The following is a 91,615-nucleotide window of genomic DNA, read 5'->3' on the forward strand; positions in this document are numbered from 1 at the left end:
GTTCGGCGGTCTCGAGCAGCACGCCGTCGCCGCCGTTGTCGAAAACCTCGGACCGGCTGAGCGTGCCCCGGGAACCGGCCGCGAACCGCACCCCGGCGGCGGCGCCGCCCCGCACCCGGCTCCGGCGCAGCTGTAGCTCGCCGGCCGGCTCGACCAGGACACCGGCCACGCTCGCCGCGCCGATCTCGCAGGCGTCGACCGTCGCATGCCCGCCGGCGGCGACGACCAGGCCGTGCCGGCCGCCGCGCAGCCGCGAGTCGGTGACCGCCAGCCGCGCACCGGTGACCCGGACTCCGGCCACGCCGTAGTCCTCGACGGTGCAGTTGCGGACCGTGCCGCGCGCGCCGTCGATGCTCTGCACGCCGTACTCGACGCAGCCGGCGATGAGGGTCTCCTCGATCAGCGGGTCGGCGCCGCCGCGGACCAGCACGCCGGTCCGGCCGCCGCGCACCTCGCACCGCACGAGCGTGCCACCGGCCGTGCCGTCGAAGAGCGCGGCGACGTCGCCCGCACCCTCGACGACGCATTTGTCCAATGTGGACGTGGCGGTGTCGGTGAACGCGAGCACCGCGACGGCGGACTCCGCGAACCGGCAGTCGACGAGCCGGCCGGTGCCGTTGCCGAGCGCGAACACCGCGTGCCCGCCGGTGCCCTCGATCCGGCACCGCGCCAGCGTCGGATCGGCGTCCCCGGCGATCACGACCCCGTGCCCGCCGACGTCGCGCACGAGACAGTCCTCGAACACGGGCGCACCCCCGGTGGCGACGATTCCCGGCCCGTCGCCGTCGTGGATGGTCGTCCGTCGCAGGTGGACCATGCCACCCTCCTCAACGGCCACCGCCGGCCCGGCGACCGCGGAAAGGTCACAGTCGACGAGGCTGCCGCGACCGTCGCGGGTGGACAGCACCCCCGGCCCCTGCCCGCCGGTGACCACGCAGTCGATGAGCTGCGGATCGGCGCCGGTGGCGATCACGATCCCCGGCCCGCCGCAGTCGCGGACCGTGCTCGACCGGAACGTCCCCGTCATCCCCTGCTCCAGCAGCAGACCGGCGCCGGAACGGCTCTCCACCACGCAGTTGCGCACCTCGACGTGGCTGCCCCGCACGTGCAGCCCGACCAGGCCGTCGGCCCGCAGCTCACAGTCGACCATCGTCAGCTCGCCGCCGCTGACCTGGATCGCCGGGTACGTGTCGCTGCCTCCCGCGATCGTGATGCCGCGCAGGGTCACCGCACCGCCGCCGACGAACACGGCGACACCGTCCGGCGCGCGGAGCGTCACGGTGCCCGGCCCGTCCTCCGCGGTGAGCGTGACGTCGCCGATGAGCCGCAGCTCCTCGCGGTAGACGCCCGGCTGCAGCACGATCGTCGCACCCGGCCCGGCGACCGCCAGGGCGTCGGCGATGCGTGGCAACCCGTCCGGTTCGGTACGCGACACCGACACCACACGCTGATTCATGGCCGCGGACCTCCGCTGGTGACTGGCACGGATGTGGGCCGGGACGTCGCTGTGAACGGGTGACCCCAGCGGTCCAGGCCGAGCGGCGCACCCAGCCGGCCGGGACCCGCACCACCGGCGGCGGCACCGCGGCGCAGCCGCTGCAGCATCTCGCCCCACCGCTCGCCGGCCGCGGGGCGCTCGCCCGTACGGTCGCTCAGCAGCACCCGCAGCGGCCCTTCGGCGGCGGGTTCGTCGACGGCGAGGACCGCGAACCGGCTGCCCGGCGGGAACGTCGCGGCCGGCTGCGCCTCCGGCGTGAACCGGTCGACGCGCCGCGCGCTCACCGACCAGATGACGTACTCGACGGTGGCACCTGGTTCGCCGCCACCGGTCAGCCGGACGTCGACGAACCCAGGCTCAACGAGCTCGTCCCCGGCCCGGTAGTCGGCGCCGACCGCCGCGTCACTCGCGGCGTAGACCGGGCCGATGACCGTCGGCAGGCGGCACAGCCCGCTCGACGCGCCCCGGGCGATCAGGCTGTAGGCACCGGCCGGGCCGTCGGCGACCCCACGCAGGATGTCGTTCACCGCCTGCCGCTCGGCCGTGTACGCGCACAACGCCACCAGGTCGGTGACGAGGTCCCGGCCCCCGCCGGCGGCCCGAAGCCCGGGTTCCTCGGCGAGGGTGCGGGTGACCACCCGGGCATAGGCGTCGTACCGGTCGACCAGCGCACGGCGCAGCAGGGCCCGGTCCTCGGCGCCCCACCCGGCCGGGTCCACCCACTGCGGCACGTCCTGCGACGCCGCGACGACGGCTGAGGGCTCCGGCGGGAGCGACGGCGCGGGCGGCGCCGGCGGCGGGCTGGGGGCCGCGGGTACTTCGAGCGGCCCCGCCAGCCCGGTCCAGCGGTTCGCCCACCGACCCGGGTCGAGCACGCTCGCGTGCGACCCCAGCGTCTCAGGCGTCTCGTTGACCCTCGCCGATCGGGGCGCCGGCGGGAACGCCGCGGCCGGAAGCGGAGCCGGACTGGTCAACCGTTCCCCCTCGTTCCGGTGGCGCATGGTGTCCGTGACACAACGTCTGCCACGGCCGATCGGTTCACTGCGATCCCCGCATCGCGACGTCCTCCTGCCGGTACCGCAGCAACAGCCGGCGGAGCTCGTCGGCGCGGCCCGGGTGCGCCGCCAGGACCTGCTCCACCTCCATCAGACGGGCCGTCGCCGCGGGACGGCCGGCGACGTAGTCCCGCAGCTCCTGCTCCAGGGCCGCGTACTCGTCGCGGCGCTGCTGCTGCAGCGCGAGCGACCGGCTCAGCGGGGGCCGCGACCGGCCCGCCGACGTGTCCGCGGACCGTCCGGTGCCGTCCGCACCACGCGGCCTGGTCGAGACGAAGACGGACCGCCGCAGCGCGTCGTCGCTGAGACCGTCCCGCCGGATGAACGGCAGCGCGCCGCCCCTGCTGGTCTCCGCGAACGTGATGAACCCTGCGGGCAGCCCGCCGGCACCCAGCAGCGGCCGCAGCGTGTCGGCGATCGTGCGGGCGCGCCGCCGGCCGGCGGTCTCCGCCCCGGCGCTGAACCGTCCTCCGTTGCCCCCGCCGTCGACGGTGACGACGAGGCCCGTGCCGCCGCCCCGGTGCACCTGCGTCGCGCGGGCGAGGATCCGCTCGGCCAGCCCGGGCAATCCGTCCCAGGCGGCGGTCTCCCGTGCGCTTCCCTCGGTGAACGGGATCAGGTCGCCGACCTCCGTGACGGCGGGCGGATCGACGCCGCCGGCCGGACCGGTCCGCCGAAGCGTGTCGATGACCCGGCCGAGGTCCGCGACTGCGTGCTGTTCCTCAGCCCGGCCAGGTCCGGTCCGACGGGCGGCGTCACGGAGCCGCTCCAGCGCGGTGACGAGGGCGGCCACGTCCGGGCTCCACGTCACCGGCGCCGGATCGGTGATCGGGGCGACGGCCCGGATCCGGCCCAGGACGGCGGCGAACTCGTCGTCTGTGCCGAACGCGGGGAGCCCGTGTCCGGCTCGACCATGGAGGGTTCGCAGATCATCGATGAGCCGGTAGGCGACCGTGGTCCACGAGCCTGCCGGCGTACCCTCACCACCGGCCGCCGGGCCGTGCTCGCGGCGGTAGGCGGCGTCGACGACCGCGGCGACCTCGTGGAAGTACTCGTCCAGGCTCTCCCGCCGGGCCGCGGCGGACGAACGGAACAAGCGGATCTCGAGCAACGCCAGCAGCCGGTCGGGGCCGAGCGTGCCGTCGAGGCCGCGATGTGTTCCGGCCGTCATACCCAGCCCCTCGTCCTGGTGGACCACCCGCCCCGGCGTCTCCCGCAGGGCGTTGTCGAGGTACTCCCCGTGCGTCGGCCGATCGGACAACGGGACCAGGTCGAACAACGGGTCGGTGTCCTGGTGCTCCCGGCCCGCCGAGGGCCGGCTGAGGGCATTGCCGCGCCCTTCGCTGACCTCGGGCCGGCTCGCGAGGTAACGCCGCCTGAACAGGTCGCGGAACTGCTCGTCGTGGCCGTCGAGGAACCGCCGGACGCGTTCGGGCAGTGCCGCGCGCATGTGCGTGAACGAGGTCCGGGCCGCCACCAGGACCATCGACTTCAGCAGCACCTCGTCGTCGTGCCAGTCCAGCCGGGCCGCCACCTGCGTGTAGACGAGGGCGGCGAACCCGCGCAGCGACTCCACCGTGGCCGGGTCCGGGGCGAGATCCACCAGGTCCGCGCGCAGCGGCCGGCCGATGGTGGACAGGTAGTACGCGGCGACGTCGTCACCGAAGGCGGCCCCTTCGGCGAGCCGGGTGTCGACACCGCCGTGCGCCGGCGCCCGCCCGGGGGTGTTGAGCCAGGTCATGAGCGCGTGCAGCCCGTGCACCAGACCCGCCCCGACGGTGAGGTGCAGGTGCAGCGTGGGCTCCCGGCGAGGATCGGGGTCGAAGAGCCGCAACCCCGCCGCCGCGTCCTCGACGACGAAGCCGGGGGCGTCACGGAACGCCTCGGTGAGGGGCAGCCCGTCCGGCTCGTCCGCCGCCCGGTACACGCGGCGCAGGACGTCGTCGAGCACCGCCGCGATCTCGCCCCACCCGGGACGGTTCGCGGCCTCGCCGGGCAGCACCGCGGCCGGCACCGTGACGACCTCCAGGCCGGGGTAGATGCCGTAGTCGCCGGCCGACTCGTCCGCAGGTGCTGGGAACGAGTCATGCCACCGGTCGTCTTTCGTGCGGAAGTGCTCGATCGAGTCCACGGTGATGTGCAGCAGCGGGTGCCGCACGAGCACCGTGCCCTTGTCCGGGACCTCGTGGCCCGGGTCGGCCTGCAGGACGAGGTTGCGCAGTTCGCTCTCGGTGCCCTCGGCCCCGCCGCGCATCCGCACCGGCCGGCCGTCGTTGACGACCAGCGCGGCGATGGCGGCGACGTGGTCACGGACGTTGTGCAGCCGGTGCGACCCCTCGGCCAGGAGGGTCCTCCAGTGCGCGTCGACCTCGTCGGTGCCGAGCCGCTCAGCGCCGCGGGCGGTGCGCCACGCGGCGACGTCGGCGTGGGCGTTGACGTCGCGGGTCAGCTCCTGCAACGCGCTGTCGCGGTCGGTCCGGGCCGCGGCGAGCGCGGACGCTCGGTCGGCGGCCCGGAACTCCTTGATCCGGGTGGTGGTCAGGTCCCGGGCCCGGGCGACCCAGCCCCCACCCGGGTCCGCGGTGACGACGATCGCCCCCTGCTCCGGATCGCCGTCCGTCTCGGCCTCCTCGGGCTGTCGCATCGCCACCGGCTGGTCCGGTTCGACCAGGCGGCGGCTCGCCGGCAGGACCGTCCCCAGGGCCGCCAGCCGCTCGAAGGCGAGGCTGTAGGCGAGCAGGACGTTGCCGAACTCGGCACGGGTCGTCGACTCCGTCCCACCGACGCGGCCGTGCAGCGCGGACAGACTGTCCACGAACGACCGCCACGCGGCGTGCGCGTGTGCACCGGCCTCGCCATTGCCCGCGACCGCCGCCGCCACCTGCGCGTCCAGATCGGGGACCCGGCGCGTCGCCGCGTCGATCTCGGCCCGCAGCCGCGCCGTGTCCCGGTGCACGGGCGGGGCCGGCGGCAGTGGCAGGTCGAACTCCACCCGGGCGGTGAGGACCGTCGTGTCGTCTGCGCCGGTCCCGACCTGTTCCCCCTCGTAGGCGGCTTCCCCCTCGTAGGCGGCGGCATCGTCGGCGTCCGACCGGGCCCGGGTGGGCAGGAAGTGCTCCTGGACAAGCACGATGACGTCCGTCCAGCGGATGTCGTCGCTGTCAGCGGGGTACAGGGTCCCCTGTGGCGTCATCCCGTACAGCGCGACGTCGAGCGTGCCGCCGGCCGCCGTCGAGAGCTGGCTCGCCCAGGTGAAGAACCGGCTCAGCGTCCACAGGAAGTGATCCCCTGACGCGGATGCGTACGTCCCGTCCTGCCGCAGTTCTTCGGCGAACCTGCTGACGGTGATCACCGTGCCGTCCGCCTCGTCGCCTGCCGTGCCGGGCTCGTACTCGAAGTCCACGCCGTCGAGCTGGTGGGCGTCGCGGTGGATGGCGAGATGGCGCAGGTTCAGCCGGCTTCTCGCGGTGTGGTCGGTCATCGTACGGTCCACCACGTCGGCGAGGACCGTCCGCAGCCGCAGCGCGTCGTCGATACGGCCCGGTGGTGGGAGGCCGATCTGCGCGGCGACCAGCTGGGCGGCCTCGGTCACCCGGTCCGGTGTGACCGTCTTGAGCGCCGCGGCGAAGGCGCAGTTGCCGTCGGCGTTCACCCATCCCGTCCGCAGGTCGAGGTTCTCCAGTTCCTGCTGCTGAGCGGGGGTCGGATTGCGCAGGCCCAGCGGATCCCGCGGGTCCTCGTACGCCCAGTCCGGCCACGTCGGCTGCGGCCTGCCGGGTGCGTCCTCGCGCTGGTACTCGGCGAGCTTGCGACGCAGCCTGCGGGTCCGCTCGGCGTCGCCCACGCTCTGGTCGCGGACGTATCCGTCGAAGGTGAGCAGCCGCTGCTGCCCGCCAGTGGGATGGCCCTCGATGTAGTTGCGCAGCTCCCGCTCGGCGTCGCGCCGGTCCTGCCGCCGGTCGGCCGGGCTCTGTCCGGCCGGATCCGGCCCGTCGGATCGACGCGACGGCATCGCGGAGTCGGCTCGCGCCTGCAGGCGCAGGACCGAATCCCGGCGTCGGTCCGCGCGCTCGTAGTCGCCGAGCATCTCCCGCAGGATGTCGGTGAGCTCCCGGGTCTGGGCGATGCTCGTGCCGGTGCGCTGTGACGTGTAGCTCGTCACGAGCCGCATCCTGACGTCCGTGTTGGGGTTGTTCGAGATGTACTCCACGAGCCGGGTCTGCACGTCCTCGTACTGACGATCCAGCTCGCGCTGATCGGAGCCGAGATCCGTGAGGGTGCGGCTGAGGGGGCGGGTCGTCGTCGGGAGGGACACCGGCGGGCTCTTGGGGGTGCCCGCCGGCGTGGCCCTGAGGGCGCTGCGCGGTGTGCCGGTGGAGGTGCTTGCCGCCGGCGCCACGGGGGAGGTCGTCGGCTGGCCGGTGAGCACCGTGTCGGGGCCGAACGTGACGGCCCTCCCGCGCTGCCTGGTCTTCGCGGCCGGCGCCGCCGTACTGGGTGCGGCCGGCGCCGTCGTGCTGGGTGCGGGTGGCGGCGCCGTGCTGGGTGGGGACACGGTGCTCGGATCGGGCGCGGTGCTGGGATCGGGCTTGGTGCTGGGATCGGGCTTGGTGCTGGGATCGGGCGCGGTCCCGGCGGCCGGTCCGGTCGGGCGGTACTCGTCGTCGCCGACCTCGAGCAGCACGAGCGGCCCGCCCGTGCGGAGCCCGTCGGTCGTCGCCGTCCCGTCACCGGCCACCGTCACCACCTCGATGCCCAGCAGCGTCGCCAGGTCCGGCCACGGCGGCAGCGGCGTGTCGTCCGGCACCCCGCGCCGCTGCGCGACGATCGTGCGCAGCTCGGTGGGCGTCAGTTCCGCGATCCTCCGGACCGTGGCCGACGGGGCGGGCTGGTGCTGCGCGGTCGTGATCAGCGCGTGGAGCCAGGAGTCCCGGCCCGGCGCCTGCTCCAGGGCCTCGACCCGGCGGGCGGTCAGCGCCCGCCGCTGGTGGAACGTCAACGGCAGGGAAGCGACCGCCGGTGCCGCGCTGCGGGTCCGGACGTAGTCTTCCGCGTCCTGCACCGCATCGGTGAAGGACCTCCGGCGGTTGTCGAGCACCCCGATCAGCTCGTCCCGGCCGATGCCGAGCCGCACCGCCTCGTCGATCACGTGATCCGGCAGGCCGTCGACGAGGCTCTCCGATCCCATCGGCACCGTGCTGCCCAGGTTCGGGCGCAGCCGGATGTACCAGCCGTCGGGTGCCACGCTGTACCGCTCCGTCGGCGCGTCGTCAGGGCCCAGCCGCAGCTCGACCGGGGCTTGCAGCTCGCGGGCGAGTGCCCGGGCGACCCGCAACGGATCCTGCTGCAGGTGCGCCAGCAGCGGCGGTACGTGCCGGGGGCGGGTCGTGCCGTCGCCGGTCGCGGGCGCCGGGGCGGCGAGGTTCACGGCCTCGGTCATCAGCTCGATCAGGCTCCGCCCGCCGGGATCGGCCCGGTGCGCGGCGCGGACCGCGGCGATCTGCGCATACGTGAGGTGACCGGCGGCCCAGGTGTCGAGGGTCCGGGTGAACTGCTCGGCCGTCTCCGCGCGGGACGGCGCCCGGGCGACGACGACGTCGTCCGGTGCCGTGCGCACCTGCCGGGCGACCTCACGCACCTGGGCCCGCAGGACCTGGTCCGGCCGGTCGGCCGGGGCCCGCGAGCCGGCGTCCGGTCCGACGACCGCGGCGGCCGCGGCCAGGTCCACGGCCGGTGAACCGTCGTGCGCGACCGGCGGGCGGCCGCGTTCGCCGGTGCCCTCCTTCCGGCCGAACTCCGCGCGTCGCTGGTCGGCGACAAGGGCCTCGTAGTCGGCCTTGAACATCGCCACGTACACGTCGCCGCTGAACTCGTCGCTGGAGCGCTGCCGGCCGATCGAGGTCGGCCGCCACCAGTGCACGACCCGTTTCTGGCCCTCGAGGCGGTATCTGCCGTGCAGCCGGACGAGCACAGCCGGTCCCTGCTGCTTGACGTGCTCCTCGCGGCGGTGCGCGTCGGCGTGCGTGCTGGTGTGCGACTTCGGCGCCTGCCGGCTGAGGTCGGTGTCGCCCTCGGTGCGGTGCGCGCCGTAGGACTCGCTCGGGTTGGCGTTGTCGGTGACCGTCAGCTTGGCCGGGCCGCCCGCGTCGACACCCAGCCCGAGGTACGGCGTGTCGTGCGAGGTCGAGGCGCTCACGCCCTGCTGGTACTTCACGTACCGGCCGGTGCCGGTGCCGTCGAGCTCGGAGATGACCTCCATGTCCTCGAGCCGGCCGTGCAGTGTCAGGTCCGCCCGCCGGCTCGAGTGCCCCGGCACGAAGGCCCCGGTGGCGAGCCGTACACCGTCGGGGTTGAGCGCAGCGGGGATGAGGTTCGCCGCGAGCATGTCCCGGGTCGTCAGGGCCCGGACGGACGCGCTCGTGTGGTACCCGGGGCGGGTCACCCACCGCGACGGCCACCACCGGTTCCACTTGACCGGCCGTTCGAAGATCGCGCCGAGCAGGCTGCGGCCGGCGGCTTCGGCACCTTCGAGCTGCACGGCGTCGACGAAGAAGTCCTCGGGCAGCCGCGCCGGGTTGAGCGCGGCCCGCAGACCGGTCGGCGGCGCCATCGGCCGGGCCTCCGCGACGCTCTTCGGGATCTTGAGTGTCACCGTGCCCGCGACCGTCCGGGCGGCGGGCGGGTCCACCACGCGCGCCGGCGGTTCCCGGAACTGTGCGAGGACCGGCCGGGTCAGCCGCCTGCCGGCGTCGCGCAGGACGGCGCCCAGCACCCGGACGGTGTTGACCGGCACCATGAGAGCCCCGCGCACCAGCGGACCGTCGGTGTGCAGGGCACGGAACCGGGCGATGACCTTGAACGTCAGCCAGTTGGCGATCCGGCGGCCGCCGAGCTTCACCCGCCGCACCTCGACGGTGAACTCGACGCCCGCCTCGGCCCGGTAGTAGTTGCCCCAGTCGTAGATCGTCGACTCGTAGGTGAACTGTTCCGTGGTCGCCCGGCTGCGGCTCACCCCCTCGGCCCATCTGACGCCGGGACCGCCGGTCACCTTCTGCTCCGTGTCGCGGCGCGCCGCGTCAGCCGCCTGCTCAGGCGTCCGATTCGGGTCGGGCCGGTCGTCGATGGTGCCCTTGAACCCGAACGAGGTGCCACGGGTGAACTGCCGGCGGGTCGCCTCGCGGCGCTCCACGTACCGGTGCCGGTAGGTCTCCAGGCCGCTGCCCCGCACGTAGTCGCCGAACTTCGGCGGATCGGTGATCCGGGCGGTGAGCTTCGCCTCGACCATGTCCTGGCCGAACCAGGCGTGCGGGTCGGCGAACGTGAACGTGACCCCGTCCGGGCCCAGGAGCTGCTCGAGCAGCGGCTGGTCGCGGCCACCGTCGAGGACCGCCTGGACGTAGTCGCGGCCGCCCTGCAGCCGCCCCACGTACGGCGCGGTCTGCGGCCGCCGGTGCCACCATCGCTGGCGGAGCTTGTCGGCGTACCGCGGGATCGTGCCGTGCTTGCGGCCCAGCAGGCCCGGCACGACACCGTTGACGGCGTCGGCGACCATGTCGGACAGCTTCACGTCGTCCTCGAGGGTGAGCGAGTGGACGCCGCTGTGACCGAGCGAGGCATGGTCCCCCGAGCGCAGGAACGGCGGCACACCCAGCCGGCGGCGCTCGTCCACGGGCGTCAGGTCGATGTCGAAGGCGCTACGGAACTTCTCGACCGCATCGTCCGACATCCGGCGGTCCGCCCATGGGTAGCCGCGGGCGAGGTCGCGTGCGGCGTCCTGCAGCAGTTCGCGATGCGCGTCCCCCAGGCTGCCGTCGTGCCGCCAGCGGGCGAGGACGCGGGCCATGAGCTCGTGGGAGATCCCGAGCTCGCCGCTGGTCCACCTGGTCAGCAGGTCGAGGAGCTGGTCAGCGTCGAGCGGCACGTCGCCCTTCGCGTAGTGCTCGAGCGCGTCCGGCTCCGACAGCAGGTAGATCATCGGCTCGGCGCTGTCGATGCCGTACTCGACGGGGACGTAGTTGCTGTTCGGCCAGAGCTTCGCTCGTTTGGCCTTGCCGATGCGCAGCACATAGCGCACGGGCGCGCGGAAGGCGTACGCCCGCTGGAAGTTGAGCTCCAGCGACTCGCGGCCACCGGTCTGTTTGGTCGAGCGCTCGCGGCTGCGGCCCTTGCGCATCGAGTGGTTCCCCGACCCGCTCAGCCCGGTGATGTCGGACCGCCCGGGATCGCCGCCGGCGCCGACGTCCAGCGGCGTGCCTGAGATGCCGGAGCGCCGGCTGGTCGACTGACCGGCCTGGGTGAGGGAGAGCTTGATCAGGCCGAGCACGAACGGGTCGTCGGTCGCGCCGACGAACTGCGACTCGGACGGTTCGGCCTTCAGCGAGACGATCCGGTGCTTGTCCCGCAAGAACTGCGACTCGAAGAACGTGTCGGTGGTGTATCCCCCGAGCGCCTCGCGGAAGTGGGCCTGGACCTGTGCCTGGTTGAGGAAGGTGGAGATCTCCTCGTCCGCGGTGCCCCCGGGCCTGGCCATCTTCGCCATCCAGCGTCGGGCCGTCGGCAACAGCCCGGTGACGTCCAGATAGGACACTGCGGCGTTGTCGAAGACCGAGGCCGGCGTGGTCTTGACGGTCGGCTCGACCGGTGGCGGCTTGTGCGACTCCTTCGTGTTGAACGCGGGCACGACACGCACCGTCGCCGTGCTCGTGATCGGCGGGATCGAGGCCGGCAGCCGGCCGGCGACGGATTGCCGCTGGAAGCGCCGCATGAGACGCTGCAGGAATGACAGGTCGTGGTCGATGCCGACCCGGTACTCGCTCGTCACGTCGAACTCGGTGAGCTCGCCCGTGTACTCCATCAGCCGTGGCATGTTGCTGACGTGGTTGACGGACTCGTCGCCGCTGATGCCCCTGTCCCATTCCACGCCGATGCCGGCACCCTGCAGCTGCTTGCCCTTGTCGGTCGGCAGGAACCGCAGCTTCGCACCGGCGGCGAACCCCTGCCCGCCACCGGCGGACGACCCACCGGAGTCCAGCCCCATCGAGAGGTTGACGATCTGATGTTCCTTGGTGAACCGGGGATTGGCGGTCGGGTCCTCGAACATCTCGGGGGCGACGCCCGCCCGGGCCGTCCCGTCGGCGGGCACGATCACCTGGCGGGGCCGGGCGGTGATCGTCACGCGGGCCGAGCGGACCCGGAAGAACGTGAACCAGCCGGTGTGCCGTTTGCGCAGGGTGATCGGGAAACCGTCCTGGTGGATGCCGTCGAAGTTCGAGTCGAACGCCTGCGTCGACAGCAGCTTGCGCAGCAGCGCGCCGTTGCTGACCTGGCTGTCGCGTTTGCGGCTGAACCACGAACCGCGCTCGAACGGCGCGTCCGGGTCACGGACCACGTACCCGTACTTGTCCAGTTCCTGTTCGATCCGGTCGACGAGCTTGTCGATGAGTTCCGGGTCCACCTCCGCGATGCCCATGCCGATGCCGCGGCCCTTGCGGGCGTGGTGCGGGACCGCCGGTGCCGCCCGGTTCTTGAACGTCGTCGGTGGCACCACCGGCAGCGTCGTCGCCGGTGGCACCGGGGGTTCGATGGCGTACGCGACCGCGTCGGCAGTGGGCACCCGGACCATCGCCCGGCCGCGGATCGTCGCCGGCTCGTAGGCGGCGCCCGGATGGCCGTGCCGGGTCCTCGCAACCGCCCGGCGCACACCGTCGCGGGCCTTGACCAGCACGTTACGACGCCGACGGACCCGCACGGTCGCCTGGTGCTCGAAGTCCATCTGGTACGCGGAGGTGAAGCCCGCGTACCGTGACACGAGCACCCACAGCCCGAGCCGGCCGGCGCTGTTGCCGTCCCGGTTGGTCCAGGTCCAGCGCACGTACGGCACCTTCACCGCGAACTTGAGCTTCGGCACCCGCGCGACGAGGAACTCGAGGCTCGGCTCGAGACTGGCCTCGTTCGTGACCGACTGACCGGCCGTGGTGCCGGAGATCGCGGTCCGGACCTCCTCGACGTGCGCCTTGTCGCTCGGCGCGCTCACCGGGCGGCTCTCGCCGACCCGCCGCGTCCGCACCCGGACGTTCGCGACGATCCGGCCGTTCTCGACGAGGGAGAACTCGTAGCCGCGGTGCCGGTTCACCGCCTTGTCCAGGTGGGTGTCCAGATTGGACACCCGGTGCCAGACGGACGCCCGCAGTGGATGCCCCATCGGGATCGGGCCGCGCTGGCGCTCAAGCTGCCGGATGATGTCGTCGCTGAGCAGGTGCAGGCTCGTCAGGCCCGAGGCGTAGAACACCCTCGGCAGGCGTTCCGCGGCCCCGACGGGTGCCACCTGGTCCGGCCGGGTCGCCGCGGCCAGCTGGGCGGCGAGCCCGGGCTCACCACGGGTCAGGTACTTCTCCGGCATCGACAGGGTGATCCGCTCAGCGGCCCGGATCGTCTCCGTCGGCCGGTCGTCCCACCGCTGGGTGGCATCGGCACGCATCCGCAGGTGGTAGGTCCCGTCGGCCGACAGCAGGGCGGCGTCCTCGCGGGTGTCCTCGACCCGGCCGACCTCCGCGTCCCGCACCGTGCCGGTGGACCGGTTGATGAGGTTCCGTACGAACCGCAAGGCGGCGCCGAGCCGGATCGACAGCAGGCGGCTGGCCACGCCGAACGAGAAGCCCACCGATCCGCCGAAGCGGAACCAGCCGGTCGGTCCGGAGTGGCTCTCGCTGTGCGCGCCGACCTGGAAGGTGCCGTGGATCGTCTCGTTGGCCCGGATCTGCCCGGCCCGGCCGGCAGGCCCGTCCGGGGCGCTGCCGGCCGTGCCGTCCGCGGCCGCCGGCGGCGCGTTCTCCCGCCTGGCGTTCGTCAGCTCGAGCCGGACGAGGACCTCGATGCTGCCGAGGAAGACGACCATGCCGTCGCCGACGAGGTGCCGGTAGTTGTTGACGAGGAAGCCGGGGAGCTGGTCCCAGGCCTCCGCGGTCTCCGGCACGTGGTGCTCGGCGGCGAACCGCCTGAGCCGCTCGACGAGCCGGGTGAGGTCGGGCAGCGTGTGGGCGGGGATGCCGGCGGCGAACGCGATCTGCTCGAGACTGCCGGTGCCGACCGGCACGGCGGCGGGTATCGGCGCGAGGTCCGGGTGGATCCGCTCACGCCCGTCGTCCCACGAGTCGCCGATCTCCACGTGTACCGTGACCGCGCCGCGGGTCTCGCCCTCGGCGCCGTCCGCCGGCTCCGCGGCCGTACGGTGCCGGAAGATCACGATGGGCGTGTCCGAGCCCCGCTGCTCGGCGAGCTGGCGCTGGACGGAGGCCTCCAGGAGCGTGGCGACCGTCTCGGCCCGCCGCCCGCCCAGCTTCGACCCCCACACCATGCTGGGGATCTTCCACTTGCCGATCCCGACCCCGAGGCCGCCGGCGTCGCCCTCGACCGTCACGATCACCGGCGCGCCCCGCGGCGGCCGGCCGGCGGCCGTACGGGTGATCCGCTGGACGAGATCCCTGGCGTGCGCCTCCAGGTCGGTGCCGGCGGCGAGGGCCTGATAGCTACGGGGAGCGAACCGCATGGTGATGGGCGGGTCGTCGGCCGCGTCGAGGGGCGGCACGGCGGGCACCGCCGGGGTGGTGACCGGCGGGACCTGCGGCCGGGGCGGTGGCTGCGCGACGAATGCCTGGAAGTCGGCGAAGCCGGAGCCGCTCTGCACCCGCCGGTACAGCCGGATCGGCTCGCCGGTCGTCCCCGCCCGGTGCAGCCGGCGCAGCTGCGTCCCGTCGTCCACGAGGACCGTCCGGCCGAGCAGGGCACCGATGAGCATCGGTCCCGCGTCCGAGTGGTCGTGGCGGGCGTCGGGCTCCAGCAGGCTGGCCAGCGCGCGCCGCAGTCCGGTGTCGCTGCCGTGCCGCACGGCCGCCAGGAACGTGCTGTCCAGGCCGCGGAACGCGGCGAGGTCCTCTGCGGTCAGCTCGTCGATGCGTCCCACCAGGTGCTGGCGAAGCTCCAGCACGACCTTCCCCAGTCGCCTCGTGCTGATCACCCGCCGCGAGGCGCTCCGCGCGTCGGACAGCTCCCGCAACCGGTTGGTCGCCGCAGCGCTCCACGTGAACCCCTGCGAGATGGCGTCGAGGTCGGTGTAGGCCAGCGCGGCCAGCAGATGGTTGCCGTCGCCGAGCAGGAACGCGCGGTCCTCGGGCCGCAGCCGCGAAGGCTCGTCGGTCGCGGTCGCGGCTACCGTCTCGTCCGGGCGGCGCCGTCCGTGCAGATCCGCAGCAGTTCCTCCTCCGCCGGCAGCTCGCTGCTCAGCGACTCCCGGGCGACCCGCTCCGCTGTTGCCCGGTCCGCCGGGCTGCTCAGCTCCGAGTACTCGTCGCCGAAGATCCGCTCCGCCGCCGTCGCCGGTGCGTACACCCAGCGCCGCGTCGGCACGTGCCAGATCACCGCCTGGAAGGGGCCGGTCCACAGTCGTGCCGCGATCAGTCCCGACGGCGTCGCCGCCGGGTTCCGCACCAGTGTGTGGTACTCGAACGTTGACATCGTGGATGTCGACTCCTTCCAGGCCGATGTCCGCCATTGTCAGGTCGTGCCCGGCGAGGACGTCCGAGAAGGTCCGCCCCTGCGACGCCAGTTCCTCGAGGTACATCAACCACTGCACCGGTGAGAGACCCTTGGGAGACGGGCGGGCGCCGCGGTGGAGGCCGACGAACGCCGCGAAGGTGGTGTCCCGGCTCGCCGGAAGCCATTCGATCCCGTCCGGGATACCGGCGGCCAGGCCGCTGTCCCGGTTGATCCGGACGATCTCCAGGTAGGCGTCGATCCGTTCGTGCAGCGGCCGGTCGCCCCGGCGGACGCGTTCGTAGAGCGGGTGGGTCCGCTCGCCCGTCTCGAACGACTTCGGGGTCGGGACCTGAATCTCCAGCAGCTTGCCGTCGGGGTCCTGCAAGGTGATGTTGAGCCCGTACCACCGGTTGCCGGGTCGCCAGAAGTTGCGGATGGCGTTGTTGTCGCGCTGGGTGTAGCCGCGCTGGCTGAGCTCGGTCAGCAGCTCCTCGAGCATCGTGGCGTAACTGGCCTCGGGCAGCTGCACCATGAACCGGACCGAGTCCTGGATGTCCTCGAGGAACGAGTCCAGCGCGGTGCCGTCGGTCTGGCGGCGGACCTGGAACTTCCGCGCGATCGAGGCGAGCTTCTTGGCCCGGTTCTGCGCACCGAGCAACTGGGCCCGCTGGCCGGTCGGATCGATATCACTCATCACCTCCTGCAGTTCTGCGAGCACCCGGTCGGCCCGCGCCGCAGCCTCACGGGCCGCCTGCTCCAAGGTGGTTCGCTGTTCTGCGGTGAGCCAGTCGAGCACGTCCTGGTCGTCCTGGAGCGGATCGACCGGCTGCTGCTCGGCCACCGTCGCGAGCGGGTGCGTCCCCGTCTCCGGCGGCAGCGGCCTCGGCCGGCGGGTCGGTGTGCCCCGGATGTCCGCCGGCGCTCGCGGGTTGCTGCGCAGCGCGGAGTTCACCAGCGACTGCAGCGGCGATTCCCGTGCCGCCGGCACCGGTGTCAGGTGGTGCGCCCGGTCCTGCAGCCCGAGCGTCTCCGCGCCGGGCAGGTCCGCCGTCGTCAGATCGTACGCGGCTGCGACCTGGGAGAACGTCCGGTCCGTCGCATCGAGCCCGTCGAGATAGTCCTGCCAGCCCTCCGGCTCTGCCCTGATGAGCGCCTCGAGACCCTTGTCCTTGCTCTCCGGGAACCGGCCAAGCCCGGCCGGAAGACGGTTGCTCAGTCCGCTCCTGTGGCCCAGTCTCATCAGCTCCAGGTACGAGCCCACCCGCGCCGAGAACGGCAGGCTCTTCATGCGCACGACCTTCCAGGCCTCGCGCCCGTCCTTGTTCAACTGCCACGACGCCTCGGTGTGGAACTGCAGCTCCAGCAACTGGCCGTCCGGGTCCCGCACCTTCACGACCAGCCCGAACCACCGGTTGCCCGACCGCCAGAAGTTGAGGATGTCCTCGCTGCGGTCGCGGACGGAATACCGTTGCGCTTGCAGCTCAGCCAGCACCCGGTCGACCGTCGCGCCGTACGTGTCGGAAGGCACCTGCACGGAGAACCGGACGGTGTCCTTGTTCCCGGCGAGGAACGGCCTGACCTGGATGCCGTCCCTGGCGTGCCGGTCCCGGAACTTCCGTGCCAGATCCTGCACGGCCTTGGCGCTGGACTGCGGATCGAGCAACCTCACCTGTCTGCGGCCCGGATCCACCTTCTGGATCACCTGCTGCATCACCGGAAGCAACCGGGCGGCCCGCTCCTGGGCGCCCAGGGCGGCGTTCTCGAGCTCTGTCCGCTCGTGCCAGTCGAGACCTTCGAACGGATCCTGCCGGGGCCGCGACGTGTCGATCGAACCCGCGCGGGACCGGCTGAGCAGCCGCCGGTCGACGGACGTCGAGCGAGAGCCGGCGGCGGTCCGGACGGTCCGTGCCCGGTCGGGGGAACTGGTCTCTGCGGCGGCGGGGGACGCCCGTCGCGTGCTCGCCGCGGGAAGGTCGGTGCGCTGCGACCCGGAGGTGCCCTGATCCGCGGGCCGGTCGGGGTGACGCGAACGCCGTACCGCCTCCTGGATCTCCGACTCGTCGAACCCGGTGTCGTCCGTCTGCGACCGGGAGCCGCGCCGTGTGACGGTCCCTTCCGGTTGCCCGGTCACGGCGCCGTCCACCGCCGGACCGGTGGGCTGCGGATGCGGCGTCTGCGATCGTGACACCGGATCGGTCGTCAGCGGACGCGGCGTCGACGGGCGGGTCAACGACTCGAACGGGTTCCGGAAGCGCCATGGATCCGTCCCCGACCGCGGGCGCGACGGTGATCTGTCCGTGGGCAGGTCCCGCAGCGGGATCCGGTCCGAGCCCGGCGTGTTCTGGCCCCAGTTCGAATGCATGCCAGCGGCCCGGATGCCGGTGGGCGCGTCCAGCAGCCCCCGGGTCGCGGCGTCGTGCCGGCCGGCGCCGACGTCGACCGGGCGGCCGTCCGGGCCCAGTACCAGGATCTGCGAGTCGGGTGAGCGCAGCTGCCGGGCCCAGAAGGCGGTCTCCCCCTTGGTCATCCGGGCGTCGTGGTCGAACGAGCCCGGCTGCTGCGGGTCCACCCACCGGGGCACGACCTGCGACCCGCGGCCGTCCGCGACGACCCAGTAGACGTGTGCGCGGTCCCGCTGCGGGCGGGAGACCACGAGCGCCATCGCGCCCGGGTGGTCCGACAGGTACGCCAGGACATGGTCGCCGTCGCTGGTGGTGGGGGTGCTGCCGCCGAGGGCACGGAGGAGTTCGGCCGAGTCGGCGACCGACGGCCCGGTCCGGGCGGCGTCGCCGAGGCCGGCGCCGGCCAGGCCGTCGCCGGGCAGCGAGTTGACCCGGCGGCCATGCATCTGGGCGAACACGTCCCAGGCGAGGGGGACACAGTCGACCGCGGGTTCGCCGGTCGTGCGGGGGCGTTGCTCGGCCTGACGGATCCAGTCGTCGAGCGCCGCGACCTTGGCCGCCGGGTCGGCCGGCACGACGCGGTCCCACGGGTGTACGCGGCCCGGGGTGGCGCGCGTCTCCGCGGTGGTGTGCGTGTCCGCGGCCGTCCTGCCGTCGGCTGTGGTGGTGGCGGGGGAGATGCCGATCGGGCCGGTGCCGCCGGACGGTTCGACGTCGGTCTCCGCGGCGGACGAGTCCGAGTAGACGGAAGAGGTGTCGGAGAAGACCGACGAGGTGTCGGAGAAGTCGATGTCGTCGAACGAGGCCGGCCTCAGATCGTCGAACGGTGAGTCATCGAGCGGGGAGTAGGTCGATTCCTTGGTTTCGGGCGGCGCCGATCGGTCCGCGCCCCCGTCACTGGAGGTCTGGTCAGTGCCGGTGTCGGTACGGTCGGAGCCGTCGCTCGTGTTGGAGGTGCTCGTCGTGTCCGGGGCGCCGGGTCCGGTGTCGGCCTCCCGCGGACCGGCCACAGCGGACGGGCCGGTCGTGGTCGAGCCGGCCGGACCTGTCGTGGTGGTGGCGTTGGTACCGCTCGGGCCGGCCGTGGTCGGGGCGTTCGGACTGTTCGGGCCGGTCGTGGTGGTGGCGTTCTGGCCGGTGGTGGTCTGGCCGTTCGGGCCGTTCGTGGTTGGACCGGTCGTGGTGGTGGTCGTGCCGTTCGTGGTCGTGCTGTTCGTGGCCGTGCCGTTCGTGGCCGGGCCGGTGGTGGTCGTGCTGTTCGTGGTCGTGCTGTTCGTGGTCGGGGTGTTCGTGGTCGGGCCGGTGGTGGTCGTGCTGTTCGTGGTCGTGCTGTTCGTGGTCGGGGTGTTCGTGGTCGGGCTGGTTGCGGTCGTGGCGTTCGAGTTTGTGGCGGACGAGGTCGTGTTCGTGTTCGTGGTTGCCGTCGTCGCGGTCGGATCGGTGGTGGTTGTGCTCGTGGCGGTCGGGGTCACGGGGGTGGCGGTGGGCGGGTCGGCGGAGGCGGGGGCGTGGCTCTGGAACCTGTGGTGGAGCGCCTCCCCGGCGGACTCCGCGCCGATGTCTGCCGCGCCGCTGATGATGCCCGAGGTCGCGGTGCCGCCGCTGACGACGAAACCCATGCCGTTGACGGCGGCCACGGTGCCCTCGGCGATGACCTCGGTGGCGCCCTCGCCACCGACCTCGCCGATGAACTCGATCGATTCCCTGCGGATGCGCTCGATCCGGGTCGGCGGGGTGGTCGGCCGTGGGATGTCCCGCGCGCCCACCGGCACCGGCGTCGGGCGAGGCGGATTCGCGGACGGTGTCGGGACAGGCCGGGACGGTGTCGGCCCCGGTGTCGGCGCCGGGGTGGGAGCCGGCCGCGGTGGCGTCGGACCCGGCGTCGGCGTCGGCCGCGGTGCGTCCGGTGTCGGCGTCGGGGTAGGCCGCGGCGTGTCCGGCGTCGGGGTCGGGGTGAGGCGCGGGGTCGGGGTGTTCGGGTCGCGGAACATGCCGGGCGGGATGTGCGCCCTGGAGATCAGCCGGCCGATGTTGGCGAACCCCGGCCCGAGCACCGCCGCGATCAGCCCGCCGAGCGTACCGTCGCGCACCGACTGCCAGAACTGCCGCTCGTCGAAGCGTCGCCGCGTGCCGAGCAGCTGCTGGATCCGCTGGACGATGGAGTCCATTATGCCTTCGACGAGGGCCTCGCTGCCGACGACGAGCAGCGCCGCGAGCATCAGCCGGGCGAACAGGAACCGGATGATGAACCGGAACACCGCGATGCGGGCGGCGAGCCAGGCCATCGCCGGGCCGGGGTTGCCGAGCGCGAAGGCGAAGGCGAGCACGAACGACAGGAACATCTCGATCGTCGAGCCGAGGATCATCATCTTCTGGTACTGGATCTGCATCCCGGAGTCCTGCGCGGTCCGGCCGATCTTGCGCAGGTAGTCCGCGGAGGTGTCGACGTAGCCGGGCGACCTGAGATAGGCGTTCATGCTTTCCAGGAACGCCGCCTGCGAGTTGCCGCCCACGCCGTCGCGCACGCGGCGGACGGCGATGCCGAGCAGCGCGTGGGACTGCTCGACGCCCTGGGCCGCATCGTGCATCGCGTTGCCCAGCTTGAAGAGCTTGTCCTCGTTGGCGCCGGGCCACTTCTCCCCGGTGATCCAGTACAGGAAGTTGGCGAGGCGGTTCGAGATCTCAATGGCCACGGCCAGGGTCTCCGTCGGTCGGGGCCGGCGTCACGGTGCGACGCCGGCGATCAGGGACGCGCGTTGCCGCCGCCGCCGAAGTCGGCCGCCATCTGCTCGTTGATGTCCTCGACGTCGCGCAGCAGGGCGCTGAGCTCCTCGACCTGGCCGGCGTGCCCGCCGGAGAGGTCGCGGAGGCCGTAGAGGATCTGCAGGGCCAGTCCCAGCTTGTCGGCCAGGCCGGTGTTGAGGACCTCGTCGGAGTCGTCGCGGATCACGGCCGCGACCGGCAGGTGGTCGCCGGCGGCGGCGTTGACCTTGTCGAGGATGGCCTGGACATGGGCGACGAAGTCGGCGAACGCCTCGCCGCGCAGCAGGTCGGTGTCGGCGTGCAGCGGTGGAGTGGGCATGACGGTCAGCTCCGTTCGGCGCCGGGAGTACCGGGCAGGTCGGGGATCTGGCGCATCGCCTCGCGGAGCATCTCGTCCATGTCGACGGTGCCGTTGAGCATGTCGAGGATCGGCGTGGACTGGGGGAGCACGGCCGAGAACATCGACGCGAGTTCGGCCAGCGACTGTCGCCTGGCCTCGCCGATCGTCTCGACCAGCAGCGCGCTGAGCTCGGCAGCCGGCATCGACCGGTACGCGCGGGAGTTGAACTTGATGTCGATGACCTCGCCCTGCGCGTCGGTGACGACGGTGATCGCCCGGTTCTTGGAGGTGACCGTGATCTGCTTGCCGGTCATGTCGTGCTGGACCTGAGCGATGGCCTGCTGACTCTCGTCGAGCTCGGCGTACGCCCGTTCGATCTCCTCGTGCCATGAGGTGGACATGCTGCTCCTTCGTGCGGATGTCAGTGCTTCACCGGTTGCCGCGCCCGCGCGACGGCTCGTACGTGGGCTGCGTCGTGCCCGGACGGCCAGGACGCTGGACCGGGCGGGTGCCGTGCTCCGGCTCGGGTTCCTCGCGGCCGATGACGGCGGCCGTGACGTCCGGGTCGGTGCCCCAGACCGCTTCCTCCTCGGCCAGCCAGGTGGTGCGTTCGCGTTCCTTCTCGTTCTCCTTGCCGCCGCCGCCCATCCGGCCCATCGGCGGCATGAACGGCATGCCGCCCATCCCGGCGCCGGCGGAGCTGCCGCCGTCCCCGGACACCGGGTTCCCCATGGCGCCGGGCAGCCCGCCGACGTTCGCGCCGCCCGAGGCGAGGGCCCCGCCGGCGACCGCGCCCGCCGGGAAGCTGCCCACCCCGGCCGGGGCGTAGCCTGCCGGGGGCGTGCCCAGCGGCCCGAGCGCCATGCCGCTGGGGTTGTTCGGGGTCAGGCCGCCTGTGTTGAAGCCGCCGGGGGTGACGCCGGTGGAGCCGCCGAACCCGCCGGAGCCGAGGTCGCCCGGGTCGAGCGGCGACGGGGTCCCGCCGGTCATGCCGCCGCTGCCGATGACGCCGCCGCTTCCGCCGGTGCCGGTTCCGCCGGGCCGGCCGGTGCCGCTGCTGCCGCCGCTCAGGCCGCCCGTACCCAGGCCGCCTGTGCCGAGGCCGCCGATGCCGGCGCCGATCATGCCGCCGCTGCCGCCGGTACCGCCGCCGGAACCTCCGGATCCGGAAGCCGGATCCGAGGTGTCGAAGCCCGAGCCACCGACACCTGCGCCGCTGAAGCCGCCGGATCCGCCGGAGCCGTCGCCGGTGCCCGCGCCGAAGCCGGCGCCGCTGAAGCCGCCCGAGCCGCCGGACCCGCCGCCGAACTCCGACCCGCCGCCGCCCCCGCCGCCGAACTCCGACCCGCCGCCCCCGCCGCCGAACTCGGTGCCGCCGCCGCCGAACTCCGAGCCGCTGCCGCCGCCCGGTGGCGGGGTGGAGCCGTCGAAGCCGCCGCTGCCACCGGGCGGCGGGACGGCGCCGTCGCTGCCGCCCGGCGGTGGTGTGCCGCCGACCCCGGGCGGTCCCGGCTGCGGGTACGGCAGGTGCGGGATGTTGATGACACCCCGCGCGAATGCCTCCAGCAGCTCGTTGTACGTGGCGATCAGCAACCGTGTCGCAGTCTGCGACGCCGTGTCGAGGTTCTTGTAGCGGTTGATCCACTCGTTCTTCAGGTCGGTGTTCAACCGCAGCCACTCGGACTGTTGGATCAGGTCGTAGGTCGAGTTGCCGGCGCCGGACAGGACGTCGCCGAAGTGGAAGATCCATGCCTCCTGCCGGCCCTGGGTGCGGCTCGGGCGGTGCTGGTCGGCTTCGTCGACCTGCCGTTCCATCGACTTGAGCAGCGCGTCGACGAGGGTGTTCGGGTCGTAGTGCTGCCAGGCCTTGTACGCCGTCCACGCCTCCCGCAGGTGCAGCCGGAACGAGTCGATCTCCTGGGCGGCCTTGGTGAGCACGCTCGGCCAGCCGGTGTTCACGTAGTGGTTGTAGTTGAGCTCGAAGCGGCCGCTGATGTTCGCGGCGAGCTGCTCCATGCCCTGCGCCATGTCCCGCATCGCCCACGCGAACGCGTCCGCCGCGGACCCCTCGATCGCGTGGCCGTCGTCGATCTCGGCGTACATCGCGCGCAGCTGGGTCTGGCCGTCGCCGGTGAGGTACGTGTGCACGTTCGTGAACCGGGTCGCCACGTCCCGGAACATCTGCGGGTCGAGGTACTGGTTCGCGTCGATCCCGTCGATGATGGACTGGCTCGTGTCCATCAGCAGCTTCGCCTGCCTGGCCGGGGAGTCGTCGCCGCCCTCGTAGAAGTAGACCGTGGCCCGGATGAGCTGGAAGTTGATGGTCCCGCGGCTGCCGAGGTTGCGGTACCGGTAGAGCGTGATCTTGTTCCAGTCGGACCCGTTGGGCATCCAGTGGTTCCACGGGCTCGCGTTGTGCGCCTCGGTCGACTGCCGCGACTCCCAGAACGACATGTCCAGGCCGATCCAGGCGGGATAGGCGACCCGGAACGCGTCGATGTCCTGCTCTGCGCCGAGGATGTTGCGCATGGCGTCGTCCCAGTCCAACGGGTCCAACGGCTGTGTCATCGAGATCCCTCCATGCGGCGGCGTGCAACGTCGTGCCCGGCGCCGCCGCGGTCGAGCGCGGCGGCGCCGGTCGTACCGGTCTAGCTGCCGTGCCCGGTGCTCGGCGACGTGTTCCAGGCCGGGATGTTGGTGAGGAACGACTGAGCGCTGACGTTGTTCAGGTCCTCGGCGTCGTCGGAGATGGCGGCGTACATGGTCAGTTGCGTCGAGCGGTTGAGCGCCGTGGTCCGGATCTCGCCGAGCCGGGTGTTCAGCGCCGCGCCGACGCCGGCGACCGCGGTCTGTACCGGCGCGCTCAGCGAGAACGAGCTGTGTCCAGACTTGAGGGTGATCGTCGCGATGTCACCCTGCGGCGAGTTGGTCACCTGCTCGGAGATGAGCTGGTTGGCGTTCGACGCCCGGTTGAGAAAAGCGTCGTCGACGGTGATCGGCATGCGTTCCTCCTGGCGGGCTAGACGTTGCCTTCGAACAGCGCGGCGCCCTGCGTGTCGGCGACGTGGTAGTTGTCGCGGATGTTGTCGATCGCGGCGGCGCCGCGGTCGAGCGCGTTCTGCATCGTGGTCAGGCCGCCGTTCCAGGTTGTCTGCGCGGCGCTGTACGACGACGCCGCGCCACCGGCGTTGGCGGCGATGAACTGGTTGACGTACCCGTTGAGGTCGTCGAGCGCGGTCTCGATCGACCTGGTGACGCCGCGCAGTTCCATACCCGAGTCGAGCAGTCCGTTCGGGTCGAGGGCGTAGGTTGCCATGGGGTGTCTCCTCTTCAGCCGGTCAGGCGTACCACTGGGCGTTCGTGGACGCCTCGTCCTCAGCGTTGCTCGAGATGTTCAGGTGCTGGCTCATCGCCGTCCGGAGCTGTTCGAGGCCGTCCCGGACCTGTTTCACGCCGGTGATCCAGTCGGCGAGCGAGGTGCGGTAGCGGTTGGCGGCCTCCCCGCTCCACTGCACCGACGCGCTGACCGCGTCGACCGCCTGCATCGCGGCGTTGACGTCGGCCATGGTGACCTCGAAGGCGTTGAGCGTGGCGCGGATGGTGGCATCGTCGACGGTGTTCGACATGGGTGTGGTCATGGATGTTCACCTTTCTCGTGCGTGGCGGAATGCTGTGCCGATCCTCAGTGGCGTCACCTCCTCGCCGCCGTCAGGTCCAGCACCGGCCCGGTGGGCAGTAAGGACAACAGCGTCGCCGGCACGGTCCGGGCCGTCTCGAGGGCGTAGCCGAGGGCTGTGGCCGCGGCGGCGTCCGCGACCGGGAACTTGACGCCCGCGTCGGTGACGAGGAAGTAGCTCGTGCCGTTCGCCTGGTCGGCGCGGCCCTGGTGCACCAGCCCGCCGGCGCCGGGCGCGACCAGCACGGCGGACGCGGTCTGCTCGGTCCGTTCGACGTCCTGCGGGTCGCCGTCCACGGTGACGGCCGGCGCCGCGAGCACGGTCACCACCGCCGGCCCGTCCGGGGTGAGGCGCTGCACGCACCACGTCCGTGCGGTCGGCAGCGCCGCCAGCGCGGGGGGCCGTTGCGGCAGCCCGGCCGGGATCGGCTGCTGCTTCGACACCGGCAGCTGCGCCAGGGCACCGGCGGTGAGCTCCACCGGCAGGGCCGGCGAGTCCGGATATGCCGCCGCGGTGTTCGCATCGCCGAGCACCAGCGCGACCCCGGTCGCGCCGACCGGGCTCAGGCCGTCGCGGAGCAGCAGGAAGTAGCGGTCGGCGGTGCCGACGACCCGGGCGACGAAGACCTGCCCGACCCGGGTCGGCCGGCCGTCGACGACCGGACCTGCCTCGCCCCGCCCGGCGACGGCGACCGGGGCGACGTCCGGGCCGGGCGGCACCTGGTTGAGCCAGTTCGCCGCGACCTGCGGTGCCGAGCCGTAGCCGAGCACCCGCGGGATCCACGGTTTCGTCAGCGCGAACCGGCGGCCGTTCCAGACCAGGAAGACCTGGCCACCGGGCGCGGTCACGGTGAACCCGCTGTCGTCGCCGACCGGTGTGCCGCCGCCGCCCCGGGTGAGGGCCAGCAGCGTCCCGGCCCGTGCCGCGCCGGTCCGGTCGGTCCCGCCGAGCGCGCACACGGTCCACACGACCCCGGCGAGCCCGGCCGCGGCGGGCGGCGAGTCGGGCGCGCCGACGATGCCGATCGGCATGCCCCGCGGCACCGAGCGCAGCGACGCCGCGGACACCGTCACCATCGCCGGCCGCTTGCCGAAGATCAGGGCCGCGGACGTGTAGTTGTACACCGGCCGTAGCTGCCCGCCGACGAGTACGAAGCGCCCGCCGGACTCCTTCTCCACGATGAGTGTCTCCGGCTGCTGCCACCGTTTCGCGCCGCCGGGTTTGAGGAAGCCGAACACGACGAACCCGCCGACGACCAGGCAGCCGATCAGCAGCCCGGCGACCATGCCGGTGAGGACCCGCCGGTGCGGGTTCTCCAGGGCCTCCGGCTCGGCCATGACGAGAGCGGCGGTGAGCCTGCCCAGCATGTACGACTGGGCCTGTACCTGGTCACGCCTGGACTGCACCGCGATCAGCCGCCGATGCCGCGGGCGGAGCCGTAGACGTCCAGCACGGCGAGGAAAACCGGCAGGATCGCGGTCGCGGCGAGGGTCTGCAGCAGGTCACCGGCGCGGCCCCAGTACGGCGTCATCCGCCGCCCCGGCACGACCCTGGCGATGAGGAGGAACAGGGCGGCGCCGAGCGGCACGCCGAGCGCCGCCACGGCGAGCCGGGTCAGCGGGGTGCCGGCCGCCGCGTACGACACGGCGACCGCGATCGCACCGGCAGCCGCGGGCAGCAGCTGGGCGAGCCGATGCCAGCCGCTCGTCATCGGCCGGGCGGCCAGGCAGCGCACCGCGGCGATCAGCCCCGCCAGTGTCGCCGGTGCCCACCCCGGTGCCGCGCCGACGATCACGACCGCCACCGCCGCCGGTGCCGCCAGGCCCGCGTACAGCGCGCTCATCAGCCGGTCGGCGGCCGCGGCCCGGGGCAGCAGCGACGTGCTCGGGATCGGGTCGAGCTCTTCCTGCAGATGCTCCGGCTGGGTCGGCAGCGGCGCGAGCCGCAGCCCGGCGAACCGGAATGCCAGCATCGGCACGATCATCGAGGCGAGGGTGACCGCCACGAGCAGTGCGGCGGCGGCCTCCACCATGGACAGCCCGGCGAACGCGCCCAGCGCTGACCCGCCCGTGCTCAGCAGCCCGGCGACGATCACTGCGGGCAGCATCGGGCGGGCGGCGACCGTCAGCGCGGCGATGCTGGCGGTGGCCAGGATCGCCACCGACCCGGTGAACAGCGCCGGCGCGTCCAGACGTAGACCCACCACCCCCGTGCGCGGGTCCGCGGCGAGGAGCCCGGCGAGCCCGGCGTAGCCGACCGCGGCCCCGGTGAAGACGACCCCGAACGCCCTGTCGTGCAGGGCGTGCGTGGCGACGATCGCCCCGGCGAACCAGACGAGCGCGAGGACCCCTGCGGCCAGCCCGCGGACGGCGGCCTCACCGGGCAGGGCGAGCACGGCGACGCCGGCGGCGAGCACCACGACCGCCGCCGTCAGCGCCGTCCACCGGGTCAGCGCCGGTCGCCAGCGCCCGGACCGCTCAGTGACCCCGGAGGCGATGCCGTCGATCAGGTCGTCGAAGTCGACCGGCGGGATCTGCTCCGAGTGCGGCCGCAGGTGGACCACGTCGCCGTCCCGCAGCCCCAGCGTCGCCACGGTCGCGCCCTGGTCGAACGGGGGTGCGCCGAGCCGCTGCAGCACCCACCCGCCGTGCAGCAGCCCGGACTCGACGAGGTTCTCGCCCAGGTGCTCGACCAGGACCGGCAGCAGGTCGGACACGACCACATGGGCCGGAACCGCCACCTCGACCTGGCGGGCCGGCCCGCAGATGGTGAGGCGGCACATCTCGCCGGTGGCCGCGACAGTCATGGACATCACAACGCATGGACACGGCCCGGGTTCACGCCCTACCGAAAAAATCTTCGCGGCCCGGTGATCCCGATGCCCCCGGCCGCACGTTGTAGTCGGCGCCGGTGCCCTGCCGGTGCACGGCCGGTCTTGGAGGTGAACGGTGAGCACCGTCGTGTTCCGCCGCCCGGCGCGGCGGACCGGGCCCGAACTGCCCACGGGCCAGGTCAGCCTTCAGGAACCACCGGTGCTGCCCGAGGTCACCCCCGGTGGCCTGCGCAGCGTCATGACGATCCTGCCGATGATGCTGATGTCCGGCGTCATGGTGATGATGTTCCTCGGCGGCCGCCGAGGCGTGCTCACCTGGGTCATGGTCGGCATGATGGGCGCCGCCATGCTCGGCATGATCGTCGGTCAGCTCGCGGTCAGCGCCGGGGAACGCAAGCACCGCGTGGGCGGTGACCGCCGCGACTACCTGCGCTACCTGTCGCAGCAGCGCAAACGCATCCGCCGCTCCATCGACCAGCAGCGGGAGGCGACCGCCTGGCGGCACCCCCAACCGTCCGCGCTGTGGTCGGTGGCACTCACCACCCGCCGCTGGGAACGTCGGCCCAGCCATCCCGACTTCCTCGAGATCCGGGTCGGCACCGGCCGGCAGCTGCTCGCCACCCGGATGGCGCCGCTGCAGACGAAACCGATCGAGGACCTGGAGCCGCTGTCGGCGAAGTCGCTGCGGCGGTTCATCAACGCGTACACCACCGTCGCCGACCTGCCCGTGGCGCTGTTTCTGCCGGGCTTCCACCAGATCCGGATCACCGGCGACGTCGGGCGCCGCCGATCACTCGCCCGGGCACTCGTCGCGCAGGTCGCGACGTTCCACGCCCCCGAGGAGGTGATGATCGCGCTGTGCCTGTCCGAGGACGCCACCGCGGACTGGGAGTGGATCAAATGGTTCCCGCACGTGCAGCACCCGACCGAACACGACGCCGCCGGACCCGCCCGGCTCGCCGCGGACAGCATGGACGCCGTCGAGCGCCTCCTCGGCCAGGCGTTCCTGGCCAGGCCCCGCTGGGAACAGGGCGCGACCGCGAGCCGCGACGAACCGTTCGTCCTGGTCATCTGCGACGACGGCCGGATACCCGCCGGGTCCCGGATGCTGTCGGGCGGCTACCGCAACGCCGTCCTCGTCGACCTCGGCACACCCCCTTCGACGGTGCCGCGCGGCCTGCTGTGGGCCGACCTCGGCGAGTCCGGGCTGGAACAGGTCAAGCACGACCAGATCGGCCGGGAGGTCCGTTCGAACCTGGCCCGGCCTGACGAGCTGGCGGTCGCGGAGGCCCGGACCGTCGCGCGGATCCTGTCGCCGTACCGGCTGAGCATCACCACCGAACCGGCGGCCGAAGCGCTCAACAGCGACTTCGACCTCGGTACGCTGCTCGGCGTCCCCGACCTCAGCAGCCTCGACCTGACCCGGGCCTGGGCGACCCGGCCCCAGGCGGGCCGGCTGCGCATCCCGATCGGCGTCGACGCCGACGGCGAACCCGTCGAGCTCGACATCAAGGAGTCCGCGCTCGGCGGCATGGGACCGCACGGCATGCTCATCGGCGCCACCGGCTCCGGCAAGAGCGAACTGCTGCGCACCATCGTGCTCGGCCTGGCGATGACCCACTCCTCGGAGATCCTCAACTTCGTCCTCGTCGACTTCAAGGGCGGCGCCACGTTCCTCGGCCTCGACCAGCTCCCGCACACCTCTGCGGTCATCACCAACCTCGCCGACGAGGCCGCCCTCGTCGGCCGGATGCGCGACGCCCTGCACGGCGAGCTCGTCCGCCGCCAGGAGCTGCTGCGCCAGGCCGGTGGCTTCACCTCCGTGCTCGAATACGAGCGGGCCCGCGCGCAGGGCCGGCAGCTCGACGCCCTGCCGACGCTGTTCGTCGTCGTCGACGAGTTCAGCGAGCTGCTCACCACCCACCGTGACTTCATCGACCTCTTCGTCATGATCGGCCGGCTCGGCCGGTCCCTTGCCGTGCACCTGCTGCTGGCCAGCCAGCGCCTCGACGACGGCCGGATCGCCGCGCTGGAGACCCATCTGTCGTACCGGATCGGTCTGCGCACCTTCTCCGCCATCGAGTCCCGCACCGCCATCGGCGTGCCCGACGCCCACGAACTGCCGTCCCAGCCGGGCCACGGATACCTGCGGGCCGATGTGTCGTCACTGATCCGCTTCAAGGCCGCCTACGTCTCCGGACCGTACCGGCCCAAACGGGAACGGCTCGACCCGGCGGTCGTGCAGGGGCAGGTCGTCGCGTACCGGCTGGGGCACACCCCGTTCCGCGGCACGGACGCGACGGCGCCGCGGGAGCTGCCCGTGCCGGATGAGGCGGCTGACCCGGCCGACGCCGTGGACCAGCGCACGCCGAGTGTCCTGCAGGTCGTCGCCGCGCAGCTCGTCGACGGCGGGCCGCCCGCGCACCAGGTGTGGCTGCCGCCGCTGCACCGCCCACCCACATTGGACCAGCTGCTGCCCGCGCTCGCCCCTGACCCGGAGGCCGGCCTGCGGGCCGTCGGCTGGCCCGACAACAGTGCCCTCGCGGTGCCGGTCGGCTTCGTCGACAAACCGTTCGAACAGGCCCGCGAACTGCTCGTCGCCGACCTGTCCGGCATCGGCGGCCACCTCGGCATCGCCGGTGGCCCACAGAGCGGCAAGTCGACCCTGTTGCGGACCCTCATCTGCGCCCTCGCGCTCACGCACAGCCCGCGCGAGGTCCAGTTCTACTGCCTCGACTTCGGCGGCGGCACGCTCGGCGCGATCAGCGGCCTGCCGCACGTCGGCAGCGTCGCCGGCCGCCTCGACGCCGACCGGGTCATCCGGACCGTGGCTGAGGTGAGTGCCCTGATCGCCGACCGGGAACGCCGGTTCGCGGCCGAGGGCGTCGACAGCATGGCGGCGTACCGGGCCCGCCGCGCCGCCGGGCTCGTCGACGACCCGTACGGCGACGTGTTCCTCGTCGTCGACGGCTGGTTCACGCTGCGTCAGGAGTTCGAGGCCGCGGACGCCGCGATCCGGCAGGTCGTCGCCCGCGGCCTCAACTTCGGCGTCCATCTGCTGCTCACCACCGCCCGCTGGTCCGAGGTCCACCATGGCATGCGCGACCAGATCGGCACCCGTCTCGAGTTGCGCCTCGGCGACCCGGTCGACTCGGCGATCGACCTGCGGGCCGCGGCCACCGTCCCGCACCTGCCGGGCCGCGGCCTCACCGCGCAGAAGACCCACTTCCTCAGCGCGCTGCCCCGCATCGACGGCATCCCCGACGCGGCCACCGTCGCCGACGGCTCCAGAGCCCTCGCCACCGCCGTCCGCGACTTCTGGGACGGCGCCCACGCACCCGGCGTACGGACCCTGCCCGCTGTCCTGCCCGCCCGTGACCTGCCAGGCGCCGAAGGGGACCTGCGGCTGCCGATCGGCATCGACGAGGAGCGGCTGCAGCCCGTCTGGCACGACTTCGAGGAGCTGCCCCACCTGACCGTCCTCGGCGACGCGCAGAGCGGCAAGACGAGCCTGCTGCGGTACGTCGCCGGCGCGCTGGTCAATCGTTACGCCCCGAATGAGGTGCGGCTGATGATGGTCGACTTCCGGCGTTCCCTGTTCGACGGGGTGCCCGAGGCGTACCGGCTCGGCTACTCGGTCTCGGTCGACTCGGCGAAGGCGACCGTCGCCCAGGCCATCGACGGGCTCAAACGACGCATGCCGGGCACCGACGTCACCCCTGAACAGCTGCGCGCCCGCGATTGGTGGACCGGCCCGCGGCTCTACCTCATCGTCGACGACTACGACATGCTCGGCGGGCACGAGAGCCCGATGCTGCCGCTCATCCCGTACCTGGCGCAGGGCACCGACATCGGCTTCCACGTCGTGCTGACCCGGGCCGCCGCCGGCGCGATGCGGATGTCGATGGACCCGTTCATCCGCCGCCTGCAGGAGACCAACAGCCCGGACGTGGTGCTGTCCTGCCCGCCCGGCGAAGGCCCGCTGCTGGGCAACACCAAACCGAAGATCCTGCCGCCCGGGCGGGCGATGCTGTGCACCCGTCGCGGCAGCCGGACGATCCAGACACCGTACGTCGAACCTATCCTCTCCGGGCTCGCCTGACCCACAGCAGCACCGCGACCAGCAGCGCCACGAAGGCGACGGCGGCGGACACCAGCCGGGCCCGCGCGGCCGCCGGGTCCGCCGGTGGTGCCGTCGCCACTGAGACGGGGGCCGCGTCGAGCCGTACGGTCCGCGCCGCCTGACCTGGTTCGAGTGTTGAGACCGCCGCGTACGCGTCGACCGTCCCGGCCACCGCGTGCGGTGGCCGTTCGGCCGTGACGACCAGCCGCTGCGCCACCTCCGCCGCCCTCAGTTCCGGCTGGTACGCGCGGACCAGCGCGGCCGCACCAGCGGCGTACGCGGCGGCGATCGCCGACCCGCCGACCGTGTACTGGCCGTCGCCGGACGGGCCGGGCACGACCGCGTTCACCCCCGGCGCGAGCACGTCAGGTTCGCTGCCCTTGCCGGAGAGGGTGGTCGCCTGGCCGTCCGCGCCGACCCCGCCCACCGCGAGGACCTCCGGGTACGCGGCCGGGTACCACACCGGCGGTGGCTGCCCCGCGAACGCGGACGACCCGTCGTTGACCGGTGCGACGACGAGCACGTCCCGGCCGGTCGCCCGGGCGACCGCACCGCGCAGCGCGGCGCTGTCGGTCACGTCGCCGGTGCCGAGCAGGACGACGTCCGCGCCGGCGTCGACGGCGGCGTTGATGCCGTCGACGATGGCCTTCGTGGTCACCTTCCGCTGCGCGTCGATGATGCGGACCGGCAGCACCGTTGCCTCCGGCGCCATCCCGACCACCCCTGTGCCGGCGACCGGGCGGGCGGCCACGATCGCGGCGAGTGCGGTGCCGCGGCCCAGACAGTCCGACTGTCCGGAGCCGCCCGTGACGACGTCCGGGCCGGCCGCGACCGCGCCGCCCAGCCCGGCGGCTCCGCCGCTGACACCCGAGTCGAGGATCGCGACGACGACACCGCTGCCCCGGCTCAGCGGCCACGTCTGGTACGGCGCCATCCGCGCGACCGGCCATGACATCCGTCCGCTGTCCCGTACCGGCGAAGGACCGACACAACCGTTGGACGTGGAGGGAAGGGCGGGCGGTGCGTCGTCGGCCGCGGCGGGGACGGTGCTCAACCCGGCCGTGAGGCCCACCGCGACGCAGACGGCTCCGGCGCGGGCACAGAGTCGGCGGGTCATAGCACGACGCTCTCCCGGGGCCGGCCGCCGAGACATCGTTGAATCCAGTGATTTCTTCGCCGGTACGTGAACTTTCCCGGCCCGCCGTACGAAGTAGGGGGTGCGAGATGCCGGAGATTTGGTACGGGAGGCGGAAGGTTGACGGTTGCCGCGTTCCATCAGGTGCTGCTGCGCCTGGCCGGGCGGGTGCCCGACGAACTGCTGTGCGCCGCGCGTGACCAGCTTGTCCGAGTGGGACCGGACGCGGTGGCGGCGATGCTCGGCTACGCGGCCGAGACGCTGCGGCTGCCGCTCACCGACGCTGACGCTGTGTTGCTACGGGACTTTGTGTCGCCCGTCGTACGGCAGGGTGCCCGGCCCGGGATCCTGCCGGTCGTGTTCAGCGCCGCCCCGCCGCCGGGGTTCGCGGACGGGCCGGACGATGCTGATCAGGCCTGCGCCGAGGCGGTCGAGCTGGAGTCCGAAGGCACGGCGCGCGGGGTGTGGCGGGTGTGGCGGTCGCCGGACCGGGCTGCTGGGTGGCCGCCGCCGAAGCGGGTGTTCCTGGTCCAGGCCGCGGCGGACGGGGAGCTGCTCGCCCTGACCGCGGCCCGGCTGCAGGAGGTCCTCACCCACGCCGATGAGCGAGACCCGCAGGTGGAGGTGTTCGCCGAGGCCTCGCGGCTGCCGCCGTACCAGCGGGCGGCTCTCGCGGTCGCCGAACTGATCTGGGGCTCCTCCGGGGGGACCGATCCTGTCCGCCCGCGGGTGGCGCGGCTGCTGGATCCGGGGGTGCAGCCCGGTTTCGCGGCCGGCCGGGAGCGGCTGGACGGGCCGGAGCGCGACGAGGTCCTTGCCTTCCTGGCCGGTGGCAGCCCGGTGCTCGCCACCGAGGCCCTCATGGACGACGTGCTCGGCGGCGGGCACGGGGTGGTGCCGATGAGCTGCCGGTCGGACGGTGCGTGGGTCTGGTCGGACGGCACCGCCCACTACCTGCGTGCGCACGGGCTGGCGCCGGAAGCCGAGTTCCTGCGGCACATCCGGGCCGCCGGGTACCGGGCCGATCCGATCGACGCCGTCGCGACGCACGAGGCGGTCGCCGCCGTCACGTCGGCGGGAGCGGGGGAGCCGTGGTGACGGCGGCGGCCCGGGCCGGCCGGGTGCGGTCTCGGCCGGCGGGCGTGCGGGTCGAGGCGCTCCCCGGTGCGGTGCTGCTGCGGTCCGGCAACGGCGCCGCCGGGGCGTTGCGGGCGGTGACGTCGGTGCTCGGCCGGGCCCACCTGGAGACGGTCGTCGTGACCGCGCCGGAGGTCACTGCCCGCGACGACCTCTTCGACGTGGTCCTCTCCGCCGTCGCCGAACTCGACCGGGTCGGGAACGAGGTCAGGCTCGTCCTGCTCGGCCCGGGACCGGACCAGGCCGCGCGGCAGGCCGGTGTCCGGCGGATCGCGCGGGACCTCGGCCTGCGGGCCATCGGCTCGCTCGGGCCGGTCACCGTCGCCTCCGACGGCACCTGCGTCTCGGTGGCGGACCCCGGCGCCGACGGCGGCCGGTGGCTGCCGGGGTGGTACGGGTTCGGCACCGGCACCGGCGACTTCGACGAACCACCGTGGTCGCCGCGGCCGCGCTGGCCGGTGCCGTCGACGGCGTGGACGGGGCCGGGACTGGTCGCGCATCCCGTGCCGGCGGGGCTGTGGCTGCTGCCGCCGGGCCTGCGGCCCGGGCGGGCCGGGGTGGTCGGGACCCTGCCGCGGGAGCCGGACGCCGCGACCGTCTTCGCCGGCGGGTGCCGGCGTGCCGTGCCGGTCGAGGCACTGCTGCGGGCGGTGGAAGGGCTCCGGCCCGACCCGGCGTCGCGTCTGGTGCTGCTGCCCGAGGCCCTCTCGACGGGTCCGTCACCGGGCCGTCTCGACGCCCTGCCGATGCGGCTGCGATCTGCCGTTCCCGTGCTCAGCCGGACGGGCTGGCGGCTGGCTCCGGTCCTGGCCGATGGTGGTGTGGCACCGGTCGACGCGGTCGCTGAGGTCGCTGAGGTCCCAATGGTCGCAGCGGTGTCCGCGGCCGGTGAGGATCCGATCGGGCCGCCGGGTACGCCGTCGGGGCCGTACACGAGCGGGCGACGCGCCGTCGCCGGACGTGTCACGGCCGCCGGTTGGTCCTTTGTGGACGGCGCGGATGCGCTCGGCGCGATGCCGGCCGTAGCGGGTGCGGTCGTCGAGGTCTCCGTCGGTCGGAAGGGTTTTCTGGTAGGCGGTTCGGCGATCGGCGCCGAGGACTTCGTCGATCTGCTCCTGGCCGTCCTCGGACCCGGTGAGCAACCCCTGGTGATCACGGGACCCGGGCACGCGCGGCAGCCGGCGGTCCTGGAACGGCTGGCGACCGCGTGGGGATCGACCGTCTACGCGTCGGCCGGTCCGCTGGCCTTGACCGCGACCGGGGTGCTGCTCGCCGGAGCGGGGTTCGACGCGTACCGGCCCGGTGTGCCGTCCGAGCCGGTGGGGCCGGTGCTGCCGGTCGGTTGTGCCACCGCCGGGCTGGCGGACCTGGCGACGCGTTCGACACCGCCCCGTGCTGGGAGGTCCGAGGTCGTGACCGCGTCAACGGCGGCCCGGGCAGGCTTCGGCGGCGTTGCCCGGCGGCTCGGTGGCGCACTCGCCGCAGTGGTCCGGTCCGCGCCCGGCAAGACGGTCAGGGAAACCGCTCCGGTGCAGGCCGGGCCCACTGAGCCCATTGAGCCCACTGAGCCCACTGAGGAATCCGCTGCGGATGGGCCCGTCAGCCAGGCCGAACCGCTGGCCGGCGGCGATGAGGCTGCCGAGGTCCTGGCTGATCTCGGGGGGCTGCCGGTCGTGTTCGGGCCCGTGTACGCGTCGGCCGCCGCTCGCACCGGGTCCTACGTCGCGGGGCAGGAGGTCACCGCGGCGGGGGCCGTCGAGGCGCGGCTCGTCCCGGAGGTCAACCCGGCCGCCGAGGTCGAGTACGTCATCTGGTCCATGGTGGGCCGCCGCCTCGACGGCACCGGCCATACCGGTGCGGCCGTCGCGGTCTTCGCGCCCGGCAGCCGGTTCCAGGTGCTCGGCGTCGAACCGGCGGACGGGCGGTCGCGGGTGTACCTCGTGGATCTGGGCGCCGGGCGGAGCGGCAGCGACGAGGAACTGCTGGCGCGGTTGCGGGTCAGCGTTGTCGTGACCACTGACGTGCCGATGATCGCGCCGATCGGGGGCCGGGAGTTCACGCGTCAGGGCTGAGCCGCCTCGGCCTTCGTCACGGTCAGGGCCCGGTGCAGCAGGACGAGCAGCGCATCGCGGACCGAGCGGGGATCCCGGGCGTCGAACGTGATCAGCGGGGTGGTGTCGTTGATCGCGAGGGCCCAGCGTACGTCGTCGAGGTTGTGGGGCAGCCGGCCGTCGAACAGGTTGACGGCCACGGCGAACGGGATGCCTGCCTGCTCGAAGTAGTCGACGGACGGATAGCAGTCGTCGAGACGGCGGACGTCGACGATGACGAGTGCGCCGAGCGCGCCGGTCGTCAGGTCGTTCCACATGAAGCCGAAGCGGTCCTGGCCGGGCGTGCCGAACAGGTACAGCTTGATCTCCTCGTCGATGGTGATGCAGCCGAAGTCCAGGGCCACGGTCGTGGTGACCTTCGCCGGGACGTGGCCGGTCCGGTCGATCGCGGCGGCCACCTCGGTCATCGCGGCCTCGGTGGTCAGCACCGGGATCTCGGAGACCGCGGCGACCGTGGTCGTCTTGCCGACCCCGAAGCCGCCCGCGATGACGATCTTCACGGGCAGCGGAGGCCGCCGGCCGGGTGGTGTCTGCCCGCTGGGGATGTCAGTGGATGGCTTGAAGCCCACGGATGACCCTCTCGATGATGGCGACGTTGCGGTGCGGGGCATGGTCCGGGCGGCGGGCGGCCAGGTGCCCGCAGGCGACGAGGTCGCCGACGAGCACCCGGGCCACGCCGAGGTGCAGGCCGAGCCGGGCGGCGACCTCGGCGACCGCCAGGGGCCGGCGGCACAGCAGGACGATCTCGCGCTGCTCGTACCGGTGGCGGTCCAGGGCGTCCTCACCCGCGGCCGTGGTCAGGACCTGCGCCTCGATCTCCAGCACGGCGTCGGGACGGGCCCGCCCGCCGGTGAGCAGATACGGCCGCACCGCCGACGCGGCCGGTCGCCCGGTGCCGGGATCGTGACGAGGGCCGTGGCGGGAGTCAGGGTGGGTCATCGTCAGTACCCGACGTTGCTCTTGAGCTCCTCGATGAGGCCCGGCGTCAGGACCGCACCGGCACGGTTGGCGAACATGGCCATCTCGTAGGCGAGCTGGCCGAGGTTCGCCGACTTCGCCGCGAGGACACCCAGCACGGCGCCCACGCTGATCGCGCTGACCAGCAGGTAGCCGCGGCTCAGGTCGATGATCACCTTGTTGGGCGCGCCGAGGTCGAACACCTGTGAGGCGCCATTGGCCAGGCTGATGATCGCCGACGTGATCGCCGCCATCCGGTCCGCGTCGGCCCGCTCCAGCGAGTTGGTCGTCGCGATGAGCAGCCCGTCCGACGAGACCGCGATCGCGTCGGCGACGAGCGGGGTGTTGGTGGCGAACTGATCGAGCAGCCAGTTGAACTGCTCCGCCTCGGCGCTGACATGCTGCATCGGTACGGTCATCGCTGCCCCTTCCGGTCCGTTGGTTCGAGTTCAGTGAGGCTGTACGCGGCGTGGGCGAGCCCTGCGACGAATCCGTCCAGGGCGGCCCGCTCCGATTCGGGATCCCGCTGCGGTCCCGCGTCCGCGGCGGCGCCTTGAGCAGCGGCGCCGGGCGCAGCGGCGGCCCGGGGGTTCGGTCGCGCGGAGGCGGACAGGTGCGCGCCGGGAGTCCGCCGGGTGAGACCGTGCGGCGCCGTCCGGGATTCGGTGGCCGGCCGAGGCGCGGGGACCGGGCCCCCGGCCGCGGCGCGTTCGGCGCCTTGCGTGAACGCGGCCAGCTGGGCTGCCTCGGTCTCCGCATCACGGAACTCGGCAGGCGCGTCCCGGTCGGCGGTCGTTCGAGCTGTCGGCGAGGTCTCGAAGGCCGACGCGAACCTGCCCGGAGTACGCCTGTGCAGCCCGTTTCGGGAGACAGGTCGTCCGTCCTCGGCTGCGGCAGGCGCCGTTGCGACCACGACAGGATGGCCGTTCGTCTTCTCCTGCCCGGCGAACCAGCCGAACGAGTCGTCCAGCGTGGCCGCCCACCGCCGCACGGCCGGCGACGCAGCCGCCGACCCGTTCGCTGATCCGTTTGCCGGCTGCGCGTCGTGGGCCGCCCCCGGCGGGTTCGCCGATCCGTTCGCGGGACCGGCCGGCAGGTCGGCTGACAGGCTGCGGGGCACGGTGTACAGGCGCGGCGGGATCAGGACCGTGGCCGTGACACCCTGTGTCGGCGTCGGCGCCAGTAGCACCGTCAACCCGTGCCGGCGTGCCAGCCGCCCCACCACGAAGAGCCCGAGCACGTCGGTCGGTGCCACGTCGAGGCGTGGCCGCTCCACCAGGCGCCGGTTCTCCTCCTCCATCCGCGTCGCGGGCATGCCGATCCCGGCGTCCGCGACCGTGATCCGGCACCCGTCGCTGAGGTCGGCGACCACCTCCACGAACGCGCCGGGTGGTGAGAAGGCCGTCGCGTTCTCCAGCAGTTCGGCGAGCAGCAGCCGCAGGTCGGCGACGAGCTCCGCGGCGATCAGCACGTCGGTGACCCGGCCCAGCCGCACGGCCTGGAAGCCTTCGATCTCCGCGGTGCCGGCCCGGATCACGGTGGCGAGCGGGGTCGGGGAGAGCAGTTCCCCGTCGCGGTCGCCGGAGACCACCAGGAGCGAGTCGGCGCTGCGCCGCAGGCGGGTGGTCACATGGTCGAGCCGGTACAGCCGTTCCAGCACCCCGCTGTCCTGCTCGTCGCGTTCCATGTCGTCGATCAGGCCGAGCTGCCGGCTCACCAGGCCCTGGGTCCGGCGGGCGATGCCGGCGAACATGGCGGCCACGTTGCGGCGCGTGCTGACCTGCCGCTCCAGCAGCAGGGCGGCGGTCGCCTGGACCCGGTTGATGGCGGCGGCCAGCTCACCGATCTCGTCCTGGCCATGGATGTTGACCGCCGCGAAGCGGGTCGGCCGGGACACCGCCTCGTCGGCGTCGTCGACGCGGACCAGTTCGGCGCCGGCGATGTCGGCGACCGCGGCGGCGGCCCGGGTCAACCGTCGCAGCGGCGCCGCGATGGACCGGCTCAGCCGCACCGACAGGCCGACGACGACGGCGAGCATGAGGGCGGCGCCGAGCCCGACTCCCAGCGCGGTGGTCCGGGCGTCCGATTCCCGGCGGTCCGCGGCCCGGGCGACGTCCGCCGCGATCCGGTCCTCGACGGTCTGCCGCAACGCCCCGTACGCGTCGGCCACACCGAGCACGGTCACCGCGTCGGCGGCGTCCTTGCCGCTGAGCAGGTCGGTGAGGGCCGTGAACCGCTGCCCGGACGGGCCACGCTCCACGGCGTCGAGCAACGCCACCTGCCGGTCGTCGGCGAGCTGCCGGAACCGGTCGCGTTGCTGCCGCTCGGCCGCGACGGCCGCGGCGAGTGCGGGCGCACCGGCGGCGCGGTCGGCGGCGGCGACCAGCAGGGCGGCGGCGACGTCACCGGCGGCCTGGTCGGCGCGCAGCAATGCGTCCAGGGTCCACAGCTGCCGCAGCCCGGCCGCGTCGACCCCGTCCTGGGCGGTCAGGTGCAGCGCGCCGAGCAGGGCCAGGATCGTGTCGCGGTAGGCGTCGGACACCGCATCCGGGTCGGCCTCGCGGGACAGCACCGCCTGCCGCTGCGAGTCGAGCCCGTCGACCCGGTCGAGGGCCATGGCGAGGTCGGTCGCCGGTCCACCGGCGCGGATGCGGGCCACGCCGTCGTCGACCAGCTGCTGCCGGGCGAGCACCGCGGACCGGTCCGTCGCCGGCAGGACCAGGTAGGCGAGGGCGACCACCCGCTCCTGCTGCAGGTCCTGTGCCAGGCCGCCGACCTGCCGGGCCTGCCGGGCGGACCGCGCGGTGACCGCCGCGGCCCGCGCGTCGTCGACCCGTTCGACGGTGAAGGGCACGATCGTGCACACCACCACCGACAGCGGCAGGACCAGCAGCAGGCTGAGCTTCTGGCGGATCCCGAGGTCATCGAGCACCGTCGTGCTCCCTGGGTCGTGGCCGCACCGCCCGGCCGACGTGCACCAGTTCCTCGGCGCCGAGCAGGTCCCGGGCGTCGATCAGGCTGATCTGCGGCGCCTCCGGCTCGGTCCCGCCCGCGTCGCCGCCCGCGTCGTCGTCGGCCGCGTGGGAGCGCCGGCCGGGGGCGAACAGCCACAGCAGGACGAGGGCGCCGGCAGGCACGGTCGCAGCGCCGCCCATCACCAGCCGCTGCTGCCGCACGAGCCCGGCCTGGCGGTCCGCGAGCAGCGTGTCGAGCCGGTCCCAGATCGCGGCGGCGAGACCGGCCGCGGCCCGGCCGACCCTGGCGGCGGCGTCGGCCGACCCGGCCGGTGTCACCTGCCCGCTCAGGTCGCGGACGAGCGCGGGCGGGGTCAGCGTGTCGACGGCGGTCTGGAAGGCGTCCTGTTGGCCGGTGAGGTCGGTGCCGGTCGACAGGAGGGTGGTGTTCTGCGCGCTCTTGCGCAACCCGGTGCTGATCGCGGCCACGGCGACGGCCACCTCGTACCGGGCGACGGCGACCGCGGCGGCCCGTTCATCCGCGTCGCCGGAGGCTGCGGCGCCGGTGCCGGGCGGCAGCGCGACGAGGTCCGCGACGCGGGCGGCGCCGGACATCACGGCGGGCAGCCGCAGCCCGGCGTCCGTCAGGTAGTACACGTCGAGCTCGGCGTCCAGGACGAGGTGCGACGCGTCGCCGACCTGCGTGGCGAGTTCGGTCGCGAGGCCCGCCGCGTCACGCAGGTCCTGGTAGCCGCCCGGTCCGCCGGTCAGCGCGCCGATCCGCCGCCGCAGCTCCGACCAGCGGGGGCCGGTGCCCAGCAGCGCACCGTGCGCGGTGTCGGCGGCGGCCACCTCGGCGGCCGCCGCGTGCAGCGGACCGGCGTCGAGCGGCTCGCCTCGCGCCGCACCGGACCCGGCCGTGGTCAGCGCCCCGACGAGGGCGGTCAGCGGCTCCAGGTAGGCGACCCCGGCCCGCTCCGCGGCGACGAGGCCACGCTGGCGGGACAGCTGCGACCACGAGCTGGACAGTCCGGCGCCGAGCACGGCGCTCATCACCGCCACGGTGAGGACCGCCGCGGCGGCCCGCGACCTCGGGTGGGCGTTCACCGGGCCTGCACCGCCGTCCGCCCGTCCTGGGTGTCCTGTACTGCCGGGATGTCGCTGCCGGCCAGGTCGTACGCGGCCTCCCCGTGCTCGGAGAGGTCCAGCCCGGCGGCCTCGGCCCGGCCGGTGACCCGGTTGCCCAGTAACCGGTTGAGCACGCCGCAGATGAGCAGGGTCAGCAGCAGCGAGTACGCGACGACCACCGCCGCCGGCACGACCTGCCGGACCAGCTGGTGGTACCCGCCGCCGTAGAACAGACCGGTCGCCCCGGCCGCGTTGACGGACTTCGTCGCGAACAGCCCGACGCAGATCGCGCCGATGACCCCGCCGCCGAGGTGAACGGCGGCGACGTCGAGCGAGTCGTCCACCTTGAACCACACCTTCACACCGACCAGCAGATGGCACAGCAGACCCGCGACGGCCCCGATCGCGAGCGCACCGCCCGGCGCGACGTAACCCGCCGCCGGCGTGATCGCGACCAGTCCCGCCACCACCCCTGAGGCCGCGCCAAGGCCGGTCGTCTTGCCGTACCGCACCCGTTCGGTGAAGGCCCATGCCATCAGCCCGGCCGACGCGGAGACCATCGTGTTCACGGCGGCCGTGCCGGCGAGCTGGTCGGCGCCGTACGCCGAGCCGCCGTTGAACCCGATCCAGCCGAACCACAGCAGCGCCAGGCCCGTCATCACCATCGGCAGGCTGTGCGGGCGGCTCGTTTCGGCGGGCCAGCCACGCCGCCTTCCGAGCGCGACCGCGACCGCGATGGCGGCGGCACCGGCGTTCGCGTGCACCACCGTCCCACCGGCGAAGTCGAGGGCACCCCACCGCGCGGCCCACCCCTGCGGGGCGAAGACCCAGTGCGCGACCGGCGCGTACACCAGGACCGACCACACCGCGACGAACGCGCAGAACGGCCCGAACCGCCACCGTTCCGCGGCACTGCCGGTGACCAGCGCCGGGGTGATCGCGGCGAACATCAGCTGGAACAGGGCGAACACCATGAGCGGCAGGTGCGGCGCCGACTCCGCCCGCCCGGCCGGGTCGTTGAGACCGAGCCAGCGCAGGTCGCCGAGGTACTCGTTCCCGGGCGCGAACGCGATCGTGAAGCCGACCGTGACCCAGGTGACGGTCACGATGGCGAGGGTGGCGACGTTCTGCACGATGATGCCGATGACGTTGGTGCGCCGGACCATGCCGCCGTAGAAGAACGCGACGCCGGGCGTCATCAGCAGCACCAGCGCGGCACTCGCCAGTACCCACGCGGTGGCGGCGGCGTCGGTGTCACTGGGCATCTGCTACCTCCGTGTCAATGTCTGGCCCTGGTACGTGCCGCGGCCGCCACGAGTTCATCCCCGGCCGGAGAATCCGTCGTCCGGCCCATCCGGATCGCCCGATCGGCTGATCTGACCCTGGTGAGCGCTTGCCTCGCCGTCGCATCGGCCGCCGCAGCGGTTCGGGCCAGCCACGCCTCGGCCTCGGCCAGCTGGTCCGCCAGGCCGGCGCGCAAGCCCGCGGCGTGCCGGAGCTCGGCGCGTAGCTGGGCGGCGTGATCGAGCGTGGCCCGCAGACCCCAACCGGTGACCTGGCTGGTGACGTGTCCGGCCTGGTCGCCGTTGATGCGCTGGTTCAGACCGGCCAGGGCGTCGTCGTAGCGGCCCCAGGCACGCAGCAGCTCCTCACGCAGCGAACTCGCCCTGGGCCGGCCACTCAGGGCGCCGAGCGCGCCGAGGAACCGCCGGCAGCCGGCGATCAGCTCCGGATACCCGTCATGAAGCCCGTCCAGCGCGGCCCGGAACTCGACCCCGACGGGCTGCCCGACCAGCGGCGGCGGCGCGGGCGACGGTCTGGCCGGCGGCTGTGGTCCGAACTGTGGTCGCAGCGTTGGTTCGGGCGGTGGCGGGGTGGGCTCGCCGTATCCCGCGATGAGCTGGTCGAGCCGGTCCCGGAGCCCGGTCGTGCGGGACAGCCGGTCATCCAGCGCCGCCACCGCCCCCGGATCCCGCCCGTCAGCGGCGACCGCCCACTGCACGGCGAGCGCCCGTTCCGCCGTCAGGTACGCGGCGTACCCGGCAGCCAGTGGCGCGAGGCCCCGCACCCGGCATCGGTCGGCGGCGGGCAGCGCGGCCATCGCACGGGCGACCGCCCACCGCAGCTCCGGCTCGCCGCGGTGCAACAGCCGCCAGCGGGCCAGCACGGTGGCCAGGGTGACGTCCTGCGGCGGGCCGGTCACCGGTTCGGCCGCCTCCGCGGCCTCGAGCTGCTCCCGCAGCCGGATCCGCGCGTCGGACAGGTCCGCGGCGACCCGCATGACCCGCTCCGGCGGCTGCCCGGTCCGGTCGGTCCGGTCGGCGGGGTGCAGGAGCCCGCCCGTCCCGGGTTCGTAGCGGGCGTCGGTCAGCGCGCGGTGGAACGCGGTCCACGCGTCGGCCAGGCCCAGCGCCTCGTCCGGACGGATCCGCGACATCGCCGCCCGGTACCGGCGCTGCAGGTCGGGCACCTGGTCGAACAGCTCCCGCAGCGCGCGGACCAGCCGGACGGTCGGATCCGCAGGCGACGATGTCATGGCCGTGGCCCTCCTGGCGGTGCGCTGTGCGGATGTCCTCCTCGTGCACTACGGACGGCGGCGCCTGCAGGGTCAGATGACTTTTCAGCCCCGGTGATGCCTGCCGGCGGGAACCGGCGACGAGCGGATCGTCGACAGCAGGGTGATCACGTCGCGGCCCTCGACGTGGATCACCTGGAAGCCGCGGGCGTTGCGGGCGTGGCAGGTGACGCCGAGTATCTGCGCGGCCCGCACCAGCAGGCGCACCGAGGCGCGGTCCCGTTCCCGCAGCCGCAGGCCGGCCGACGACACCCTGGGTGCCGCGGTCAGCAGCGCGGAGCGCCACACCGCCGCCGCCCGGGTGCGCAGGGTCAGCTCATCGGCGGCGTCGCCGCCGAGCAGCAGGCCGACGTTCTGCGTCCACTCGCCGCGCAGCCGGCCGACCGTGCTCGACGGTGAGGCGGTGTCCACGTCGACGACGAAGGTCTCGTAGCGACGGCGGATGCCCGCGACCCGCCGCCGCATCCAGCACCGCACGTCCGGCACGGCGAGCATCAGGTCGGCGAAGCGGACCGCGGCCGGTTCGGTCTCGAACTCGACCCACAGCTGGGTGCCGGCGCCCGCGGCGACCGTCGACCACAGGTCGCGGCCGCGGCCGGCACCGGCGTGCTGCAGGCCCGTCGAGCCGGCCAGCAGCATCAGGCTGGCCTCGAACAGGTCGCCGTCGCGGTCATCGGCCATGGCCGTTGCCCCGGCGCCGGTTCGGGGGCACGATGCGGAACCAGTACGAGCCGTAGCCGGGCAGGGTCAGCAGGTAGGGGCGCAACCCGATGCTGGGGAACCGGGTGTCGCCGGTCAGCTCGACCGGGACGTGACCGTGGAACCGGGACCCGAGCGGCAGTTGGACGGGCTGCGGGTGTTTGGACAGGTTGTGCACGCACAGCAGCGTCTCGCCGGTGCCCTGCTCGTGGTATTCGCGCAGGAACGCCAGGACCGCGCCGTTGGAGCCGCCCAGGTCGGTCAGGTCGCCGAGGGCGAACGCCACGTGCTGCTTGCGGATCGCCAGCATCTTGCGGGTCCAGTGCAGCAGCGACGCCGGCTCCTCCAACTGCCGTTCCACGTTGACGGACTGGTAGCCGTACACCCAGCCGCCGTTCATCGGCAAGTACAGCTGGCTGGGGTCGCAGCGGGAGAAGCCACCGTTGCGGTCGACGTTCCACTGCATCGGGGTTCGGACGCCGTCGCGGTCGCCGAGGTAGACGTTGTCGCCCATGCCGATCTCGTCGCCGTAGTAGATGACCGGCGAGCCGGGCAGCGACAGCAGCAGCGACGTGAACAGCTCGATCTGGTCGCGGTCGTTGCCGAGCATCGGCGCGAGCCGCCGCCGGATGCCCAGGTTGAGCCGCATCCGCGGGTCGCGGGCGTACTCGCCGTACAGGTAGTCGCGTTCGTCGTCGGTGACCATCTCCAGGGTCAGCTCGTCGTGGTTGCGCAGGAACGTGCCCCACTGGCAGTGCTCGGGGATTTTCGGGGTCTGCGCGAGGATCTCCGAGATCGGGATCCGGGACTCCTTGCGGACCGCCATGAAGATGCGCGGCATGAGCGGGAAGTGGAACGCCATGTGGCACTCGTCGCCGCCGGTGTCGGCGTCGCCGAAGTACTCGACCAGGTCAGCCGGCCACATGTTGGCCTCGGCGAGCAGCACGCTGCCCGGGTACTCGTCGTCGACGATCTTGCGGATGCGTTTGAGGTACTCGTGGGTCTCCGGCAGGCCGGCGCAGTCGGTGCCCTCACGCTCGAACAGGTACGGCACCGCGTCGAGCCGGAAGCCGTCGATGCCGAGGTCGAGCCAGAAGCGGACCACGTCGAGCATCGTCTCGGCGACGACCGGGTTGTCGTAGTTGAGGTCCGGCTGGTGGTGGAAGAACCGGTGCCAGTAGAACTGCTGCCGCACGGGGTCGAACGTCCAGTTCGACGGCTCGGTGTCGGCGAAGATGATCCGGGCATCGGGGTAGCCGGTGTCGTCGTCGCGCCACACGTAGAAGTCGCCGTAGGGCCCGGCCGGGTCCCGCCGCGACTCCTGGAACCAGTGGTGGGTGTCGGAGGTGTGGTTGAGCACCAGGTCCGTGATGACCCGGATGCCGCGGGCGTGCGCCTCGTCGAGCAGCGTCACGAAGTCGTCGAGGGTGCCGTACTCCGGGCAGATCGTGTAGTAGTCGCGGATGTCGTAGCCGCCGTCGCGGCGCGGCGAGTCGTAGATCGGCGGCAGCCAGAGGCAGTCGACGCCGAGCCACCGCAGGTAGTCCAGTTTGGACACCAGCCCGAGCAGGTCGCCGACGCCGTCGTTGTTGGAGTCGAAGCAGGCAGGGGTGAGGACCTCGTAGAAGACCGCGCGCCGGAACCAGTCGGCCTCGACCGGCAGACGGCGGGCCGGTGCGCTCGCCGGTGCCGCGGGGGCGGGAATCGGTGTCGTCTGGGCTGCCGGCATCGGCTGGGGCGGCGTCAGCAAGGGAGGTGTCAGTAAGGGAGGTGTCATCAGGGACCCGTCTGAACGATGGCGGGGGACACCCGGGCGGCCGGCCGGTCGTCTTCGACCGACGGTCACGAGGGCGGGGGAGGGTGGTGCGGCTACCGGACCGAACCGGCCAGGACGCTCTGCTTGAAGAAGCGTTGGAACAGCAGGAACGCGAGCAGCGGCACCGCCATCGACACGAACGCCCCGGGGGCGATGACGTCGATGTTGGAAGGGAACGACCGCATCTGTTCCTGGATCGCCGAGGTGATCGGCGCGCTGTCCGAGTCGGCGAAGACGAGGGCGACGATGAGGTCGTTCCACACCCACACGAACTGGAATACCGCCAGGGACGCCAGGGCCGGCGCGCCGAGCGGCAGCACCACCCGCCGGAAGATGGCGAACTCGCTGCCGCCGTCCATCCGCGCGGACTCGATCAGGTCGGGCGGGATCGCCACGAAGAAGCTGCGCAGCAGGAAGATCGCGAACGGCAGGCCGAACGCGACGTGGAAGGCGACCACCGCCGGGATGCTGCCGTAGACGCCGAGCAGCCGGAACATCCGCGCGACGGGGATGATCGCCACCTGCACGGGCACCGCGATGAGCCCGACAAGGAGCAGGGTCAGCGCGTACCGGCCGCGGAACTCCAGCCAGGCGAGCGGGTACGCGGCGGCGGCGCCGATCGCCACGACGAGGACCGTCGACGGGACGGAGATCAGCACCGTGTTCCACAGGGCGTGGGTGAGCCGGCCGTCGGCGAGCAGCCCCTCGTAGTTGCGCAGGGTCAGCTGGGCCGGCTTGCTCAGCACGGTCCACCAGCCGGTGGCGCTGTTGTCGGCCGGGCTGCGCATGCTGGTGACGGCGAGGCCCAGGATCGGCATCAGCCACCACAGGCCGATCGCGACGACGACGACCTGGGCGCCGCCGCGGCCGAGGTGCCGCACGGCCCGTGCCGCCGGGCCGGGTCGTGGTGGCGGTGGCTCGGTCCCGGCGGGCTGCAGTTCCGGGACACCGACCGGCGCGAAGATGCTCACCGCTCGCTCCTTCGCAGGCGATGGACGTTGTACAGCACGCCCGGCAGGGCGAGCACGAGCAGCAGGATGCCCAGCGCGCTGCTGCGGCCGATGTTGTCGAACGACGAGCGCCACATCTCCAGGGCCACCACCGACGCCGGCCCCTGCGCCGACTCCGGTGCCAGGACCAGCACCAGGTCGAACACCTTGAGCACGTTGACGGTGAGGGTCAGCAGCACGACCATCAGCACGGGACGCATCAGCGGCACCGTGACCGCGCGCAGCACCTGCCACTCGCCGGCGCCGTCGATCCGGGCGGCCTCGAGGGTCTCCTTCGGGATCGCGGCCAGCCCGGCCGTCACCAGCGCCATCGCGAAGCCGGCCCAGATCCAGATGTACGTGCCGATGAGCGCCGGCGTGACGAGGGACGGCCCGAGCCAGGTGAGGCCCGCGAACGGTTCGGTGAAGTTCCCGGCGGCGAGCCGCACCACGTAGTCCTGGCCGGTCAGCTGCGGCAGGTGGAAGGTGCCGTCCGCGGCGGTGCGGGTGCGGGCCACGACCGTGCCGCTGCGAAGGACTTCGACGTCCACTCCGGGCAGGCCGAGCTCACCGGTGTCGACGGCGCCGGGCCTGCCGCCCACGGCCAGGAAGTCGGACCAGACCACGCCGCGCAGCCCTGTGCCCTGGACGATGCCGCTGGTGCCGGCCTGGGTCGCGGACTTCGGCAGCTGCCGAGGTGCCAGGCCGACGAGTGGCAGCAGCACGGGCTCCCGGTCGGTGACGGGCTGCGTCGTCTGCAGCCCGCCGTCGCGGGGGGTGAGCGCCTGCCCGTCGCGGGCCCGTGCGCCGTGGTACTGCGACGGCGGCTTGAACGTGTCGTGGACACCGACGACGACCGCGTTGAGCACACCCCGGTCCGGGCTCTCGTCGTACACGAGGCGGAACGTGACCCCGGCCGAGACCAGCGAGATCGCCATCGGCATGAACAGCACCACCCGCACCGCGGTCGAGCGGCGGACCCGCTGGGCGAGGACCGCGGCCAGCAGCCCGACCGCGGTGACGAGGTTCGGCACGACGACGATCCAGATCGCGTTGTTGAGCAGCGCCCGGCGGATCTCCGGCGCGGTGAAGATGTCCGCGTAGTTGGCCGCGCCGACAGCGTCCCGGCCGGCCGCGTCGTGCAGGCTCAGCCACAGCGTCTGCCCGATCGGGACGAGGACGAGCACGGCGACGAGCAGCACCGCGGGCGCGAGGAACCAGGCCGCGGCCGAGGATCTCGCGGCGGTCCAGGTTCTGCCGGTCTGTGCCATCACAGGACCCCGTACGCCTTGGTCGCGGCGTCTTCGAGGCGCGCCGCGACCACCGCCGGGTCGGTCTGCGGCGCGGCGAGGTACGACTGCAGGATCCGCCACATGCTGGCCCCGTTGCCGCCGCCGAAGGTGCGCGGGGTCATGTCGGACAGGTCGTACCGCAGCGTCGGCGCGTGCAGCAGCGTCTCGGCGAGGGCCCGGGTGGTCGCGTCGGGGTAGACGGCGGTGTCCAGGTCCTGGTTGACGGACAGGAACCCGCCACGGGTGGCCATGATCGCCGCCGCCTCGGGTGTGGCCAGGTACGCGATCAGCGCCATCGTCGCCGGCCGGTCGGTGAACGCCACCGCCGCGTCCCCGCCGGCGACGACCGCCTCGCCGGTACCGTCGACGGACGGCCAGGCGAAGTAGCGGGCTCCCCCGCCGACGCGGTACAGGCCGAGCTTGTCGATCTCGGTGGTGACGAAGTCCGCCTCGTACAGCATCGCCGAGCCGGGCTTGGGGCCGAAGACGTCGGCGACCGACCGGGTGAACGTGGTCTGCAGCGCCCCGTTCCAGCTGCCCTGCAGGAACCGCGGCGAGGCCCAGTACCGGCCCATCGCCCGCAGTGTCTCCACCACGGTCGGGTCCGTCCACGGCAGCTGGTGCGCGGCGAGCATGTCGTACCGGTCGGCGCCGGCGAGCTGCAGGTACACGTTCTCGAACCAGTCGGTCAGCGGCCAGCCGTCGGCGCCGGGCACCGTCATCGCCGCCGTGCCGGAGTCGACGAGGGTCTGCGACACGACCGTCAGCTCGTCCAGCGTCCGCGGGGGCTGTACCCCCGCTGCCGTGAACGCCTCGGTGCGGTACCAGATGATCGACTTGTTCGCGGCCTTGAAGTAGACGCCGTAGAGCCGGCCGTCGACGCTGCCGAGCCGCTGCCACTGCGGCGAGAAGTGCGCCCGGACCGCCTGCGCCGCCTGGCCCGTGATCGGCTTCGCGGCACCTGTGGCGGCGTACCGGGCGAGGACCCCGGGCTGCGGGATCATCGCGATGTCCGGTGGCTTGCCGCCGCCGATCCGGGAGGAGAGCAGAACGTCGAGGTCGCTGCCGCCGGGGGTGTACCGCACGCGCGCGCCGGTCTGTTTGCCGAACTCGCGCAGCACCCGCTCGAAGTTCGCCTGCTCGGACGCGGTCCAGCTGCCCGCGACCTCGACCGTCTGCCCCGCGAACGGCTTGGCGGTCCCCGTGGCGGTGGTGCAGGCGGCCGTCAGCAGCAGCACGCATCCCGTCGCGGCGCCCGCGGCGGTCCTGGCGATCGTGGCCAGCCGCAGAGCCGTCACCACAGCCTGCGGCCGTCGTCGGTGTCGAACACGACCAGGTGCCGGCTGTCGACGGCGAGCATGATCGGCTCGCCGGCGCCGGCCGCTGACAGCGGGCTGACCCGCGCCACCATCGTCGGCGGGGACAGCTGGTCGGTGTCGGCCAGCTCGAGGTGGACGATCCGGTCCCGGCCGTCGTGGCGGACCAGCCGCACGATCCCGTGCAGCACCAGCACCGACGGTCCCGCCGCGCGGGGCAGCCCGACCACGGCGTCCTGCAGGTGCTCGGGCGGGAACCCGACGACGATCTGCCGGCCGAGGTATCCGCGCAGCTCGGGGTGTCTGCCTACCAGGTCCGGAACGGGCAGCTGCTGGCCGCACACGACGAGGACGGGTGTGCCGAGGCGTTCGAGCAGCAACGCCGGCACCAGGTTCATCGGCGCCTCGGCACGCGTCAGTGCTCCGGCGATCATCGGTGCTGTTGTGAAGGCGTCGGGCGCGACCGGCGGGTCCGCGTCCAGGACGAGCACGTCGGCGTCGCTCATCAGCCTCCTCCAATCACGTGTGCGGCGGGTGAGACGAGTGTTGGCGCTGTCGCCACCCGTACACCAGGGGCGGCCGTCACGTGTGACCGTTCTGCAAGACGCCTCACAAGATCACTAATCTCGGTCCCGCGGGTCCGCCGCGCGGTGCCCGGACCGCACCCATCCGCCGTGACCTGCGTGGCGACACCTCGAGGCACCCGTACGGCCGACCGGCGGACCCGATCAAGTTGCCAATCGGTGACCTGACGGCCCCAGCGGGCCACCGACCCCACGACATACGATCCGGACCCACCCCAACCCGCCACCCTCTCGCCCGCTCGGGGAAGGAGACCGTGGTCAAGCAACGGGCGGCCGCCGCCAGCGCCGCCGGCACCCCGGCCCTCCTCGCCGGGTTCACCGTCGCCGTGATCAGCCACCGCCGCCGCCACCGCCTCGCCGACCTGCTCGAACAGCACGGCGCCCGGATCGTGTCGGTCCAGGGCGTCCGCGCGGTCCCGCAGCCCGACCCGGCCGCGGTCGGCCGGGCCACCACCGCGTGCCTCGACGGGCACGTCGACGACGTCGTCGTCGCCTCCGCCGGCGGCGTGCGGGCCTGGATCGACCTGGCACCCGAACCGGGCCGGCTGCTGGCGGCGCTGCGCCGGGTCCGCCTGCTCGCCGCCGACGCCCGCACCGCCGACGCCATGCGGGCCGGCGGACTGCGCGACATCATGTCGACCGCCGGCGGGTCCGCCGACGAGCTCTACCGGTACCTGCTGACCCACCGGCCCGCCGGGCGGCGCATCATCGCCCAGGTTGACGCGCCGTACCAGCTCGAGGCCTGCCAGGTGCTACGGGCCGGTGGCGCCGACGTGGCCGAGGTGCCGACGTACCGGACGGAACCGCCGAACGACGTGCTCGGCGTCCGGCGGGTCGTCGAGCTGATGAGCCGCCGCCACCTCGACGCGGTCGCCTGGCTCGACCCGGTCGCGACCGGACACGTGCTGCGCTTCGCCACCGACCACGGCCGGCTGCCCGCCGTCGTCGCCCAGCTCGGCACGCACGTCCCGGCGGTCTGCCGCGGACCCCTCGCCGACGCCGTGCTCCGCGCGCACGGCGTCACCCCGCTCGTCCCGCCGATGCCGTTCGACGAGGAGACCGCCGCGCTGCTGGCCAGGTCGGTCCTGGACCGGGCGGTGCACGCCACCGCCGCCGGCCGTCCCCTGGAGGTACGCGGCGACGCGGCGCTGCTCGACGGACAGCTGTACCCGATCCAGCGCGGCCCGATCGACGTGCTGCGGGCCCTCGCCCTGCAACCGGACAAGGTGCTGTCCAGCGCCGACATCCGCCGGCTGGTGCCCGCCCTGACCGACGTCGACGACCACGCGATCGAGATGTCGGTGTCCCGGCTGCGGCGCGCGGTGCCGGGCCTCGACCTCGTGCAGACCGTGATCAAACATGGGTACCGCCTCACGGTCTGACCCAGCGGACCGCGACCGGCGGACCGCGACGAAAAAATTCGGGGGCCGCGTCGAACCCGGGGGTCGTTTCAGCCGGTGTAGTAGCCGGGACTCAGCCCGTCCCGGCCCGGACCACCGAACCGGGCCCTCGCCGCAGGGGAGCACACCGAACATGGGGCCGTTCAACGGCGTCGGCTGGCGCGACACCCACGTGCACGAACGGGTCGACCTGTACCTGACGGGCGCCCTGCCCGCCCCCGCACGCTCACGGTTCGAGGCGCACCTGCTGCGCTGCGCCGGCTGCCGGACGGTGGCGGACCGGCACAGCGAGATCGCGGTCCTCGTCGCGGCCCTGCCGGCGGAGGCGGTCGCCGAGCTCGAACGGATCTCGAGCGGACGCACCCAGCCGTCCAGGGGCGTCGTGGTCCCGGTGGCCGCGCTGATGCTGGGCGTCGTGCTCGGCGCCGGCGGCTGCTACGCGGTCCTGCCGTCCGCGGGCGCGTCCGACGAGGGGGCTGCCACCGTCCGGGTCGGCAGCCGGACCGGGCCGCGGCGGGGCACCCTGTCGGTCACGGTCGCGGACCGTCCCGGCGGCGGCGCGGACGTCCGGGCCGTGGCGGTCGGGCTGCAGGCCGGGGACGGTTTCGAGCTGTACGCCGTAGGCCGGGACGGACAGAACTACGTCGCCGCCCGGGGGACCGCCGCCGGTGGCCCGACGAGCATTGTGGGCGCCGTGCCGGTCGCGCCGGGACATGTCCGCTTCTTCGCCCTCGTCCTGTTCTCCGGCGAGGTCTTCCAGGTCGCGGACGCGGCGTGACGGGCGCGCACACGGCCCGAGTGGCCGCGGCCGGCGACACCACCCCTGGCCTGCGGCTGACCCGCGCCCTGGACGCGCTGGACGGGGACCCGGACCACGGGCGCGACCTGCTCACCGAACTGTCGGACCGCAACCTGCCGGAGGTGGCCGACGGCCTGTCCGAGCTGCGCGGCCCGCTGGGCACGACCGCCGCGATCCTGAGTCGCCTGGCCCTGCGTGACCTGCCTGCGCCGACCCGCCGCATCCTGCGCGCCGCGGCGCTGCTGCGGGTGCGATTCGATGCGGCGGAGCTCAGTGACGCCACCGCGATCCCGCTGCCGCGGGTGGCCATGGCGCTGACCGCGGGGATCGAGCACGGCGTCCTGGGCAGCCACGGCCGGTACCTCGTGTTCCGCAGCGACATGGTCCGGCGGGGCTGCGCCGGGACCCATACCCGTCGCGCCCGGCGGCGGTTCCACCGGTCGGCGGCGCTGGCACTGCTGGCCGCCGGGGCCGCCCCGGAGCCGGTCGCCCACCACCTGTCGCACGCGGGGGACCTGCCCGGACCGGCGATCGGCTGGCTCGCGCGGGTGCCGGAGGCGGTGCTGTTCACGCAACCGGCGCTGTTCGCGGCGTTGCTGCGCCGTGCCAGGGCCGGGGACCGGGCGGAGGGGTGCGTGCTCGCGGCCCGGCGCGCCGCGGTGCACCTGTGGCTCGGTCATCATGCCGCGGTCGTGTCGATCGCGTCGGGCCATGACTGCGACCGGCTCGTGCGGCTGGCCGTGCGGGCGTGCGTCCATAGTGGACAGTTCACCGCCGCGGCGAGACTGTGCACGGGACGGACCCAGCCCGCGCTGATGGCCTGGCACGCCGTGGCGCTGGCCGGGCTCGGGGACTACGGCCGGGCCCGGGAACGGCTCACCGCGATCGGCTCCACCGCGGACGATCCCCTCGCCGCCGCCGTGGCGCTCCACGCCCGCATCCTGACCGGGCAGGCAGGCGACGTCATTTCCGGCCGGCCGCACGTGGACTTCGGGACCGTGCTCGGCAGGCTGCCCGTTGACGTGGAGGGCGGCGAGCTGCGGGTGCTGCTGCACGGCGACCTGATCGACGTACTGGTGCAGACCGGTCCGCCGGACGCCCTCGACCGGGCCTTCGCCGAGGTGCCGGACCTGGCGCGCACCGCCGACCCGCGGCGCGCGGCCGGCCTGTGGGCCGTGGCCGCCCGCGCCGCCTACCTCACCGCCCGCGACGACCCCGCCGTCACGACCGACCCCGACCTGGTCCGGCTCCTCGAGGTGCTCGACGGCGCACGGGAGACGAAGACCGCCTCGGCCGCCCGGCCGTACCAGATCGAGGCGTACGCGGTCAGCGCCGAACGCTCCGGCGACCCCGGCCTCGCGCTGCGGCTGCGCCGGACACTGCTCGACCGTGCCTTCGCGGTCCGGCCGGCGCACCTGCACGGCGCCGAACACGTCCTGCGGCTGGCACTGACCACCGGCGACACCGCTCTCGCCGAGTCCACCGTCCGGCGCTGCGAACACGTGGCACAGTCCGAGCGGCTTCCGGCGCAGCGGGCAACGGTCCTGCTGCTGCGGGCGATGCTGGACGGCGACGCGACCCGGCTGCTCACCGCCGCGGACGACCTCGGTCGGGTCGCCGCACCCCGGCAGCAGGCGTTCGCCCTCGAAGAGGCCGCGGTCTGCCTGGCCAGGGAGGGGGAGCGCGGCGCCGCCGGCCGGCTGCTGCGCGACGTCGCCCAGCGGTATTCCGCCCAGCGCCGCGCGACCGATGTGGCCCGCGCGGACGAGCGGCTGCGCGAGCACGGCGTCCGCCGGCGGGCACCCGCGGACCGTCCGGCGAGCGGATGGGCCGCGCTCAGCCCGGCCGAGCTGCGGGTCGCGCGGCTCGTCGCCCGCGGACTGTCGACGCCTGAGGTCGCGGCCGAGCTGTACCTGAGCCCGAACACGGTGCAGACCCACCTGTCGCGGATCCGGGGAAAGCTGGGTCTGCGGTCCCGGCTCGAGATCGCCCGTGCCTGCTGGTCCCGCGGCGAACCCCACCCGGACGGCGACGGGCTCAGCCGGCCGGCTCGTTGAGGGTGACCATCCGCGCCAGTTCCACCCGCGACCGGCAGCCGAGCTTCGCCAGGACGTTCGAGACGTGGGTCTGCACGGTGTTGCGGGACAGCATCAGCTGCCGGGCGATGTCCAGGTTGGACAGTCCGCGGGCGACGAGCCGGCTGACCCGCAGCTCGGTCGCTGTCAGCGCAGCCCAGCCGGTGCGGGCGGACCGGTGCGCGCTCCTCGTGCCCCGCCGGATCCCCCACGGCCGCAGGCGGGCCTCGGCACGCCGGACGTCCCAGGCGGCGTCCTGCTCCGCGTACAGTTCGGTCGCCTCGGTGAGCCGCTGCCGGGCTGCGGTCCGGTCGCCGGCCGCTGCCAGCACCGCTGCCGCTTCCTCCAGCGCGAAGGCGCTGTGCAGCCGGCGGCCGTCGGCGAGGTCGGCCTCGGCCAGGGACAGCAGCCGGTCGGCGTCGCGGGTCAGCATCGCCCGGCACACCGCGGCCGCCCGTGCGTCGCCGACCGTGTCCGCCGCGGCCTTCGCGGTCGTCTGGTCGCCCAGAGTCATGGCCAGCCGGACGAGGGCGGGCGTCCCCGGCGGGTGTGCGGCGCGGATGCGTAACGCCTGGCCGGGGTCGCCGAGGGACTCCGCCCGCAGCGCCGCGGCGTCGGCGAGGTGTGAGCCGGTCGGCGGTTCGCCCGGCTGGAGCCCGGCCGCGCGGAGGTGGCGGTCGCCGGCCTCGGGGTCGTCGCGCCGGTACGCGATGACCGCGCGCATGCCGTGCAGCTCGGCGAACGCCGGGTGGTCGATGGCGGCCGGGTCGAGCTGGGCGATGTGCCGCAGCGCCTCGTCCCAGCGGCCTCGTTCGAAGCAGAACGAGGCGGCGTGGGCGCGGATCGCGGACGTGCGGTGGCCATCGACCCGTTCCGCGTCGGCGAGCAGATCAGCGAGGACGGTCTCGACCCGGTCCGCTCCCAGCACGCCGACCCTGGCCGCCTGTTCGACGGCGGTGCCGGGGTCGGCCGTGCGGGCGACGACGTGCGCGGTGCCGCCGACGACCGCATGGTCCTGCCCGAGCCGGAGCGACACCAGTAGGAACCGCCGGGCCAAGGGAGCCCAGCGTGGCTCGTCCACCGGCGCCACCCGCATCGCCCGGGCCAGCAGGTCCACGTAGACGGTCGGCGCGGCGTACAGCCGGACCTCCGGCAACGCGGCGAGCCATTCGAAAACCCACGTCCGCAGCGGGTCGGCCGCCTCGGCGAGCAGCCCGGGCACCCGGTCGTCGGCCACGTCGGCGCGGGCCAGCTCGTGTGCGAAGTGCGCAGCCAGCCCGAGCCGGATCGCCGGCGGAACCTGCTCGGCGAGTGCCGAGCGGACCGATGCCCGCCGGAACGCGACCCGCTCACCGGCGGCGGACAGGACGCCCGCCGCGACACCCGCCGCGACGAGCTCCGCCACCCGCTCGCCGGAACATCCGAGGACGCTCACCAGGTCGGCGACGTGCATGTCGTCGCCGAGCAGCGCGGCGAACCGGAGCGCGGACCGCTGATCGGCCGTCAGCCCCCGCAGCAAGCCGTCGGCCACGTCGGACACGCTGCCACCCTAACCGGTCCGCACCGGTTCTGAAGTCGGGTGAACTCCGGCGCTGTCACCGACGTTGTGTCGGTGATCCATCGAGGAAGGACGACCCGTGGACGAACAGGCAGACGAATGGGAGCATGCCCGGTACTGGCAGCAGCACGCCGACCTGCTGTCCGCCGCAGGTGCCGACGACACCGTGAGCGACACCATGGGCGACCCGCCCGACACCGGTGACGAGCCGCGGCCGGCGGCCCCGCCACCGCCCGCGTCGCCGGGCAGGTCACGCCTGCGGCTCCTCGTCAGGGCGGCGATCGTGCTGGTAGCGGCCTCGGCGGTGGTCGCCGTCATCGCCGGCCCGTCATCGAGGTCGGGCCGGACCCCCTCCGCCGGCGGCCCCGCCACCGCCGGTGCCCCGCTCGACGTGGTGACCGGCACACCACCGCTGGACACCCCCACCACTACCGAACCATCCGCCACGACGCAGACACCGGCCGCCACGCAACAGACGACCTTGCCGGGTCCCGCCGCGACCGGGGCGCAGCCGACCACCGCCGGTCCGAAACCCGCCACCACCCCGGCGAGGCCCCGCGCCACAGCGTCGGCCGCGGCCCCCACCACCGCCCCGGTCGTCGCCGCACCGCAGGTCGCCGCCCCCGCGGCAGGCATCGTGGTCCGCGTGGTCAGCAGGTCCAGCGGCGACTCCGTCGGCGTGTCGCGAGGCTCCACCGCGGACGGCGCGCCGATCGTCTCGTCCAGCGACACCGCCTCGACCGCGCAGCGCTGGCGGCTCACCGCTACCGGCGGCGGCTGCTTCGGCCTCATCAACGTGCGCTCCGGCCTGGCCCTCGACAACCCGGACGGGTCCCATGTGGACGGTCAGCAGATGCACCAGTGGACGGCGTTCGCGGGCAACACCAACCAGGCCTGGTGCTTCCAGCCGGTGGGTGGCGGGTGGTATTCGATCCGCAGCATGTCCGCCGGCGCCCTGCTGGACCTGCGCGACGGCGGCCAGAGCGACGGCACCGCGATCCAGCAGTGGGGCGCGGACCCGGCCGCGCCGAACGCCAACCAGATGTGGCAGCTGGTGCGGGTGAACTGAGGCGGGGTGGGCACCGGGTCCGCCCGGTTGTCCACCCGCGCCGTCCCGTCCGCCCTGCTGGCGGCGCACTGCCGGACTTGTCAGTACACCGGCGGCGGACGCCCGAAGGTTCGAACGCACGCCAAGAATCACTCGTATCAATGATGGTTCGTCTCGCGCACGAGGTGCAGCCTTGCCGTGCAGCAGAGCATGTGGAGGAGTAGATGATCGTGACGTCCGGCAGGGCCGTCCGACCGCCGGCGCAGACCGTCGACGACCGGCTCAACGATCTGCACAGCAGATGCGCGAAACCGCTGACCAGCTACATCGTGAAACTCACCCTCGGCGACGTGCGGATGGCGGAGGACATCGTCCAGGAGACGTTCCTGCGGGCGTGGCGGTTCCTGAGCACCCACGAGGACCTCGACGTCGAGACGTTCGGCCCGTGGCTGTACACCGTCGCCCGGCGGCTGGTCATCGACATGCTCCGCAGCCGCCGGGCCCGGCCGGCCGAGGTGCTCGTCGACGACCTGACCAGAGTGCCGATGACGGACGACGACATCGACGGCGTGCTGACGACGCAGGCGGTGCGCAGCGCGCTGCTGCGACTGAGCCCGGAGCATCGTGGCGTGCTCATCGAGCTGTACTACCGTGGCCGTGCCGTGGCCGAGCTGGCGGAGGAGTACGGGGTGCCGATCGGGACCATCAAGTCGCGCAGCTACTACGCGAAGCTGGCCCTGCGGACACACCTGGGTATGTGACCGCCGCGCTCATCCGCTGCCGGGCGGTGCCCAGCGCTGGTTGGTGCCGCCGTTGCAGTTCATCAGCAGGACGAACGCGTTGAGGGCCGGCTCGTCTGCGGGGACGCCGAGGCACAGACCGGAGGCGGTGTTGACCAGGCGCCCGCCGGTGAAGCGCCACTGCTGCGAGCCGCGCCCGTCGCACGGGTCGATCTCGACCGGGATGCTCGGGCTGAGCAGGTCGCCGCGGGGCTGGGCGCAGAACGTGACCGCGCGTAGCGTGCCGTCCGGCTCGGCGGCCCACTGCTGGGCCTGGGTGCCGTTGCACGTCCAGGCCTTCATGTGGTTGCCGCCCTTCGCGACCCCGCCGTCGACGTCCAGGCACAGCCCCTCCGGCCCGATCACGGTGCCCTGCCTGCGGGTTCCCGGGTTGCCGCCCGGGTTGCCGGCAGGAGGTCCGCCGGTCGCGGGCGGTCCGCCGGCCGGCACCGACGGGCCAGGTCCGCCGGGACGCGTCGAGGTCTGGCCCGGCCGAGCGGAGGTCTGGCCCGGCCCGGGGGCCAACGGCAGCGCCAGCGAAGGGACCAGGTCGAACGGGTTCAGGTCGATGAGTTTCCGGGTGCCGTACGGTGCCACGGTCAGCGGTGGTTCGAGCTGGTCGTGGTGGCCGTCGAGGAGGGCGGCCAGGGCGTCGACCCGGCCCACCTCGTACGGCCAGATCTGCTGATGTGCCGGCACCGCCGGGTCGGCCAGCATCGACCGGCGGACGTTGAGGAACGCCTCCAGCCAGGTGCGTTCGCCGACCTTGGCGAGGCTGCCGGCGGCTTTCGCGTCGGCCTGCCGCAGCAGCTCGGGCAGCCCGTCGGGGCCGGCGCCGCTGCCGTGCTGGATCAGCGAGTCGTAGATGACGGCGAGTCCCAGCGGTGTACTGACCCCCAGCTCGCGGGCCTGGTCCAGGGCGGGGGCGAAGTACCGTTCCTGCAGTACGTCATGCTGGGCGCGGCGGAAGCCGGCGTCGCCGCTGGCGGACTGCCAGGCCTGCGCGAACGTGGCGAGGCCGCTCACGTCGTCGCTGTGCTTGCCGGCGAGCGTGGCCAGCACGGTGCCGTAGGTGCGGCTCAGGTCGTTGTCACCACTGCGGGTCGTGTAGCGGTGGATCACCTCGAGAGCCTCGCCGCCGGCGGTGGAGAAGTCACCGATGCCGGCGATGAAGCCACGCTGGTCGAAGTCGTTCACGACCCGCGCATACTGCGGGACCACGGAGTCGTGCAGCAGCACGCTCTCCAGCCGGTCGATGATGGTCCGCTGATCGGTGCTGAGCCGCAGGCCGGTCTGCCGGGCCCTCGCCACCAGCACCGCCGTCACGGCCACGACGGCCACCACGACGCAGGCGGAGACGATCAGCTTCGCACGTCGTGCACCGGCGGCCCGGTCGTGCGTCGCCAATCCGTCCTCCTGCCCGCCGGTCCCCGGCCACCCTACGACAGCCCGCCGCGCCGCGCCCGCCGGTCTATTCATCCAGATAGGAGCGCAATGCGCGTTTGGCGTAATGGCTGCGGGAGCGCACCGTACCGACCGGGACGCCGAGCTTCCGCGCGGTCTCCTCGAGGGAACGGTCGTGGAAGTACAGCTCGACGATGACCACCCGGTGCTCGGGCGACAGCCGCAGCAGGGCCCGGCGCATCCGGTCGGCCTCGACCATGCGCCCGACACCGTCCTCGTCGGCGGCGAACTGGCCGAGCTTGTCCATGGCGACCTCGGCCGGCCTGGCTCGTCTGGCCCGCAGCACGTCGATCACCAGGTGCCGGGCGACCGTGTACAGCCAGGGCCGCAGCGTGTCGATCTCGACGTCGTCGTGGCGGCTGAGGTGCCGCCAGGCCCTGGTGAACGTCTCCTGCACGACGTCCTCGGCGGCGGGACGGTCACCGAGCAGCAGGTTGATCACATAACCGGTCAGCGGCTCGCGGAACAGGGCGTGCAGGCGGGCGAGCTTGTCCGCGGCCGCGTGTGTCGGCTGCTGACCGGTGCCGCCCGATGCCACGACCATCATGCCTCCGTGTCTGTCCCGCCGCGCCGCAGGTTCGCCCGAACGCTGATCCCGACCCGAGGGTCGAGTCGAGTGATTGTTGCGTACAGGTGAACCCCACGTCACGTCCGGCATCGGCGGACACGTCTGGCCTGGGCCGGGGCGCGGATCAGCCGACCCGCGTCAGTTTCCAGATCTGGTTGGGCTTCGGCGCGGACGGGTCACCGTTGAGCTGCTGCACCGCCGCGCCCTCGGCACCGCTGCCCGAAGGGATCGACAGCAGCATGTTGCTGGCCCGATTCTGGATGGCGTACGTCCCGCTGCCCGCCGGCGAGAAGCACCAGCTCTGGTTGACGTTGCCGACCGCGTACGCCCACTGCTGCATCGTGGCGCCGTTGCCGGTGTTCGGGTTGTCCAGCGCCAGCCCGGAGTGCACGTTGACGAATTGGAAGCAGCCGCTGCCGGCCTCCGCGATCCGCCACTGCTCGGCCTCGCCGCTGCCGGCCGTCTGCACGATCTTGGCACCGTTGGCGGTCGCGCCGCCGAGGACCCCGGCGGCACGGCCGCTCTGCACGTTGACCAACTGCACGAGCACCCCTGCGGCCGGCACGACCGGACCAGCCGGCGGGGGCCCGGCGGCGGTCGTGGTGCCCGGGCCCGACGCCGGCTGGGTGCCCGGGTTCGTCGAGCCGGCCGGCGGGCGCTGGGATTGTGGTGGGCCCGACGGCGACCCCGACGGCACCGCGGACGACGCGCCGGTCGCCGGGTGGCCGGTCCCGGGCTCGTACCCGTCGACCGGCGGTCCTCCCGTGGCGCCCGGCCCCACCGCCTGCGGGGACGGTTTCGCCGACCACTCGACCGTCGCGGCCCAGGTGATCGAGACCGCGGCGAGCACGACGGCCGCGACGGTCAGCAGTCGCCAGGCGGGCGGGAGCCCGGGTGCCCGGTGCGAACCGACCGGGGGCTCGTCGGGATCCACTGCGGGTGAGACCGCATCGTCATGCACCGGGCGTCTCCGCTTCCTGGGTCCATCGTGCCGCGTGCCGTACCGCTGCCGAACTGCTTGCCGTGCCGCAAAGGACACAACGGTACTCATGCTTGGGATGTTCGAACGGCCGACCGGCCATCGGTCGCGCGGGCGGCCTCAGAAGCCGTTGCTGACCAGCAGCCGGTCGCCCTGGGCCAGCGCGAAGAACCTGATCTGGTCCCTGGCCACCGGGACCGTCCCGACGATCGTCTGCGGGCCGCCCGCGGCCACGCCGTGCGCGGCGACGTAGTTGCGTCCGTCGTGGGCCACGGCGAGCAGGTCGAACTCGGCACCGGGACGCAGCCCCACCGCGACGGCCCGCACGTCGGTGCCGCCCGCGCCGGGGGTCACGGTGATGGAGAGCTGGCCGCGGGCGCCCGTGCCGGTCTCGTCGCCGACAGGGACCCGGTCGTCGGTGGCCTTCGGGTAGACCAGGACCCCGCCGACGCCGAGGACCAGGCCGACGAGCAGCACCGTCGCGTAGCCGAGGACCCGCCGGGCACGCGACCCGGGCCGGCGGCCGGTGGGCCCGGTGGCGTCGCGGCGGGTTGTTGCCGGTCCGGTCGTCCCGCGGGCCGTGGTGGGCCCGGCAACGTCGCCGGTCGCGGCCGTGCCCGCCGACGTGGTGGTGGACCGTTCGAGCTCCGCCACCACGTCGGCGGGCAGGGCGGCGACGGCGACGGCGATCTCACTGGCCCGGTCCGCCTGCTCCTGGCAGTCCGCGCAGCGCAGCAGATGCTCCTCGAACCGTTCCTCTTGCCCGGCGTCGAGCGCACCGGTCAGATACAGGTCGATCTGGTCCTGGACGTGCGCCGCGGCCTGGCCCGATCGGTGGTTCGGTCCCATCACGCTCAGCTCCTCTGTGCCTGCGGCGCGGCCGTCGGGTTGCTCATCGTGCCGCGGGCACGGTTCGTCAGGCCCGTCAGAGGATCTCACATCCGGAATCGCAGCGGCGGCTGCCTGCCTCGGGCCCGCCCCGAACAATAGTCTTCCCGTGCGGGGCACGGTACCCTGCGATTCCGCAGCCGGAGCCCGACCGGCCCGGCGTGCCGCCGGGTGGGGCGCTTCGCGTGCTGCCGCCCGAACCGCACCGGCATGGCTCGTCGCGCGCCGGCGGCCACGGGAACTGTCCGGGCCGCCCGCCAGTTGTTCCGCGTAGCCGGCGCGGACCTGCGGGTCGGCCGGATCTCCACCGCGCCGCCCGGAACAGCCGGACAACCCGTCGCTCGTTCCGCTCGAAGTGAAGGTGTCCGTGTAGGCCTTCGCCGGTCACCACGCCGGCGCGTGCGCTGACCTCACCGACGACGGCGAGGCGGGCGCGCCGCTGTGGGGCGCGGTCACCGGCGTCGGCCTCGCGGCCCAGCGCATCGGCCGGGCGGACGCCCACCGCAGCCGGCACGGCGCACCGGCGCGACGGCACGCGGCCGCATGCGTGCGGGGCTGGACATGACCCGGCGCAGGCCGCCGCGCTCGTCGCCGCGCCGGCGGTGTGAGACCACGGCCGGCCGCCGCGGTTCGCCGTCCGATTGGCGACATGGCGCTGCAATTCGGCCACAAGTCGCGCGACCTTCAATAGCGCCTGCCGGACCGCGTGGCCCGGCATCGCAGAAGGAAGGGAGCTGTACCGGGTGTTGGAGAAGGCCACGACACGCATCCAGGAGGCGGACGCGATGACCGGCGTCCTGGGGTCCCGGCGGGCGACGCCCGTCGCGCCGCTCCAGGTCGGCTCCGAAGGCGCTGCCCCTGCCGTTGGCCTGGTCGCGGCCTCGTACGCGCAACGCCAGATGTGGTATCTGAGCCGCCTCGACGCCGAGACCGCCACCTACCTGGTGCCTCTGGCGTACCGGCTCCGCGGGCCGCTGGACGTGGCGGCGTTGTCGGCGGCGCTCGACGGACTGGTGGCCCGGCACGCCGCCCTGCGCACCACCCTGCGCACCACCCGAGAGCCGGCGGCGGACGCCACGGCTGGGCCGTCAGGTGCGGATGCCGTGCCGGACGGTGCTGCCCGGCGTCTGGTCCAGGTGGTCCACGACCCGTGCCCGGGGCTGTTGCGGGTGCACGACCTGAGCGGGCTGCCCGCGTGGCAACGCGATCAGGAAACGCAGACCCGGATCCACGCCGAGGCGCGCACCCCGATCGACCTGGATCGCGGACCGGTGCTGCGCGCCGTCCTGCTGCGCTGCGCGCCGGAGGAGCACGTGCTCCTGCTGACGATGCACCACGTCGCCGTCGACGAGTGGTCGCTCGGCATCCTGCACGACGAGTGGGAACGGCTCTACACCGCACACCGCACGGGGCGGCCGGCGGACCTCGGCCCGGTCGACGCCGACTGCCGCGACCACGCGGTGTGGCAGCACGACTGGCTCAGCGGCGCGGAGGCGGCCGCCCAGCGCGAATACTGGCGCGCCCAGCTCGCGGACGCACCCGCCGTCCTCGAACTGCCCACCCGCGGGCCTCGGCCCACCGTGCCGTCCAGCGCGGGGTCCACCCTGTCGTTCCCGCTGGACGTGTCGACCGAGGCGCTGATGGCGCTCTGCCATCGGATGGGCGTCTCTCCGTACATGGTCATGCTCGCCGCCGTGCAGGTGCTGCTGGCGCGCTGGACGGGGCAGCGCGACATCGTGGTGGGCACGCCCACGGCCAACCGGCAGCGGCCCGAGGTGCAGAAACTCGTCGGGCTGCTGCTGAACACCGTCGCCATCCGTGCCCGGCTGGACGACAACCCGTCGTTCGAGACGCTGCTCGATCGGGTGCGTACCGCCGCTCTCGAGGCCCTGGGCAACGAGGAGCTTCCCTTCGAGGCGTTGCTCGAGTCGCTGCGCCCGGCCCGCCATCCCGGCTTCACCCCGCTGTTCCAGGTGATGTTCGTGTACGGCCGGGAGGCGGCGCCACCGCGCCTCGACGGCCTCGAGGTCACCCCGCTCGAGGTACCCGGCAACACCGCCAAGTTCGACCTCACCGTGTCGGTGCGGGAGAACACCGACGGCGTGCGAACCGTGCTGGAATACCGCACCGACCTGTTCGACGACGACACGATGGTCCGCCTCGCCGGACACTTCCAGACGCTGCTGCGATCGCTGGTGGCCGACCCCGGCGCGCCGGTCGGCTCGGCCGCGATGCTCGCCCCCGGCGAGTACCGGCAGCTCGTCGCGGAGTGGAACCGCACCGCCACCCCCGCCGAGCCGGACGACCTGGTCCACGTGCTGATCGAGCAGCAGGCGCGCCGGACCCCCGACGGCGTGGCGGTGACCGACGGCGACACCGCGCTGACATACCACGAGCTGGATACGTGGGCCGAGGCACTGGCGGAGACGCTGCGCCAGCGGGGCGTCGGCATCGGTGGCCTGGCGGGTGTGCTCCTGCCACGCTCGGTCCCGTTCGCCGTGGCGGTCCTCGCCGTGCTGAAGACCGGCGCGGCCTACGTGCCCATGGATCCGTCCAACCCGCCCGCCCGGCTGCGGTACATGGTCGACGACACGGCCGCTCCGGTCGTCCTCACCTGCGCCGAGCTGGCCCACCTGGTGCCCGACGGCACGGCGTTGCTGGTGCCGGCCCTGGAGACGCCGGTCACGCAGTCCGACCCCGGTCGTGGCGCCGGCAGCGCGGGCGGCGGGCCGAAGCGACGGCCGCGGCGACGGCCGACGCCGTCGCCGGAGGACCTCGCGTACGTCATCTACACCTCCGGGTCCACGGGCCGTCCCAAGGGCGTCATGGTCACCCACCGCGGCGTGTGCAACTACGTGCGCTGGGCGGCCCAGGCCTACCGGCTGCAGCCCGAGGACACCGTCCCGCTGCACTCCTCGATCGGGTTCGACCTGACCGTCACGAGCCTGCTGGTCCCGCTGACCAGCGGGGCCACCGTCCTGATGATCGGCGAACACCTGGGCCCTGAGGCGCTGGGCGAGGCGCTGCGCGGCCGGCGGACGCCGTTCGGGCTGGTCAAGATCACCCCCGCCCAGCTCGACCTCGTCAACCACCAGCTCCGCCCCGCCGAGATGGCCGACCGCACCCGGTGCTTCGTCATCGGCGGTGAGAACCTGCGCGCCGACCAGGTGACACCCTGGCGGGCCCACTCGCCCGCGACCGCGCTGGTCAACGAGTACGGGCCGACGGAGACGGTGGTCGGTTGCGCCGCGTACGAGGTCGACCCGGCCACACCGGCCGACGGCTCCGTCCCCATCGGCCGGCCGATCGCCAACACCGAGCTGTATGTGCTCGACGCGTGGGGGAACCCGGTCCCGGCGGGCGTGGTCGGCGAGCTGTACGTCGGCGGAGCCGGCGTGGCGCGCGGCTACCTGAACCAGCCGACGTTGACGGAGGAGCGGTTCGTCCCGGACCCGTTCTCGTCCGTCCCCGGCGCGCGGCTGTACCGCACCGGCGACCTCGTGCGCATGCGCCCCGACGGAAACCTCGAATACCTGGGCCGCACCGACAACCAGGTCAAACTGCGCGGCTACCGCATCGAGTGCGGCGAGATCGAGGCGGCCGTCCGGCGGCGCCTGCCGGACAGCGACGTGACGGTGCGGCTGCGCCGGGAAGACCCCGACGACCCGCGGCTCGTCGCGTACGTGGCGGGCGGGGCGGACACCGACCGTGACACCGCGGTCCTCCGCACGGCCCTCGCCGCCGACCTGCCGTCCTACATGGTTCCCGCCGCGTTCGTCTTCCTCGACGCGCTGCCGCTGACCGGCAACGGGAAGGTGGACACCGCCGCGCTGCCCGCACCCGGGCACGATCAGCCCGCGGCACCCGACCAGCCCGCGGCACCCGAACAGCCGGTGGCCGCGGCCGCCGACCCGGGCCCGGCGCAGTGGGACTCCGCACGGATACGCCTCGAGCGGCTGGTCGTGGACGTGTGGCGCGACGTGCTCGGCGTGACGCGGGTCGGGGTGCGGGACAACTTCTTCGACCTCGGCGGCCACTCGATGCGCCTGCTGACCGTCCTCGAGCGGCTGCGCGCTCAGCTCGGCGACGTCGTCACGGTCACGGACCTGTTCCGGAACCCCACCGTCGAATCCCTGGCGGCGTTCCTCACCACCGCCACCACCGCAACGACGACCGCACCGTTCGCCCCGCGCCCCGCGCCGCCCCGCGTCGCACGGCCGTCCGCCGGCGCGAGCGATGGCACCGGCCGGCCCGGCGGCATGATCGCCGTCGTCGGCATGGCCTGCCGCTTCCCCGGCGCGCGGACGCTCGACGAGTACTGGGACAACATCCGCACCGGCGTGGAGTCGGTACAGGAGTTCAGCGTCGAGGAGATGCTGGCCGACGGGGCGGACCCGAGCAGGCTCGACGACCCGGCGTACGTCCGGGCCGGCACCTACCTGCCCGGGATAGACCAGTTCGACGCGGCCTTCTTCGGTATCACGCCCCGCGAGGCGCAGACCCTCGACCCGCAGCACCGGCTCCTGCTCGAATGCGCCTGGCATGCGCTGGAGCACGCCGGCTACGACCCGTCCGGCCATCCCGGCCGGATCGGACTGTTCGCCGGGTCAGGTCGCAGCACCTACCTCCTCGACTACCTCAGCAGCAGGCCGGAGCTGATGAGCGCCATCGGCGAGCACCAGTTGTCCATCAACAACGACAAGGACTTCCTGCTCAGCCGGGTCGCCTACAAGCTCGACCTCACCGGCCCCGCCGTCACCGTCGCCACCGCCTGCTCGACCTCGCTGGTGGCCGTGCACCTCGGCCGGCAGAGCCTGCTGACCGGCGAGTCCGACCTGGTCCTGGCCGGCGGCGTCAGCATCTTCCCCGCGCAGCGGCGCGGCTACCTCTACCACGACGGCGGGGTGTACTCGCCCGATGGGCACTGCCGCCCGTTCAGCGCGGACGCGCGCGGCAGCATCGCCTCCAGCGGCGTCGGAATCGTCGCGCTGAAGCGGCTCGAGGACGCCGTCGCGGCCGACGACACGATCTACGCCGTGATCCGCGGTTCCGCCATCAACAACGACGGGGCCCGCCGCACCGGGTACACCGCGCCGGGCGTCGACGGCCAGGTCGAGGTGGTCAGCAGCGCGCTGGCCGCGGCCGGCGTGGACCCCCGTTCGGTGAGCTACGTGGAGGCCCACGGGACGGGCACGAGCCTCGGCGACCCCATCGAGGTGACCGCCCTGACGGAGGCGTTCCGGCGCGGCACCGACGACCGCGCCTTCTGCGCCCTCGGCTCCGTCAAGGCCAACATCGGGCACACCGACGCCGCGGCCGGTGTCGCCGGCCTGATCAAGACGATCATGGCGCTGTACAGCCGTACGCTGCCCCCGACGATCAACGTCAGCCGGCCCAACCCGGCGATCGACTTCGAGGGCAGCCCGTTCTACCTCAACGACACCGCCCACCCGTGGCCCTCCGACGGCCCCCGCCGGGCGGGGGTCAGCTCGTTCGGCATGGGCGGCACGAACGCCCACGTCGTGCTGGAGGAGCCGCCGGCCACGACAACCGCGCCGCCGGCCACGACCGTCGCGGGGCCGCAACTGCTGGTCGTGTCGGCCCGGACGGCCGAGTCGCTGCAGCGCCAGACGAGCCAGGTCCGCGACTGGCTGGACGCGCATCCCGGGGTGGACCTCGGCGACGCGGTGGCCGACCTGGGCCGGCGCCAGTCGATGACCCACCGGCGTTTCCTCGTCGCGGCGGACCGCGCCGACGCGCTGGCAGCCCTCGACTCACCGCAGCGGCAGTTCACCGGCATGCACCCCGGCGGCCGGCGGCCGCTGGTGTTCGCCTTCCCCGGGCACGGCGCCCAGCACGTGGCGATGGGCGCCGGCCTGTACCGCGCGGAGCCGATCTACCGGGCCGTGGTGGACGAATGCGCCGAGCTGCTCCACGACGACCTGCGGCTCGACCTGCGTACCCTCCTCTGCCCCGCGCCCGACGGACACGAGCGGGCCGAGCGGCTGCTCGCGCAGCCGCGGCTGATCCAGCCCGCGCTGTTCGTCACTGGGTACGCCCTCGCCCGGACGCTGCTCGCCCGCGGCGTGACCCCGGACCTGATGGTGGGGCACAGCCTCGGCGAGTACGTCGCCGCGTGCCTCGCCGGGGTCTTCTCCCTGGCCGACGCGTTGCGCCTGGTGTGCGCCCGCGGTGAACTGGTCGAGCGGACCCCGGCCGGGGCGATGTTCGCGGTGAGCCTGCCCGAGACGGCGGTGGCCCGGCTGCTGGACGACCGGGTGTCGCTGGCCGCCGTCAACGCTCCGGAGCTGTGCGTGCTGTCCGGCGACCCGGAGGCGACCGAGGAGCTCCGCCGGCGGCTGACCGGCGACGGGGTCGACTGCCGGCCGCTGCGGGTCACCCGCGGCTATCACTCCGCCCTGCTCGACCCGGTGCTCGACGAGTTCGCCGATCACGCCCGCCGCGTCACCTACCGGGAACCCGAGCGCCCCTACCTGGCCAACCTGACCGGCGGCCTCGTCACCCCCGGCCAGGTCACCGATCCGGGGTACTGGGTGCGGCACATGCGCGAGCCGGTGCGGTTCGCCGAGTCGGCGGCGCTGCTCGCCGAGCAGGACGTCGTCTTCGCGGAGCTGGGTCCCGGGCACGCCCTCGGCGGCCTGGCGCGGTTGGCCGGCCTGCGGCCCGGCCAGGTGGTGGCGGCGATGCGGCATCCACGCCACGACGGCGACGACCTTGTCACGATGCTCGACGCCGTCGGCCGGATGTGGCTGTCCGGCGTACCGGTCGACTGGACACGCTTCCGCGGCGGCCCGCGCCGCCGTCCGGCGCTGCCCGGCTACCCGTTCGAGCGGCACCGGCACTGGGTGGACGCGGCGCCGCGGACGATCGCGGCGGACCCGGCGCCCGCCCCGTCGGACGGCGCCTCGCCGGCGGTTTCCCCGGCCCGCCCGGACGAGCCCGAGGCCGTCGACGCCGGCAACCGGCCGGCCCTCAGCACGTCCTACGCCGTCCCGGACACACCCGAGCAGGAGTGCGTGGCGGAGATCTGGACCGAGCTGCTCGGCATCCGGCCGATCGGGGCGCTCGACAACTTCTTCGAGCTGGGAGGGCATTCGCTGCTCGCCACCCAGCTCGTCGTGCGGCTGCGTGCCCGGCTCGGTGTGGCGCTGCCGCTCGAGACGGTCTTCGCGCAACCGACCGTCGCCGAGCTCGCGGCGGTGCTGCCCGCGACCGGCGCCGCGCCCGCCCGCACCGCGGATGCCATGGCCGTCGCCGAGCGGCCCACCGCCGCGCCGGCCCAGCCGGCCATCCCTCGCGCCGACCCCGGCGCCGGACCGGCACCGCTGTCCTCCGGGCAGCACCGGCTGTGGTTCCTCGACCAGGCGTACCACCAGAACGCCTACACCGTCAGCACCACGCTGCTGCTGGACGGCACCCTTGACGTCGACGCCCTGCGCGGCGCGCTGGCCGAACTGGTCCGGCGGCACGAGTCGCTGCGCACCGTCTTCCCGCTCGGCCCCGACGGCGACCCCGTCCAGGAGGTGCTGCCGCCGGGCGTGGTCGACCTGCCGACCATGTCCGCGCCGGTGGGCGCGGAGACGGACACCCCGGCGCCGGGTGCGCGCAGCATCGTGGAGCAGGCGGTCGCCGACGCGGTGCCGCAGTGGGTCCACCAGGCCCTGGCCGCAATCGTCCGACGCCCGTTCGACCTGGCCCGCGGGCCGCTGTTCCGGGCCGTGCTGCTCCGGATCGCCGACGACCGGCACGTGCTGTCGCTGACCATGCACCACAACGTCTCTGACGGGTGGTCCCTCGGCATCATCGCCGGCGAGCTGGCCACGCTTTACGGCGCCGTCCTCGACGGCCGCCCCTCGCCGCTGCCCGAACCGGCCGTCCAGTACGGCGACTACGCGCGCTGGCAGCGCAGCCGGATGGCGGACACCGACAGCGACGACATGCGGTACTGGCGCCGGCAGCTCGACGGTGTGGCGAGCGTCCTGGAAGTGCCCACCGACCGGCCACGGCCGCCGGTGCAGACCTTCGACGGCGCGGTCAGCACCCGCGTCCTGCCTCCGCAGACGGCCGACGAACTGCGCCGCTTCAGCCAGGCCAGGGGCGCCACCCTGGCCATGACGGTGCTGGCCGTCCTGAAGGCCCTGCTCTGGCGCTACACCGGCCAGGCCGACATCTGCGTCGGCACCCCGGTCGCCGGGCGGGTCCGCGCCGAGCTCGAACCGATGGTCGGCTTCTTCGTCAACATGCTGCCGTTGCGGACCGTCATCGACGGCGACTGGACCTTCGAGGAGCTGCTCGGGCAGGTACGGCGCACGGCGCTGGGGGCGTACGACCACCAGGAGGTGCCGTTCGAGCGGCTGGTGGACCTCGTCGACGCACCACGTGATCTCAGCCGGAACCCCCTGTTCCAGGTGATGTTCAACATGCTGAACGTTCCCGAACGGGACCTGGAGACGACCGGGCTGCGGATGGTCCAGTTCGCCGTCGAGCCGGGCATCGCCCAGCAGGACCTGGCCCTGTACGCGTACGAGGTGGCCGACGGGATCCGGTTCCGGCTGGAGTACAACACCGACCTGTTCGACGCGGCGACCGCCGAGAGGATGATGGGACACCTGGAGACGCTGCTCGCCGCCGCTGTCGCCGATCCCGGCGTCCGGCTGGCGGACGTGGCCGTCCTCACCCCCGCCGAGCTGGCCAGGGTCGCCGAATGGAACGACACCGCCACCGCACTCGGCTGGTCCGAACGGGACGCCGAGACACCGGCGGCCGGCGGCGCGCCGGCCCCGCACGTGCCGACCCTCGTCGAGCTGATCGCACGCCAGGTCGCGACGAACCCCGACCGGCCCGCCGTGACGTTCGGGGCGACCACGCTCACGTACGCCGAGTTCAACGCCCGGACCAACCGGCTCGCCCACCGGCTCCGCCGGGCCGGCGTCGGCCCGGACGTCACCGTCGCCGTCTGCCTGAACCGCTCGCACGAGCTGCCGGTCACGCTGGTCGGCGTGCTCAAGGCGGGCGGCGCGTACGTCCCGGTGGACCCCGACTACCCGATCGAGCGGCAGCGGTACGTGCTGGAGCACAGCGGCGCCGCGGTCCTGGTGACCGAGGCGGGCCTCGCCGACCGGTTCTCCGGGTACTCCGGCGAGGTGGTGCACAGCGGCGAGGCGCTATCGGAGCCGGACACCGACCCCGAGCCGCTGGCCGGGCCGGACGACCTCGCGTACGTGATCTACACGTCCGGGTCGACGGGACGCCCCAAGGGCGTACGGGTGACGCACGGCGCCGTCGTCAACCTCCTGGCCGCCATGCGCGAACGGCCGGGTCTGACCAGCGACGGCACGATGCTCGCGATGGCCAGCTTCGCCTTCGACATGTCCGTGCCGGAGCTCTTCCTGCCCCTCGTGGTCGGCGCCCGGATGCTGATGGTGGGTCGCGACGTCGCCTACGACGCGATGCGGCTGGCCGAACTGCTCACCGCGGAAGGGGTCACCCTGGCCCAGGGCACCCCGGCGACCTGGCGGCTGCTGATCGAGTCCGGCTGGACCGGGATGCCCGGCCTGACGGCCGTGTGCGGCGGCGAGGCGGTGTCCGCGCCGTTGGCCCGGCAGCTGGCCGAGCGGGTCGGCGCGTTGTGGAACCTCTACGGCCCGACCGAGGCCGCCGTCTGGTCCACGATGGAACGCATCGAGCCCGGCTTCACGCACCTCACCATCGGCCGCCCGATCGGCAACATGCGCGTCTACGTGCTCGACCAGCAGCTGTCCCCCGTGCCGGTGGGCGTGCTGGGGGAGCTGTACCTCGGCGGTGCGGGACTGGCGCGCGACTACCACGGCGACCCGGATCTCACCGCGCAGCGGTTCGTGCTGGACCCGTTCGGCGGCGGCCGGCTGTACCGCACCGGCGACCTCGGTCGCTACCTGGCCGACGGTCGTGTCGAGTTCGTCGGCCGCGGCGACTCCCAGGTGAAGGTCCGCGGGTTCCGCATCGAACTCGGCGAGATCGAGGCGGTGCTGCGCCGCCACCCGTCGGTGCGCGACACCGCCGTCGTGGTCCGCGAGGACGAGGGCGAGAAGACGATCGTGGCCTACCTGACGCTGACCACCGCAGCGGAACCCGGTGGGGACGCGGATGCGGACCAGGCGGCGGGGCCGGACGTCACGGCCGACTTCGACGCCGACCCGGCGCCGTGGCGGGCGTTCGCCCGCACCTACCTGCCGGACTACATGGTGCCGTCCGCCTTCGTGGTGCTCGACCGCATGCCGCTCAGCGCCAACCGCAAGGTCGACCGCGCGGCCCTGCCCGCACCCCGCCGCGGCGGCGCCGGTGTCGGTGCCACCCTTGCGGACACCCCGCTGCGGAAGGCCCTGGCCGAGCGGTGGGCGGCGGTGCTCGGCTACGACAGCGTCGGCATCGACGACGACTTCTTCGACCTCGGCGGCGACTCCTTCAAAGCCATCAAGGCGCTGGTCGGGAACGACCCGGCGATCAGCGTCCTCGACCTGTTCCGCTACCCGACGATCCGGTCGTTGACCGAGCACCTGGACGCGACCGGGGGTTCCGTCGGACGGCTGCTGCACGAGCTGACCCCTGCACGACCGGCGACGCCGACGCAGCTGACGCTGCTGTGCGTTCCGTTCGGCGGCGGCAGCGCGATCACCTACCAGCCGCTGGCGGACGCCCTCCCACCGGGCGTGTCGCTGTTTTCCCTGGAGCGGCCCGGTCATGACCTGAACCGCCCGGACGAACCCCTGCTGGGCATGGACGAACTGGTGGACCGCTGCGTTGCCGAGGTCGTCGAGGGGATCAGCGGCCCGGTGGCGGTGTACGGGCACTGCGTGGGCGGCGCCGTCGCGGTGGAGCTGGGACGCCGGCTCGAGGCGGCCGGCGTCGAGCTCACCGGCGTGGTCATCGGCGCCCACTTCCCCTCCCCGAGACTGCCCGGCCGGGTGTTCGCCTGGCTGCGGCGGTGGTTCCCGATGGAGCACTGGAGGTCGAAACGGCGGACCCTGGAAGAGCTGCGCGCGATGGGCTTCTTCACTGAGGTCTTCGACGAGAACGAGAAGGACTTCGTCATGCGCGTGGTCCTGGCCGACTCCGCGATGGGCGAGGACTACTACACCGAGGTCTACACCGACGGGCTGCCCCGGAAACTGACGGCCCCGCTCGTCTGCGTCATCGGCAGCGGTGACCGCGCCACGGAGCTGTACCAGGAGCGTTACCTGGAGTGGGGGTTCTTCTCCGACCGGGTGTCGCTGGAGGTCATCGAGGGCGCCGGCCACTACTTCGCCAAGCACCAGCCCGACGAGCTGGCGAGCACCATCCTGGCGAGCTGCGGCGCGACGACCGCGACGGCGCCGGTGTCCGCGGTGTCCGCGGCGTCGGCAGCGCGGCAGGAGCCGGCCGGCATCGCACCGCGGAAGACCGGGGCCGCCGCGACCGTGCCGCCGCGCAAGCAGCCGGAGGACAGCGCGGCCGTCCCCGCCCCACCGGCCGTTCACCGGCCCGCCGCGCGCCGCGCGATGCCCAGCCTGACCGTGTTCTACCTGATCGCGATCGGTCAGCTCGTCTCGCTCATCGGCAGCGGACTGACCGGCTTCGGCATGAGCCTGTGGGTGTACCAGCAGACCCGGTCGGTCTCGCTGTTCGCCACGGCCACCGTCCTGGCGCTGCTGCCCGCCGTGGTCCTCTCCCCGATCGCGGGCACACTGGCGGACCGGTGGAACCGACGGCTGATCATGATCCTCGCGGACTCCCTGGCAGCCGCCGGCACCGTGAGCCTCGCCCTTCTCCTGTGGTTGGGCCAGCTCCAGCTCTGGCACGTGTTCACCGCCATCACCGTCACCGCGGTGGCGACCGCCTTCCAGCAACCCGCCTACCTGGCGGCCGTCACGCAACTGGTGCCGAAGCGGTACTACGGGCGCGCCAACGGCATCGTCTCCCTCGCCACGGCGACGAGCACCGTGCTGGCGCCGCTGGTCGGTGGGGCTCTGGTGATCGCCGTCGGGCTGCGCGGGATCGTCGTCATCGACCTGCTCACCTTCGCCTTCGCGGTCACCGTCGCCCTGTCGGTCCGCTTCCCGGACACCCTGTTCGTCAAGCGCGAGGAGCCGTTCCTGCGGGAGATCCTGGGCGGCTGGCGGTTCATCACCCGCCGGCACGGCCTGGTGGCGTTGGTCGTGCTGACCGCGTCGCTGAACTACTTCTTCTCCATGGTCGAGGTCCTGGTCACCCCGCTGACCCTGTCGTTCGGCGATCCGGCGGTGCTCGGCAGGGTGCTCGCCGCGAGCGGGGTCGGCATGGTCGTCGGCTCGGTCCTCATGGGTGTATGGGGCGGCACGGCCCGGCGTACCACCGGCATCCTGGCCGGCGTCGTGCTCCTCGGCGCGTCGCTGCTCATCGTCGGCCTGCGGCCGAGCCCGCTGTTCCCGACCCTCGGCCTGTTCGGCATGGGCCTGGCCACGGCCCTGGTGAACACACACTGGCTGGCCATCGTGCAGGCCAAGGTAGGGCTCGACCTGCAGGGACGGGTCCTGGCCATGGGCCAGATGCTGTCCTGGCTGATGGTGCCGGCCGGTTTCCTCACCGGCGGCCCGCTCGCCGAGCACGTCTTCGCCCCGATGGTGTCCTCCAACGGTGTGCTGGCCTCCGTCATCGGCACCGGACCGGGCCGCGGCATGGCCCTCGCGGCGATCGTGGCCGGACTCTGCTCCCTCGTCCTCGCCGCCGCCGGCATCGCCTACCGGCCTATCCGCAACGTCGAGGACGAACTACCCGACAACAACCCCGGCAAGATCATCCTCGCCGACAAGGAACGCCTGCAGGAGGCGGCCGACCGCCAGCTCGCGCTGCACAGGAGCGGAGGTCCACGCCGATGAGCGCACCCACCCGACCCAGCGGACCCACCCGCCGGCGCACGACCGGTGCGATGCCTGCCGCGGACTGCCTGCACCGGATGGTGGCCGCACAGGCCACCCGCACCCCCGACGCGGAGGCGGTACGGCACGCCGACCGCGCCCTGTCCTACCGCGAGCTCGACGAGGCGGCGAACCGGCTCGCCCGGGTGCTGCTCCAGCGCGGGGTGACCCGGGAGGAACGCGTCGGCGTCTGCCTGCCGCGCACACCCGACCTGGTGGTCGCCCTGCTCGCCGTACTCAAGGCCGGCGCCTGCTACGTCCCGCTGGACCCGGCCTACCCACCGGCCCGGGTGGGCTTCATGACCGCCGACTCCGGCGCGCGGCTGGTGCTGACCCGCTCCGACCTCGCCGACCGGTTCCCCGGCACGGCGATCCCAGTCGACCGGCTGGATCCGGCCCTGGATCCGGCCCTGGACGGCACCGACCCGGCGGTGCCGTCCACGCCGACGGACCTGGCCTACGTCATCTACACCTCCGGCTCCACCGGACGGCCCAAGGGCGTGGCCATCGAACACCGCTCGGCGTCGGTGCTCATGCACTGGGCCCGGCAGACCTTCGACGACGCCGAACTGGGCGGCATGCTCGCCGCCACCTCCGTCTGCTTCGACCTGTCCGTCTTCGAGATCTTCGCCCCGCTCTGCTGGGGCGGCAGGGTGCTGCTCGCCGACAACGTGCTGGCCCTCGCCGCCCCCGGCGCGGACCGGCTGCCCGTCACCCTGGTCAACACCGTTCCCTCCGCGATGGGGGAGCTGCTCACCGCGGGCGCTCTGCCGCAGAGCGTGCGCACGGTCTGCCTGGCCGGCGAGCCGCTCACCGCCGCGCTGGCCGCCCGGGTGTGGTCCCGCCCGCACGTACGGCGGCTGTGCAACCTCTACGGCCCGTCCGAGGACACCACCTACTCCACCTGGGCGGAGGTGCCACCGGACAGCGGGGACCCGCCGATCGGCCGCCCGCTGCCGCAGACCCGGGCCTACGTCCTCGACCCCGACGGGCAGCCGGTCCCGCCGGGCGAGCCGGGCGAGCTCTACCTGGCCGGGGCGGGCCTGGCCCGCGGCTATCTCAACCGGCCGGAGGAGACCCGGGCCCGGTTCCTGCCCGACCCGTTCCGGTCCGCCGAGCGGATCTACCGCACCGGCGACCGGGTCCGGCTGCGGCCGGACGGACAGCTGGCGTACCTGGGCCGGCTCGACGACCAGGTGAAACTGCGGGGCTACCGGATCGAGCTGGGTGAGGTCTCCGCCCGCCTCGCCGCCCTGCCCGGGGTCCGCGAAGCGACCGCCGCCGTGCGGGAAGGACCGAGCGGGGACCCGCTGCTGGTCGGCTACCTGGTCGGCGAGCGGTGCGACGACGTACGGGCCCGGCTCGCCGAAGTGCTGCCCGCCCCGCTGGTCCCCACGACCGTGGTCTGGCTGGACCGGCTGCCCACCCTGCCCAACGGCAAGGTGGACCGCTCAGCCCTGCCCGGCCCCGTCCTCGGCGACGACTCCGGGCCCGGCGCCGGGCCCGACGACGAGACTGACGCCGGGCCGATGCACGGGACGGCCGGCGCGGTGGCGGCGGTCTGGCGCGAGGTGCTCAGCGTGCCGGTCACCGGCGCCGACAGCGACTTCCTCGCCCTCGGCGGCGACTCTCTGCTCGCGGTCCGCTGCGCCACCCGGCTGGCTGCCGCGACCGGCCGGCCGGTCCGGCCGGGCGACCTCTTCGCCCACCCGACCGTCGCCGCGTTGGCCGCCCACCTCGACGGGCTGACCGCCGGCCCGGCGCCGGTCGGGGAGCCGGCCGTCCCGGCGCCGTCCGGCTCCCCGACGGACGCTGCCCCGCTGTCCGCCGCGCAGACCCGGCTCTGGTTCCTGCACCAGCTCGACCCGGACGACACCTCCTACCTGCTGGCCTTCGCGATCCGGTTCGCCACGCCGCTGGACCCGGACCGGCTGGCCCGGGCGCTGCGCCGGGTCCTGGACCGGCATCCGGCCCTGCGCACGGTGTTCCCCTCCGGCCCGGACGGGCCGGTGCAGCAGGTCCGCCCCTCCGCCGACCCGGCGTCTGTCGTCGCACCTTCCGATTCGGGCACGCCGCTCGACGCGAGGCTCACCCGGCTCGCCGCCGATGCCACCCGGGCACCCATGGACCTGGCCACCGGCCCGCTGCTCCGCACCCGTCTGGTGCCGGACGACACCGGCCACGCGGTCGCGCTGCTGCTGGTCGTCCACCACATCGTCTGCGACGACTGGTCGTTCGGCGTGATCGTGCGGGACCTGGCCCGCGCGTACGACACCGAGGCGGACGGCGCGGCGGCGCCCGAACCCCCGGCGGCCGGCCCGGCGACGCTCGCCCTGGCCCAGCGCAACTGGCTTGCCGGGCCGGCGGGGCGGCAGGCGGTGGCCGACGTGCTGGACGAGCTGCGTGGGGCCCCCGACCTGCTCGACCTGCCCCCCGCCCCGCCCCGGCCGGGTCAGCCACCGCCGCACGTCGCGCGTCCGGGCCGGGACGCACCGTCCGGCGCCGCGCTGCGCACCTGGGTGGACGCCGGCACCGCTGCGGCCGTGCGGGACCTGGCCAGGGCCGAGCGGGTCAGCCTGCACATGGTCGGGCTGGCCGCCTTCGCCGCCCTGCTCGGCACGGCCACCGGCCGGCACGACCTGCTGATCGGCGTCGCCTTCGCCGGCCGGACCAGCGTCGCCGCCGAGCAGAGCGTCGGCTGCTACGTCAACACGCTGCCGCTGTGGCTGCGTCCCGCACCCGGCCGCCGCTTCGCCGACCTGCTCGACGAGGCCCGCCGGGCCACCCTGTTCGCCGCGGCCCACCAGGACGTCCCCTTCGATCTGCTGGTGGAGCGGCTGCGGCCCACCCGCCGGCCGCACCGCAACCCGCTGGTGCAGGTCGCCTTCGGCGTGCAGAACGCCCCGCCGGCCCGGCACCGCGGCGCGGCCGGGGAGTTCACCGGCGTGGAACTGACCCCGGACACCGCCCGGCTCGACCTGACCCTCTGGCTCGACGAGCGGCGGGACGGGCTGGAGGCGCTCTGGACCTACCGCACCGACCTGTTCGACCACGACGGCGTGGTCGCGTGGCACCGCCGCCTCACCGCGCTGCTGCGTACCGCCGCCGCCGACCCCCGGCGCAGTCTTGCCGACCTCGCCGACACCTCTGGAGCGAAACATGAGTGAGCAGACCCGGGTCGCGCGGACCATCCCCCGTCGCGGCCGCGAACGGAACCTGGTGGACGTGCGCCCCGACTGGCCCGGCGGCCCGCTACCGGCGCTGGTGCAGGCCGGCGTGCCCGACGTCGACCTGGCCGGCTGGCTGGCCGGCCACCGCGACGAGGTCGACGAGCTGGCCCGCCGCGCCGGAGCCGTGCTGTTCCGCGGCTTCGCCGTGGCCGGCGCCGCCGACTTCCGCACCGTGATGGCCGCCCTCTCCGACGACGTGCTCTCCTACGGCGAACGCTCCTCACCGCGCAGCAAGGTCACCGAGGGGGTGTACACCTCCACCGAGCACCCCGCCGACCAGCCGATCGTGCTGCACAACGAGCAGTCGTACACGGTGAACTGGCCGACGCGCATCGTGTTCCACTGCGAGGTGGCGCCGGCCGCCGGCGGGCGCACCCCGCTGGCCGACAGCCGCCGGGTGCTCGCCAGGCTCCGCCCGGAGACCGTCGCCGAGTTCGAGCAGCGCGGGGTGCTCTACCGGCGCAACTACCTGCCCGGCATCAGCCTCTCCTGGCAGACCGCGTTCCAGACCGAACGACGCGAGGACGTCGAGGCGTACTGCGCCCGGGCGCTGATCGACGTGGAATGGGTCAGCGACCGGCAGCTGCGCACCCGGCAGGTCCGCCCGGCGGTGCGCCGCCACCCGGTCACCGGGGAGCCGACCTGGTTCAACCACGCGCTGTTCTTCCACGTCACGTCCCTACCCGACGACGTCAGCGCCGGCCTGCGGGCCGCCCTCGGCGAGGAGGACCTGCCCTACCAGACCGCGTACGGGGACGGCACGCCCATCCCCGACGAGGTGCTGGCCGAGCTGCGGGCGGCGTACGCCGCCGAGACCCGCTCCTTCGACTGGCAGCGCGGCGACGTGCTGCTGGTGGAGAACATGCTCGCCGCGCACGCCCGGGAGCCGTTCACCCCGCCCCGGCGGATCCTCACCGCGATGTCCGACCCGGTCGCCGCGCCCGAGCTGACCGAGGCGCTGCGCGCCGGCGCGACGCCGACCACGACGGGAGACCGGCCGTGAGCGGGCCGGAGCGGAGCGGAGGGGCCGCTCACCATGGGGCGCAGCGCGGGCGAGCGCTGCCGGAGCGCAGCGGAGGCGGCGTGAGCGGGCCGGCGCCGCGCCGGCGCGGAACCGGCACGGTCACCTCGCCGGTGTCCCGGCGGGTGCTCGTGGACGACAAGTTCGTGCTGCTCACGGAGGCCACCGTCCCCGACCTCGACCTGGCCGCCTGGCTCGCCGGCCAGGGCGAGGAACTGCTGCGGGACCTGGACCGCTACGGCGCGGTGTTCTTCCGCGGCTTCGAGGTGGGCACCGCCGACGACTTCAGCCACGCCGCCCGGGCGGTCAGCCCGGACCTGCTCGGCTACCTGGAGCGGGCCGCCCCCCGCCACGAGGTCGCCGACCGGGTGTTCACCTCCACCGAGTTCAACGCCGAGCAGTGGATCCCGCTGCACCACGAGATGTCCTACTCGCACAACTGGCCCACCTACCTCTACTTCTGGTGCGCGCAGCCGGCCACCGGCAGCGGCGGGGCCACCCCGCTGGCCAGCGAGCGGGTCATCATGCCGCTGATCCCCGCCGACGTGCGGGAGCGGTTCCTGCGCTCCGGCGTCCGCTACGTGCGCAACTACGGCCCGCACCTGGACCTGCCCTGGCAGGAAGCGTTCCAGACCACCGACCGGGCCGAGGTGGAGGCGTACTGCGCCGCCTCGGCGACCGAGTTCACCTGGCTGGGTGGGGACGGGCTGCGCACCCGGGCCCGGCGGCAGGCGGTCGCCACCCATCCGCGTACGGGGGAGACGGTCTGGTTCAACCACGCCCACCTGTTCCACGTGTCCAACATGCCGGCGGAGGTGTCCGGCGCGCTGCTACGCGAGTACGGCCCGGAAGGGCTGCCCCGCAACGCGTACTACGGCGACGGCGAGCCGATCCCCGACGAGGTGGTCACCGGCATCCGCGAGCTGTACCGGCAGCATGCCGTCTCGGTGCCCTGGCAGCGCGGCGACGTGCTGGTCGTGGACAACTTCCTGGCCACCCACGGGCGGGAACCCTTCAGCGGCGACCGGCAGATCCTCGTCGCCATGTCCGACCTCTACGTCAACCGGAGTGTGCTGTGAACGGATACCGTCTGTCGCCGATCCAGCGGCTGGCCTGGTCGGGGAAGCAGGACCTGGTCCGGGCCCGGGTCCGGCTGCACCGGCCGCTGGACCGGGTGCGGTTGCAGGCCGCCGTCGACACGGTGGTGGCCCGGCACGAGGCGCTGCGGCTGACCCTGGTGCACCACCCCGGCCTGCGGGTGCCGTTGCAGGACGTGGACGACAGCCGCATCGTGGTGGTCGGCGCGCAGGGCGACCTGTCGGTCACGCTCACCGACGACGCCCTGGAGCTGACCGCAATCCCGTTGATCGCCGACCCGGCCAGCCTGCGCCTGGTCCTCGCCGACCTGGCCCGGGCCTACGCCGGTGAGGCGCTGCCGGACGACCCCGAGGCGCTGCAGTTCCTCGACGTCGCCGAGTGGCAGTTCGAGGAGCGGGAGCAGGCCCCGGCGCCCGCGCCCACCGTCCCGGCCGCGCGGCTGGTCACCCCGCACGGGGACGACCCGAGCGCGGTGGTCACCGCGACCGTGCCCGCCGCCGCCCTCGCCGACGCCGCCCGGCCCGCGGGTGTCGAGCCGGCCACCGTGCTCCTCGCCGCCTGGGCCCTCGCGGTCTCCCGCCGGGCCGAGGCACCGGACGGGGCCGACCAGGCGGACCTGGTGCTGGCCCGGTGGAGCGACGGCCGCCAGGCCGCCGGCACCGCCGAGGTGGTCGGCCCGCTGGGCGGCTACGGCCCGCTCCGGCTGGCCCTGCCGCTGCCTGCCGCCCCCGCCGACCTGCTGACCCACGTCCGCGCCGCCGAGGTCGCCGCCGACGACACGTTCCACCTGGTCGAACCGGTGAACGAGCAGTCCGAGCAGTCGGCGGCCGTCGCCGGGTTCGCGGCGCCGCCCGCCGTGGACCCGGCCACCGTGGCCGGCCTCGACGGCGTCGCGGTGGAGGTCGCCGACCCGCCGCCGGCCGCCGGTCCACAGCTCACCGCGCTGACCGACGGCGACCAGGTCACCCTGCGGGTGGTCGGTGGGCAGTGGCTGCTCGACACGCTGCTGGCGATCCTGCGGACGCTGCCCGCAGCGCTCACCGAGGGCGTCCCGCCGGCCGTGCTCAGCGACGGGGAGGCCCGCTGGCTGGCCGACGCGGCCGGGACCACGTCCGAGGCGCCGGGGCGTACCCTCGTCGACCTGCTCGACGCGGGCCTCGCCGGCACCGACCAGGACGCCGCGGCGGTGGTCGCCGCCGACGGCGCGTACACCGTCGGTGAACTGAGCGAACGGGCCGCGCGGGTGGCCGGCGCGCTGGCCGCGCGGGGACTGTCCGGCGCCCCGGTCGGGGTGCTGGCCACCCGGTCCAGGGACACCGTCGTGGCGTTCCTCGGCGTCCTGCGGGCCGGGGCGGTGTTCGTCCCGCTGGCCCCGGACGCCCCGGCGCAGCGCCTCGCCGCCCAGGTCCGCGCGGTCGGCGCGGAGGTCGTCGTCGGTGTCGGCGGCCCGTCCACCGTGACGGTCGACGAGCTGGTCGCGGCCGGTGGCCGGTCGCCCGCCGCGGTGCCGGCCCCGGCCGACCCGGCGTACGTGATCTTCACCTCCGGCTCCACCGGCACGCCCCGCCCGGTGCAGGTGTCGCACGGCGCCGCCGCGCACCTGGCCGACGCCCTGGAGCGGACCGTGTACGCGGACAGCCGCCCGGGGCTGCGGGTGGCGGTGAACGCCCCCCTCACCTTCGACGCCTCGGTGAAGCAGCTCGTGCAGCTCGGCCACGGACGCAGCCTGTACCTGGTGCCCGAGCAGATCCGCCGGGACGGGGCGGCGCTGGCCGCCGCGCTGGCCGACCACGACGTCGACGTGCTCGACCTGACTCCCTCCCAGCTGCGCATCCTGCTCGCCGGCGCGGGTGACACCCGGCTGCCCGGCCTGCTGCTGCTCGGTGGGGAGGCCATTCCGCCGGACCTGTGGGAGACGGTGGCGGCGCTGCCCGGCGTCCGCGCGGTCAACCTGTACGGCCCGACCGAATGCACGGTGGACACCAGCGCGGCGCAGGTGCGCGCCGGGGACGCCCCGACCATCGGCCGGCCGCTGCCCGGCGTCGCGGTCTGGGTGCTCGACGAGCGGCTGCGGCCGGTGCCGCCGGGCGTGGCCGGGGAACTCTGCGTCAGCGGGCCGCAGCTCGCCGACGGGTATCTGGGCGACCCGGAGACCACCGCGCGGCGGTTCGTGCCGGTGGCCCTGCCGTCCGGCCGCACCGAACGGGTGTACCGCACCGGCGACCGGGTCCGCTTCGACGCCGACCTTCGGCTGCGCTACCTGGGCCGCCTGGACGACCAGGTGAAGATCCATGGCTTCCGGGTGGAGCCCGGCGAGGTCGCCGCGGTCCTGCGCGAGCACCCGGAGGTCGCCGACGCCGCCGTGGTGGCCCGCGACGACGACGGGCACGGCGACCGGCTCGTCGCCTACGTCCGGCCGGGGAGCCGGGCGGTGGCCGTTGACCTCGAGCGGATCGCCGGGATCAACCCGCACGAGACCCGCTACCTGTACGACGAGATCTTCGTCCAGCAGGTCTACCTGCGCGACGGCATCGTGCTGCTGCCCGGGGCGACCGTGCTCGACGTGGGCGCGAACATCGGCATGTTCTCGCTCTTCGTCCACAGCGTCTGCCCGGACGCGACCATCCACGCGTTCGAGCCGGTGCCGTCGGTGACCGACGTGCTGCGGCGCAACGTCGCCGAGTTCGGCGTACCGGCCACAGCGCACGGGTTCGGGCTGTCCCGGGCGGCCGGGGAGGTGTCCTTCACCTACTACCCGGGCTACTCGATGATGTCCGGCCACGCCGTGTACGCCGACCCGGACGCCGAGGTGGCGGTCATCAAGCGGTACCTCGCCAACGAACGGGACGCCGGCGCGAACGAGCGGGACGTCCTGCTCGACCGGGTCGACGAACTGCTCGCGGACCGCTTCGCCGGCCAGGAGCTCACCGTGCCGGTCCGGCCGCTGTCGGCCGTCCTCGACGAGCTCGCCCTGGAGCGGATCGATCTGCTGAAGATCGACGTGCAGCGCGCTGAGGCGGACGTGCTCGCCGGGGTGGAGGAACGGCACTGGCCGCTGGTCGCGCAGGTCGCCATGGAGGTGCACGACGCGGTCGGCACCGACACCGAGGGCCGGCTGGACGAGCTGATCGCGTTCTTCGAGAAGCGCGGCTTCGACGTCGTCACCCGACAGGACGACCTGCTCGTCGGCACCGATCGGCACACCCTGCACGCCGTGCGTCCGGAGTACGCCGCCGACGCACGCCAGACGGTGGTCGTCCCGGCCGGGCCGGCAGCCCGCCCGCTGGAGGAGCGCTTGACCGGCTGGCTGGCCGACCGGCTCCCGGCCCACCTGGTCCCAGCCGCGGTGGTGCTCCTCGACGAGCTGCCCCTGACCCGCAACGGCAAGCTCGACCGGTCGGCGCTGCCCGCGCCCCGCCTCGACCGGCCCCGCGACAGCGCGGCGGTGTCGCCCGCCAACCGGGCCGAGGAGATCCTGGTCGAGGCGTGGCGCGAGGTCCTCGGGGCGGCGACCGTCGGCGTGACCGACAGCTTCTTCACCCTCGGCGGCGACTCCATCCGCAGCATTCAGATGCAGGTCGCGGCGAACAAGCGGGGGCTGTCCTTCCGGCTCAGCGACATCTTCACGTACCAGTCGATCCGGGAGCTCGTCACGCACGGGCAGATCACCCTCGCCGGGGCCACCCCGACCATCCCGGCCACCCCGGCCGCCGCGGCGGAGCAGTCCGCGCGCTTCGCGCTGGTCGCCGCCGCCGACCGGGTGCTGCTGCCCGCCGGGCTCGCCGACGCGTACCCGATGACCGCACTGCAGCAGGGCATGGTCTACCACTGCGAGCTGACCGGCGACCCGGCGATGTACCACAACGTCACCGCGCACCGGATCGCCGCGCCCCTGGACGCGGCGGCGCTGCGTCGCGCGCTGGCGGGTCTGGTGGCCGCCGGCCCGGTGCTGCGGACCGGTTTCGCGCTGGGCGCATACTCCGAGCCGTTGCAGCTCGTGCACGCGGACGTGCCGGTCGAGGTGCCGGTGACGGACCTGGCCGACGCCGACCCGCAAGCCCGCCGGGCGCGGGTCGACGAGCTGGTGGCGCAGGAGCGGGTGCGCCCCTTCGACTGGGCCCGCCCGCCGCTGCTGCGGCTGCACGCCGTCCGCGAGGACGCCGACACGTTCACCCTGATCGTCGCCGAGCACCACGCCGTCCTCGACGGCTGGAGCCTGCACCTGTTCCTCACCGGCCTGCTCGCCGCGTACGACCGGGAGCGGGGCGGCACAGCCCGCCCGGCCCGCCCCGGCCTGCCGTTCCGGGAGTACGTGGCGGCCGAGCGGCGCGCCCTCGCCGACCCGGTCACCCGCCGGTTCTGGCTCGACGGCCCCGGCGCGGTGCCGCCGCTGCTGCTCGGCGGGCCGGACCCGCGGACCACCACCACCCAGCGGGTGCCGCTCGAGGAGGGCACGACCGACGCGGTCACCGAGGCGGCCCGGACCGCCGGGGTGCCGATCAAGTCCTGGCTGCTCGCCATCCACCTGCGGCTGATCGGCGAACTCTCCGGCCGGGACGACGTGGTCAGCGGCCTGGTGGTCGGCGGCCGGCCGGAGGGGGACGGCAGCGACGCCACCCTCGGACTGTTCCTCAACACCCTGCCGGTGAGCGTGGAGCTGGGCACCCGGTCCCTGGCCGAGCTGGCCGCCGAGGTGTGGCGGGTCGAGCGGGAGCTGATGGGACACCACCGCTTCCCGCTCGCCGAGATCGTCCGCACCGGTGGGGCCGGCCCCCGGTTCGATCACTTCTTCAACTGGACCCACTTCCCGAACGGGCCGGCCGACGGCGGCAGCCGCATCGTCGACAGCCGGGGCATCACCGTGGACGTGGCGTTCAGCCTCGCCGTCGACGCCGAACTGGACGCCGGCACCGGCCGCCTCGCCCTCACCGTCCAGTACGACCACCGGCACGTCACCGCGGACCGGGTGGGCACCTTCGCCGACGGCTTCCGCCGGCTGCTGGCGGCCGGCCCGACCGCGCCGCTGCCGGCCGTGGCCACCCGCGGACCGGCGGCCGACGACGACGCGCGGGCCCGGTGGGCGCCCCGGGTGGCGGCGGCCTGGCAGGAGGTGCTCGGGGCCGCGCCGCGCGACCCGGCCACCGACTTCCTGGCCGCCGGCGGGGACTCGTTGCGCGCCCTGCGGCTGGTCACCGTCCTGCGGCAGCGCCACGGCAGCGACCTCACGCTGCCCGAGTTCGTGGCGCTGGGAAGCTACGCCGCGCTGGTGGACAGGGTCGCCCGCGATGCCTGACAACCCGGACAAGCTCGCCATGCTCAGGAACGCGGAAAGCGTTCAGTGATTCCGCAGCATCGCTGTCAGGGCGTGGTCTGGCCAGCGGTGCGCAGACGTGTGGCGTCCTGGCTTGGCGCGGCGCCGAACTGGCGACGGTACTCGCGGCTGAACTGCGAAAAGCTGCCATAGCCGACGCGGCGGCTGATGCCGGCGATGTCATTGGCGTCCGCGGCGAGTTGGAGCCGGGCGTGCTGGAGCCGGATCTGTTTCTGGAACTGGATCGGGCTCATCGCAGTTACGGCATAGAAGCTGCGATGGAAGGCCGAGACGCTCAGACCTGCCTGTTGTGCCACCTCCTCGACGAGGAAGCGCCGCATGTAGTTGTCACGGATCCAGCGCACGGCACGGGCAATATGGCTGAGGCTGCTGTCGGGCAGACCGAACTGACGGACCATCGCACCTTGGTCGCCAGTGATGAGCCGCCAGAGGATCTCACGTTTGACCAACGGCGCGAGTACCGGGATGTCACGTGGCTGGTCGAGCAGGCGCACGAGCCGGACGACGGCGTCGAGGAGCTCGGTGGACGCAGGGCCGACGGCGAGGCCGGCCGGTGGGTCGTCGCCAGCATCAGGCAGGTCGCCCGGGGCCACCTGGAGCAGCACGTCGGCAACGGCGATCGGGTCGAGGTTCAGCCCGACTCCGAGACCGGGACGGTCCGGACTGGCCTCGATGAAATGACCGCTCACGGGCAGGTCGACAGACGAGATGAGGTACTGCCCGGCACGGTAGTGGTAGACGCGATCACCGAGCGCCAGCCGTTTGGTGCCCTGGGCGACTACGGCGAGTACCCGGCCGTAGATGGCCGGCGTCGGCGGGTACGGCCGGTCGGCCTTGAAGATGAGGACGTCGTCGATGCCGGTCGTCAGGTCGGGCCGGACGTGGCGGGCAAGCAGGCTGCGGAGCTCGTCGAGGGCCATATGTGTGATTAAAACCGCTGCAACATGCGTCGGCCAGCGCCAGGCAAGATGCGGGCCGGGGCCACGGTCGGATCGGGCAGGATCAAGCTAAGCTTCGCGACTTTTGGGCAAGCAACTCTGGGTCTTGGGCTGGTTTCATGTGGGTTCGAGGTGCGCGTGGCGTCGAGAGTGGGAGTGCCACACGTCGTCCGACGGTGGCGAGAGGAAGCACGATGACCGACGACAGGGCCTGCACGGTTCTGCTCGACGGACCCCGGGTGGTGTCCTTCGACGAGGCTGCTCACCAGTCGACCGGGGATGGCCGTAGGACACCGCGCCCGGCGCCGTGAGGCAGGTGGCGACCATCGAACTCTTCGGCCGCCGCGCCGAGCTTGAACAGCTCAGCGCCTTCCTGGCCAGCGCGCGGGAGCGCGGAGCCGCACGGCTGATCCGGGGCGAACCCGGCGTCGGCAAGTCCTCGCTGATGGCCGCCGTCGCGACGCTCGGTCTCGACTCGGCGATGCGGGTGCTGCGGGCGTCCGGGTCCGAGTTCGAGGCCGACGTCAGCTACTCGTGTCTCAACCAGTTGCTGCTGCCGGTCCTCGCCGACCTTGAGCGCCTGCCCACTGGTCCGCGGGAGGCGTTGGCGGTGGCACTCGGCTTCGGCGCCGGCCCGCCGCCGGACGCGCTACTCGTCTGCAACGCCGCTCTGCTGCTGGTCAAGGCGGTGGCGGGTGAAGCGCCGGTGCTCCTGCTCGTCGACGACATCCAGTGGATCGACCGGGCAAGTGCCGTCGTGCTCGGCTTCATCGCCCGCCGCCTGGAGGATTGCCGGGCTGCGCTGCTGGCGTCGGCCAGAACGGGGACAGCAAGCTTTCTGGATCCGCGGGGACTGGCCGAGATGGTTGTTCAGCCGCTCGACGACGAGGCGGCCGGGCAGTTGGTCGACGGCACTTTTCCGCGGTTGCCGGCTCGGGTCCGGCAGCGGCTGCTCGACCTCGCGCAGGGCAATCCACTGGCGTTGATGGAGTTGCCGTCGACGTTGGTAGGTGCCATCCACCGTACGGCGGCACAGCCGGAGGTGGTGCCGCTCAGTGATCGGTTGCAGGCGATGTTCGCGGCACGCATCGCCGACCTGCCCGAGCCGACCCGCCGGCTGCTGCTGCTCGCCACCTTCGAGGGCACCGGCGACATCCGGGTCCTGCGGGCCGTTCTCGAGGAAGGGTTCGGCCTCGCCGACCTCGCCCCAGCGGAGCGGATGCAGCTGGTCCGCGTGGACGACGCCACAGCCCGGGTCGCGTTCCGGCACCCGTTGATCCGATCAGCGATCGTGGCGATGTCGACGCACGAGGAGCGCCGCAGCGCGCACATCGCCCTCGCCGGCGCACTGCACGGTGACCAGGAACGCCGCGCCTGGCACCTGGCTGCCGCCGCTATCGGCCCGGACGAGGCGGTGGCGGTACTGCTCGAGGAGGCGGCACATCGCGTCATGCTTCGTGGGGACGCGTTCGCCGCGGTCGCGGCGCTGATCCGTGCCGGCGAGCTGAGCGCGACGAGCGCCGGCCGGGGCCGGCGGCTCGCCGAGGCCGCGTACATCGGCGCTGAGGCCAGCGGCGCCGTCGTCGACGCACAGACGCTGCTGACCGATGCGCGCCGAGCGGCGCCGGACGCCGCCGGTTCGCTGCACGCGGCCAACGCGGCCGCCTTCCTGATGCTCGACGGCGACGCCGACGTGAACACCGCACACCGCCTCCTCGTCGGCGCCATCGAGACCGGCAACCACGGATATCAGGCTCAGGACCCAGCGCTGATCGAGGCCATGCACACGTTGCTGCTGCTGTGCTGGTACGGCAGCGCCCCCGAGTACTGGGAGCCGTTCTACCAGGCGCTGGGCAGGCTGCAGCCGCGGCCGCCCGACGTCCTCACGCTGGCGAGCCGGACCTTTGCCGACCCTGTGCGCACCGGTGTGTCGGCGCTGCCGCAGATCGACGGGATCCTCGACTCATTGCCGGACGAAGCCGACCCCACCCGCATCATGCGGATCGGCACGGCGTCGGTATACCTGGACCGCCTGGGCGACTGCCGCGAGTCGTCCTGGCGGCTGGTCCGGCAGGGGCGGGACGGCGGACCACCCCGCCGGCATCTCGGCGCCCTCATGCACCTGTGCCTGGACGACTACCTTGTCGGCCGCTGGGACGAGGCCGAACAGCTCGCGCTGGAGGGACAGCGGGTCTGCGACACCAGCGGCTTCTCGTTCTTCAGGTGGTACTTCCTGTACAACCGGGCGATCATCGCCGCCGGCCGGGGTCGCTTCGACGAGGCGTACGCCCTCGCCGACGAGATGACCCACTGGGCGCTTCCCCGCGGGGTGTCGGCCGCCGCCCTGTTCGCCCACCATCCGCGTACGCTGGCAGCCCTGGGCCAGGGCAACTGGGACGCCGCCTTCCGCCATGCCGCCGCGATGAGCCCGCCCGGTGTGCTCGCCTCGCACGTGCCGCACTGCACCTGGGTGATGTTCGACCTGATCGAGGCAGCGGTCCGGACCGGGCGGACGGCCGAGGCCAAGGCGCACGTCGAAGCGATGCGGGCCGCCGACGTCGCCGCATTGTCGACCCGGATGACGCTCATCGAAGCCGGGGCGCGGTTCCTCGTCCTGGACGACGACGCGGCGACGACCCGCCTGGAGGCGCTGCTGGCAAGTCCCACAGCGGACCGGTGGCTGTTCGAGGCATCCCGGGTCCGGCTCGCCCTCGGCGAGAAACTGCGCCGGACCAGGTCGACGTCGCAGGCCCGCCAGCACCTTCTTGCTGCGCGCGACGGATTCGCTGCCATGGCCGCCGTGCCGTGGCTCGAACGCACCCACACCGAGCTACGGGCCACCAAGTACCGGCTCACCGACGTACCGTCGGGTGCGCCGGCCGACCTGACCGTGCAGGAGCTCCAGATCGCTCAGCTGGCGGCCAGCGGTCTGACCAATAAGCAGATCGCCGAGCGCCTGTACCTCTCGCACCGCACCGTGGGCGCGCACCTGTACCGGATCTTTCCGAAACTCGGCGTGGCGTCACGCGCCGGGCTCAGGGATGCGCTGTCGTCGGGCGCTGATCCCCGGTAGCTGTCTGCGGCCGGCGGGCGGCGGAGGAGGGCGCACCGAGCTCGGCGGCCTGTGCTTCCTTGTTCTCGAGCAGCCGCTCCAGCAGCCGCCGGGTGGTGGGATCGTCGTCGCTGATCCAGCGCACCGCCTCCTGCAACGTCTGGACGAGGATCCGCGCCCCGACCAGATCCTGGGCCACGATGCCGGCAAGGTCCCCGTCGGGGAACGTTTGGAATGCGACCCGTGAGCGGGCGGCCAGGTGCTGCGGATCGTGGTCGGCGGCGAACCCTAGCTGCTGGATCCGCGCCGCGAGCAGCCGCGCACCGTCGCGGTCACGGTCGGCGCAGGCATAGAGGAAGTCCGCGATCGTCCGGTCCGACGGCGCGCGGACGAGCAGGGCGTGCTGCTCGTACTGCAACGACGACACGACCAGAGTCGCCAGTAGCACGTTCAGCAGCTGCGCCACTGCCACAAGGTCGGCGCGGTTCGACGGGGTCACCGGCCCGTCGTCCCGGTCGAACAGGGCCCGGTCGCGGACCTCGCGCATGCGGAGCACGGATGGCGGCGATGCGGTGGGTCCGCGCCCGGCTGGCCTCGTCATGTACTCGATGGTCGAACGTTGGTCGCCGCCGTACATCTGTTAAACGACCTAACGCCGCCGCAACAAACCGCCCGTGGATGCCCGCGCCCCGTCCCACCTCGGTCGTGCGGACGGACCGGCTCGGCCCTTGCGCGCCGGCCGGCCAACGGAAGATCGGCCCGGCCGCCGCCGGTGATGCCGTCAGCCCGCTAAGTCGCCGGCCGCAGCAACCCGCGAAGTCGCAGACGGATGACTGATGAGCGCGACCGGGCCACACCGAAGAGTGGACCACGCCACAAGCGAACCGGCGCCGCCGACATCAAGTGAGCGCCGCAGGAGCCAAGAGAAGGATCGCTATGACTGTCAATCACGGCTTTCACGCCATCATGACCGCGCAGCAGGGCAGGGGTGGCGAACTCGTCGCATTGCTGCTCGACGCGCCGTCCCTGCCGAACGAGGACTGCATCGTTTTCCTGGTCAGTCGTTCCGACGGTAACCCGGACGTCGTTTCCGTCGCCGAGGGCTGGACCAGCCAGGATGCCCACACCAGGTTCTTCGCGGCCGAGGAGGCGCAGGCGTTCGTCGCCAAGCTCCAGCCGCTGCTGGCGGGCGAGTCGCAGTACACCGACGCGGTTCCCGTCGGTGGCAAGCCCACATTCTGAGCGTCCGCCGCAGCCACGGGCACCTGGGGGAGCCGATCTGCCCATGCTCGGCGACTTCGACGCCCTCCACCCCACACCCGCGTCTGCGGGGCCGCCCGCCGCATCCGAAACAACTGGCTCACCCGCGTGCTGACCTCGCTCTCCACCAGCCAGCCCGACGCTTCCGGAAGGCACACCACATCATGACCACCCTCGCCAGCACCAAACCCGAGACGATCAGCACGCCGTCACCGGTGTCGAACAGCGACGACCGTGCCGCGTTCCTGCGCGAATTTCTCCGAGCACCGTTCACCGTCGCCGCCGTCACCCCCAGCGGCAAACAGCTGGCCGACGTGGTCACCGCGACCGTGCCACGCACCGGCGCCCCGCTGGTCGTGGAACTCGGCCCCGGCATGGGAGCATTCACGGCAGCGATCCAGCATCGGCTCGCCGGCCGCGGCCGGCACCTGGCCATCGAAATCAACGCCCGCTTCGCCGACCGCCTGGCCGCCCGCTATCCCCAGGTCGACGTCGCAGTCACCGACGCCCGCGGCCTGCGCGACGTACTGACGCAGCACGGTCACGACCATGCGGACGTGATCGTCAGCGGGCTGCCATGGGCGGCGTTCGCGCCGGGGCGTCAGGACGACCTGCTTGACGCTGTCGTCGACAGCCTAGCCCCGAACGGCGCGTTCACCACCTTCGCCTACACGCACACGCGGTGGGCGCCGCCGGCCCGGCGGCTCCGGCGCGTGCTGCGCTCACGGTTCGAAGAGGTCGTGCTCAGCCGGACGGTGTGGACCAACCTGCCACCCGCATTCGTCTACTACTGCCGCAGACCCCGCACATCACTGCCCGCCTCCGCCAGCGGCTTGCCGGCCAATGGGACCGCATACCGAGTACCGGCCCAGCGCACGTAACCGCAAGGCACACCCTCCGACGGGGCACACCTCTCACCCCGTCAACGGACCGCGCGACGAACGAACAGGTGCGTCAACCATGCGGATCGCCGTGGTCTCCGGTGCCAGCTCCGGGAACGGACAGAACACCGCCGTCCAGCCCGCGGGCGCGGAACGGGAGTGCTGAAGGCTCCGGCGGCGACAACCTCTGACCCCCGCCGTCAGGTGCAGGGCGCGGCGCCGCCTTGCCGCTGACCGGCAGGTACTGGTATGCGCCGCCGGAACTCCTCCAGCACGCCGCATGTTCCCGTCCGAGGCGGTCGGTGCTAGCGGACAGTGAAAAATCCTTGCTGACGGACAGTTGAGTCCCGGCTCGCGGACACCGGAATTCCTGGTGGGCGGTCAGGTGATCTCCGTCA

Annotated in this window: 48 protein-coding genes; 16 read left to right on the forward strand and 32 right to left on the reverse strand. The window is 73.5% G+C overall.

All coding sequences use genetic code 11. From position 1 onward, the window contains the following. The 11 genes from ABZS58_RS36230 to eccD form a co-directional block, all read right to left on the reverse strand. Nucleotides 1-1,456: right-handed parallel beta-helix repeat-containing protein (locus tag ABZS58_RS36230; protein WP_354787793.1), on the reverse strand; the 1,456-nt coding region annotated here is incomplete at its 3' end. Then, nucleotides 1,453-2,472: a hypothetical protein gene (locus ABZS58_RS36235; RefSeq protein WP_354787794.1), complete on the reverse strand. Its 1,020-nt coding sequence runs from the start codon at nucleotides 2,470-2,472 to the stop codon at nucleotides 1,453-1,455. The genes ABZS58_RS36230 and ABZS58_RS36235, both read right to left, overlap by 4 nt. Before the next feature lie 64 nt (nucleotides 2,473-2,536). Beyond that, a complete protein-coding gene (locus ABZS58_RS36240; protein WP_354787795.1) occupies nucleotides 2,537-20,179 on the reverse strand; it encodes a hypothetical protein in 17,643 nt (5,880 codons plus the stop codon). A gap of 50 nt (nucleotides 20,180-20,229) precedes the next feature. Continuing rightward, nucleotides 20,230-20,568 (reverse strand): hypothetical protein, encoded by a 339-nt coding sequence (locus ABZS58_RS36245; RefSeq protein ID WP_354787796.1) that lies wholly within the window; start codon nucleotides 20,566-20,568, stop codon nucleotides 20,230-20,232. 5 nt (nucleotides 20,569-20,573) lie between these two features. Beyond that, the gene (locus ABZS58_RS36250; RefSeq protein WP_354787797.1) at nucleotides 20,574-20,990 is read right to left on the reverse strand and encodes a YbaB/EbfC family nucleoid-associated protein; all 417 of its coding nucleotides are present in this window, start codon (nucleotides 20,988-20,990) and stop codon (nucleotides 20,574-20,576) included. Nucleotides 20,991-21,018: 28 nt separating this feature from the next. Next, a complete protein-coding gene (locus ABZS58_RS36255) occupies nucleotides 21,019-23,157 on the reverse strand; it encodes a hypothetical protein (RefSeq protein ID WP_354787799.1) in 2,139 nt (712 codons plus the stop codon). Between the two features lie 80 nt (nucleotides 23,158-23,237). After that, nucleotides 23,238-23,591 carry a hypothetical protein gene (locus ABZS58_RS36260; protein ID WP_354787801.1) on the reverse strand — a complete coding sequence of 118 codons (354 nt, stop codon included), beginning with the start codon at nucleotides 23,589-23,591 and terminating at the stop codon, nucleotides 23,238-23,240. 17 nt (nucleotides 23,592-23,608) lie between these two features. Then, nucleotides 23,609-23,905, reverse strand: coding sequence for a WXG100 family type VII secretion target (locus tag ABZS58_RS36265; RefSeq protein WP_354787802.1), 297 nt, complete (start codon nucleotides 23,903-23,905; stop codon nucleotides 23,609-23,611). Nucleotides 23,906-23,927: 22 nt separating this feature from the next. Next, nucleotides 23,928-24,227, reverse strand: coding sequence for a hypothetical protein (locus ABZS58_RS36270; protein ID WP_354787804.1), 300 nt, complete (start codon nucleotides 24,225-24,227; stop codon nucleotides 23,928-23,930). A gap of 53 nt (nucleotides 24,228-24,280) precedes the next feature. Beyond that, nucleotides 24,281-25,672: a type VII secretion protein EccB gene (gene eccB, locus ABZS58_RS36275; protein WP_354787806.1), complete on the reverse strand. Its 1,392-nt coding sequence runs from the start codon at nucleotides 25,670-25,672 to the stop codon at nucleotides 24,281-24,283. Nucleotides 25,673-25,677: 5 nt separating this feature from the next. Further along, entirely contained in the window at nucleotides 25,678-27,072 is a 1,395-nt protein-coding gene (eccD, locus tag ABZS58_RS36280; RefSeq protein ID WP_354787807.1) for a type VII secretion integral membrane protein EccD, read from the reverse strand. A 142-nt stretch (nucleotides 27,073-27,214) separates the two neighbouring features. Here eccD and eccCa point away from each other — a divergent pair, with 142 nt between their 5' ends. Continuing rightward, the gene (gene eccCa / locus ABZS58_RS36285) at nucleotides 27,215-31,201 is read left to right on the forward strand and encodes a type VII secretion protein EccCa (protein WP_354787809.1); all 3,987 of its coding nucleotides are present in this window, start codon (nucleotides 27,215-27,217) and stop codon (nucleotides 31,199-31,201) included. On the opposite strand, the gene ABZS58_RS36290 is transcribed toward eccCa, so the two are convergent. Then, nucleotides 31,179-32,339: a S8 family serine peptidase gene (locus ABZS58_RS36290; protein WP_354787811.1), complete on the reverse strand. Its 1,161-nt coding sequence runs from the start codon at nucleotides 32,337-32,339 to the stop codon at nucleotides 31,179-31,181. The two genes, eccCa and ABZS58_RS36290, sit on opposite strands and share 23 nt — an antisense overlap. Before the next feature lie 138 nt (nucleotides 32,340-32,477). Here ABZS58_RS36290 and ABZS58_RS36295 point away from each other — a divergent pair, with 138 nt between their 5' ends. Together ABZS58_RS36295 and ABZS58_RS36300 are read left to right on the forward strand one after the other, a co-directional pair. Then, nucleotides 32,478-33,455, forward strand: a complete 978-nt coding sequence (locus ABZS58_RS36295; protein WP_354787812.1) for a hypothetical protein — start codon at nucleotides 32,478-32,480, stop codon at nucleotides 33,453-33,455. Beyond that, entirely contained in the window at nucleotides 33,452-35,566 is a 2,115-nt protein-coding gene (locus ABZS58_RS36300; RefSeq protein WP_354787813.1) for a hypothetical protein, read from the forward strand. The genes ABZS58_RS36295 and ABZS58_RS36300 overlap by 4 nt, the downstream gene beginning before the upstream one ends. Here ABZS58_RS36300 and ABZS58_RS36305 read toward each other — a convergent pair. From ABZS58_RS36305 to ABZS58_RS36365, 13 genes are all read right to left on the reverse strand, one after another. Further along, complete coding sequence (locus ABZS58_RS36305) at nucleotides 35,557-36,174, reverse strand: ATP/GTP-binding protein (protein ID WP_354787814.1); 618 nt, start codon at nucleotides 36,172-36,174, stop codon at nucleotides 35,557-35,559. The two genes, ABZS58_RS36300 and ABZS58_RS36305, sit on opposite strands and share 10 nt — an antisense overlap. Continuing rightward, nucleotides 36,152-36,544, reverse strand: a complete 393-nt coding sequence (locus tag ABZS58_RS36310; RefSeq protein ID WP_354787815.1) for a DUF742 domain-containing protein — start codon at nucleotides 36,542-36,544, stop codon at nucleotides 36,152-36,154. Before ABZS58_RS36310 ends, ABZS58_RS36305 begins: the two co-directional genes overlap by 23 nt. Before the next feature lie 2 nt (nucleotides 36,545-36,546). Continuing rightward, entirely contained in the window at nucleotides 36,547-36,981 is a 435-nt protein-coding gene (locus tag ABZS58_RS36315) for a roadblock/LC7 domain-containing protein (protein ID WP_354787816.1), read from the reverse strand. Next, nucleotides 36,978-39,494: a nitrate- and nitrite sensing domain-containing protein gene (locus tag ABZS58_RS36320; protein WP_354787818.1), complete on the reverse strand. Its 2,517-nt coding sequence runs from the start codon at nucleotides 39,492-39,494 to the stop codon at nucleotides 36,978-36,980. Before ABZS58_RS36320 ends, ABZS58_RS36315 begins: the two co-directional genes overlap by 4 nt. Further along, the gene (locus ABZS58_RS36325) at nucleotides 39,484-40,623 is read right to left on the reverse strand and encodes a hypothetical protein (RefSeq protein ID WP_354787820.1); all 1,140 of its coding nucleotides are present in this window, start codon (nucleotides 40,621-40,623) and stop codon (nucleotides 39,484-39,486) included. Before ABZS58_RS36325 ends, ABZS58_RS36320 begins: the two co-directional genes overlap by 11 nt. Continuing rightward, nucleotides 40,620-41,909 (reverse strand): ammonium transporter, encoded by a 1,290-nt coding sequence (locus tag ABZS58_RS36330; RefSeq protein WP_354787821.1) that lies wholly within the window; start codon nucleotides 41,907-41,909, stop codon nucleotides 40,620-40,622. Before ABZS58_RS36330 ends, ABZS58_RS36325 begins: the two co-directional genes overlap by 4 nt. Nucleotides 41,910-41,923: 14 nt before the next feature. Beyond that, the gene (locus ABZS58_RS36335; RefSeq protein WP_354787823.1) at nucleotides 41,924-43,180 is read right to left on the reverse strand and encodes a hypothetical protein; all 1,257 of its coding nucleotides are present in this window, start codon (nucleotides 43,178-43,180) and stop codon (nucleotides 41,924-41,926) included. 84 nt (nucleotides 43,181-43,264) lie between these two features. Continuing rightward, nucleotides 43,265-43,900, reverse strand: a complete 636-nt coding sequence (locus ABZS58_RS36340; RefSeq protein ID WP_354787824.1) for a hypothetical protein — start codon at nucleotides 43,898-43,900, stop codon at nucleotides 43,265-43,267. Beyond that, a complete protein-coding gene (treS, locus tag ABZS58_RS36345; RefSeq protein WP_354787826.1) occupies nucleotides 43,890-45,647 on the reverse strand; it encodes a maltose alpha-D-glucosyltransferase in 1,758 nt (585 codons plus the stop codon). Before treS ends, ABZS58_RS36340 begins: the two co-directional genes overlap by 11 nt. Nucleotides 45,648-45,787: 140 nt before the next feature. Beyond that, nucleotides 45,788-46,705, reverse strand: a complete 918-nt coding sequence (locus ABZS58_RS36350) for a carbohydrate ABC transporter permease (RefSeq protein WP_354787827.1) — start codon at nucleotides 46,703-46,705, stop codon at nucleotides 45,788-45,790. Continuing rightward, the gene (locus tag ABZS58_RS36355) at nucleotides 46,702-47,994 is read right to left on the reverse strand and encodes an ABC transporter permease subunit (RefSeq protein WP_354787828.1); all 1,293 of its coding nucleotides are present in this window, start codon (nucleotides 47,992-47,994) and stop codon (nucleotides 46,702-46,704) included. The genes ABZS58_RS36350 and ABZS58_RS36355 overlap by 4 nt, the downstream gene beginning before the upstream one ends. Then, on the reverse strand, nucleotides 47,994-49,313 hold the full coding sequence (locus ABZS58_RS36360) for an extracellular solute-binding protein (protein ID WP_354787830.1): 1,320 nt from the start codon (nucleotides 49,311-49,313) through the stop codon (nucleotides 47,994-47,996). The genes ABZS58_RS36355 and ABZS58_RS36360 overlap by 1 nt, the downstream gene beginning before the upstream one ends. After that, on the reverse strand, nucleotides 49,310-49,837 hold the full coding sequence (locus tag ABZS58_RS36365) for a hypothetical protein (protein WP_354787831.1): 528 nt from the start codon (nucleotides 49,835-49,837) through the stop codon (nucleotides 49,310-49,312). The genes ABZS58_RS36360 and ABZS58_RS36365 overlap by 4 nt, the downstream gene beginning before the upstream one ends. A 332-nt stretch (nucleotides 49,838-50,169) precedes the next feature. Between ABZS58_RS36365 and ABZS58_RS36370 the strand changes: the two genes are divergently transcribed. From ABZS58_RS36370 to ABZS58_RS36380, 3 genes are all read left to right on the forward strand, one after another. Continuing rightward, on the forward strand, nucleotides 50,170-51,297 hold the full coding sequence (locus ABZS58_RS36370; RefSeq protein ID WP_354787833.1) for a uroporphyrinogen-III synthase: 1,128 nt from the start codon (nucleotides 50,170-50,172) through the stop codon (nucleotides 51,295-51,297). Nucleotides 51,298-51,448: 151 nt separating this feature from the next. Next, nucleotides 51,449-52,093 carry a zf-HC2 domain-containing protein gene (locus ABZS58_RS36375; protein ID WP_354787834.1) on the forward strand — a complete coding sequence of 215 codons (645 nt, stop codon included), beginning with the start codon at nucleotides 51,449-51,451 and terminating at the stop codon, nucleotides 52,091-52,093. Further along, nucleotides 52,090-54,171, forward strand: a complete 2,082-nt coding sequence (locus ABZS58_RS36380; RefSeq protein ID WP_354787836.1) for a LuxR C-terminal-related transcriptional regulator — start codon at nucleotides 52,090-52,092, stop codon at nucleotides 54,169-54,171. The genes ABZS58_RS36375 and ABZS58_RS36380 overlap by 4 nt, the downstream gene beginning before the upstream one ends. On the opposite strand, the gene ABZS58_RS36385 is transcribed toward ABZS58_RS36380, so the two are convergent. Beyond that, nucleotides 54,152-55,729: a LuxR C-terminal-related transcriptional regulator gene (locus ABZS58_RS36385; protein ID WP_354787838.1), complete on the reverse strand. Its 1,578-nt coding sequence runs from the start codon at nucleotides 55,727-55,729 to the stop codon at nucleotides 54,152-54,154. The genes ABZS58_RS36380 and ABZS58_RS36385 overlap by 20 nt on opposite strands. Nucleotides 55,730-55,826: 97 nt before the next feature. Here ABZS58_RS36385 and ABZS58_RS36390 point away from each other — a divergent pair, with 97 nt between their 5' ends. Both ABZS58_RS36390 and ABZS58_RS36395 read left to right on the forward strand, forming a co-directional pair. Beyond that, on the forward strand, nucleotides 55,827-56,816 hold the full coding sequence (locus ABZS58_RS36390; protein WP_354787839.1) for an RICIN domain-containing protein: 990 nt from the start codon (nucleotides 55,827-55,829) through the stop codon (nucleotides 56,814-56,816). A gap of 203 nt (nucleotides 56,817-57,019) precedes the next feature. Next, entirely contained in the window at nucleotides 57,020-57,556 is a 537-nt protein-coding gene (locus ABZS58_RS36395) for a sigma-70 family RNA polymerase sigma factor (protein ID WP_354787841.1), read from the forward strand. A gap of 9 nt (nucleotides 57,557-57,565) precedes the next feature. On the opposite strand, the gene ABZS58_RS36400 is transcribed toward ABZS58_RS36395, so the two are convergent. The 4 genes from ABZS58_RS36400 to ABZS58_RS36415 all read right to left on the reverse strand — a co-directional run bounded on the left by ABZS58_RS36400 (nucleotide 57,566) and on the right by ABZS58_RS36415 (nucleotide 61,434). Beyond that, nucleotides 57,566-58,981, reverse strand: coding sequence for a chitosanase (locus ABZS58_RS36400; protein ID WP_354787842.1), 1,416 nt, complete (start codon nucleotides 58,979-58,981; stop codon nucleotides 57,566-57,568). Nucleotides 58,982-59,045: 64 nt separating this feature from the next. Further along, nucleotides 59,046-59,585, reverse strand: coding sequence for a sigma-70 family RNA polymerase sigma factor (locus tag ABZS58_RS36405; protein WP_354787844.1), 540 nt, complete (start codon nucleotides 59,583-59,585; stop codon nucleotides 59,046-59,048). A 145-nt stretch (nucleotides 59,586-59,730) separates the two neighbouring features. Further along, nucleotides 59,731-60,567 carry an RICIN domain-containing protein gene (locus tag ABZS58_RS36410; protein WP_354787845.1) on the reverse strand — a complete coding sequence of 279 codons (837 nt, stop codon included), beginning with the start codon at nucleotides 60,565-60,567 and terminating at the stop codon, nucleotides 59,731-59,733. A 138-nt stretch (nucleotides 60,568-60,705) separates the two neighbouring features. Beyond that, a complete protein-coding gene (locus tag ABZS58_RS36415; protein ID WP_354787864.1) occupies nucleotides 60,706-61,434 on the reverse strand; it encodes a zf-HC2 domain-containing protein in 729 nt (242 codons plus the stop codon). Nucleotides 61,435-62,216: 782 nt separating this feature from the next. Here ABZS58_RS36415 and ABZS58_RS36420 point away from each other — a divergent pair. From ABZS58_RS36420 to ABZS58_RS36440, 5 genes are all read left to right on the forward strand, one after another. Beyond that, nucleotides 62,217-74,366 (forward strand): amino acid adenylation domain-containing protein, encoded by a 12,150-nt coding sequence (locus tag ABZS58_RS36420; protein WP_354787847.1) that lies wholly within the window; start codon nucleotides 62,217-62,219, stop codon nucleotides 74,364-74,366. After that, entirely contained in the window at nucleotides 74,363-77,572 is a 3,210-nt protein-coding gene (locus ABZS58_RS36425) for an amino acid adenylation domain-containing protein (RefSeq protein ID WP_354787848.1), read from the forward strand. Before ABZS58_RS36420 ends, ABZS58_RS36425 begins: the two co-directional genes overlap by 4 nt. After that, on the forward strand, nucleotides 77,565-78,638 hold the full coding sequence (locus tag ABZS58_RS36430; protein WP_354787849.1) for a TauD/TfdA family dioxygenase: 1,074 nt from the start codon (nucleotides 77,565-77,567) through the stop codon (nucleotides 78,636-78,638). Before ABZS58_RS36425 ends, ABZS58_RS36430 begins: the two co-directional genes overlap by 8 nt. A gap of 80 nt (nucleotides 78,639-78,718) precedes the next feature. After that, nucleotides 78,719-79,735 (forward strand): TauD/TfdA family dioxygenase, encoded by a 1,017-nt coding sequence (locus ABZS58_RS36435; RefSeq protein WP_354787851.1) that lies wholly within the window; start codon nucleotides 78,719-78,721, stop codon nucleotides 79,733-79,735. Beyond that, nucleotides 79,732-85,047, forward strand: a complete 5,316-nt coding sequence (locus tag ABZS58_RS36440; protein ID WP_354787852.1) for an amino acid adenylation domain-containing protein — start codon at nucleotides 79,732-79,734, stop codon at nucleotides 85,045-85,047. The genes ABZS58_RS36435 and ABZS58_RS36440 overlap by 4 nt, the downstream gene beginning before the upstream one ends. A 65-nt stretch (nucleotides 85,048-85,112) precedes the next feature. On the opposite strand, the gene ABZS58_RS36445 is transcribed toward ABZS58_RS36440, so the two are convergent. Continuing rightward, on the reverse strand, nucleotides 85,113-86,006 hold the full coding sequence (locus ABZS58_RS36445; RefSeq protein WP_354787854.1) for an AraC family transcriptional regulator: 894 nt from the start codon (nucleotides 86,004-86,006) through the stop codon (nucleotides 85,113-85,115). Nucleotides 86,007-86,340: 334 nt separating this feature from the next. Here ABZS58_RS36445 and ABZS58_RS36450 point away from each other — a divergent pair, with 334 nt between their 5' ends. Beyond that, entirely contained in the window at nucleotides 86,341-89,097 is a 2,757-nt protein-coding gene (locus ABZS58_RS36450; RefSeq protein ID WP_354787856.1) for an AAA family ATPase, read from the forward strand. On the opposite strand, the gene ABZS58_RS36455 is transcribed toward ABZS58_RS36450, so the two are convergent. Beyond that, nucleotides 89,060-89,677: a ferritin-like domain-containing protein gene (locus ABZS58_RS36455; protein ID WP_354787858.1), complete on the reverse strand. Its 618-nt coding sequence runs from the start codon at nucleotides 89,675-89,677 to the stop codon at nucleotides 89,060-89,062. The genes ABZS58_RS36450 and ABZS58_RS36455 overlap by 38 nt on opposite strands. 365 nt (nucleotides 89,678-90,042) lie before the next feature. Here ABZS58_RS36455 and ABZS58_RS36460 point away from each other — a divergent pair, with 365 nt between their 5' ends. Together ABZS58_RS36460 and ABZS58_RS36465 are read left to right on the forward strand one after the other, a co-directional pair. Then, nucleotides 90,043-90,318 carry an antibiotic biosynthesis monooxygenase gene (locus tag ABZS58_RS36460; RefSeq protein WP_354787860.1) on the forward strand — a complete coding sequence of 92 codons (276 nt, stop codon included), beginning with the start codon at nucleotides 90,043-90,045 and terminating at the stop codon, nucleotides 90,316-90,318. Between the two features lie 182 nt (nucleotides 90,319-90,500). Next, nucleotides 90,501-91,217, forward strand: coding sequence for an SAM-dependent methyltransferase (locus tag ABZS58_RS36465; protein WP_354787862.1), 717 nt, complete (start codon nucleotides 90,501-90,503; stop codon nucleotides 91,215-91,217). Nucleotides 91,218-91,615: the final 398 nt, after the last annotated feature.

Origin of the sequence: Dactylosporangium sp. NPDC005555, assembly GCF_040605635.1 — a bacterium.
Taxonomy (GTDB): Bacteria; Actinomycetota; Actinomycetes; order Mycobacteriales; family Micromonosporaceae; genus Dactylosporangium.

Bases quoted from the DNA above. Each gene is read 5' to 3' on its own strand.
- ABZS58_RS36245 (WP_354787796.1), bottom strand. From the start codon at position 20,568: ATGCCCACTCCACCGCTGCACGCCGACACCGACCTGCTGCGCGGCGAG.
- ABZS58_RS36250 (WP_354787797.1), bottom strand. From the start codon at position 20,990: ATGTCCACCTCATGGCACGAGGAGATCGAACGGGCGTACGCCGAGCTC.
- ABZS58_RS36255 (WP_354787799.1), bottom strand. From the start codon at position 23,157: ATGACACAGCCGTTGGACCCGTTGGACTGGGACGACGCCATGCGCAAC.
- ABZS58_RS36260 (WP_354787801.1), bottom strand. From the start codon at position 23,591: ATGCCGATCACCGTCGACGACGCTTTTCTCAACCGGGCGTCGAACGCC.
- ABZS58_RS36265 (WP_354787802.1), bottom strand. From the start codon at position 23,905: ATGGCAACCTACGCCCTCGACCCGAACGGACTGCTCGACTCGGGTATG.
- ABZS58_RS36270 (WP_354787804.1), bottom strand. From the start codon at position 24,227: ATGACCACACCCATGTCGAACACCGTCGACGATGCCACCATCCGCGCC.
- eccD (WP_354787807.1), bottom strand. From the start codon at position 27,072: ATGACTGTCGCGGCCACCGGCGAGATGTGCCGCCTCACCATCTGCGGG.
- ABZS58_RS36290 (WP_354787811.1), bottom strand. From the start codon at position 32,339: ATGACCCGCCGACTCTGTGCCCGCGCCGGAGCCGTCTGCGTCGCGGTG.
- ABZS58_RS36310 (WP_354787815.1), bottom strand. From the start codon at position 36,544: ATGACCCACCCTGACTCCCGCCACGGCCCTCGTCACGATCCCGGCACC.
- ABZS58_RS36315 (WP_354787816.1), bottom strand. From the start codon at position 36,981: ATGACCGTACCGATGCAGCATGTCAGCGCCGAGGCGGAGCAGTTCAAC.
- ABZS58_RS36330 (WP_354787821.1), bottom strand. From the start codon at position 41,909: ATGCCCAGTGACACCGACGCCGCCGCCACCGCGTGGGTACTGGCGAGT.
- ABZS58_RS36335 (WP_354787823.1), bottom strand. From the start codon at position 43,180: ATGACATCGTCGCCTGCGGATCCGACCGTCCGGCTGGTCCGCGCGCTG.
- ABZS58_RS36340 (WP_354787824.1), bottom strand. From the start codon at position 43,900: ATGGCCGATGACCGCGACGGCGACCTGTTCGAGGCCAGCCTGATGCTG.
- treS (WP_354787826.1), bottom strand. From the start codon at position 45,647: ATGCCGGCAGCCCAGACGACACCGATTCCCGCCCCCGCGGCACCGGCG.
- ABZS58_RS36355 (WP_354787828.1), bottom strand. From the start codon at position 47,994: ATGGCACAGACCGGCAGAACCTGGACCGCCGCGAGATCCTCGGCCGCG.
- ABZS58_RS36365 (WP_354787831.1), bottom strand. From the start codon at position 49,837: ATGAGCGACGCCGACGTGCTCGTCCTGGACGCGGACCCGCCGGTCGCG.
- ABZS58_RS36375 (WP_354787834.1), top strand. From the start codon at position 51,449: ATGGGGCCGTTCAACGGCGTCGGCTGGCGCGACACCCACGTGCACGAA.
- ABZS58_RS36395 (WP_354787841.1), top strand. From the start codon at position 57,020: ATGATCGTGACGTCCGGCAGGGCCGTCCGACCGCCGGCGCAGACCGTC.
- ABZS58_RS36405 (WP_354787844.1), bottom strand. From the start codon at position 59,585: ATGATGGTCGTGGCATCGGGCGGCACCGGTCAGCAGCCGACACACGCG.
- ABZS58_RS36415 (WP_354787864.1), bottom strand. From the start codon at position 61,434: ATGGGACCGAACCACCGATCGGGCCAGGCCGCGGCGCACGTCCAGGAC.
- ABZS58_RS36425 (WP_354787848.1), top strand. From the start codon at position 74,363: ATGAGCGCACCCACCCGACCCAGCGGACCCACCCGCCGGCGCACGACC.
- ABZS58_RS36430 (WP_354787849.1), top strand. From the start codon at position 77,565: ATGAGTGAGCAGACCCGGGTCGCGCGGACCATCCCCCGTCGCGGCCGC.
- ABZS58_RS36445 (WP_354787854.1), bottom strand. From the start codon at position 86,006: ATGGCCCTCGACGAGCTCCGCAGCCTGCTTGCCCGCCACGTCCGGCCC.
- ABZS58_RS36455 (WP_354787858.1), bottom strand. From the start codon at position 89,677: ATGACGAGGCCAGCCGGGCGCGGACCCACCGCATCGCCGCCATCCGTG.
- ABZS58_RS36460 (WP_354787860.1), top strand. From the start codon at position 90,043: ATGACCGCGCAGCAGGGCAGGGGTGGCGAACTCGTCGCATTGCTGCTC.
- ABZS58_RS36465 (WP_354787862.1), top strand. From the start codon at position 90,501: ATGACCACCCTCGCCAGCACCAAACCCGAGACGATCAGCACGCCGTCA.